Source organism: Pseudomonas sessilinigenes (genome assembly GCF_003850565.1).
Lineage (GTDB): Bacteria > Pseudomonadota > Gammaproteobacteria > Pseudomonadales > Pseudomonadaceae > Aquipseudomonas > Aquipseudomonas sessilinigenes.
In genome coordinates this window covers 6,378,224-6,489,253 of sequence record NZ_CP027706.1, presented here as the reverse complement: position 1 = coordinate 6,489,253, position 111,030 = coordinate 6,378,224, and the positions used below count along the sequence as shown (strand labels likewise).

Genomic DNA, 111,030 nt, shown 5'->3' with positions numbered 1-111,030 from the left:
GGCCGCCGTTCATCAGCGCGCGGGCGATGGACACCCGCTGCTGCTGGCCACCTGACAATTGGTGCGGACGGTTGCCGGTACGGCTGCCCAGGCCCAGGCGCTCCAGCAGGGCGGCAGCGCGGGCGTGGCGTTCGGCGGCCGGGGTGCCGGCATAGATCGCCGGCATCTCGACGTTTTCCTGGGCCGAGCCCGAGGGAATCAGGTGATAACCCTGGAACACGAAGCCGAAGGCTTCCCGGCGTAGCCAGGCCAGTTCGTCACTGTCGAGCCGGGCGACGTTCTCGCCGGCGAACAGGTACTCGCCGGAGGTCGGTCGATCCAGGCAGCCGAGGATGTTCATCAGGGTCGACTTGCCGGAGCCCGAGGCACCGACGATGGCCACGAATTCCCCGGCATGGATCGACAGGTCGATGCCGCGCAGGACATCCACCTGCGGGCTGTCGCCGCCACCATAGGATTTGCGGATGCTGCGCAGGTCGATCAGGGGCGTTTGCATTCAACCTCCGCTGCTGTTGGCAGGGCCGATCAGCAGGTGGTCACCTTCGTTCAAGCCTTCGAGGATCTGCACCCGCAGGCGATCGCTGATGCCAACCCGGACCTTGCGCTCGCTGACGGCGCCGTTGCTGGCCACGACCCGGGCAATCTGCTGGCCGGGAGCATCGCCGTCCTGCAGTGCGGCGATGGGCGCGGTGAGTACGTCCTTGGCCGAGTCGGCGACGAAGAACACCTGGGTGGTCATCTCCGCCATCAGCGCGTTGTCGGAGTTGTCCACATCCAGCAACACGGTGTAGAGCACCACGCGGCCGCTGCCACGCTTGCTGGTGCTGCTGGGGCTGCCCCCGCCCTGGCTGGTTTCGTTCAATGGCTTGGGCGGGATCGGCAGGATCTGGCGCACGGTGCTGGTCCAGCGCCGGCCGCCGCCGCTCAGGGTGGTGAAGTAGGCGCTCATGCCGGGTTTCACGTGGCCGATGTCGGCTTCCGAAACCTCGGCCCATACGGTCATTGGCGACAGCTTGGCGATCCGCAGGATCAGCGGAGTCTGTTGTTGGGCGTTGAGGGTCTGGCCTTCGCGGGCATCCACCGCCACCACGGTGCCGGACAGGGGGGCATAGATGCGGGTATAGCCCAGCTCTGCCTGGTCGCTGCGCAGGCTGGCCTGGGCCTGGCGGATCTGCGCCTTGTACATGTCGATCCGCGCCTGGGTGGCCTTGAGTTCGGCCTGGGCGGTTTGTACGTCCTCATCGCGGGTCGCACCGCCGGCGGCGAGGTTCTGCTGGCGTTGGTACTTCTGCCGGGCCAACTGGTTCTGGGCGTATTGCTCTTGCAACTGGGCCTGCAGGTTCTCGATGGCGAAGCGGCTGGCATCGAGCTTGGCCTGTTGGGTGGAGGGGTCGATTTCCACCAGCAACTGGCCTTCTTTTACCGCGTCACCGGCTTCCACATGGATCTTGCGGATCTGCCCGGAGGCCTGGGCGCCGACATCCACATAGCGGCGCGGTTGCAAGGTGCCCAGGGCTGTGACGCTGCTTTCGATATCGCCCCGGCGCACTTGCACGGTGCTGAACTGGTCGCGCCCTGACGGAATGAACTTCCAGGCGGCGATGGCGACGATGGGGATCACACAGAGTGCGGCAAGCAGGGCGCGTCGGGAGTTTCGAGGACGTTTCATGCAGGGTTCCGGCCAGAGGTATTGGCCCGTCGGGGCAGTGGGCCGCGTGTGGCGGGCCGGTTGCCGACTGCCGGGCAAATGGCAGGGACGGGAAGCTGTCAGGTAAACGAGAGGCCGCAGGGGGAATTTAACTGTCGACATATGGCGTTACAGCTGCCCGGATAGCGAAATAAACCCACTGCGACTCTGCGGTACTTTAAATCTATATGAGAATTACTATAAATTACGCTGGTTCAAAACTGCCATCATTGAATCACCGGGCCAACCGGCTAACGTCGGTCTCGCTCAAGGAAATAACCGTCATGGGGGCGGTTGGGAGCCATGTTGGAAAGTTACTATCGCGAGCTGATGTGCTTCCTCCATGCCAAGCTGGGTAATCGCCAGGTGGCCGAGGATGTAGTGCACGACGCTTACGTCCGGGTGCTGGAGCGTACGAGCGATACGCCAATCGAGCAGCCGCGGGCGTTTCTCTACCGCACGGCGCTGAACCTGGTGATCGATGGCCATCGGCGCAATGCCTTGCGCCAGTCGGAGCCGCTTGAGGTGCTGGACAACGAAGAGCGCTATTTCAACCCGTCGCCGCAAACCAGCCTGGACCAGGGCCAGCGCCTGGACATGCTGCAGCGGGCCTTGGCGGAACTGCCCCGCCTGTGTCGCGAGAGTTTCCTGCTGCGCAAGCTCGAGGGCATGTCCCACTTGCAGATCGCCGAGCAATTGGGCATTTCCCGCAGCCTGGTGGAAAAACACATCGTCAATGCGATGAAACACTGCCGGGTTCGCCTGCGCCAGTGGGAAGCCCAATAGGCCAAGCGCAGTGCGTCTTATTTAGTTAAATTTTTTTTCACTGTCCTCGTCCCTACTCAACAGACGATCTGCTGACCTTCGCGGGCCAGTCGGGTCACCGTGACACTTTATCCCCCGCGTTGAGGCGGTTTATCCAGAGGACACTGGAAATGACACAGGCAATTGCATCGGCCCACGTTCACGATTTGATCGGTATCGGTTTCGGCCCCTCGAACCTGGCGCTGGCCATTGCGCTGGAAGAGCGCGGGCAGGAGCACGGCCCCCTGGACGCGGTGTTCCTCGACAAGCAGGCGGACTATCGCTGGCATGGCAACACCCTGGTGACCCAGAGCGAGCTGCAGATTTCCTTCCTCAAGGACCTGGTGACCCTGCGCAACCCAACCAGTCCCTATTCCTTCGTCAACTACCTCAAGCACCACGGGCGCCTGGTGGACTTCATCAACCTGGGCACCTTCTATCCGTGCCGCATGGAGTTCAACGATTACCTGCGCTGGGTGGCCGGGCATTTCCAGGAGCACAGTCGCTACGGTGAAGAAGTGCTGGGTATCGAGCCCGTGCTGCATAACCAGCAGGTCGAGGCGCTGCGGGTGATCTCCCGCGACGCCCAGGGCGCCGAGCAGGTGCGCACCACTCGCTCGGTGGTGGTCAGCACCGGTGGCACGCCGCGGGTTCCGGAACTGTTCAAGGGGCTCAAGGGCGATGCGCGGGTCTTCCACCATTCCCAGTACCTGGAGCGCATGGCCCAACAGCCTTGCGTCAACGGCAAACCGATGAACATCGCCATCATCGGTGGCGGGCAAAGCGCCGCGGAAGCCTTCATCGATCTCAACGACAGCTTCCCCTCGGTGCAGGCCGACATCATCATGCGTGGCTCGGCCCTCAAGCCGGCCGACGACAGTCCGTTCGTCAACGAAGTATTCTCCCCGGCCTTCACCGACCTGGTGTTCCAGCAGAACGACAGCGAGCGCGAGCGTCTGGTCAGCGAGTACCAGAACACCAACTACTCGGTGGTGGACATCGACCTGATCGAGCGCATCTACGGGATTTTCTATCGCCAGAAGGTCTCCGGTGTTCCGCGCCATGCGTTCCGCACCCTGACCACCGTCGAGAAGGCCACCGCCACCGACCTGGGCATCGAGCTGATCCTGCGCCATGGCGCCAGTGGCGAGCGTGAGGTGCGCCACTACGACGCCGTGGTCCTGGCTACCGGCTACGAGCGCAACCTGTACCGCGACCTGCTGGCGCCGCTGCAGGCCTACCTGGGTGACTTCGAGGTGGATCGCAACTACCGCCTGATCACTGACGAGCGCTGCAAGGCCGGTGTCTACCTGCAGGGCTTCAGCCAGGCCAGCCACGGCTTGAGCGATACCCTCTTGTCGGTGCTGCCGATCCGCGCCCAGGAGATCGCCGATTCGCTGTACGAGCATGGCAAGACCCGCGGTCACAGCCGCTCGGTTCGCGACATGCTGCTGGCCACCGCCAGCTGATGCACCGGCCGCTGCCGCAGCCCTGCGGTAGCGGCCGCCGTGGTCATGAAAGCTTCATGTTTTATCCCTTCCTGAACCTGCGCTGAAGAATTTTTCAATTCCCCCCGGCAAGGTTTTTTCCCAGGTTTACTCTATAAAAGGTGCGGCGTAAGCTGCGCGCGTTTTCAATCAATGGAGGCCCAGTGTGGGTACTTGTTCGAGTGACAGGAGTCAGCCGGTCTCGATAACCGGCGCGGTCCCGGCAAGATAACGCGCAGCCTTGATTCCTGCCGTTGTCTCGCCATCCAGCGAGAGGCGGCATTCCGGTCGCGACCTGTTCTGGTCGTCCCGATTTCCCTTCTTGATGACTCCGATCGATGTCCGACCCGGCCTGGTGCCGTGTCGCGGCTGCTTCGACGCGCAGGTTCCACGGACCTGCGGGCCGGTCTTGGGTGGGCGTTCGATGCGCCTTGCACCTGATCCGGCGGTACCTGCCTGTGGTGTTTCCAGTGCCGTCCGTCCAGGGGAACAGCCATGGGATTTACCCGTCAGCATCGCCAGCAACATCGCCCATCCCTGATGGGGCGATTGCCTCGGGCGTGAGCCCGATCCTGCCTTGTTCCATCTCCCTGACTGTTTCGTTTCAACGCGGCCGTTCTTGTGCCAAGCACCGGTCGTGCAGGAGTCATCATGAAGCTCACCCTGTTGAAAGAATTCTTCGCCGGTTTCCTGCGGACCCGGCATTTCGCCCGGCACTTCCGGCGCCTGGCCCTGCTGGAAAGCTTCAGCGACGCCAGTGTCAGTCGCGATGTACCGCCAACCCTGGCGCAAACCCTGGTCGCGGCGGCCAACAGCGACGCGGCGCAACTGCTGGACCAGCTCGGCAGCCATACCGATGGCTTGAGTACCGAGGAAGCCGAGGTGCTGCGTGAGCGCCATGGCCTCAATGAAGTCGAGCACGAGCAGGCGCTGCCCTGGTGGACTCACTTGTGGCATTGCTACAAGAACCCCTTCAACCTGCTGCTGACCCTGCTGGCAGTGATCTCCTGGCTGACCGAGGACATGAAGGCGGCCACGGTGATTTTCTCCATGGTGGTGCTCTCGACCCTGCTGCGCTTCTGGCAGGAGGCCAAGTCGAACAAGGCAGCCGATGCCCTCAAGGCCATGGTCAGCAATACCGCCACCGTGATGCGTCCGGATACGCCGTCCCAGGCCGCGCCAATGCTCGGTCGCCTGTTGGGGGCCGCTGCCGAGGCCAAGGGACCGCAGCGCATCGAGCTGCCCATCAAGCAGCTGGTGCCGGGTGACCTGATCGCGCTCTCGGCCGGCGACATGATTCCCGCCGACTGCCGGGTGCTCAGTGCCAAGGACCTGTTTGTCAGCCAGGCGGCAATGACCGGTGAGTCCATGCCGGTGGAGAAATTCCCGCGCCAGCAGGATGCCGACACCAGCAACCCCCTGGACCTGGACAACATCCTGTTCATGGGCACCAACGTGGTGTCCGGCTCCGCCACGGCGGTGATCCTGACCACCGGCAACAGCACCTATTTCGGCGCCCTGGCCCAGCGGGTCAGTGCCACCGACCGTGCGCCAACTTCGTTCCAGAACGGGGTCAACAAGGTCAGTTGGCTGCTGATCCGCTTCATGTTCGTCATGGCGCCGCTGGTGCTGTTCATCAATGGCTTCACCAAGGGCGACTGGATGGAGGCGCTGCTGTTCGCCCTGTCCATCGCCGTGGGCCTGACCCCGGAAATGCTGCCGATGATCGTCACCTCGACCCTGGCCAAGGGCGCGGTGTTCCTGTCGCGCAAGAAGGTCATCGTCAAGCGCCTGGATGCAATCCAGAATTTCGGCGCCATGGACGTGCTGTGCACCGACAAGACCGGCACCCTGACCCAGGACAAGATTTTCCTGGCGCGCCATGTCGATGTGTGGGGCGAGGAGTCCGACGACGTATTGGAGCTGGCCTACCTCAACAGCTACTACCAGACCGGGCTGAAGAACCTGCTGGACGTGGCGGTGCTCGAACATGTCGAGATCCAGCGTGAACTGGCGGTCGGCACGGCGTTTCACAAGGTCGATGAAATTCCCTTCGACTTCACTCGCCGGCGGATGTCGGTGGTGGTGGCGGAGCAGGGCCAGCCCCATCTGCTGATCTGCAAGGGGGCGGTAGAGGAGGTATTGGCGGTGTGCCGCAATGTGCGTCATGGCGATGCCGAAGAGGCCCTGAGCGATACGCTGCTGGCGCGGATTCGCCAGGTGACCGCCGACCTCAACGAGGAAGGCCTGCGGGTGGTGGCGGTAGCCGCACGGCCCATGCTTGAGGGGCGCGATACCTACAGCCTGGCCGATGAGCGTGAGTTGACCCTGATTGGCTACGTGGCCTTCCTCGATCCGCCCAAGGAAAGCACGGCCCCGGCCCTCAAGGCCCTGGCCGAGCATGGCGTGGCAGTGAAGGTGCTGACCGGCGACAACGAGCTGGTGACCGCCAAGATTTGCCGAGAAGTGGGCCTGGAGCAACAGGGCCTGCTGATGGGCAACGACATCGAGCGCATGAGTGACGAGCAACTGGCCAAGGCGGTGGAAACCACCAATGTCTTCGCCAAGCTGACCCCGACTCACAAGGAGCGCATCGTCCGCCTGCTCAAGGCCAATGGGCACGTGGTGGGGTTCATGGGCGATGGCATCAACGATGCGCCGGCGCTGCGTACCGCCGACATCGGTATTTCCGTGGATAGCGCGGTGGACATCGCCAAGGAAGCGGCGGACATCATCCTCCTGGAAAAGAGCCTGATGGTGCTGGAGGAGGGCGTGCTGGAAGGGCGCCGGACCTTCGCCAACATGCTCAAGTACATCAAGATGACCGCCAGCTCCAACTTCGGCAACGTGTTCTCGGTGCTGGTGGCCAGTGCCTTCATTCCGTTCCTGCCGATGCTGCCCATGCATCTTCTGGTGCAGAACCTGTTGTACGACATCTCGCAGATCGCCATTCCCTTCGATAACGTCGACGACGAGATGCTGAAAAAGCCCCAGCGCTGGCAGCCGGCCGATGTCGGGCGCTTCATGGTGTTCTTCGGGCCGATCAGCTCGATCTTCGACATCACCACCTTTGCCCTGATGTGGCATGTGTTCGGCGCCAGCACTCCGGAGCACCAGACGTTGTTCCAATCCGGCTGGTTCGTGGTGGGGCTGCTGACCCAGACCCTGATCGTGCACATGATTCGCACGCCGAAGATACCGTTCCTGCAAAGCCGGGCGGCCATGCCGTTGATGGTGATGACCGGGATCATCATGGCCGTGGGGATCTTCCTGCCGATGGGCCCGCTGGCCCATTACTTCAAGCTGCAGGCCTTGCCACCGCTGTACTTCCTGTTCCTGCCGCTGATCCTCGTGGCCTACATGGCCCTGACCCAGGCGGTGAAGGGTTTCTACGTACGGCGTTTCGGCTGGCAGTAAGGAGCAGTACCGGCAAGCGGCAGGTTTTCAGTGGGCGGTGCGCTACTTGTAACCTGCCGCTGCTAGCCTGCCACTTGTCGCCAAAAGGATCTTAGCCATGCAAGCCCTGCACAACATCAACCTGGATTCGCTGATCGATACCCTGGTCAGCCTCAGCACAGCGTTCATCCTTGGCGGCCTGATCGGCTTCGAGCGCCAGTTCCGCCAGCGCACCGCCGGGTTGCGCACCAACGTGCTGGTGGCGGTGGGGGCGGCGATCTTCGTCGACATGGCCAACCGCCTGGGCGGTGCCGAGGGCGCGGTACGGGTGGTGGCTTATGTGGTCTCGGGCATCGGTTTCCTCGGCGCCGGGGTGATCATGCGCGAGGAGGGCAATGTACGAGGGCTGAATACCGCCGCCACGCTCTGGGCATCGGCGGCGGTCGGGGCCTGTGCCGGTGCCGACCTGATCCTCGAGGCCTTGCTCGGCACCCTGTTCGTGCTGGCGGCCAATACCCTGCTGCGGCCCATCGTCAACAACATCAACCGCCAGCCTCTGGATGTGGTGTCCGCGGAGGTGACCAATATCGTCTATGTGATTGCCCAGCGCTCCAAGCAGAAGGCCGTGTTTGCCCTACTGGAGGCCGAACTGGCGCGCTGCAACTACCCGGCCAGCGATGTCGATGTGCACGCCTTTGGCAATGAGGAGGTGGAGATCGAAGCGACCCTGGCCACCACCTCGGTGGACGGTGACGAACTGGATGCGCTGGTGGCCCGGCTCTCGGGATCGCCCTTGGTGCAACAGGCCTTCTGGAGCCCCAGCACCACCGAGTGAGCGCAGGTACGGATCCTTCGCGACACGTCCAGACGACGTGGGACCGTGACTCTTCGGCCTGTGCGCAAGGCCGATGGCAGGACCGAGCCGGAGCGGTTTTCAGAACGATCTCATGGCAAGCCCGTGGACGCTTGCTCCAGCCTTCTACCGGTTCAGAAGGACAGGCCGGCCTCGGCCGGTCGCTACTTCGCCACAGGACCAGAAGAATGGCCAACACCACACTGCGCATACTGATTGCCGACAACCAGCATTTTCATCGGCTGCAAATCGAGAGAGCCCTCAACCAGTTGAGTTACTACCGGATCGCCCCCGTGCATCGGCTGGAGGAGTTGCTGACCCTGGTGGAGTACGCCAGCGCCCCGTTCGACCTGGCGATCATCAGCGCGACCTTGAGCGTGCCGGGCGCATTCGACCTGCTGGACTTCTGCATGGACAACCGGCAATTGCACCAGGTGCTGATCTACGACTGCCCGGGCTGGCCCAAGCTGGCCAGCCACCGGCGCCAGAGTCTCCATGTCAGCCATGCCCACTTGCCGGATCGCAAGGCGCTCGGGCAACTGATGCGGTTGATCGATCCACCCGGGTATCGGGCCCTGGCAAGCCCGAGTCCGAGCTAGTTCAGCCCCTGGGCTGGAGGATCATGCAGGTCGTGCTGCCGGTGGCGTACAGGCGGCCGTCCACGTCATAGATGCGCCCTTCGGCCAGGGCCGTACTGCGGCCCAGGTGTACGATCTTGCCTTCGGCCCGTACCGGGCCGCTGTCTGCGGTCAAGGCCCGCACGTAGCTGATGCGCAAGTCCAGGGTGGTGTAGCCCTGGCCCTTTTGCAGGCGGGTGTGGATCGCACAACCCATGCAGGAGTCCAGCAAGGTCGCGGCGTAGCCGCCATGGACAGTGCCCAGTGGATTGTAGTGGCGTGCATCCGGGGTGCCCTGGAACACGAACAGGCCGCTGGACCATTCGATGGGCACGAAGTCCAGCAAGGTGCCGATAGGCGGCGAGGGAAGCTCACCGTTACCGATACCCTCGAAGAATTCTTGTGGCGTCAGCTCGCTGACCTGGGCCAGGGGCAGGCTGCCAGGGCCGGCGAGGCGGGTGCGCATGGCCTGTTCCTGGTCTTGCCATTGGGCTAGCAGGGTGTCGCGTGATGGGCTTTGCATGGCGTTTCCTCGATGGGGTCCTGACGTCTCGAAGAAATATTATGATTGAAATATTTATCTGCACAGGGGTATTTCCGCCATGGACCGGCCATTTCCAGCCGTGTCTTGCTCACGCCATGTCGCTACGGCTGAATTCATCGCCCAGGAAGTCGATCAGGCTGCGCACCGACGGCAGCAGGCCCCGGCGTGAAGGGAAAATGGCATGGACGATCCCGCAGCGTGGCGCCCAGCCGGGCACCAGTTCCCGCAGGCGCCCGGCATCCAGGTCGTCGCGTACCACGACCTTGGGCAAATGAGCGATGCCAATGCCGGCCAGCACCGCATGGCGCAAGGCGATCAGATCGTCGGTGACCATTCGGGGGTGGTGGCGGATCATCGCCTCGGCGCCCTCCGGACCCAGCAGTTGCCATTGGTAGTCACGCTGCGCCGCGCCCCAATGCAGGCTCGGCAGGCCGCTGAGATCGGCGGGTGAGGGCGGGTTCGAAAAATGCCGGAGTACATCCGGGTGCCCCACTAGGCACTGAGTGCTATTGCCCAGGACCTTCATCACCAGATCGGTATTTTCCAGGGGCGGAAAACGCACCCGCAGGGCGATATCGAACCCCTCGTGGATCAGGTCCACCCGGCGATTGGTGCTCTCGATGAACAATTCCACCAACGGGTACTTGAGCATGAAGCGGGTGAGCATCGGCCCCACCCAGGAGTTCAACAGCGCCGTGGGGCAAGCCACCCGTACCAGGCCCTGGGGTTCGGAACGATTGCGCTCGATGACTTCCGCCGCGCCTTCGGCTTCCACGCGCATGGCCAGGCAACGCTGGTAGTACTCCTGGCCGATCTCGGTCAGCGAGCAGTGCCGGCTGGTGCGCTGGATCAGGCGTACGCCAAGGCGTTCCTCCAGTTGGGCGATACGCCTGCTGAGCTTGGACTTGGGCATGTCCAGGGCCCGCCCGGCGGCGGCGAAACCACGATGCTCCACCACCTGGGTGAAGTAATAGAGCGTATTGAGATCTTCCAACATCGTTCTCCAAATAGAACGCTAAGGGCGATTTTTGCAGTCTAGCGTGGCAAAGGTATCGGTTTTAAGGTGTGTCCATCAGAAAGTTCTGGAGGACCACATGAAAAACATCATCGGTATCTACACCAGTCCAAGGCCTCACTGGGTCGGCGACGGCTTTCCGGTCCGCACATTGTTTTCCTACGACCAGATGGGCCAGCACATCAGCCCATTCCTGTTGCTCGACCATGCCGGTCCCGCGCAGTTCAGCCCTACCGGCGCCCGGCGCGGGGTCGGCCAGCATCCCCATCGCGGTTTCGAAACCGTCACCATCGTCTACGACGGTGAGGTCGAGCACCGCGACTCCACCGGCAGCGGCGGCAAGATCGGCCCCGGCGACGTGCAGTGGATGACCGCCGCCTCGGGGATTCTCCACGAGGAGTTTCATTCGGCCGAGTTCGCCCGGCGCGGCGGCAACCTGGAGATGGTCCAGCTATGGGTCAACCTGCCGGCCCGGGACAAGCTCGCGGCACCCGGCTACCAGACCATCCTGGCCAGCGACATCCCGCAGATCCCGTTGCCGGGCAATGCCGGCAGCCTGCGCCTGATCGCTGGCCAGTTCGCTGGTCGCCAGGGGCCGGCCCGGACCTTCACTGCGATCGATGTCTGGGACATCCGCCTGGAGGCCGGCAAGCATCTGGACCTGGAGCTGCACTCGGGACGTAACACGGCATTGGTAGTGTTGCGTGGCACCTTGCTGGTCAACGGCCAGGAACCGGTGCGTGAGGGGCAGCTGGCGCTGTTGGCCCGCGATGGCCGGCAGCTCAGTCTGGAAGCCAACAACGATGCGATTGTGCTGTTGCTCAGCGGCGAACCCATCGACGAGCCCATCGTCGGCCATGGTCCGTTCGTGATGAACAGCGAAGAGGAGATTCATCAGGCCTTCGTCGATTTCCAATCGGGACGCTTCGGCCAGATGGACGCCGCCGATCACTGATCGGCAGCGCTTGCGCGACGACCAGGGGCAACTAGGCTCTGCCAGTCGCGCGCTACACCCCGGCGCCCGCCACCCTCGGGTGGTGTGTGCACGGGCTTCACTCAGGCCGGATTGCCCGGCATCGATCATTAGCGAGGACTTCATCATGACTACTGCTTACAAACGCCTGGACAAGGACAACGCTGCCGTTCTGCTGGTAGACCATCAGGCCGGCTTGCTGTCGCTGGTGCGCGATATCGACCCCGATCGCTTCAAGAACAACGTCCTGGCCCTGGGCGACCTGGCCAAGTACTTCAAGCTGCCGACCATCCTCACCACCAGTTTCGAAACTGGCCCCAATGGCCCGCTGGTGCCCGAACTGAAGACGCTGTTCCCCGATGCGCCGTACATTGCCCGTCCTGGCCAGATCAATGCCTGGGACAACGAAGATTTCGTCAAGGCGGTCAAGGCCACCGGCAAGAAACAGCTGATCATTGCCGGCGTGGTGACCGAAGTCTGCGTGGCCTTCCCGGCGCTTTCGGCCCTGGAGGAGGGATTCGAGGTATTCGTGGTCACCGATGCCTCCGGCACTTTCAATGAGCTGACCCGCGACTCGGCCTGGAACCGCATGTCCGCCGCCGGCGCCCAACTGATGACCTGGTTCGGCCTGGCCTGCGAGCTGCATCGTGACTGGCGCAACGACATCGAGGGCTTGGGCACCTTGTTCTCCAACCACATCCCCGACTACCGCAACCTGATGACCAGCTACAACACCCTGACCCAGGGCAAGTAAGCCAGTCCTGGTAGCCGCTGCCGAGCCCGCGAGGCTGGCAGCCCCCGTCGATGCGCGGTACCCCGGTTCATCGCGCAGGCAGGTTGGGCGACTCGTGCCGGGCCGTGCGCAGCCTGCGGCAGCGGCTACACCTGATAGGCCCCTGAAGCCGTCGTATCCCGGCGGCTTACCTCTTCCCCTCCATGCCCGGTTTTTGCGGCTATACCTGCTGCAAGCCCTTTCGTGCGATCTTGCCGTCCTCGTCTTGCCGGAGCGCCTCGATGTTTTCCCTGTTCACCGACCATCCGTTGTTGGCCGCGCTGTTCCTGCTGTTCCTGGATATCGTGCTGTGGCGAGTGATAGGCGCCCGCGGCGAGTACTGGAAGCTGGCGGTACGGGTCCTGATCTTCTGCCTCTACAGCCTGATGCTGTTCAACCAGGGCATGAACCCTTTGCAGGCCGCGCCCTGGCCGGACGACATACCGTTGCACCTGGCCGCGACCGGCCTGGAGATTGGCTGGTGGCTGTTCGGCGCACGGACCCTGACGGTGCTGCTGGGGACCCTGATGATGCAGCAGGTCGGCCATACCGGACGCTTGCTGCAGGACCTGATGGGGGCGGTGATTTTCCTGATCGCCATCATCGCGGCCCTGGCCTATGTGCTGGAGTTGCCGGTCAAGGGGGTGCTGGCCACTTCCGGGGCGCTGGCGATCATCGTCGGCCTGGCGCTGCAGAGCACCCTCAGCGACTTGTTTTCCGGGATCGTGCTCAACACCACCAAGCCCTACCAGATCGATGACTGGATCGCCATCGACGGCACCGAAGGGCGGGTGGTGGACATCGACTGGCGCGCGACCCGGCTGCAGACCTCCCAGGGCAGCATGGTGGTGATTCCCAACTCCCTGGCCTCCAAGGCCAAGATCACCAATTTCAGCCGGCCCAGCGATGTCCACGGACTGTCGGTGAGCTTGCAGGTCAGCCCCCATGCCCGCCCGCAGAAAGTGATCGAGGCCCTGGAGCGGGCGACCCTGGGTTGCCGCTTCCTGCTCGCCAGTCCGGCTGCCAGCGTGGCCATGAAAAGCACCAGCAGCAGTGGCGCGGAATATGAGATCAGCGGTTTCGTCGCCAGCATGGGGCAGAAGCGTGAAGTGCGTAACCAACTGTTCGACCTGGCGTTCCGTCATCTGCAGGCCAGTGGCGTCAGATTGTTGTCCAGTACCGAAACCAGCCAGCCGGTGGCCTTGTCCCGGCCCCGGGCATTGCTGGATACCTCGAGCATCTTCTCCACCCTGCGCCAGGAGGAGAAGGACACCTTCAGCCAGAACATGCAATTGCAGACCTTTCGCTCCGGCGAGACCATCTTGCCGGCCGGCGAGGTCAGCGATCATCTGTTCATCATCGAGTCGGGGGTGGTGTCGGTGACCATGCAGCGTGAAGGCCAGCCGTTCGAGGCCGGGCGCATGGGGCCGGGCGAGGTGATCGGCGAGGCCGGGGTGGTGTCCGAGGAGGCGACCCTGGCGCAGTTCTCGGCCAAGACTTTCTGCAGCCTGTATCGCATCGACAATGAATTCCTCAAGCCGTGCCTGGATGCCCGCCACGATATCAACGATGCCATGAGGAACCTGCTGGATTTCCGCCGGCATATGGCCCAGAGCCTGACCCAGGCGCTGCCCAAGCCAGTGGCCAGGAAAGGCTTCATGCAATGGCTGCGTAGCCGCACCTGAGGCGCGCCGACCAACCATCCGCCAGCCGCGCCAGTTGCTGTAGCCGCTGCCGAGCTGGCGAGGCAGCGCCCGCCGATAAGCGCTCGCAAGCCTATTGCATAAACCGAGCGGGCGACACGAACCAGCAGGTCAAGCGGCTACACGAAGCACCAGGTATTGGTCTAGCCAAGTTCCCAGGGATTGGTCATTGGTCACGACCAGGGGCTGGCGTAACGTGGCGGCATCCTCACTGACCCGGAGTTTCCCCTCATGCAACCACGCCTGGATTTCTATACCGCCTCGCCCGAGGCCCTCAAGGCCATGCTCGCCCTGGAGGCTGCGGTCTCGCGACTGCCCCTGGAGAAATCCCTGGTCGAACTGGTCAAGCTGCGAGCGTCCCAGATCAATGGCTGTGCCTTCTGTGTCGACATGCACAGCGTCGATGCCCTCAAGCATGGCGAAACCCAGCGTCGCCTGTTCGCCGTGGCGGTATGGCGCGAAAGCCCGTTCTTCACCCCTCGCGAGCGTGCCGCCCTGGCCTGGACCGAAGCCCTGACCCGGCTCGCCGAGACCCAGGCACCGGACGCCGACTACGAGTTGCTGACCAGCCAGTTCAGCCCCAGCGAATGCGTCGACCTGAGCATGGCGATTTCCACCATCAACAGTTGGAATCGCCTGGCGGTGGGCTTTCGCAAGTTGCCCCAGGCCTGAAGCGTCGAGTTTCACTTGAAGTAGGCGCGGGGCGTGGTACCGGTCATGGCCTTGAAGAAGGCGATGAAGATGCTGTCGCTGGCAAAACCCAATTCGAAGGCGCTGTAGCTGATGCTGCGCCTGGTGGCGAGCAATTCGATGGCGCGCATCAGCCGCCATTGCTGCCGCCATTGCTGGTAGCCAAGGCCAGTCTCGCGCTGGAAAATGCGACCGATGGTCCGGCTGCTGGCACCGACTCGGGTCGAGAGCACCTGCAGTTCCGGTGGCAGGCTTTGCAGGTCGTCCAGCAGAGGTTGCAGGCGTTTGTCCCGGGGCAGGGGCAAGGACAGCGGTTGGCGCGAAGCCGTAGCGATTTCCTCGAGGCACAAGCCCAGCAGGTGCGGGTAGCGCCCCTGGCCCCAGTCACAATCGAAGGCAGCCTGGGCCATGGGCTCCAGTACCGCGTGCAGCAATGGGGTGACCTCGATCACCGCCACCTCCGCGGGCAGCCGCGGGGCCAGTTCGGGGCAGAAGTACAGTGAGCGGTAATCCACGCTTTGCTGCATCTGGGCGCGATGCCGGACCCCAGACGGTATCCATGCCGCTCGCGAGGGCGGCAGCAGGCACAGGCGGTCGGCCAGGGTAATGCGCGTGCAGCCCTGGCGGGTGTACAGCAACTGGCCGCGCCGGTGCTGGTGCAGGCCGGAATCGTGGTCGCCCAGGGTTGCGGCGATGCCGACCACCGGGGCAGTGAAGGCGTCCGGGTCGAAGCGGGCCTGGGGCTCGATCCATGCCATGGTTGTCTGGTTTCCGATGTTTATTGGCAGGGCTTCGATAATACGCCAATGCTGCCTGCCTAGAATCGTCGGCATGTTTTTCTTGCCGAGCACTCTGATGAATCCCCGTACCTTAATGCCCCTGGCCATGATCTTGCTGATGTTCCCGCAGATCGCCCAGACCCTCTACAGCCCAGCCCTGGCCGATGTCGGCCAGGCCTTCGGCGTGCCCCCGGAACAGGCGGCCCAGAGCCTTTCGGTATTCATCCTGGGGTTTGCCCCGGGCGTTGTATTGTGGGGCCGCCTGAGCGATCGCTGGGGCCGACGCCCGGCGTTGCTGGGCGGCCTGGCCCTGTATGCCCTGGCCCAGTGCCTGGGGCTGCTGGCCAACGACTTCGCTGCCTTTTTGTGTTGCCAGGCCCTGGCCGCCATGGGCGTGGCGGCTGGCTCGGTGGTGACCCAGACCTTGTTGCGGGACCTGTTCCAGGGGCGTGAACTGGCCCGGGTGTTCTCCCTGGTGGGCATGGTGCTGGCGGCCAGCCCGGCCATTGGCCTGTTCGTCGGTTCGGGCCTGACCCAGGCCCTGGGGTATCGCGGAGCCTTGGGCGCGCTGTTGGTGCTGGCCCTGATATTGCTCGCCTGTTGTGCCCGAGCGCTGCCGGAAACCCGTCCGCCGGCCCAGCCCCTGGCGCCCCTGGTCGGGACCCTGTGGCAGATGCTGCGCGATACCGGTATCTGGCGCTCGGCGCTGCTGGTGGCGGCGTTCAACATTGCCTTGCTCAGCTACTACAGCCTCGGCCCCTTCCTGTTCCGCCAACTGGGCCAGGGCGAGCAATGGTTCGGCTACAGCGGCGCGTTGCTGGCCCTGGGCTCCGGCTGTGGTGCCTGGTGCAATCGCTGGTTGCTCGGACGCGGTTGGCAGAGTGCCCGGCTGCTGGTGCTGGCGGCCCTGGCGGTGCTGGCCGGAGGCCTGGGGGTGCTGGCCTTGCAACACAGCCTGTGGCTGGTGTTGCCCATGGGCGCAGTGGTGCTGGGTTTCGGCCTGGCAATCCCGAATATCCTCGGCTCGGCCCTGGCGGCCTATAGCGACCGACTGGGCAGCGCCGGGGCCCTGTTCGGGTTGTTCTATTACTTGTTGATCGGTGCCGGATTGCTGCTGGTGGGTTGGGGCCAGGCCCTGGGGGCGAGCCTGTGCCTATGCGGCGCAATGGCCCTGTTGCTGTGCTTGCCGGGCTTGCGCCGCTAGTCTTTATGGAGAAGCGCTGGCGCCGTTGATGCGTATCAAGGCGTCCGTGGCTGCCAGGCTCGACACTCAAGGCCACTGCCCAACAAGGAGGTGCACCATGAGCCAGTACCAGCGTTTGCTGCTGATCGCCGATCCCCAGCAGCACCAGTCTCCCGCGGCCCGGCGGGCCGCCGCCCTGGCCCGGGCCAGTGGCGCCAAGCTGCATGCCCTGGTGTTCGTCGAACCGCCAGCGCGCACTTACCTGTGGGAAGAACACCTGGAGGACAGCGAGCGCCAGGCTTATCTGCAACGCCATGAGCACTGGCTACAGGTGGAGGCGCAATGGATGCGCGAGCAGGGCGTGGAAGTCAGCACCCAGGTGATCTGGAGCACCCAGGTGCTCAAGGACATGCTGGACTACATCGCCGAGTTCAAGCCTGACCTGCTGATCAAGGACGTGACCCTGGAATCGGCGCTCAAGCGGGTCTTCGTCACACCACTGGACTGCCACCTGCTGCGCGACGCCCCGGTGCCGGTGCACCTGGTCAACGATGCGCCGAACAACCTGCCACGGCGGATCGTCGCGGCGGTGGACCCAGCCCAGTCCGATACCCAGATCAGCGGCCTCAATGCCCAGATCATCCGCACCGCCAATGCCCTGGCCTTGCAGTGCGACGCGCAACTGCACCTGCTGTACGCCTATGACCTGATGCCAATGCTCGACGGCGTGGCGCCGGTGGCTTCCACGGCCTGGAGCGTCAGTTGCCTGGACGAGTTGCGCGACTCCCTGCACCAGGAGTTCGAGCGCCTGGGGGATGAGCACAACGTACCCCAGGAGTTCCGCCACTTCATCATGGGGCCACCGGTCCCGGGCATCGCCCAGTTCGTCGATGAATACCTGGTGGACGCCGTGGTCATGGGCACCGTGCACCGCAGCGGCTTCGGCCGGCTGATCGGCAGTACCACCGAGAGAGCGCTGTACTCGATGCCGGGCAGCATCCTGGCGGTAAAATCCCTGGACCGCGAATGAGCGCCCGCCAGCGTGGTATCCCTGGCTGAGCGCACGATCCCCGGCGGCTCGTGCGCAGCCTGCGGCAGTGCCTACACCAAGCTGTGCCAGCCCTTGTAGCCGCTGCCGAGCGAGCGAGGCTGCGACCGGGTGCGCAGCCGCCACACGAAGCGCTGGGGGGCGTGCTCAGGAAAAATGTAACGGTGATTTTCCACGGCGTTGCCGGCTGTTAACCTTGCGCCCCATGACTCGCACCTCGCCCTATCGCCGCCACGTTGCCTGGACGCTGTATTTCTGCGTGCTGTTCAACGTGTTCGTCTGCGGATTGGGTCATGGCCAGGTGGCAGGGCTGGAGCTCAATGGAGTAGGCGGGCAGTTCTGCTCCGCCCTAGGCAACCAGGGCCCGGCGGTCGACACCGACTTCAGCGACCAGGCAGGTGCCGGTTGGCTCAATACCCTGGTCTGCCCGCTGTGCTCGGCTGTCACCCTGGGCCTGGGGCTGCTGTTCTGCCTGGCCTGGCTGTTGCGCCGCCAGTGCCCGCAACGACCCAAGGTCGCGCAACATGACAAGGCGCCGCCACGCTATGGCTGGCCGCCTCTCAACCCTCGGGCTCCCCCTCTGAGCTGACCTGGCTCCCCGGCGATCCATCACGGTCGCCTCCCTGCCGTCCCTGGCCTGTTGCCGTGCGCGCGTTCGCGTGGCCACGGGTGGGCGGCATTCGATGGTCTTTTCCGAGTCCGAGACTATGAAGTACCTGTATCGCTCTCCAAGCTGCGCGGCGCTGTGCTGCGCCCTGTCTTTCAACGCCCTGGCCGAGGGCACGCTGGAATTGCCGCAGATGCGTATCAGCGCCGATGAACAGAAGAAGTTCGGCCTGCAACTCGATACCCAGGGCACCACCGGTTCGCGCCTGGGCCTGACTCCCAGGCAGACCCCGGCGTCGATCAGCGTGGTCGAGCGCCAGCAGATCGAGCAGCGCGGCGCCGCCACGACCCAGGATGTACTACTGGGCATGCCGGGCATGAACGCCGCTTCCTCGCCGGGTATCCCGGGGTTCGTGTCCTATCGCGGTTTCTCCGGCCCGCAAATCACCCAGCTGTTCAATGGCATCAGCGTGCAGTACGACTCCATCGCCGCGCGACCGGTGGACAGCTGGATCTACGATCGGGTCGAGGCGGTGGGCGGGCCCTCGAGTTTTCTCTACGGCGCTGGGGCCGTAGGCGGCTCCATCAACTACATCACCAAGTTGGCCTCGCGCAGCGAGTCGTTCAACGAAGGGCGGATCAGCTACGGCTCCTACGACAGCCGCGACCTGTCCCTGGGGTTCAACCACGCCCTCAACGCCGGGCCGGGCCCCCGGCACTACGCGCGCCTGGACTTCAACCACAGCACCAGCAACGGCTACATCGACCGCGAGCAACGCGATGCCTGGACCCTGGCCTTTTCCCTGCTGACGGATATCAACGACCAGCTCTCCCACACCCTGGCCTTCGAGTACCAGGACGAGCGTGTCGACAGTCCCTACTGGGGGACCCCGGCCCTGGCACCGCTGGAGGGCAAGATGCAAGTGCAGCGCAGCCGGCGCTTCGAGAACTACAACGTCGAAGACGGTCGCTACGAGCAGCGGGTGCGCTGGTTGCGCTCGATCATCGACTACCAGGTCGATGACGCCACCTCGCTGCGCAACACCCTGTACCACTACAACGCCGATCGCGAATACCGCAACGTCGAGAACTACGCCTACAACGCCGACAACTCCCAGGTGATCCGTTCCGGCATCTTGCTCCAGCGCCATGCCCAGGAGCTCAACGGCAATCGCTTCGAACTGCTGCATCAGAACAATGTGTTCGGCCTGGACAGCCAATGGTCGGCGGGCATCGACTACAGCCACAACGTCATGAGCAACTACCCGCTGTCTTTGCCGGACCCGGTGGACAAGGTCGACCCGGACCGCTTCGAGCCCGGTAGCTTCTGGAAACTGCCCGGAGTGCGCCGCAGCTTCGACAAGAACCGGCGCAACCAGGTGGACACCTGGGCGCTGTTCCTGGAAAACCGCCTGCAACTCAGCGAGCGCTTGTCCTTGCTCAGCGGCCTACGCCATGACCAGATCGACCTGGAAGTGACCAACTACCGGGCCGTCAACGCTGCCAACCCGGCGTTCTTCCAGCGCAAGTACCGGCCTACCACCGGACGCCTGGGGCTGGTCTACGAGCTGACCCCGACGGCCAATGTCTATGTGCAATACAGCACTGCCGCCGATCCGCCCTCTGGGGTCCTCACCACCGCCAGTTATGGCCAGGTGCGCGACTTCGACCTGAGCACCGGCAACCAGTGGGAAATCGGCAGCAAGTTCGACTTCCTCGAAGGGCGCGGCTCGGCCACCCTGGCGGCCTACCGTATCGAACGCAAGAACCTGTCCACCGCCGACCCGGCCAACCCCGGCAATAGCCAGCCGGTGGGCCAGCAGTCTTCCCGCGGGGTCGAGCTGGCGGCGTCGCTGCGGGTCACGCCCAAACTTCTGGCCGAGGGCAACTTCGCCTATGTCGATGCACAGTACGACGAGTTCTATGAAAACGTCGGCGGCCGGCCGGTATCGCGCAAGGGCAACCGTCCCACCAACATTCCCGAGAAGGTGGCCAACCTGTGGTTGACCTACGACCTGGCCCCGTCCTGGCAGGTGGGGGCCGACAGCCGTTATGTGTCGTCGATGTACGCCAACGCGGCCAACACCCGCTATGCACCGGGCTACGCGATCTTCGGCGCCTTCGTCGGCTATCGGGTCGATGCCGATACCCGGGTCACCGCCCGGGTACGCAACCTCACCGACCGGGTGTACGCCCGCAGCACCGCGTCGACCCAGCTGTACCTGGGGGCGCCGCGGACCTTCGAGCTGGCGCTGCAAACGCGCTTCTGACCTGAACCGGCGGGGCGCCCGGGGTGCCCCGCATCGCTGCGAGATCGATGTGATGAAGCGTTACCTGTACCTCTGGCACCGCTGGCTGGGGATCGTCGCCTGCCTATTCATGGCCCTGTGGTTCATCTCCGGCGCCGTGATGCTGTATGTCGGATATCCCAAGCTGACCCCCGCCGAACGCCTGGCGCACTTGCCGCCCCTGGTCCTGGACGAGGCGGGGGCCAGCCTGGAGCGGGTGCTGGCGGCCGCCGGCAACGGGCAAGCGCCGACCAGCCTGCGCCTGCTCACGGTGGCCGGAACCCCGCGTTATGTCCTGGAATATCCCCGGGCGCACAAAGTGGCGGTGGATGCCCGGAGCGCGCAGCTGATTCCACCCACCGACTGGCCCCAGGCGCTGGCGGCGGCCCACCAGTTCGCTCCCGGGGTGGCGGCGAGCGAGCGTGGCGTGGTCGAGCAGGACACCTGGAGCCTGTCCCGGGCCCTGGATGGCGACCGGCCGCTGCATCGGGTGGCGGTGGCCGATGCCGAGGATCGGTTGCTGTATGTCTCCGGTAGTACCGGCGAAGTGGTGCGCGATGCCACCGCCAACGAACGGGCCTGGAACTGGATCGGTGCCTGGCTGCATTGGCTGTATGCATTGCGTGGCATCGGTATCGATGGTGCCTGGGGGCCGATCGTCACCTACCTGTCCCTGGGGGCGACATTGATGGCGGTCCTGGGATTGGCGGTGGGGCTGATGCGCTGGCGCTTTGGCCGTACCTATCGCAATGGCTCGCGCTCGCCTTACCAGGGCTTTGCCCGTTGGCATCACCTGGGCGGCCTGCTGTTCGGGGTACTCGCCATCACCTGGATCTTCAGTGGCCTGATGTCGATGAACCCGTGGACGGTCTTCAGCAGTGCCCGACCGCTGTCGCTGGCGGCCTATCAGGGAGCGAGCCTCGATGCCGGGGCGTTCCCCGTGACCGCCGGGCAGGTCTTGCAGCGCTTCGCCGATGATGGCCTGCAGACCCGGGAGCTGGAGTGGCGAATGATCGCCGGCCAGGGCTACGTGATCGGCTACGACAGCGCCGGGCGCACGCGGATCCTGGACATGGCCGCGGACCGGGTGCTGCTGCGGTTCGAGCCCCGCACCCTGCAACAGGCAGCCCAGGCCATCAGCCCTGGTCAACCGCTGCAGGTCGAGCGACTACAGGCCTATGACTTCTATTACTACGCCCGGGAGCCCCAGAGCATGCTCGGTCATCTGCAGCAGCGCCTGCCGGCACTGCGGGTGCGCTTCGACGATCCGGCCCGGACCTGGTTGCACCTGGATCTCTACACCGGTGCGGTGGTGGGCCAGTTGGACCAGCCACGGCGTGCCTCGCGCTGGCTGTTCGCCCTGTTGCACAGTTGGGACTGGCTGCCGCTGCTGAGCAAGCGACCACTGTGGGACCTGTGGATGTTGCTGTTCAGTGCCGGTGGCTTGCTGATCAGCGTCAGTGGCGTGGTGCTGGGTTGGCGGCGCCTGGGACGCGCATTGCGCCCCCGTCGGCCCCGGGAGCGGTAGCGGTGAATACCGACCTGGATCAAGCCGAGGGGATATTTCCGTTTTGTGCGGCGATTTTCGTCACCGCCGTGGCCGCCAGCGGTGATAATGCCCGCCCATTTCCTTGCCAGTGGAGTCCATCGCCCCATGTTCGTCATCACCCCCCAGGACCCTGAGCTCTACCGTCGGCAGACCCGGCGCAGCACCCTGATCGTCGCCCTGGTGTTCATGGCCCTGGCCATGCTGTTCTCCAGCGCCGCCGTGGCCCTGTTCGGCCAGAGCGGCGGCGATAACCTGGTCTGGAACGCTACTGGGGTGGGCGTCGGCCTGCTGGTGTGCATCGCCCTGGTGCGCAGTGTGTTCTGGAGCCAACCCTGGATGGCGGCAGCGGTCTATGGCTGGCGCCTCAAGCGCAGCCTGATGCGGGTGACCAACGTCATGCACCAGGTCACCGCCGGGGTGGCCGCCCGCGATCCGGCCGCCCTCAAGTTGCTGCGTTTCTATCACCTGGGGCTGGGCCAGATGCACCAGCTCGATGCCAACTCCAGTGCCCATGGGCAGATGCTCGGCGAGGTGGAGCGGCATCTGGCGTTGCTGGCCGAACAGGGCATCGACCCGCAGCAGGAGCGCCTTCAGGCGCAATGGCTGGAGGCGGTCAAGGCGTACCAGCCACGCTGAGCTAGAGCGCTGCTTCACCATCGAGATAGCGCCACAGCGCCTCGGCTATCTCGTTGGCTTGTCCCTCCTGGCCGAACAGCGTCCGGCCGATCTCCAGGCCCAGTTGCCGGTAGCTCTCGAACTGCGCTTCGTCGAAGAACTGGTCCACGGTGCTCTGGTTGGGAAAGCCCGGGTTGTTGCGGGCGTAATTGCGCACGTCGGGGGCCAGCCCGGCGATCAGGCGCGGCTTGAGCACCAGGATCCGGCAATGGGGCTGGGTGGCGATGCCGCTCTCGCAGCCCGGCGTATGGGCATGCACATTGAGCAGTAGCGCGCACTGGCGGCTGTCGGCGCCAGGTGGCTGGCGGAACTGCTCCTGGCTGGCGAACACCGTCTTGAGCAGTGGATGCTGAAGCACGCCCGGGTCCTCGCGGATCTCCAGGGCCTGGTCGATACGCGCCAGGCGCACCAGGTTGGCCAGGTCATCGAAGCGGTAGTCGGGGTCGCAGCCGCAATCGCAGGTAACGATCAGCTTTACCTGGCGTCCCTGGCGCAGCAGTTCATAGGTGGCGGTGTTCTCGAAATGCCCGCCGTCGGACAGGTACTGGTAGTCGCGACGGTAGCCGTGGAAGCGTGCAGTCAACTCATAGAACAGATAGGCCTGGGTGCTGTAGTAGGTCCAGGGCTTGAGGTCCTGCCGGACCCAATGCTGCTGGCCAGGGTCGAGGAAGCGACTGGGCCACCAGATCCCCAGGCGCACGTTGGCCAGGCCCAGCACCAGCGACATGCCCAGGCTGGTGGCACGGCCCAGGCCAGTGCTGAAGGCCGCGCCGGACACCCCGATCCACTGGCCCAGGCTCAGGGGCTGCATGATCTCCGAGGAGGGCGTGTGGTGCAGGTCGCGGCGGTAGGGCTTGCCATCCAGGGTGTAGCCTTCCGCCGGGCCTTCGCAAAGGCCGGAGGTCCCCTCCAGGGCCGGGGCCCAATTCGGCGCGATGCACAGCGGCTGGCCCTTGCGGTCGCGCTGGACCAGCTGTTCGGCAGGGTCCACCGTGAGGTTCATGGTGACGTTGATCAGGTGCACCGGCCCGGCGCTGGGCGTGGCGTAGTACTGCTGCAACGACAGGTCGTCGCTGGACATCGGTTCGGCCACGCTCAGGTAGGTCCGGCGTTGCCGTGCCGGCCCGTTGAAGCGCCGGCCATTGGACGCCCCCAGGTAGGCACGGGTCAGCCGGGCGCTGTAGAAGGCGTGCAGTGAGGAGGTGTTGAGAAAGCCGATGAAGCGTCCACTGACACAAACCAGCGAAGCGGCCAGCAGGCTCAGGAGCAACAGGCGCCAGGCCGTGGCCGTGCTGTAGGACGGCGTGCCGCCATCATGGGCGACCCATTGCACCAGCAACGCCCAGCACAGGCACAGCAAGGTCAGCAGCAGGGCTCCGGCGATCAGTGCGAGGACATCCAGGGGCAGCTTGCGCATCCAGCCCGGAAGCGGCTTCTCGTCCTTGAGCACGACCAGGCGCCGGACCAGCCACATCACCAGGGCCAGCGATGCCATGGTGCCCAGGGCCTGGTAAGCCTGCAGGTACTCGTACAGGGCCTGGGCAGCGGTCACCAGCAAGGCCAGGAAACCCAGCACCAGCACTGCCGCCATGGCCCGGCCCAGGGCCCGGGTGACCTGTACCCGATAGTTGCGCACGCAATTGCTGCACGTGCTGTTGCGGCCCGGGTCGCGATCGTTGGCCAGGTGGCGCACCAATTGCCGGGTGATCAGCAGTGCGCTGCTACCCACCAGGGCGGCAGCCAGGGCCAGGCCTCCCGCTGCCTGCCATTGAGCCAGGGCATAGGCCAGGCCGCCGCCAACCCAGAGGCCGGCGACGATGACCAGCAAGCTGCGGTATGCGCCGTTGTCCAGTCGCGGGGGCTGGTCCAGGTCGCCACGGGGAATCACCAGCCAGTAGGCCACGGCGCAGGGCAAGGCGAAGAGCAGGGCAGCCATCAGCGGCCACAGCAACAGGCTGGCCTGGCTAAGCACCTGGAACAGGCTCAGCAGGCTGAGCAGCAGCAGGATCGGCATCCCGAGCATGGCATGCAATGACAGCCAGTTGCGCCAGGTCATGGCCAGGGCGTAGAGCATGTCGCCGGAACCGGTAGGCGTCAGGTAGCGGCCATTTTCCCGCAGCCAGGCCGCGGGGCCCTGGCCTACCGGGCGTTCGCTGTAGTCGACGCCGGTGCTGATGCGCCCTGGTGGCTCGAAACGCAGCGCCTGGTAGGCGTCATGGGCGGCCTGGGTTTCCGGCTCCAGGGGAGCCTTGTCCCGCAGGCGCCCGGGCAGGAACAGGCTGGAGAAGAAACTGCCGATATAGCCACCGCCACTGACCGTGGAGAGATAGTCGAAACGCGACAGCAGGCTGTTTTCCGCAGGAGAAGCCCCCGGGCTGGCGGCTGGTTGGCCCGGGGCCTGGGCTCGCGCCATCGCCTGCAGGACCCCCAGGCAGAACGTGGCGCTGCGGATGCCGCCACCGGACAGTGCCAGTCCCCAGTTGCCTGCTTCGGGCGCGTGCTGGTGCAGTTTCAGGCGCCTGAAGCGAATGCGCTGCTGTTCGGTCTGGTACGGGGTCTCGTCGGCTGTCATGGACCTTCCTTGGGGGAATGGGGCGAGCCCGGGCGCGGCGATGGGCCTGCCCCGGCGAGCGCCCAGCAGAATACCGGATGCCAGGGAGCAGAGGTACGCAAGCTCATTGCAGGACTGAAAACAGCGCCAGTCAGGCGCAGGGGGCGAGGCCGCTGTCGATTGCCAGGGGTTGTGGCGGGCGCAACGCAAAAGGCTTTTCCATGCTCTGGGTGCATTGCGATTCAAGGGCTGGTTATAACGTTAGATTTTATTCATATAAATGGTCATAAGCTTTAGCCGCTATGCTGCGCCAGTTTTTTACCTGGCCGCGTGATCTGTAGGGCTTTATTTGATGGATGTGGGTAATTTCGGTTTTGTCGTCGCCGGCCTGATTGTCGGGTTCATCGTGGGTATGACCGGGGTGGGGGGAGGTTCGCTGATGACCCCGATCCTGCTCTGGTTCGGGATCAATCCAGCCACTGCCGTGGGCACCGATTTGCTGTATGCCGCCATCACCAAGTCCGGCGGGGTACTGGTGCACCAGAAGAACCGCAATATCGACTGGCGCATCACGGGCTGGCTGACCTTGGGCAGCGTACCGGCAGTGGTGGTAACCCTCTGGTTCCTGAAGAACCTGCATACCGACCCCCAGGCCCTGAACGCGGTGATCAAGCAAGGCCTGGGCGTGGTCCTGCTGCTGACTGCCCTGGCCATTGTCTTCAAGAAGAAACTCATGGCCTTTGCCCAGCGCCATGGCGGTGACTACCGTCCCAGCCCAGGCGGGCTCAATGGCCTGACCGTGGTCACAGGCCTGATCCTGGGCACCATGGTCGCCCTGACCTCCATCGGTGCCGGGGCCCTGGGTACCGTCGCGCTGTTCCTGCTCTATCCGTTTTTGGCCACCAAGCGCCTGGTGGGCACCGAGATTGCCCATGCCGTACCCCTGACCCTGGTGGCTGGCCTGGGCCACGCCAGCATGGGCAACATGGACTGGCACTTGTTGGGCTTCCTGCTGATGGGCTCGCTGCCCGGGATCTGGCTTGGCAGCCATATGACGGGCCGGGTATCCGATGAAATCCTGCGCCCATGCCTGGCGGTGATGCTGTTCTCCATCGGCTACAAACTGGCGTTCTGAGTTGTCGCGCCGGGCCGTTCGTGCCTGGCGATCATTCGCACCGGGCGCCAGGCCCGGTGTCGCTTCAAGCCCCCTTGCCCAGCCATTCCTGTGCCGAGCGCCATAGGCAGATCCCGAGGAAATAGGCCGAGGCCGCCAGCCACAGGCCCATGATCGCCGGGTTGTGCTGCGGGTGGCCGAGGATCAGCAAGGCGCCGCTGAGCAGCCAGACGAAGGTCACGATGATGTTCACCGGCATCCACTTGCGAACCCGGAACGGGTGCAGGAATTGCACCCGGGTCGCGGTCAGCAGGGCCAGGACGAAGATGCTCAAGAGGGTGGTCCAGGGACCGGGTTCGATCAGGTAGAAGCACAGGGCGACGACGTTCCAGGCGGCGGGAAAGCCCTGGAAGTAGTTGTCGTGGCTCTTCATGTTGACGTTGCAGAAACACAAGAGCGACGACAGCAGGATCAGCGAGGTGGCCAGCAAGGCGCTGTATTCCGGCAGCGGAATGTAGCGATAGATGAACAGTGCCGGGATGAACACGTAGGTCAGGTAGTCGATCACCAGGTCCAGCACCGAGCCGTCGATGTTGGGCAGCACCGAACTGGTCTTGACCTTGCGGGCCAGGGAACCGTCGACACCGTCCACCAACAGTGCCACCCCCAGCCACAACAGGCAGGCCTTGGGCTGGTTGTCGAACAGCGCCAGGGTCGCCAGCAGGGCGCTGACCACCCCGGTGGCGGTGAAGCCATGGGCGCCCCAGGCTTTGATTCTGGCGATTTGCATTGTCGTTATCACAGGGCGTCTCTCCGGCGGCTGAGGTGCCTGGGTGATTGCCTGCGCATGTGCGCCGGCAACCCTGGCCAGGTTGCAGTTATCGACCGGAAAACGCCGTGGAAGGTTCAGCGCGGCATCACCCGGCGCAGGCCCGTGGTCGACAGTGCTGGATTGATTCTAGGCCTGGTGGACGCCGACACAAGGAAAACACCACGAGGCACTACTGGCCCCGTGGTGTCCGGCGATCGGTTGCGGTGTGTTCGCTAGTGGGCGCTCTCCAGCAAACCGAGGATCGCGTGGGCAGCCTTGACCCGTTCCTCGTTGGGGTAGTTCTTGTTGGCCAGTAGCACGATGCCGATCTGCTTGCTTGGGACAAACAGCACGTAGGCACCGAAACCGTTAGTGGAGCCGGTCTTGTTGTACAGCGCGTTGGCCTTGGGGAGTTGGGCGGGGGTCAGCCACTGCACAGGGTGGGGTTCGAGGGCCATCTGCGACGAGTTGCCGGCCATCAGTCGGACCAGGGAGACGGGGTAGGCGTAGCGCTCCCAGCCAAGGCCCTGGGTCATGTCGCCGACCTGGTAGTAGCCGCTTTGGGTGCTGGCCACGGCCTTTTGCAGGAGCGGGTCGAGGTGTTCCGGTTGCAGGTTGCCGGCAACGAACTGCAGCAGGTCCGGGGCGCTGGTCTTCACGCCGTAGGCTTCGGCGTCCATGGGGCCAGGGCCGACGCGTACTGGACGGTTCTGTTTGTCGTAACCCTGGGCGTAGTGATCCAGTTGGTCCTTGGGCACGTTGATATAGCTGTGCTTGAGGGCTAAGCCAGGGAACAGCGTGTGCTCCATCAGCTCGTCGAACGGTTGGCCGAGGCTGCGGGCAGCCAGGTAGCCGAACAGGCCGAGGCTGGGATTGGAGTACTGGCGCTGGGTGCCGGGGCTGAAAGTGGGCTTCCAGGTGTTGTAGTAGTCCAGGGTCTTGGCCTCTCCCTGAACCTCGTCGGGAAACTGCAAGGGCAGGCCGCCGGCGGTGTAGGTGCCCAACTGCAACAGGGTGACCGTGTCCAGGACGCTGCCGCGCAGGGCCGGCAGGTACTGGCTGGCAGGGTCTTGCAGGGCCAGCTTGCCGTTGGCCTGGGCATAGCCGGCGAGGGTCGCGGTGAAGGTCTTGCTCACCGAACCCACCTCGAACAGGGTGTCGTTGTCCACCGGCTGCTGATTGTCCTTGGAAGCAACGCCGTAGTTAAAGTAATGTCGCTGGCCATCGACAATGACCGCCACCGCCATGCCGGGAATGCCCTGCTGATGCATCAATGGGCGGATGGTGGCGTCTATGCCGGATTTCAACGGGCTGTTCAGGTGGGTCCCGGCCAGGGCCTGGGAGGAGCCGATGAGCAGCGTGAGGGCGCTGGCCATGGTCAGTCCGCTCAAGGTTATTTGTCGCATGATTGTGTGTTTTTCCCTGTATTTTGGTTATTTTTGCCGCAGGAACCTTCGCTGTCCTTTAGCTTTCGAAAAATCTGGATAGCCTCCTGGAGGCAGGCTCGAGCAGGTTTCCTGGTGGGGGAGGCGCTGGTCGAGCGAGGCCAATTTAGGCCGTCTGCGTAGCGTCGACAAACGACGATATTTCGCAGGAGCTATTAGAAAAACTAAGGTATGAGCATGCTGCGTCCACATCTTCCGTTAAATGCGCTACGGGCCTTCGAAGCCTCGGCGCGCCACTTGAGTTTCACTCGCGCGGCCATCGAGCTGTGTGTGACCCAGGCGGCTGTCAGCCACCAGGTCAAGAGCCTGGAGGCCCAGCTCAATGTCGCGTTGTTCAAGCGCCTGCCCCGTGGGCTGATGCTTACCAGTGAGGGTGAGACGTTGCTGCCGGTGCTGCGTGAGTGTTTTGACCGCATCGCCCAGACCCTGGGTCGTTTCGATGGCGGGCACTACCGCGAGGTGCTGACGGTGGGGGCGGTGGGTACCTTCGCGGTGGGCTGGCTGCTGCCGCGCCTGGGTGACTTCCAGGCGCGTTTTCCCTATGTCGACCTGCGTTTGAGCACCAATAACAATCGGGTGGACGTGGCGGCCGAGGGCCTGGACTACGCCATTCGATTCGGTAGCGGGGCCTGGCATGGCACCGATGCGGTGCAGTTGATGCAGGCGCCATTGTCGGTGTTGTGCGTTCCGGAGATCGCCCAGCACTTGCAGGCCCCGGCGGACTTGCTGGGGCAGACGCTATTGCGCTCCTACCGTACCGATGAGTGGCCGCAGTGGTTTCAGGCCGCCGGCCTGGGAGCCCAGGCACTGTTGCCCCAGAGCATCGTCTTCGATTCGTCCCTGGGCATGCTCGAGGCCGCCCTGCAAGGCCTGGGCGTAGCCCTGGCGCCACCCCTGATGTTCGAGCGTCAACTGGCCAGTGGCGCAATCGAGCAACCCTTCGCCATTGGCATCGTGACGGGCAGCTATTGGTTGACCCGCCTGCAGTCCCGGGCGGAAACCGCAGCGATGGGGGCGTTCAAGGGCTGGTTGCTGGAGCAGGCCAGCCTGTAGCCGCTGCCGAGCCTGCGAGGCTGCGCCAAGGGCCGCAGGGCCTTCAGCGATCGCAGGCCATCTTGTACTTGCGGTCGCTGCTGTTGGTAGCCCAAGCACTGTCCCGTCGTTCAGTACCGCCAATGGCCGGGTACCCAGACCCATTGGTCAGCGCGCCAGCGGTAATGTCCGGCGACCCAGTGGTAACCCGGTGCTGGCGCCACCGGTACCACTTCGACGATCGGCGGAGGTGGCCGACGCGGATGCGCCGGGGCAACGACACAGCCGGCCAGGGTGGTGCCGAGCAGGGTGGCGATCAGAAGGCTTTGCAGGACGCGATGCATGGTCAGGTTTCCTGAGTATGAATAGCCGGCCCGCCACATTGATGGGCCGTTGCTGATTGAACGTGGGGCAGCAGGAAATCCGTCGCTGGTGCTTCAGTTGCCCAGGGCCGCGCGGTTTTTCCCAGGTCCCCGCAGGTACATCGATTCCACCAGGTGCTGGCGTTCCTGGAGCGACAAGCTGCCGGCAAACTCCGCCAGGGTTTCGTCGACCCGGGCCCGCAGGGCGATGTCGGCCTCCCGGGATTGACTCAGTTGGTTGTCCAGCGCCGTGCGATCCAGGGTATCGGCCTGTAGCTCCCGGACCACTGCCAGGCGTGCCTGGCGTCCGGCCATCAGGAGTGGCTGGCTGTCCTTGCGGGTCTGGCGCAGGAGTTGGCGCAACTGGTGCCGGCGTTCCTCGGGCAACTGTGCCATCGCCTGGCGCAGGCCGTGTTGGGGGACTGCCAGGGTCCGGGCGGGGCCGGGCTGGCCCAGCCATTGGTAGAGACCACCGGCAACCCCTCCAACCAGGAACACGTTGAGTAGCAGCGAGAGCACCAGGAAGGTTTTCAGTGGGCGGGGGGACAGGTTCACTGCTCGGCCTCCTCGGTGTTGATGCTCAGGACGAATTCCGCATCGCTCTGGTCGAAAACGCTCGGCAATGCCTCAGTGGAGTGGGGCAGTGGCAGGCTCAAGGCGACGGCCAGCATGCCGGCTGCAACACCGCTCAGACCTACTCCGAGCCAGCCCAGGGAGGCCAGCCAACCGGCGTGGCGGGGCCAGCGCGATACCGCTCGTTGTTGCGCGGACGCGCTGGCGACGATGTGCCGGATCAGTGCGTGGCTGGGTTCGGGGACCTGGTAGCTGTCCAGTCGGCCATCGAGCCAATTGGCTTGTTGCAAGGCCTGGAGGGCATCGGGGTGGCCGGTGTCCAGCAGGCGGCGGGCAGCACTGCGTTCGGCTTCGGGCCAGCGTCGCAGGTCGCTGCCATAGGCATCGGCCAGTTGCGCAAAACGTTCGGGGGTCATGGTGTTCTCCTTCCTGAGAGGTCCGCTCCGGGGGCCTCGGCCAGATGGCTGCGCAGGTTGCGCCGGGCCCGCGACAGCAGGCTTTCCAGGGCTTCGACGCTGATATGCATCAGCGCCGCGGCCTCGGTGTTGGACAGTTCCTGGTAGTACTGCAGGACGATCGCCTCGCGCTGGCGGTCCGGCAGTTGTGCCAGCGCTTGGGCCATGCGCTGGCTCTGGGCCTGGGCTTCGAGCTGGTCGACGGGTGTCGGGGCGCTATCCGCGACCTCGACGGCATGCTCGGTGTCGATGCTCAGGTGCTCTTTGCGCCGCCGCAGACGGTCGTAGCACAGGTTCAGCGCGACCCGATGCAGCCAGGTATCGAAGCGCGCCTGCTCGCTGCGCCAGCTCGCCGCCTGTTTCCAGATCCGCAGGAAACTCTCCTGGGCGATGTCCCGGGCCTCGTCGGCATCCCCCAGCAGGCGGCTGGCCAGGGCCAGCAAGCGCGGCAGCTTGCGAGTGACCATTTCTTTCACGGCCTGGGCTTCGTTGTTGCCGATGCGGGCCAGCAGTTCCAGGTCCGGGTCGGTGTCGTTCAAATGGGCGATTCTCGGTCCGGTAATGGGGCAGTCCAGAGGGTGTCGGGCTCAGCGAGCCCAGTGACCTTCGATCCAGAACCAGTTCGGCCCACGGGCCTGCCAATGCCCGGGGATCCAGTGGCCACGACGCATCACCGGTTGCCAGTGGCCAGGCACCCAGACGTAGCCACGGCCTTGCCAGCCCCAATGCCCGCGGTCCCAGGCGTAGCCGGGGCGAGCCATGGGCGGTGCTTCGTAGCGCATGGGCGGTGGGGCCTGCTGGATGATCACGGTCTGGGCGAATGAGGGGCTGCTGGCCAAGGCGCTGAGCGCCAGGGGGACCAGCAACAGGAAACGGGCAAGCTTCATGATGACTCCTTCAGGCCTGCGTTGGCTGATGCACGCAGCTGATGGGTTCAACGATAGATGGCGGCGCAATCCGTCGCGGCGCGATGAAATATTTTTCGGCGGATGATTCAACCCGGGTTCAGCCAGGCACGTGGCTGGAAATGTTCTGGCCAGGGCGACGGAAATACCGTGCTCATCACGTTCAAGCGATATCCGGGGCACATCCCCGGCCATCTCGACGAACCCATGAGGAATCGATCATGACGCGCCGTATCGCACTGCTGTTGGTCATGGCCACCCTGCTGTCCCTGGGCGGCTGCGTGGTGTACCCCGGGCACTATCATCATTGCTGCTACCGCTATGGTTACTACCGCTAGGCCTGCCTGGGGTCGTGCCGCGGTTGGCTGAGGGCTGGCCCCCCGGCACAATGGCCGGCCTTGCCATGCAACCCACTGGGGCGGCGGGCAACCGACGTAACCGTTGCAGGGACCGACATGCCCGAGTTCGACCAACAGGATCAGATCCAGGACCCGGACGCCATCGCGCGTCCGGTGTGCGCCTTGCGCATCTCGGCCCAGGAGGAGCGCTGGGAGCGACCCTGGCACAGCCACCGTAAGGCGCAGTTGTTGTTCCCCCTGGCCGGGGTGCTCAGCTGCGAAAGCGCCGAGGGTCTCTGGCTGGCGCCACCGCAATGCGCCGTCTGGATTCCCAGCGGGGTCGCGCACCGGGTCCAGGGGCTGGAGCATGCCCAGGGTTACTGCCTGTTCGTCGAGCCGGAGCAGGCCCGGGAGTTGCCTGATGCCTGCTGTACCCTGGCGGTGTCGCCGTTGCTGCAGGAGCTGTTGCGCCGTTGTGCGCAGTTGCCGCAGCTCTACGACCTGGACGGCGCCGAGGGGCGGTTGATGGCGGTGGCCCTGGACGAGCTGGCCGTTGCCCCGCGCGAGCAGATCCACTTGCCCATGCCTGGGCATGCTCAATTGCGCCGCCTGGCCCAGCAGATCCTCGAACAGCCGCAGCAGCGCCATAGCCTGGAGCGGTGGGGGGAGCTGATCGGTCTTAGCGAACGCAGCCTGAGCCGCCTGATCCTGGCCGAAACCGGGTTGAGTTTTGGCCGCTGGCAGCGCCAGTTGCATATCTTGCTGGGGCTCAAGCAACTGGGGCGTGGTGATTCGGTGGAGCGGGTGGCGCTGACCCTGGGCTACGACAGCGCCAGTGCGTTTATCCGCATGTTCAAGAAGGCGGTGGGCCAGCCACCGGGACGCTTTTTCGCCGAGCGCCGCCAGGCCCTGGACAGCGACCTGTAATTGCGCTTCACGCCTATTCCTGTCACCGCGGTCGAGCTTGCGAGGCTGCGCCAAGGCCCGCAGGGCCTTCAGCGCTCGCCCGACCACCCGGGATCTGCGAGCGCTACGCGCCCGTGCGCAGCCTGCGGCAGCGGCTACACGACGCGACGGCCTGGCGGCGATCTTTGGCTGGATCGATCAATAACTTGTCGATCTTGACTGATGCGGACAGATTGCCTCTCGAAGATGATAAGCATTCTTGTTTGAAAGCCATCATGAGGTGTCCCATGTACTTCGATCACCAGCATTTCCCACTGGTCTGGATGCGCAACGTCGCCCCCGGTCCGGATCTTGAAACCGACCCCTTCCAGCAACTCGAGCAACTCATGGAGCGTGGCCATGCCTTCGTCCTGTTGAGCGAGGGTATGCCCGATCCGCAAGAGCGCGCCAGCGAGCAGAGCAAGGCTTTGCTCAAGCAAGGGGCGCTGTGGATGAAGCGCAACAAGGCCGCGATCCAGCGCTGGATCAAGGCCATGATCGTGATCGCCCCGGAGCCTGAGGCCCAGGCCGGGGTCGAGGCCTTTGCCGGCAACTATGAAAAGTTCTGGGGGTATCCGTTGCTGCACAGCGCATCGCCCCTGGCAGCAGCCAACCTGGCCCGCCAGTTGCTCGCCCCGTCGCGCAATAACCAGCACAACTGGTAGGGGCGGGGGCGGCCATCACTCGGGCTGGTGGCCAGGCCAGGTTTCTGTCGGGAAGTAGGCTTCCAGGCCCGGCTCCAGGTGTTCGATCCCGGCCTTGACCCAGTAGCAGGTCAGGCGCGAGTAGTTGTCCAGGTCACCCCGCACCAGGCAGGTGGAACTGTGCCCCGGCCAGCTGAAGCGCAACACTTCGGCCTCGCCCATCACGGCCCGCTCCACCTTGCCAATGGCCGTGGTGGTCTGGCCATTGAGGGTCTTGACCAGGGTCAGGGCCTGGTTTTCGAAGCGGATCACCGCCGTGCCGGAATATGTCGGCCCACCGTCCGGCTCCTTGCCGATGAACAGGTAATGCCCGGGCACCAGGCTGTAGTAGATATGCGGCTCAGGAGCCTGGGCGGCGTGGGCGGCCAGGCTGCCCAGCAGCACCCCGAGCAGGGTGGTGGCCAGGCGCGGTAGAAGTGGCATCGGGGCTCGATCCTGTAGGGAGAGGGGGCATGATTCCAGACTCGACGGCACAGATAAATACCTGCGCCGTGGGACTGGGTTGCGCTGATCAGGGATGTTCCATCACCACCAGGGCCAGGGTGTCCGGTTCCAGCGCTTCGAACAGATGCGGGGTACTGGCGCTGTACTTGATGTAGTCCCCGGGCTCCAGGCTCAGGGGCTGCTCCAGTGGACCGGCCAGCGCTCGTCCGCGGCACAGCAAGACATGTTCCACCGTGCCCGGTGGATGGGCGCTCGACTGCCGTGGCCGACCGGGCTGGGCGAGCACCCGGTACAGGTTGCGCTGCGCCCCCGGCGGGCAGTTGTCCAGCAACGTGGCGGCATAGGGCGCGTCCTCGGCGTGCACGGTCACGCCTTCGTGCGCGCGGATCACCTTCAGTTGCGGGGCGGGCTGTTCCAGGAACTTGGTGACTTGCAGGCCCATGGCCATGGCCAGGGCCCACAGTGTCTCGATGCCGGGATTGCCCACCCCACCTTCCAGTTGCGACAGGGTGGATTTCGCCACCCCGGCCCGCTTGGCCAGTTCCGAAACGGATAATCCGGCGTTCAGGCGCTCGCGCTTGATGGCATGGGCCAGCAGGCCGATGGGGGAGAGTTCGTTCATTTCGTTCGTTTTATCGTTCATAACGTCTATTAAATCATCCTTGAGATCCTTGACGGGCATAAATTTCGGTGTTCATTATGTCGAATAATTGTTCGTTTTAATGGATTTCGCTGGCCCTGCGTCGGAGTTTCTCACACCCGTCCATGTCCGAGCGCCTGTGATCGAGAGGGATGGGATGAAGGTGAAGACTCGCGGAACCCTGGAAATGCTTGGGGCCATGCTGATTTCGGGCACTGTGGGTTGGCTGGTGGTCGGTTCCGGCCAGTCCCCCTGGGTGGTGGTGTTCTGGCGCTGTGTGTTCGGGGCCCTGGCGATGTTGCTGGCTTGCGCCGGCCTGGGCCTGTTGCGAGGCTTGCGCTTGAGCGGGCGCCAGGTGGCGCTGATCGCCCTGGGTGGTTGCGCGCTGATGCTCAACTGGGTGTTGTTGTTCAGCGCCTACAGCCAGGCGTCGATCGCCGTGGCCACCGTGGTCTACAACACCCAGCCGTTCATGCTGGTGGGCCTTGGGGCATTGCTGTTCGGTGAGCGCCTGACGCCGGGCAAGCTCGGCTGGCTGGCCCTGGCCTTCGCCGGAATGCTGTTCATCGTCGGTGCCCGGCCTGCCTCGGGAATGGTCGGCGACGACTACCTGCTTGGCATCCTCCTGGCCCTGGGCGCGGCCTTCTTCTATGCCATCGCCGCGGCTACCACCAAGCATCTGCGCGAAGTCCCGGCGCCGTTGATCGTGCTGCTGCAGATGCTGCTCGGCATGCTGCTCAGCGCGCCTTTCGCCTTGGGTTCGCTGCCAGCGCCCGCCGGCGAGGCCTGGTTCTACCTGGTGACCATCGGCGTGGTCCACACCGGCTTGATGTCGACCTTGCTCTATGGCGCCATCCAGCGGCTGTCCACGGTACTGGTGGGGGCCCTGTCGTTTATCTATCCGCTGGTGGCGGTGCTGGTGGACTGGCTGGTTTTCGGCCACCGACTGGGCTGGCTGCAGGTCCTGGGCGGTGCAGCGATCCTGCTGGCCGCCGCCGGGCTCAATCTCGGTTGGAACTTGCGCGTGCGCAGCATCCGCCAGGGGAGGGTGACATGGGACTGAGCCTGCGCCTGCTGGACTTTCCCTATGCCCAGGCGTGGCAACTGCTGCATTGCCTGGCCCACTTGCAACCGTGCCTGGGGGATTGGCTGGTGGCCGGGCAGACCCACCTGTTTGTCGAACCGCCAAGGTTCTATAGCCGCTAGGAGGCGAGCGGTCGGCAAGTCCATTGCCGGCATTAATGCGAAGCATTACTATTCACGCCCCACCTTTCCAGCGCATTGCGATGACAGCCAAGCCGCCCCGCAGACCAGGCTTTTTCGAGCATTACGAAGAGTTGATCGGCACCTGGACCCGGCGCTTGCGCAATCGCCAGCAGGCCGAGGACCTGGCCCATGACACTTTCGTCCGGGTGCTGGAGTCCGACGCCGCCAGCGTGCAACAGCCGCGCGCCTACCTGCACCAGACCGCGCGCAATATCGCCGTGGATGCCTTTCGCCGTGAAGACCGGCGCGCGGGCCTGGAAGAACACCAGGCCCAGCTTGGCGTGTCGCCCAGCGGCGATCCCGAGCATTTCATGCATGCGTTGCAGTTGGCTGCGTCCGTCGAACGGGCCCTGGGGGAATTGCCGGTGAACTGCCGCAAGGTGTTCGTCTGGCAGAAGATCGAGGGCCTGACCCAGGCCGAGATCGCCGAGCGCCTGGGGCTGTCAAAAAACATGGTGGAAAAGTATATGATCCGCACCCTGCGGCACCTGCGCGAGCGCCTGGATGGGCCGCTGCCATGAGTCGCAAGGCTTCTTCACCCTCTGCCAAACAGGAATCCGCATGATGGACAGCCGCGCTTGTGCCTGTGGACAGGCCAAGGTTCGCGATGAGGCGGCGCAGTGGTTCGTGCGTCTGCAAGAGCCCGGGCTGAGCCAGGAGCAACAGGCGGATTTCCAGCACTGGCTGGCCGAACACCCGCAACACCACCATGAGTGGCAAGTGTTGCAGTCGTTATGGGCCGCTGCGGAGCTGGTGCCAGCGGAGCGCTTGCAGGCCCTGTGCGCCGAGCCTGCGGCTACCGGCAGGCGGCGCCCGTGGTTGCGTGTGGCCGCGGCGGCTGCGGTGCTGGTCGTGGCGGTGGCCCTGGGTACGTTCAGCGGCCTGGGCCCGACGACTTCCTATAGCGCCAGCTTCGCCACCGCCCTGGGCGAGCGGCGCCTGGTGGCCTTGCCCGACGGTTCGCAGGTCGAACTCAACAGCCGCAGCCGGCTTCAGGTCCGTTATGCCCAGGACCAGCGCCTGGTGGAGCTGGAGGAGGGCGAGGCCCTGTTCAGCGTCGAGCACGACAGCGCCCGACCCTTCGTGGTGAATGCCGGCCCGGGCAAGGTCACGGTGACCGGGACCCGTTTCGACGTGCGCCGCGATCCGCAACAGACCCGGGTCGTGGTGGCCCAGGGGCGGGTCAAGGTCCAGGGCCGGCAGGCTGGCGCCGATGACTTCATCACCCTGACTCCGGGCCTTGGGACCCATGTCGACGCCCAGGGCCGGGTGGCCACGGCCTACGCGGTGAATCCCGAGAATTCGACGGCCTGGCGCCACGGCAAGCTGGTGTTCGACAACGCCCGGCTGGCCGATGTGCTGGCCGAGGTCGCGCGCTACCGCCAGCCGCCGCTGCACCTGGCCAGTCCGGCGCTGGGTGAGTTGCGCCTGACCAGCGTATTCAAGTCCGATGACACCGACGCCCTGCTCAAAGCCCTGCCGAGCATCCTGCCAGTGGCGGTACGCACCCGGGCCGACGGTAGCCAGGAAATTTTTTCCCGTTAGATTCAGGTTTTTTTTCAGTTCGTCGTCTTCTTGTCCAACGCAACTGGTTTGCATTAACAGACGCACCCTGGTGCGATCCACAGGACAGCCGCCGACGTGACAAAAATAACCGCTCTTCCTGCCGTATCACCCTTGCCCACCCGCCGCTGGCTGCCTCTGGCGCTGGCCCTGGCGGTGTCGGCCGCATTACCCCAGGCCCAGGCCGCACAGGGCGCCAATGCCATCCATATCCAGTCCCAGCCTTTGGGCCAGGCCCTGGGCCAGTTGGGTTTGCAGACTTCGCTGCAACTGTTCTTCAGCCCCGAGCTGGTGGCTGGCAAGCAGGCCCCGGCGGTGGATGGCAACCTCTCCCCGGAGCAGGCCCTGGGCCAGTTGCTCCAGGGTAGCGGCCTGCAGTACCGGATCGACGGCAGTTCGGTGACCTTGAGCCCGGCCCCGGCTGCCGCCGCCGGTACCCTGCAGTTGGACTCCACCAGCATCAGCGTGGTGGGCGACTGGCTGGCCGATGCCGATGCCGAGAAAGTCCAGAACCATCCGGGGGCACGTACGGTGATCCGCCGCGAGGCCATGGTCGAGCAGGGCGCGATGAACGTCGGCGATGTGTTGCGCCGGGTGCCGGGGGTGCAGGTGCAGGACGCCAACGGTACCGGCGGCAGCGATATCGCCCTGAACGTCGGTGTGCGCGGCCTGACCTCGCGCCTGTCGCCGCGCTCCACGGTGCTGATCGACGGCGTGCCGGCGGCCTTCGCGCCCTACGGCCAGCCGCAGCTGTCCATGGCGCCGATTTCCTCGGGCAACCTGGACAGCATCGATGTGGTGCGTGGCGCCGGTTCGGTACGCTACGGGCCGCAGAACGTCGGTGGGGTGATCAACTTCGTGACCCGTGCCATCCCGGAGAAAGCCACCGGGGAAATCGGCACGACCCTGGAAACCTCCCAGCGTGGCGGCTGGAAGCATATCGACACGGCCTTTCTCGGCGGTACCGCCGACAACGGCCTGGGGGTGGCGCTGCTGTATTCCGGGGTCAATGGCAACGGTTATCGCGAGCGCAATAACGGCAACGACATCGACGACGTGATCCTCAAGACCCACTGGGCGCCCACCGACCAGGACGATTTCTCGCTGAACCTGCATTACTACGATGCCACCGCCGACATGCCCGGCGGCCTGACCCAGAAGCAGTACGATGCCCACCCCTACGACTCCGACCGGGACTGGGACAACTTCAGTGGCCGGCGCAAGGACTTGTCCTTCAAGTACCTGCGCCAGGTGGACGACCGCACCCAGTTCGAGGTGCTGACCTACTACTCCGACAGTTTCCGCGGCAGCAACATCGCTGCCCGCGACCAGAAGACCCTGGTGTCCTATCCGCGCACCTACTACACCTTCGGCATCGAGCCCCGGCTGTCCCATGTATTCGACCTCGGGCCCACCACCCAGGAGGTGAGTGTGGGTTATCGCTACCTGAAGGAAGGCATGCATGAGCAGGCCAGCCGCGTCGCCCTGGTGAACAACCAGCCGGTGCTGACCAAGGATTCCGACGGTCACGTCTACCAGGACCGTACCGGCGGCACCGAGGCCCATGCCTACTACATCGACGACAAGATCGACGTCGGCAACTGGACCATCACCCCGGGGATCCGCTTCGAGGACATCAGCACCCGCTGGCATGACCGACCGGTGCCGGGAACCAACGGCATACGCGTTCAGGAGAAGCGCCGCAGCATCGACAGCAACGAGGCGCTACCGGCCCTGAGCGTGATGTATCACCTGTCCGATGCGTGGAAGCTGTTCGCCAATTACGAGACGTCCTTTGGCAGCCTGCAGTACTTCCAACTGGGCCAGGGCGGCCAGGGTGACCAGACCGCCAACGGCCTGAGCCCGGAGAAGGCCAAGACCTACGAAATCGGCACGCGCTACAACGATGATGTCTGGGGGGGCGAGGTGACGCTGTTCTACATCGACTTCGACGACGAGCTGCAGTACATCAGTAACGACGTGGGCTGGACCAATCTCGGTGCTACCAAGCACCAGGGTGTGGAAACCTCTGTGCACTACAACCTGGGGAGCCTGGACCCGCGTCTCGAAGGCCTGAGCGCCAACGCCGGCTTCACCTACACCCGGGCCAGCTACGAAGGCGAGATTCCTGGTTTCAAGGGCCGCGACCTGCCGTTCTACTCGCGTCAAGTGGCCACTGCCGGCTTGCGCTATGACATCAATCGCTGGACCTACAACATCGATGCCTTCGCCCAGTCCAGGCAACGTTCTCCGGGTACAGGCGTGAATGCCAACGGCTCCTTCAGCGGCAACTACATCACCGATGGCAGCGCCGACGGCCAGTATGGCGACATGCCCGGCTACGTGTTGTGGAACATCCGTGGTGGCTATGACTTCGGTCCGCAGCTGTCGAACCTCAAGCTGGGCGCCGGGGTGAAGAACGTCTTCGACCGCCAGTATTTCACCCGCTCCAGCGACAACAACTCGGGGATCTACGTCGGCGCGCCACGGACCTTCTTCATCCAGGCCAGCGTCGGCTTCTGAGACGTGCCGCCGCTGCTGGTTTCGTGTAGCCGCTGCCGCAGGCTCAGCAGCGGCTACATGGCTGGGGGCTCAGACCTTGAGCACCTTGCTGCTGGCGGCCACTGCCAAGAGCGCCGCGGCGATCAGGCCGAAGGCTGCACTCAGGCTGCTGCCATGGGCGATGAAGCCGATCACCGCCGGCCCGGCGAGGATGCCGGCGTAACCCAGGGTGGTGATGGCCGGGACGGCGATGGCCTCGGGCATGACCTTCTGCTTGCCCACCGCGGTGTACAGCACCGGCACTATGTTCGAGCACCCCGCGCCCACCAGGGCGTACCCCAGCAGCGCCGCTTCCCAGGCCGGGGCCAGGGTGGCCAGCAGCATGCCGGCCGCCGCGGTGGCACCACCGATGAAGATCACCCGACGGGCGCCCAGGCGATGGACGATGGCATCGCCAGTCAGGCGCCCGGCGGTCATGGTCAGGGCGAAGGCGGCATAACCCAGGCCGGCGTAGGCGGTGTCCAGGCCGCGCTCGGCGGTGAGGAACACCGCGCTCCAGTCCAGCACCGCGCCTTCGGCCAGGAACACCACGAAGCACAGGCACCCGATGAACAGCACCACGCCGTGGGGCACGGCAAAGGCCGGTCCCGAGCTCTGGCTGCCGTAGGGCAGCATGTGCGGTGCGGACTTGGCCAGGGCCAGGAGCATCAGTACCACCGCCACCAGGGTCGCTCCCAGGGGCGACAAACCCAGGCCCAGCAGGGCGCTGACGCCAGCGGCGCCGACGATCCCGCCGAGGCTGAACATGCCGTGGAACCCCGACATCATGGTCTTGCCGCTGGCTCGCTCGACGATCACCGCTTGCAGGTTGACCGTGGAGTCCACGGTGCCGAGCCCGGCGCCGAACATGAACAGGGCGAACATCAGCGACGGCGCCGACGCCAGGGTCGCCAGCAAGGGCAGGGCAATGCAGATCAGCAAGGTGCCAACGGCCATCACCCGCCGGCAGCCATGGCGCGCGGCCAGGGCGCCGGCGATGGGCATCGCCAGGATCGAGCCTACGCCCAGGCACAACAGCAGCAAGCCCAGGGTGCCCTCGTCGAGTCCGGCCCGGCTCTTGGCGTAGGGCACCAGCGGAGCCCAGGCGGCGATGCCGAAACCGGCGATGAAATAGGCCACGCGGGTGGACATCTGTTCGAGGCGGCCGGGGGTGGCCTGGAAGTGGGTGTTGCTGGCAGTCATAAAAATCCTTGCTGGCCGGGCATCGTGCGGGGGACCGCCGATCGTGCCGTCTCGCCGACCCTGTGCTGGTAGGGCCCGGTGTCGGTGGCGTCTTCAATATTGATCAGGAGCATGGGCGAACGGATACCCAGGGTAATCCGCCGCCGGTCGCCAGGTAGCGCAGGTCACCCGTGCGGCCGAGTCGGGGATTGTGACAAATCTGGCGAGCCAAGGTTGCAGAAATAACCCTGTGGGGCCTGACCGCGATTCGCCTCGTGGCTGATCACCCCAGGGGTGTCGAGCAGAGGCAGTCTTGCTCGGGCAAGCATTCCCAGGGGGAGCCCCATGAATTGGCGAGCGCCCTGAGGCTGCCATTGGATCGCCGCGGCAGGCCGGAACAAACTTGCGCAGGCAGCGCGTTCGTTGCGCATAATCGCGCGCTTTTGCGCAATATCATTCCACTTTCCCCGTGCCGTATCCGGAGTCCCGCCATGACCACCAGCCTCGACGCCTACGACTTGAAGCTGCTCGCCGAGCTGCAGCGCGATGCCAGCACCGCGCAGAGCGAACTGGGGTTGCGGGTCAACCTGTCCACCGCAGCGGTCAACCGCCGTCTCAAGCGCATGGCCGAGGAGGGGGTGATCGAACGCTATACCGCAGTGGTCGCCCCCGATGCCCTGGGCCATGAGCTGAGTATCATCGTCGAGGTGGAAGTCGAGAGCGAGCGGATCGACCAGCTCGATGCGCTCAAGCGCAGCTTCCAGGCCTGCCCCCAGGTCCAGCAGTGCTACTACGTGGCTGGCGAGTGCGACTTCGTGCTGATCTTTTGCGTGCGCAGCATGGCCCAGTACAACCAGCTGACCCGCGAGCTGTTCTTCGACAACCACAACGTCAAGCGCTTCAAGACCCTGGTGGCGATGAACCGGGTCAAGGTTGGGCTGGAGGTGCCCACCGTTGATTGATCTTCAAGGCTGCTGCAAGGCCTCGACCAGGAAGTCGACAAATACCCGGACCTTCTGCGACAGGTGCCGCTGGCTGGGATACAGGGCGTAGATGTGCCGGCTGGGCAGGCTCTGGTCGGGCAGTACCCGCAACAATTGACCGCTGTCGAGCAATGGCTGGGCGACGAAACCGGGCAGGGCGCCGATGCCCAGGCCGGCCACCAGCATGTCGGCCAGCATCAGGCTGTTGTCCACCGCGAAATGCACCGGCAGCTCCAGCCGGGTGTGTCCTTCGGGACCTTCCAGTTGCCAGCGCCCGGGATGCTCGGCCAGGCGATAGGCCAGCCAGCGATGCGAGTGCAGGTCGGCGATGCCCACTGGCGTGCCCTGGGCCTGGAGATAGCCCGGCGCGGCGCAGATCACCTGCTCGACCTGGCCCAGGTGGCGGGCGATCAGCGATGAGTCTTCCAGTTGGCGGCGGATCCGCAGCGACACGTCGAACCCTTCGCCCACCACATCCAGCACCTGGTCGTTGAGGGTCAGGTCCACGTGCAGTTGCGGATAGCGCTGCATGAAGGCCACCAGGATCGGCGACAGCACCTTGAGCCCGAACGACAGCGGCGCGTTGACCCGCAGGCGCCCGCCAGGCTCGCTCGACCCGGCCTGGGTGGCGCGCTCCAGGGCGTCCAGTTCGTCCAGCAGGTGGCAGCACTCGGTGAAGTAGCTTTGCCCGGCTTCCGACAGGCTCATGCGTCGAGTGGTACGCAAGATCAACAAGCTGCCCAGGCGTTCCTCCAACTGCCGGACCTGCTTGCTCACCGCGGCGGTGGACTGCCCGAGGTCGGTGGCGGCAAGGCTGAAACTGGCGCGTTCCACCACCCGGCGAAAGGTGCGCATGGCCATCAGTACATCCATATTGTTTCCCTTAAGTTGAATATCTATTCACCAATTGGCTGATTATCTCTGAATAAGCGACCAATACCATGGCCACCTCTACTTCAAAGGAGTGTTGTCATGGGTATCCGCGCAATGTCGAAAATCCTTCCCGGGGTCCTGGCCCTGTCGCTCATCAGTGCCGCCTGCAGCGCTGCCACCGCGCAGCAGCCAGACGTGGGCATCAGCCCCTGGGGGCCGAAGGATGAGATCGGCCGCCTGAACCTGATCACCCCACAATCGCGGGCGGCGATCATGTCCCGGGTCAGTGGCGAGCAGGCCTACGACCTGGCGGTGGACTACTTCGTCGGCATGCCCAGCTGGCAGGCTGCCGGCGATCCGCCATACCAGATGTGGATGACCCACACCCCCCACGGCAATGTGATCGCCGACCCGATGCAGGTCGGCGAGCCAATGAACCAGCACGTCAGCTACAGCGGTTCGGCGGTGTCGATGTACGCCCACATGGGCACCCATATCGACGCCCTCAACCACTTCGGGCTCAACGGCAAGATCTGGAACGGCTTCCGCGCCGACCAACACCTGGGCGACCGGGGCTGGAACGTCACCGGGGCCGAGAAGCTGCCACCGATCATTGCTCGCGGGGTGATGATCGATGTGGCCGCGGCCAAGGGCCTGGACCAGCTGGCCGACAGCTATCGGGTGACCCGCGCCGACCTCAAGCAGGCCCTGGCCAAGCAGAAGGTGGCCCTGGAGAAGGGCGATGTGGTGTTGATCCGTACCGGGCGCATGCGTGACTACGAGAACGCCCAGGTGTACATGGCCAACCCGCCGGGCCTGAGCCTGGATGCCGCCAAGTTCCTGGTGGAAGAGGGCGGTGCCATGGTGGTGGGGGCCGACAACCTGAGCTTCGAGACCTTCCCGTCCGAGATCGAGGGCAACTACCTGCCATTGCACACCTACCTGCTGGCGATGCAGGGCGCGCCGATCATGGAGTTGGTAAATCTCGAGGGCCTGGCCCGGGACAAGGTCTACCAGTTCGCCTTTATCGGTGCCTCGCTCAAGTTGCGTGGTGCCGATGCGGCGCCGATCCGGCCGATGGCCCTGCCGATTCGCTGATCACCCCTCTGGTGCAGCCGAGGCATTGGCCGTACTGTCAGCGGCTGGTTTTTTCCGGAGATGGGCGATGGCGGCGTTCTACGATGCACGGGGCAATATCTATGGCGTGGTCTCGCCGGCGGCGTTGCGGCGCCTGGGGGTGGCCCTGCCGGGTACAGCAGCCCAGGCGGCGCGGGACCGACGGCTATGGGCCGAGCAGGCCATCGCCGCCTTGTGCGACTGGGCGCCGGGCAGCCGCCCGGCCGGAGCCAAGGCCCACCGCAGCGATGGCCTGTTGGTGGGGCCGTTCCAGGAGGAGGCGCCGTTCGACCTGCTGATCGTCAACACCGACGGTACCCTGGCCGAGCGCAGCGGCAACGGCCTGACGATCTTCTCCCAGGCCCTGACCGAGCAAGGGCTGCTGCAGGACCCGGGGCAGACCCTGTTGCAGGTCCATCACGACCAGGGCGCCGGCCTCTCGCCAGTGACCACGGCCGTGGAGCCAGCCCAGGTGGCGGGTGTGCAGGGCTTCTGGCTGGATCTTGGGCAACCGGCGTTCGGCCCCGAGGCGGTGGCGGCTCTGGGCGTCGAGGCAGTGACGTTCAATGGACGCCAACTGAGCCAGGTCGCTCCGTTGCAGGCGCTGAACCCGCAATGGGAATACAGCCAGTTCGTGCGGGTCGGCAATCCCCATTGCGTGACCCTGGTGGACGAGGCCAGCGCCTTGCCGGACAACCGGCAGATGCTTGAGCCGCCCTTGGCCGAGGGCCTGACCGCCACGGCCTTCGCCTTGCCGGTGGGCAGTGGCGAGCCGTGCCCGGCCGGGGTCAACCTGCAATGGGCGGCTCGCGAGTCGGCGCAGCGCATCGTGGCCCGGGTGTTCGAGCGGGGCGAGGGGCCGACGGCGTCCTCCGGCACCAGTGCCAGTGCCGTGGCCTGCGCCGCCTGGCGAGTGGGTTGGGTCAAGGCCGGCGAGGTGCAGGTGGTGATGCCGGGTGGCACCGCGCCGCTGCGCCTGGAGGAGCGCGACGCAGTCCTGCATCGCGTGAGCCTGTTCGGCACCGCCCAACGCATTCCCCTGTAGCCGCTGCCGAGCCGTGCGCAGCCTGCGGCAGCGGCTACACCAAGCGTGGGGCTACAGCGCGGTGTCCTGCAACTGCACCTGGGCCATCTGGCGTTGCATCAGCACCTTGCCGTGGCGGATCGAGTACAGCGGCAGGCCCTGGCTACGGAGCATTTCGTAGTCGCTGTCGGCGGACAGGATCAGCAGGTTCGCCGGGCGTCCTTCCTCCAGGCCGTAGCGCTCACCCAGGGCCAGGGCCTTGGCGCTGTTGTCGGTGACCAGGTCCAGGGCGCTTTGCAGGTTGCTGTAGCCGAGCATGTGGCAGATGTGCAAACCGGCTTCCAGCACTCGCAGGATGTTGCCGTTGCCCAGGGGGTACCAGGGATCGACGATGGAATCCTGGCCGAAGCAGACGTTCATGCCCGCATCCAGCAGCTCCTTGACCCGGGTGAGCCCGCGGCGCTTGGGAAAGGTATCGAAGCGGCCCTGCAGGTGGATGCTCTCGGTCGGGCAGGAGACGAAGCTGACCCCGGAGTGCCCCAGCAAGCGGAACAGCTTGGCGCAGTAGGCGTTGTCGTAGGAACCCATGGCCGTGGTGTGGCTGGCGGTGACCCGCGAGCCCATGTCGCGGCTGCGGGCCTCTTCGGCCAGCACCTCGAGAAAGCGCGAGTGCGGGTCATCGGTCTCGTCGCAATGCACGTCCACCAGGCAGCCAGTGCGTTCGGCCAGGTCCATGAGGAACTTCACCGAGCTCACGCCCTGGTCGCGGGTGTATTCGAAATGCGGGATGCCGCCCACCACGTCGGCTCCAAGAGCAATGGCTTGTTCCATCAGTTGGCGACCATTGCGGAACGATTCGATGCCTTCCTGGGGAAAGGCGACGATCTGCAAGTCCACCAGGTGCCGGGCCTGCTCGCGGACTTCGAGCATGGCCTTGAGCGCGGTCAGGTCGGGATCGGTGACATCGACATGGGTGCGCACATGCTGGATGCCATGGGCCGCCAGGGCACGCAGGGTCTTGTGGGCCCGGGTGCGGGTGTCTTCGGCGGTGATGCTGGCCTTGCGCTCCCCCCAGCACTCGATGCCTTCGAACAGCGTGCCGCTCATGTTCCAGCGTGGCTCGCCAGCGGTCAGGGTGGCGTCCAGATGGATGTGTGGCTCGACGAAAGGCGGCACCACCAGGTTGCCGCCGGCATCCAGGTGCTCCGGGCCAAAGGCCGGGAGGGGGCTTGGGCTATCGGGGGCCTGGCGGGCGATGCGAGCGATGCGGCCATGCTCCAGGTGCAGTTGGTGCAGGCCTTCGCGGTGGCGCAGGCGGGCGTTGGTGATCAACATCGGGACGGCTCCTTGGATCAGGCGGTCAGTCGCCAGATCCGGGGCTAGCCCCTGGTCCGGCGATCGTTGGACAAGTGCGGGCCATGATAGACCCGTGGCGTGGCGAGGGAACAAGCCTGCGTGCAACCTCGGGTTCAACCGGCATCGACCACCACCGGTGCGCGGCCGCCGAGCATCGCGCTGAGCAGGACATAACCCAGGCTTGCGACGCCAATGCCCACCAGGGGCGCGATCCAGGGCGAGCCGAAGGCCGCCAGGGTGCCGGCAGCGTAGGCCCCGAGGCCAGGCCAGTTCCAAGCAGGCAGCGAACTCTCGGCCAGGCGCGGGTAGCGACCGCGCCAACGATAGAAGAAGTCGGCCATGATCACGCCTCCAATGGGTGGGATCACCGTGCCCAGCAGGATCAGGTAGGGCACCAGCAGGTCGTACATGCCGAGCATCGCCAGCAGGGTACCGATCACGGCACCGACCAGGGTCACGGTCTTGCGTCGGTCGGTGCGCAGCAGGTTGCAGCCGGCCACCGCGAAGTTGTAGATGGTGTTGTCCTGGGTGCTCCAGATATTCAGCAGCAACATGGCCATGGCGGCCATGGCAAAGCCCTGCAACAGCAGCACTTCGACCACGTCCGGCTGCTGGTAGACGATGGCGCCATAGGCCCCGATCAGTACCATCAGGCCGTTGCCGATGAAGAAGCCGATCAGGCTGGCGCTGATGGCGACCTTGGCCGAGCGCGAGAACCGGGTCCAGTTGGTGGCCTGGGTGGCGCCACTGACGAAGGTGCCGAAGACCAGGGTGATGGCGGTGGAAAGGTCCAGGCTGGTACTGGGCACGACCGCCAGCAGGCCGTCGAGACCACCGATCCTGGCCGTGGCGACGCCCATGGACAGCATCAGCAACAGGCCCATGGCCGGCACGGCGATCCACGAGAGAATCTCCAGCCCGCGGTAGCCGATATAGGCCGTGGCACAGAACCCCATGCCGAACAGCAGCATCAAGCCCAGCACCGCTCCCTGGTCCAGGTGGAGGTACTTGCCCAGCACCACCGCCGCGGTGGCGGTGCCCCAGGCGTACCAGCCGATCTGGGTAAAGCCCAGGATCAGGTCGCTGAGCTTGCTGCCTCGCTCACCGAAGCAGAAGCGTCCCATCAGTGCCGAGTTGAGCCCGCTCTGGAAGGCGATATAGCCCAGGCTCGCGGCATATATTCCCAGCAGCAGGTTGCCCAGGACAATCACCGTCAAGAGGGTGGTGAAGTCGTAGGCCACCCCCAGCTTGCCGCCGGCGAACATGGTCGCGGTGAAGAAGGTGAACCCCAGCAGCACCATGGCCATGGAGGCCAGGCCCTTGCGGGCATGCTGCGGGACTTCGCTCAAGGGGTAGTCGTTGCCGGGTGCGTGCTGGGTCATGGCCTGTCCCTGGTCTGAGTGGTACCACGCTTTTGCAGGTGCCGTGCCAATCCTGGGAAGCGATGGCCGGTGCTCGCCGCCGGGTTCAGGGCGACCCAGCAGTTATAGCCAATGCCCGGGCCGGTGCGATCGATTCTGTCGCTGTAAAACGGTGCAACCCGGGCTGGATCGGCTTGGCGTGCCCTACGCCAGGTCAATCCGGGTCAGGGCTGAAAATGCCTTCGATGGGCATCTGGAAGGCCTGTGCGATCTTGAAGGCCAGGGGCAGGCTGGGGTCGTAGCGGCCGGTCTCGATGGCATTCACCGTTTGCCGTGAAACCCCGAGCCGGGTAGCCAGTTCAGCCTGGGACCAGCCTTGCCGGGTGCGCAGTTCGCGTACCTGGTTGTTCATTGGTAGCGCCGCATGCCGGCCACCGTGGCCAGGGCCCAGATCAGGCCCATCAGCGGCCACACGTAGAACATCGAGAGCCTGGGCAGGCCGACGGTCTCCAGGAAACCGTAGCTGAAGGTGATCAGCGCGGTGCAGACGAAGGACAGGGCCAGGGCCTCGAGCTGGACGCGCCGGACCATTTCGTCCAGGCGCCGCAACTGCCGGACGACCGCCAGGGCCATGGCGATCATCGGTACTACCGGTACCAGGGCCAGGGCGATCTTGCCCGGGCCTGGCTCCATATCCGCCAGCCAATGGCTGCTGAGCAAGACACAAGCGATATAGGCCAGCAGGGTCAGGGTGAATTCCACGATATAGCGCTTGGCGCCCATGAGCGATCTCCTTATGTAAAGTGAGCTTTACATTAGGTGGGGCGAATGACGGTGTCAAGCTCACTTTACATCAGAGGGTGCTCAGTCGAATTGCACCTGCACGGTCTTGCCCTGGTGGAAGTCGAACGCCTCGCGGATATCCCGCTCCACCGTGCGTCCTTGGGATAGCTGCGGTAGTTGGTCCAGGGCAAAGAAGGCGGCCTCGCTCGCCTCGCTGCCGGCCACTGGCGCAGCACGGTGCTGGCGCTCACAGAGAAAATACAGCTTGTAGAAGTCGCGATGGTCGGCCTTGTAGGGGCCCTTGGCCTTGTGCCGGATGCTGTACAGGCCGCGTACGGCCACCTCGATCCCGGCCTCTTCGTGGATTTCCTTGATCACGTTCTCGCTGGCCGACAGGCCGACGTCGGCAAAGCCGCCGGGCAAGGCCCAGAGACCGTCGGCCATCTCCCGTACCAGGAGGATCTTGTGGTCCTCGATCAGTGCGCCGCGCACTTCCACCATGGGCGTCGAATAGCGCTGGGCGAAGTCCGATACCAGCCCGGTGATGCGCTCCAGCGGCACATTGCCCAGTTGCGCGAGCATCTGGTGGGCAATATCGGCGATCTCCTGGTAGCGCTCGCGGTCGTGAATGTCCTTGCAAAAATGCAGGCCGGTCGAGGCGATGGCTTGCAAGCGTTTGGCATGGGTCAGCCAACTGCTTTCCATGATGGGCTCCTGGAGGGTCTAGGGCGAAGGTCGTTGTTTTAAGGGTTCAAGAGGCGAGGATCAAGCCTTGGCGGCCGTGGCCGGGGCGGCAGGCCTGCTTGTCGCGATCGAGCGGATCAGTCCAGGGCCTTGCTCATGTAGACCCGGTGCAGCCCGTTCTCCACTGCGCGATGGGTCTCGACGTAGCCATGGCGACCGTACAGGGCAATGTTCTCGCTCATGGCCTGGTTGGTGTAGAGGCGCACGCAACTGTGGCCGGCGGCCAGGGCCTGCTGTTCGGCGAAGGCCAGCAGCTGGCGGCCATAGCCACGCCCCTGGGCCTCGGGGCTGACCGCAAGGTTGTCCAGCAGCAGCGTTTCCTGGGCATCGAGCAACACAATGAAGCCCGCGATGGCTTGCTGGTCCTCCAGTACCCAGACCTGGGCTGCCAGCACCAGGCACGAATAATCCTCGAGCATCGGTGCCGGTTGGCGACCGATTCGAGCGATGTAGGGGGCATAGGCCCTCTTGGCGATGCTTTCGATGGCCGGGAGATCGTCGGGTACGGCTGGGCGAATGATCGATGGCATGGCGCGGATGCTCGGCAGTCGAGGAGACGGGGCAAGCATAGGCCTGAACGTCGGTACGTGTGAGCCTGCCGTACGGTGGGCTGGGCCAGGCGCTTGCTCCCCGGCCCTTGCGGGCTTATTCGCCGCGATAGATGCAGCCGCTGGTGCAGGTTTCGTGGATACGAATGGCACTGAGTTCCGGCAGCAGCGGCTTGAGCTCGTTCCAGATCCATTTGGCGAGGACTTCGCTGGTAGGGTTTTCCAGGCCGGGGATGTCGTTCAGGTAGTTGTGGTCCAGGCGCTCGTACAGCGGCTTGAAGATCGCCTTGATTTCCGAGAAGTCGCGGATCCAGCCGGTGTGTGGGTCCACCTCGCCGCTCAGGTGGATCGCCACCTTGAACGAGTGGCCATGGAGGCGGCCGCACTTGTGGCCCTCGGGCACGAAAGGCAGGCGGTGGGCGGATTCGAAGGTAAATTCTTTGAAGATTTCCACGGTGTCGGTCAGCTCTGTCGGATGGCATCGCCCTGGGGCGAAATGAGGCAGGCGGCGAGTCTATCAGCTTGCCCCACCGCTTGCGGGAAAACCCTGACTAAAGGGTCAATCCGCAGCCGTGCCGGGCATCAGAGGCTTTGCAGGCGCTCGCCCAGGCGATCCTGGCTGGCCAGTTCGAGGAACTCGTCGCCCAGGCGCCGGCTTTCGTCCATGGCGCTGCGCCAATATTTCTGCCGGCTGGCGTCGTCGCCCATGAAGCGCTTGAAGTCGCTGCGGTCCGGCAGTTTGCCGTAGGGCAGGCGCGCCAGGTACTCCCGGGAGGGAGCCAGCAGCAGTACGTCCCGCAGGCGCTCGGGGCTGGCTCGGCGCCAGGGCAGGGTCTTGTCGAACCAGCCGGGGATCACCCGGTCGGTGAAGTGGGGGTAGAGCACGATATCGCTGCCGCTGTAGGGCAGGTCCAGGTGGTAGTCCAGCAGGCCGCCGTCGCGGAAGGTGCCGGCCCCGGCGCCAGGCAGCTCGCGTACGCCCTGCATGACCATGGGGATCGAGCCCGAGGCCAGCAGGGCCTGGCGCAGGTTGCCGCGATCCAAGGGGACGAAGCGCGACGGGAAGTCTTCCAGGGCGTGCAGCGGCGGCGCCAGGCGCGGGTCGTGCAGCACCAGGCGCTCGAAGTGCCGCGACAGGCGCGCGCGGCCCCGCAGGTTGTCGGCAATCACCGAGGACAAGCCCAGGCCCAGGCGCCCGCGATGGTCATCGGCCAGCAGGCCGTGGCTCTTGACCACCATGATGTTCAGCCGGTACTGGGGGTTGTCGAGGATGCTGGCATCGCGGCCTTCGAGCAGGTCGTCGAGCATCTGTCGCGAGCTCTGGCTGATCTGCGCCATGGTCACGCCTTTGGCGAAGCTCTGGGCGTTGTACAGCTGGCCCAGGCGGCGGATGCCTTCGGCGGCATCGGGCAGGCAGGCGCTGGCGAACCGCCAGGAGCCCACCGAGGCGCCGATCAGCGAACGCTCGCGGGGGACGGCGGGCAGCCACTCACCGAACAGCGCCAGGTCCAGGCCCTGGATGCCCAGGGCCTTGGGGCCGCCGGCGGCCCCCGGCAAGGTGCCGACTTCCCCGGCGTGCAGACCTTGGCGGCGGATGCGCGCCAGGGCCCGGGGGCCGGCCTTGAGGGTCAGGGCGGGAAACTTGATATGGATGGCAGGCATACCGGGCTCGCTTGCGGATCAGCCGTCGAGTATAGAGAACCCTGGCACCGCGGGCCGAATGAAAGTTCTGTCAGGCGCAAATGGCCATTCAGTTTCAATTAAGTTGTCACGGGTATCTTGGCGCCATTGGCCACCGACCTGGAGACTTGCCATGAAAACCCTCACTGCCCTGTTGGGCGCCAGCCTGATTGCCATGACCGTGGGCCTGGTCCATGCCCGCGACCTGGGGCCCGACGAGGCCCTGCGGCTGCGCGACGCTGGTACCATTGTGTCCTTTGAAAAACTCAATGCCACGGCCCTGGCCCGGCACCCCGGAGCACGCATTGGCGAAACCGAGCTGGAAGAGGAGTACGGCAAGTACATCTACCAGGTCGAGCTGCGTGACCCACAGGGGCTGGAATGGGACCTGGAGCTGGACGCCGTGAGCGGCCAGGTACTCAAGGATCATCAGGACACCTAATGAATCGCAGATTGCACATCGGCAGCCGGGCAGCCCTGGCGTTATGGCTGTGCTGCTCGCTGGCCCTGGCCCGCGACCTGGACCAGGACGAGGCCCTGCGCCTGCGCCAGCAAGGGGTGATCCTGCCTCTGGAACAGTTGCTGCAGCAGGCCATGGATCGCTATCCGGGGGCCAAGTTGCTGGAGGCCGAGCTGGAGGAAAAGCACGATGTGTACATCTACGAAGTGGAACTGCTGACCGTGGACGGCGTGGTCCGCGAGCTGGACCTGGACGCCGCCACCGGGCGCCTGTTGAAAGACGAGGAAGATGACTGATGCGCCTGCTCCTGGTGGAAGACCATGTATCCCTGGCCGACGAATTGCTCGAAGGGCTGAATCGCCAAGGCTATGCCGTGGACTGGCTGGCCGATGGGCGCGATGCCCTGTACCAGGGGGCCAGCGAGCCTTACGATCTGATCATCCTCGACCTGGGTCTGCCCGGTGTACCGGGCCTGGATGTGCTGCGCCAATGGCGTGCCGAGGGCCTGGCCACCCCGGTGCTGATCCTGACGGCCCGGGGCTCCTGGGCCGAGCGTATCGAAGGGCTCAAGGCCGGTGCCGACGATTACCTGAGCAAGCCGTTCCATCCCGAGGAACTGCACCTGCGGGTCCAGTCCCTGCTGCGCCGTTCCCATGGCCAGGCCAACCAGCAAACCCTGCAGGCTGCCGGCCTGCACCTGGACGAGGGGCGCCAGTGCGTGGTCCGCGATGGCCAGGACGTGCAACTGACGGCTGCGGAGTTTCGCCTGCTGCGCTACTTCATGCTGCATCCGCAGCAGATCCTCTCCAAGGGGCATTTGGCCGAACACCTCTACGACGGTGAGACCGAGCGCGATTCCAATGTCTTGGAAGTCCACGTCAACCACCTTCGGCGCAAGCTTGGGCGCAGCGTCATCGAAACCCGTCGGGGCCAGGGCTACCTGTTCGGCGGGGCGGCTTCGTGAGGTCGATCCAGCGCCGCCTGAGCCTGGGCCTGGTCAGTGTGATGCTGGTGGTCGGGCTGGCGCTGGCACAGACCAGCCTGTGGCTGTTCGAGGTAGGCCTGCAACGCTACCTGGAGGCCGGGCTGCGCAACGACAGCGAAAGCCTGCTGCTGGCCCTGGTGCGTGGCCCGCAAGGGTTGCAACTGGACGAGCGACGGTTGTCGCCGGCCTATCAGCGACCGTTCTCCGGGCATTACTTTCGCATCGACTTCGCCGATGTGCACTGGCGTTCCCGTTCGCTGTGGGACCAGGAGCTGCCGCAGTTGGAGCAAGCCGGGCTGCAAGGCAACTTGCAATTGGGGCCTGAGGGCCAGCAGCTGCTGGTGTTGCGCAGTGACTACAAGCGCCTGGGGCAATCGATTTCCATCAGCGTGGCCCAGGACTACACCTCCGTGCGCGAGAGTTTCCAGCGCATGCGCCAGATCGGCCTCGGGCTGGGCCTGGCAGGCTTGCTGTTGATCCTGCTGTTGCAGCGCCTGACCGTGCGCCGGGCGTTGCGTCCGTTGGAAACCGCCCGTGAGCAAATCGCCCAGTTGCAGATGGGCCAGCGCTCGCAACTCGATGCCCAGGTCCCGGTGGAGCTGGAGCCGCTGGTGGCCCAGGTCAACCATTTGCTGACCCACACCGAGGACAGCCTCAAGCGTTCGCGCAATGCCCTGGGCAACCTCGGGCATGCCCTGAAGACGCCCCTGGCGGTGTTGCTGAGCCTGGCGTCGGGGCCGAAGTTGGCGGCCCAGCCGGAGGTGCGGCGGATTCTTTTGCAGCAGCTGGAGCAGGTGCAGTCGCGGCTCAACCGCGAATTGAACCGGGCGCGGCTGGCCGGCGATGCGCTACCCGGCGCGTTGTTCGAGTGCGATGCCGAGTTGCCGGGGTTACTGGCGACCTTGAACATGATCCATGGCGAGCACCTGGAACTCAGCTACCACGCGGCATCGGGGCTGCGCCTGCCCTGGGATCGCGAGGACCTGCTGGAGCTGTTGGGCAACCTGCTGGACAACGCCTGCAAGTGGGCGGATGCGCAGGTGCAACTGAGTGTGGAGGAGCGAGCCGCGGGTTTCTGCCTGGCCGTGGACGATGATGGCCCGGGGATTCCGGAGCAGCGCCGGAACGAGGTCTTCAGCCGTGGCGCCCGGTTGGATGAGCAGACCGACGGCCATGGGCTGGGGCTGGGGATCGTGCGCGATATCGTCGAGGCCTGGGGCGGTCGCCTGAGCCTGGGACAAAGCCCCCTGGGCGGCTTGCGGGTGGCGATCGAGCTGCCCCGGCGCTGAGCTTGCCAGGTATCACTGTCCGCTGCTGCCGGGTGGCGGGCTGGGGGTGTCGCCGCTGTCGAAGGCGGCGATCGATCCCGAAGGGGATGCCGCCCTCGATGGCACCGAAGGCCCTTCGGGTCTTGTCGCAACCTGGCGGGCTCGGCAGCGGCTACGGGGATCAGACGCGGAACTGATCCATCAGGCTTTGTTGCTGGTTGGCCAGGCTGTTCAGCGACTGGCTGACCCGGGCCGATTCGTTGGCCTGTTCCGACAGCGATTCGGTGACGTCGCGGATGGTGGCGACGTTGCTGTTGATTTCCTCGGCCACGGCGCTCTGCTGTTCGGCGGCGCTGGCGATCTGCAGGTTCATGTCGCTGATCACTGTCACCGCATCGCCGATCTGGCGCAGGGCGGTCACGGCCTGTTCCACCTGCTCGACGCTGCCCTGGGCCTGGCGATGGCTGTTGCCCATGGAGGCCACCACGTCGCGGGTGCCGTTTTGCAACTGTTCGATCACCTGGCGGGTTTCCTCCACCGACTCCTGGGTACGCTGGGCCAGGTTGCGCACTTCATCGGCCACTACCGCGAAGCCACGACCGGCTTCCCCGGCCCGGGCTGCCTCGATGGCGGCGTTGAGAGCCAGCAGGTTGGTTTGTTCGGCGATGGTGCGGATGACCTCCAGCACCGAGCCGATCTGTTCGCTGTCGCTGGCCAGGCCTTCGACCTGTCCCATGGCGGTGCTCATGTCGGCGGCCAGCAGGTCGATGCTGCGGGTGGTGCGGTCGATCACGGTCAGGCCCTGCTGGGTCGCCTGGTCGGCATCCCGTGCGGCCTGGGCTGCCTGAGCGGCGCTGCGGGCCACGTCCTGGGCCGTGGCGCTCATCTCGTGGGACGCGGTCGCCACCTGGTCCACCTGGCGGTACTGCTGTTCCATGCCGGCGCTGGTCTGGGTGGCGATGGCCGAGGATTGGTCGGCGGTGCCCCGGGCATCCTGCACCGAGCGTTTGACCTCGGCGATGATCGGTTGCAGCTTGTCCAGGAAACGGTTGAACCAGCCGGCCAGTTGTCCCAGTTCGTCGTGCTTGTCGTAGGCCAGGCGGCGGGTCAGGTCGCCTTCGCCGCTGGCGATGTCTTCCAGCATGCTGGCCACGCCGAGGATCGGCCGGGTCACGCTGCGGGCCATCAGCCACACCAGCAGCAGGCCGATCACCGCGGCCAGCAGGCCCAGGCCCAGCTCCATCAGGGTGCCGCTGCTGTTGCTGGCATCCAGTTCGTTTTTCAGCGCCTCGGCCGGGCCCACCAGGACCTTTTCCGGTACGTCCAGCAGCACGCCCCAGGGCTTGCCGCCAGGAATCGGGGTGAACGGCGCCAGCACCTTGAGTTCGTGGTTGTTGTGCAGGCTGCGAGTCTGGGTGCTGCTGGCCAGTTGGCGGATCAGCTCGGCGCCGTTGGCGCTGTCGACGCTGTCCAGGCGCTGGCTGAGCTTGCTGGCATCGGGGCTGTAGCCGGCCAGCAGGCCCTCGGGGCTGATGATGCTGACGCTGGTCTGGCCGGAATAGAGTTTGCGGCTGGCGTTCTGGCTGACCGCTTGCAGGCTGTTGAGGTTGATGTCCACCGACAGCGAGGCGATGACCTTGCCGTCCACCAGCAGCGGGAAGACGATGCTGGTCATCAACACCTTCTGGCCGTTGATGTCATAGAAGTAGGGTTCGATCACGCAGGGCTTGAGGGTACTGCGCGGGCAGGTGAACCAGGCATTGGCCGGCTGGCCGCTGGGGCCGGTGCGGGTGTTGCTCATGTCGCTTTCCGGCAGCGCCATGGCGGTCAGTTGGCCCGGGGTCGGCTGCGACCAGTACAGGGCGAAGCGGCCTTTCTCGTTGCTGCCCAGTTCGGTCTGGCCGTTGAACAGGCTGTCCTTGCCATCCAGGGCATTGCCCTCGAACACCAGGGACAGGCCCAGCAGGTCGGGGTTGGCCTGCAGTGCCGACTTGACCTGGCGGGTCAGGTCTTCGCGCAGGTCGAAGGCGTCGAGAAAGCGTTTCTCGGCCTGTTCACGCAGGAACAGCACCTGGCGCGAGAAGCCATGGCCGTACTGATAGGCGTCCATGAACTGCTGGCGAATCCCCAGGGCCTGGACTTCGCCCTGGGCTTCGATCCGGGCCTGGGCGGCTTCGTTGAGCATCTCCATGCTCGAGGCCTTGACCATCTCGGAGCTGTGCTCCATGCGATACAGCGAAAGCCCCACCAACAGCGACACGATGCCCAACAGGCAGAGTCCGGCCAGCAAGGTGATCTTCCATTGGATGGAGAGTTGTCTGAGCGACATGGAGACGTCCTTTATTCGATAAATATCTGAGACTTTGCACTGTAGCGGCCGTTGGCCGGGTTTCTTTAAACGGGCGTTCGAAATCCGTCACCCCTCATCTGTGTAGCCGCTGCCGAGCCCGCGAGGCTGCAACAAGGTCCGCAGGACCTTCAGCGCTCTTGCGACCCATGCGGCCCTGCGGGCCGTACGCAGCTTGCGGCAGCGGCTACACGAAGCCGGGTGTCGGTGGGCGCCGGGCCGCGGTTTTGACAAGCCGGGCCCACTGCTGCAAAGTGCGCGCCCTCTAATAACAAGCTCTTTCATCCCGATGTCGGCAGCGTGCTGCCCTCCGGTCGGTCACTGGCTTTTGCGCGGCTTTTGCCCGCAGTAATGAGGTAACGATGATTAACGCAGTAATTGCCGCGGTAGGCGTGATGCTGGTACTCAGCCTGTCCCGCGTGCATGTAGTGATCGCCCTGATCGTGGGCGCGCTGGTGGGAGGCCTCACCGGCGGCCTGGGGATCGAGGCCACGCTCAAGGCCTTCAACAGCGGCCTGGGCGGCGGGGCCACGGTGGCCCTGTCCTATGCCTTGCTCGGGGCCTTCGCCGTGGCCATCGCCAAGTCCGGCCTGGCCCATGCCCTGGCGGACAAGATCCTGCTGCTGGTGGATCGCCAGGATGCCAATGGCGGCGGCCAGGTCAAATGGTTGCTGATCGGCCTTTTGTGGGTGGTGGCCATCGCCTCGCAGAACATCCTGCCGATCCACATCGCCTTCATCCCGCTGCTGGTGCCGCCGCTGCTCTATGTGCTGACCAAGCTGCAACTGGACCGGCGCCTGATCGCCTGCGTCATCACCTTCGGCCTGATCACCCCCTACATGTTCCTGCCGGTGGGCTTCGGTAACATCTTCCTCAACGAGATCCTGTTGGCCAACGTCGCCCGCAGCGGTGTCGACATCAGTCAGGTCAACGTCACCCACGCCATGGGCATTCCCGCCCTGGGCATGGTCTGCGGCCTGTTGCTGGCGTTCGTCAGCTACCGCAAGAAGCGCGTCTACGACCTGGGCCGGATCGAGAAGGTCGAGCAGGTGGAGGTGCAGTACAACCCGCGGACCCTGATGGTGGCGGGCCTGGCCATTGTCGCCGCGTTCGTCATCCAGCTGCTGCTGGACTCGATGATTATCGGTGCCCTGTGCGGTTTCCTGATCTTCTCGATGTCGGGCATCGTGCGTTGGCGCGAGACCGACGAGCTGTTCACCGAAGGCATGAAGATGATGGCCATGATCGGCTTCATCATGATCGCCGCCTCGGGCTTCGCCGAGGTGATGAAGGCTACCGGTGAGGTCAACAGCCTGGTGCAAGCCTCGGCCAGCTGGATCGGCCACAGCAAGGGCGTGGGCGCGCTGCTGATGTTGCTGGTGGGCCTGTTGGTGACCATGGGCATCGGCTCGTCGTTCTCCACCGTGCCGATCCTGGCGGCGATCTTCGTGCCGCTGTGCGTGCAACTGGGTTTCAGCCCGGTGGCCATCGTCTGCATCGTCGGTACCGCCGGGGCCCTGGGCGACGCCGGCTCGCCGGCCTCGGACTCGACCCTGGGCCCGACCTCGGGCCTGAACATCGACGGCCAGCACCACCACATCTGGGACACCGTGGTCCCGACCTTCCTGCACTACAACCTGCCGCTGCTGGCCTTCGGCTGGGTCGCGGCCATGGTGCTCTGAGCAGCATTCCCGCCCGGGGAGCCGCGCCGGCTCCCCTTTGGCCTCAGGCCGTCCTACCGATCACTTGAGCAATGGCTTGCCCGGCGAGGGCGCGCTGCACAGGCGCACGCCCAGGGCGGCGAGTATCACGCCGCCCCACGCCAGCCAGGGCATCGGTTCGCCCAACAGCAGCCAGGCCACCAGGGCCGCGCCGGGCGGCACCAGGAAAAACACCGCCGACACCCTGGCGGCCTCGTTACGCCGTACCAGCAGCATCAGCAAGGCGATCGCCAGCAACGAATTGAAGAACGACAGGTAGCCCAGGGCGCCAACGAAGGCCCAGTTCCACTGGAGCGGCTGGGCGTTGAAGGTCAAGGCCAGGGGCGATACCAGCAGCATGCCCAACAGGTACTGGCTGAACAGCGAAAGAACGATGGGTTGCGGGGTCGAGGCCTTCTCCAGCAACACGCTGGCACTCAAGCCCAGCAGCGACAGCCAGGCCAGGCCCATGCCCAGCACGGTGAAGCGTTCAACGTCGGACTTGGCCAGGATCACCACCGCTGCCCCGAAAAATCCCAGCAACAGCCCCAGCCATTGGCGACCGGCTACTGGCGTGCGCAGCAGCAAGGGCGAGGCGACGCCGATCACCACCGGCTGCAGCGAGACGATCAGTGCCAGCAGGCCGGCGCTGATCCCGGCGTCGATGGCCAGGTAGGTCCCGGCGAAGTACACGCACTGCATGAGCACGCCACTGGCGATCATCGCCAGCAGGGGCCGGCCCCGGGGCAGGGGCGGGCGCTGCACCAGCACCACGGGCAATAGCACCAGCACCACGATTACATAGCGCAACCACAGGAACATCATCGGGCTGCTGTATTGCAGCCCGACCTTGACGATGGCGAAGCCGGACGACCAGAGCACGAGGAACAGCGCGCAGATCAGTCGATCCGGCCGATTGCCCAGGGTGGCAGGCAAGCCGCTCACACAATGCCTGCGTCGAGGCGTTCGTCAGGCTCGATTCCTGTCCGGTGGGCGATTGGCAATGCCTGCATCTACGGCTCCGTGATTGAGGGCTGGCGGGTAGCGAGGGCCTGGTCCTGGGACATCAAGGGCCCGGCGAACTGAACTGCAGGTTATGTAGCCACTGCGGTGGCGTCCAATATCGGCTGCATATGCTTGCAGACGATCGAGGTATGGGCAGGGTTGCCTAGGGCAGGGGGGATGGGACGCTGCTTACCAGGTTCAACAAGGGCAGGAAGTTACGCAGCGGGGCGCTGCTGGTGCCTGCCAGCCAGGCCGCGCTCAGTGGCGAAAACAGCGGGTTGTCGCGGATAGCCAGGAAGACGATGCCCTGGCGTAACTCGGCCCCGACGCTCTGCGGCACGAAGGTCAGCCCCACCCCGGCCCGAGTCAGGCCCAGGGCGGCCTGCAGGTTCTCGACGTGCTGCACCAGGTGCAGGTGTACGCCGAGCCGTTCCAGGGTGTTCTGGATCAGGTCGGTCAGGCTGGGCAGCGGGAAGCGCGGGTAGAGTACGGTTCGCTCCTGGTCCAGGTCCTGGATCGCGATGTCTTCGCGGCCTGCCAGGCGATGGCCCGTCGGTACGGCCACCACCAGCGGCTCCTGGAGCAACAGGCGTTGCTGAAATGCCGGGTCGTCCTCCAGGGCCGGGCGGGCCAGCCCCAGGTCGATATCACGCGCCAGCAGCGCCGGGCCAATCTGTGCCGCCAGCAGTTCCCTGAACTCCAGCTCCACGCCTGGATAGCATTGGCGGAACAGGCCGAGCAGCTCCGGCAGTTTGTTGTACATGACCGAACCGGCGAAACCGATGGAGAGTCGCCCACCATGGCCTTCGGCAAGTTCGCGGACCTCCCTGACACTGGACTGGACATCGTCGAGGATGCCCCGGACCTTGAGCAGGAATTGTCGGCCGGCCTCGGTCAGGCGTAAGGGGCGGCCCTGGCGCTCGAACAGGACGACTCCCAGGTCTTCTTCCAATTGCTTGATCTGTTGGCTGAGGGGCGGCTGCGCCATGTGCAACTTCGCCGCGGCCCGAGTGAAGCTCAGCTCTTCGGCCACGGCCTTGAAATAGCGCAGGTGGCGCAATTCCAGCCGTTGCTCCATGGGTTTGGCCGACGGTTCTGCGGCGGGGCGGGGCACGATGGTGTCGGGCATGAGCACAACATTCCTGGGCAGTGGTCGTTGTTGTTCTGCAACGCTGGCACGGTTTGGTGTTCCGTGAGCCATGCGTTTTCGAGCCAAGCATATCCAGCCCATCGCGCTCAGTGCGAGCCTGGCGTGGGAAATCGGTGTGCGTCTGGTGGCGTGAGCGCCGCCGGCTAGCGGCCGGCGGCACCCTGAAGGGATCGACGCGAGGGGCTCAAGCGCCGATGTCGCGCATCAATAGGCCGAAACGCAGGTCCACCTGGTCGGGGATCGGCAGGTAGACGGTATGGCCATCCCCCGGTGCGACTTCGATGGCCTGGCCCTGGATGTTCTGCAGTTCGTGCAGGTCGAAGTGGAAATTGCCCTTGGGGGTCATCAATTCCATGTGGTCGCCCAGGGCGAAGCGGTTCTTCACCTTCACTTCTGCCAAGCGGTCACGGCGCTCTCCGGTAAGCTCGCCGACGAACTGCTGGCGCTCCGAGACCGAGCTGCCGTTCTGGTAGTTCTGGTACTCGTCGTGCACATGGCGGCGCAGGAAACCCTCGGTATAGCCACGCTGGGCCAGGGACTCCAGATCGTTCATCAGGCTACGGTCGAATTCGCGCCCGGCGGCGGCATCATCGATGGCCCGGCGATAGACCTGGGTGGTACGTGCGCAATAGAAGTGGGATTTGGTGCGGCCCTCGATCTTCAGCGAATGCACGCCCATGCGGGTCAGGCGACCTACGTGCTGCACGGCCCGCAGGTCCTTGGCGTTCATGATGTAGGTGCCGTGTTCGTCTTCGAAGGCTGGCATCAGCTCATCCGGGCGGTTGGCTTCGCTGAGCAGGAAGACCTGCTCGGTGGGCGCCCCAAGGCCCAGGGTCGGCTCGGGTTCACAGGTCTGGACGATGTCTCCGAGATTGTCCTGGGTAGCCGGCTCGGCCTTGTATTTCCAGCGACAGGCATTGGTGCAGGTGCCCTGGTTGGCATCGCGCTTGTTCATGTAGCCCGAGAGCAGGCAGCGGCCGGAGTAGGCCATGCACAGCGCGCCATGGACGAAGACTTCCAGTTCCATGCCCGGCACTTGCTGGCGGATCTCCTCGATCTCTTCCAGCGACAGTTCCCGGGACAGGATGATCCGGCTCAGGCCCTGCTGCTGCCAGAACTCGACGCTGGCCCAATTCACCGTATTGGCCTGGACCGAGAGGTGGATGGGCATGGCCGGAAAGTGTCGGCGCACGAGCATGATCAGGCCGGGGTCGGACATGATCAGTGCATCGGGAGCCATTTCGATGACCGGAGCCAGGTCCTTGAGGAAGGTCTTGAGCTTGGCATTGTGCGGGGCGATGTTGACCACCACGTAGAAGCGCTTGCCCTGGGCCTGGGCCTCCTGGATGCCGAGCGCCAGGTTGGCGTGGTCGAATTCGTTGTTGCGTACCCGCAAGCTATAGCGCGGTTGCCCGGCGTATACCGCATCGGCGCCGTAGGCGAAGGCGTAGCGCATGTTCTTCAGGGTGCCGGCGGGAGCCAGGAGTTCGGGTTTGGCCAGGAGCGTCATGGGGCTGTCGATCGCAAAAGGTCGCGAGGGTAAGCCAGTGCCCGCTCGGGTTTATTGACCTGCGTCTATGCCTGGAGCAGAAAAAACCTTGGGTGCGACGGTCATCCGGCGCCGTCGGTTGGCTAGGCGTGCAACACCCTGGTGTCGAGCTGGCGGGACAGGGCCTGGGCGGCAGGCAGGGACATCAGCGGGCCGCTGATGGCTTCGCCGTCGCGTACCAGGTACCAGCAGGCGAGCAACCCCATGGCCCTCAGTGGGGCGGGGACGGCGCTGCCGACGACGGACATGATCTGGTGCTTGTGCATGGGAACCTCCTTTTGCATGGGGGTTACCTTACAAAGCGCCCAGTGCTACGAAAAATCACCCTGGTTGATAGTGGACATCGATTGGGCACAGGTGATGATCGGCAACAGGTCGCGTTCAGTCCACGACCTGGTCGAGCATATGCAGCACTTCCTGTTCGTTGAGCAGGCCCTTGCGCACCAGGTTTTGTGCCAGCAGCGAGAGGAACTTGGCGCTGCGATGGCCTTCCAGGTGCTTGAGTTCGGTCAGGGCGTCATAGACCCGGCTGGAAGTGCAGAGGCCGGCAACGCGGTGCGGATTTTGCGTAGGCATGGGGGGCGTCCTTGTTGTTATGGGCCTTGGATGATCGGACTGGATCGATCTTGCAGCCCGCAAATGACACAAACATGACAATCCCGTGTCGAGCTAGGCGGCCTTGGGATCGGCACACTATTGCCGGATTTAAACGCAAGTACTGTTCCAGTCACGACATCTTCCAGAATTATTCAGACATCTGGCTGATGGCAGAATGCAACAGGCCCCGCTTGTGGGGCGGGGCCTGTCGTTTGATCCTGCTGTCGCTTACCAGCGACCGGGGCCGTAGTAGTAATGCGGGTGGCCATAGTAGCCACGGGGTGGTCCGTAGTAGACCGGTGCCGGGCGGTAGTACACCGGTTGTTGCACATAGACCGGTGCCGGCTGGTAGTAGACCGGAGGGGGCGGCGGGGCGGCGTACACCGGCGCCGGTTGCACATACACCGGTGCCTGCTGTACGTAGACGGGGCGATCCTGGTTGGCGATCACCGAACCCACGACGGCAGCGCCGACAACAGCACCCAATGCAGCGGGGCCGACCCAGCCACCACCGTGGGCGGATGCCTGGCCTGCGACAGCGAGTGCACCCATGAGCAGGGCTATCTTGGGGATTTTGGAGATCATGGTTTTTCCTCGGTTCAACCCCTGCGTTTATGGTCTGCACCAGACCCAAGAACTGACGCGGGGATACTTCTAAGACAGCGGTTATCGCAAATTCTGCACAGTCGCTGAGTAAATGTTGTGTAAGGTCTGTACCGGTCTCTTTACCGTTATCCCTGGACGGTTCGAGGCCGTTGAACAAGCGCCGATATGATCAGGCACAAGCGGGGTGGCTGGCCAATCCCGTCTATCCGAAAGTGCCAAGCGAGGAGATGAAGATGCAAATGAACCCCAATAAAGACACCCAGTTGTGCATGTCGTTGTCCGGGCGTCCGGGGAACTTCGGCCTGCGCTTTCACAACCACTTGTATGAACAACTGGGGCTGAACTTCTACTACAAGGCCTTCAGCAGCCAGGACCTGCCGGGTGCGGTCCGTGGAATCCGTGCATTGGGCATTCGTGGTTGCGGCGTTTCCATGCCGTTCAAGGAGGATTGCATCGCCCTGGTGGATGAGCTGGATGCATCGGCCCAGGCCATTGCCTCGATCAATACCATCGTCAACACCAATGGCCACTTGAAGGCCTACAACACCGACTACATTGCCGTGGCGCAGTTGCTGGCGGCCCATGCCGTGCCCAGGACGTGCAGTTTCGCCTTGCGTGGCAGTGGTGGCATGGCCAAGGCCGTGGCCAGTGCCTTGCGCGATGGGGGTTATGACAACGGTGTGATCGTTGCTCGCAACGAGGTGGCCGGGCGTGCCCTGGCCAGCTCCCTGGGCTATCGGTGGCAAGCCGAACTGGGGGCGCTGCGGCCGCAGATGCTGGTCAATGTCACGCCGATTGGCATGAGCGGCGGGCCCGAAGCCCAGCAGCTGGCCTTTGAGGCCGAGGCGATCGCCGCGGCGGACACGGTGTTCGATGTGGTGGCGATCCCGGCCGAGACGCCGTTGATCCTACAGGCCCGGGCCCAGGGCAAGCGGGTGATCACCGGGTTGGAAGTGATCGCCATCCAGGCGCTGGAGCAGTTCGTGTTGTATACCGGCGTGCGTCCCAGCCAGGAGCAGTTCCAGAAGGCCGTGGCCTACGCCCGGGCCTGATCCCCGGCACAACGGGTGCAGGCCACCGAAGGCCTGCGCCCTTGGCGCCGCCTTCGGTTTGTTGACGGTCTAGCCTTCGAGGCGAGCCAGGCGCTCCTCGAGGGCGGCGATCCGCGCCTCCAGTTCCTCGATGCGTTCCAGGGCGACTGCGCCACCGGTGCTGCGCTCCACCGGGCTGCCGCGGGCGGCGAGAATGGCTTCGATCTCCGCCGGGTCGCCCAGGGCGTGGGTGTAGCGATCTTCGCGCTGGCCGGACTGGCGCGGCAGATGCAGGGCCAGACCCCGGGCCACCAGGCGTTCGAGCTGATGCAGCACTTGCTCGGCATCTTCGAAGTCATGCATGCGCCCGCTGCGAGTCAGCAGTTCGTTCACGGTCTGCGGGCCCCGCAGGAACATCAGGCCGCACAGGATCAATTGCGCGGGCACCAGTTCCAGGGCCTTGTCCAGGCGCTGCTCCCAGCGGTCGGCGCGACTGCCCATCACCAGGCGGGTAAAGCCCTGGGCTTCCAGGGTCCGCAGGCTCTGGCCGACTTGTCCCTGGGTCAGGTTCATCACCGGCTCGCGGCTGGTCTTCTGGTTGCAGGCGATCACCAGGGCATTGAGGGTCAGGGGATAGGTTTCCGCACTGGTGGCCTGTTTTTCGATCAATGATCCCAGGATGCGGATTTCGGCATTGCCAAGGCGCAGTGCTTCGCTGGGAGTTTCGTGTTCGCTGCTCATGAGTACAGGTCCCTTGGTAACTGATGGAGAGAGGCGCGGCGACCCCAGCCTGTGGGGTTGGGGTGGGCTGGGCGGTCCATGGCCGTGGTGGCCGGTTGCGAGGGGCTCTGTTTTACCTGTAGAAGCGGCCCCTGGCCATCAGAACTTGGTTACACGGGGTGCTGGCGCCTCCAAGGGCGCGTGGTCGTGCCTTAAAAAAGCCGCGCCCCTGGCCGGGGGCGCGAGTGGGCGTCATGGCGTCGGCAGGGTTTGTGCCTTGGGCGCCCGGTCTTGTGCGCTGGTGTCTGTACTGTCCCGCTCCAGGCATTGGCGGGCAAAGCGGGCGAGATCGCGCAGGGCGGCCCTGGCCGAACGCAGGTAGAAGGCCTGCAACTGGAAGACATGCCAACGGCCTTCGTGGATCTGCAACTGACAAGGCACCGCCGATGCCCTGGCGCGTTCGGCCAGGCGAGTGGAATCGGACAGCAGCACCTCCTGGTCGCCGACCTGGATCAGCATCGGCGGCAGCCCGCGCAGGTCGGCTTCCAGGGGGCGGTGCAGCAGCGTCTGTGGCGTTGCGGCATAGGCCTGCAAGGCCTGCTCCAGCCAGTCGCGGCGGATCATCGGGTCCGTGGCCTGGCGGCTTTGCATGCTGGCGCCGGCCAGCGTCGGATCGGTCACCGGCGAGAGCAGCAGCAAGCCGGCGGCAATGCCCTCGCCGCGCTCCTTCAAGGCCAGGGCCAGTGCCAGGGCCAGGGCACCGCCGGCGGAGTCACCGGCAATCAGCAGCCGCTCTACCGGGTAGCCCTGGGCGCGGATGGCGTCGTAGCAGGCCAGGCAATCCTCCAGCGCCGCCGGGTAGGGATGTTCCGGAGCCAGCCGGTAATCCGGTGCCCATACCGCGCAGCCGCTTTCTTTGGCCAGTCGGCTGGTGATGCTGTAGTGGGTGTCGGGGCTGCCAAGGCAGAAGGCGCCGCCGTGCAGGTAGAGGATGACCCCCTTGGCGGCGCTGGCCTTGGGTTCGACGATCTGTAGTGCCATATGTCCCAGCCGGCTGCGATGACGGTTCACTCCCCAGCCTCCAGGCATCAGCCTGGACAGGCCGGCAACGATCTTGCGCTGGCTGGCCAGAAGCCGGGGCGGGCCGATCAAGGCCCTGAAGCTGGCCCGCAGGAAGAGTCGCAGGAAGGCCGCATTGCCTCGTTCCAGCCAATCCCCGGGGGCCGCTATTCGTTGCCCGTCGGTTGCTCGGTCGCCATCCAGGGGGCTGGAGAACTGGTAGGCCGCCAGCCCGGCATGGCGGGCCAGCCAGCGATAGCTCCAGGTGAAACCCGGCCAGTTGGTGCTGTTGTGGCCGTTCGGGTCTACGTACCAGCTCTGGCACCCGCTCCATACCGAGGTGGCCAAGCGCCGCTGGATTCGTTGTTGGAAGCGCTGGTGGGATTGTGGGTCCACCTCCAGGGTCCGGGCGGTATTGGCCAGGAGCGCACGGCGAGCCTTCATCACGTGGGATATCTGGCTTTCGAGCATGTAGATGATGGAGTTGTGCCCCAGGTTGGTGTTGGGGCCGTAGAGCATGAAGAAGTTGGGGAAGCCCGGCACGCTCAGTCCCAGGTAGGCGGCAGCACCTTGCTGCCAGGCCTGGTTGAGATCTTGCCCTAGGCGTCCGGTGATGCGCATGGGCGAGAGAAACTCGGTGGCGGCGAAGCCGGTGCCATAGATGATGGCGTCTACTTCGTGCCGTTGGCCGTCCAGGGTCTCGATGCCCTGTTCGGTGATTCGCTTGATGCCTTGGGTCAGCAGTTCGACATGGGGCTTGTCGAAGGTGGCCAGGTAGTCGTTGGACAGCAGGATGCGCTTGCAGCCGATGGGATAGTCCGGGGTCATCTGGCGTCGCAGTTCGGGGCTGGACACCGAGGCCTTCAGCAGTTTCTGGAAAGGTATGCCGACGGCCCAGCGGGTCAGGCCTTGCAGGCGGGTGAAGCCCAGGGCGCGGGATTCGAAATGCAGGTAGTGAGCCGCGCGTACCAGCTTCATCCACAGGGGATGGCGGGCAAAGCGTTGCAGTTCTTCTGGCCTGTAGGGGCGATCGGCCTTGGGCATGATGTAGGCCGGCGAGCGCTGGAAGACCTTGAGCGTCGCGACCTGATCGGCAATCTGTGGCACGAACTGGATGGCCGAGGCTCCGGTACCGATCACCGCGACCCGCTTGCCGGCCAGGGGATAGTGATGATCCCAGTGGGCGGAGTGGAACACATGACCGGTGAAGCTCTCCATGCCTGGCAGCCTGGGGAGGGCGGGGCGGCTCAGCTGGCCGGTGGCGCTGACCAGCAGCCGGCTCAGGTACGACTGGCCATTGTGGCAGCTGACTTTCCACAGGCACTGGCTGTCGTCGAATTCGGCATGGCTGACTTCGCTGTCGAACTGGATGTGAGGCAACAGGGCATAGTGTCGGGCGCAGTGTTGCAGGTAGTCGTGGATCTCGGCCTGGGGCGCGAACACCCTGGACCAGTTGGGGTTGGGCTCGAAGGAAAACGAATACAGGTGCGAAGGCACGTCGCAGGCTGCGCCGGGGTAGGTGTTCTCGCGCCAGACGCCCCCGACGTCCTGGCCTTTTTCCAGGATGAGAAAGCGGCTGACCCCAGCCTTGCGCAGGGCAATGCCCATGCCCAGGCCGCCGAAGCCCGTGCCGATGATGATGGCTTCAAGGGGGATGCTGGAGTCGTGCTCCGGGTTCTTGGCAGTGATGGGTGCAGGCATGACGACCTCGTTGTTCTTGTTGTGTGGTGCGGTACCGCGCCCCTGGATCGAGAGTGCGGCGCCGATGGGGGTCAAGCATGGAGGCAATCGCTCATGGACCCCATGCTGCAACGTGACAAGTGCTTTAGTATTTGGGCCAAATCGTCACCGGATGAGTCAGCCCATGAGCATTCAGTCGTTCACTCGCGGACCTTCCAGCGCTTTGCTGCTGGTGAACTTCGGTCGTGAGCGGGGCCTGCCCCTGGCACGCCTGCTGGCGGGTTCGAGGCTGTCCATGGCGCAACTGCAGGACCCCAACAGTCTGTTGTCGGCGGCCCAGGAGTTGCGGCTGGTGGGTAATCTGCTGGAGTTGCTGGGGGATCCACCAGGGCTGGGCCACGAAGTAGGGCTGCGCTATCACTTTTCCACCTATGGCTTGTTCGGCTACGGCCTGATCAGCAGTGCGACCCCGGCGGATGCGTTGAGCCTGGCCTTGCGTTTCCTGCCGTTGACCTATGCCTTCTCCAGTATTGGTTATCACCAGGAGCCGGGGGTGGGCGTGTTGACCTTCGGTGAGCCGGCAGTGGCCGATGTCGCGCTGCAAAGCTTTCTGCTGGAGCGGGACATGGCGGCCGCGGCCGTGTTGATGAAGGAGATTGTCGGCGAGGATTTCCGCTTGCTGCGGATCACCCGTTGCGGTGCGCCGCCTGTGCACGGGGGGGCTGGAGAGTCGCGGAAGATTTTCGGCGTGGGTCCCGAGTATCGGGCGCAGAGCAACAGCCTGGTATTCGACCGGCGCTGGTTGCACCGCTCCTTGCCCCAGGCCAATCCGGTGACGGTATCGATGTGCGAACAGATGTGCAGGCAGCTGCTGGAGCAGCGGCAAATGCACCCGGGGGTGGTGGCCCAGGTGCGCCAGCATCTGGATGCGCTACCAGCGGGGGCCGTTGCGGACCTGCCAGCCATGGCTCGCCTGAACCGCACCAGCGTACGGACCTTGAAACGACGCTTGCAGGAGCAGGGCAGCAGCTATCGTCAATTGCTGGCCGAGCATCGGCGTCGCCAGGCCCTGGAACTGCTGGGCAATCCTGGCCTGAGCCTGACCCAGGTGGCGCAAAGGCTCGGCTTCAGCGACCTGTCGAGTTTCTCCCAGAGCTTCAAGCGCTGGTTCGGCGTCGCTCCAAGCCAGTATCGCCAGGGGCCGGGCGGATAAACCCACCCGGGCAATGGCTGCGGCTATAATCCTCGCGCGCTGTATTCCCACCACCTCTGATCGAGATTGTCATGACTATTTCCCTGTACGCCGCTTCCGTTCCTGTCTTCAAGCAAATGCTCAAGGCCCTGAGCGATGTACTGCACAAGGCCGAGGCCCATGCGACGGCCAAGGGTATCGAGCCCAATGCGCTGTTGCAGGCGCGCCTGTACCCGGACATGTTCCCGTTGGTGCGCCAGGTGCAGATCGCCGTGGACTTCGCCAAGGGCGTTTCGGCGCGCCTGGCCGAGGTCGAGCTGCCCAAGTACGACGACAGCGAGACCAGCTTCGCTGACCTGCAGGCGCTGCTGGCCAAGGTCCTGGCCTTTATCGATGGCATCCAGCCGTCCCAGGTCGATGGCAAGGAAGGCATCGAGATCGTCACCCGTCCGGGCACGCCGAAAGAGAAGCGCTTCAGCGGCCAGTCCTACCTGCTGACTTATGGCCTGCCGCAGTTCTTCTTCCATGTCACCACTGCCTACGCGATCTTGCGTCACAACGGCGTAGAGGTCGGCAAGCGTGACTACATGGGGGCATTCTGAGGCGTTAGCGCCTTTTCTGGATGAATGAAAAAAGCCCGGCCAGGGTCGACCTGGCCGGGCTTTTTCGTGCTGCGGATCAGGCCGAGGCTTGTGCCTTGTCTTCCTGGGCCATGCAGGCTGCTGCGGTGAAAAGCACGTCGGTGGAGGAGTTCAGTGCGGTTTCTGCCGAGTCTTGCAGGACGCCGATGATGAAGCCCACGGCCACCACTTGCATGGCGATCTCGCTGGGGATACCGAACAGGCTGCAAGCCAGGGGGATCAGCAGCAGCGAACCGCCGGCGACCCCGGAAGCGCCACAGGCACAGATCGCGGCCACCACGCTCAGCAGCACGGCGGTGGGCAGGTCCACGGCGATGCCCAGGGTGTGCACGGCAGCCAGGGTCAGCACGGTGATGGTGATCGCCGCACCGGCCATGTTGATGGTGGCGCCCAGGGGAATGGATACCGAATAGGTATCCTCATGCAGGCCCAGGCGCTTGCTCAGCTCCAGATTGACCGGGATGTTGGCTGCCGAGCTGCGGGTGAAGAACGCGGTGATGCCGCTTTCGCGCAGGCAGGTCAGTACCAGCGGGAACGGGTTGCGGCGGATCTTCCAGTAGACGATCAGCGGGTTCATCACCAGGGCCACGAACAGCATGCAGCCGATCAGCACGGCCAGCAGGTGCAGGTAGCCGAGCAGCGCATCGAAGCCCGAAGTGGCCAGGGTCGAGGCCACCAGGCCGAAGATCCCCAGGGGCGCGAAGCGGATCACCACCCGCACGATCAGGGTGACGCCGTTGGACAGGTCCTCGAGCACGCTGCGGGTGGTTTCACCGGCATGGCGGATGGCCACGCCCATGCCGATGGCCCAGGCCAGGATGCCGATGAAGTTGGCGTTCATCAGGGCGCTGACCGGGTTGTCCACCACGCTCAGCAGCAGGCTTTGCAGCACTTCGCTGATGCCGCCCGGTGCGCTGATGGTCACGTCGTGGGTGGACAGCACCAGGGCAGAGGGGAACAGGGCGCTGGCGATCACGGCCACCACCGCGGCGGCGAAGGTGCCGAGCAGATAGAGGACCAGGATCGGGCGGATATGGGTTTCCTGGCCATGCTTGTGGTTGGCGATCGAGGCCATTACCAGCACGAATACCAGGATCGGTGCCACGGCCTTGAGCGCCGAGACGAACACTTTGCCGACGAAAGTGGTGGACTTGGCCACCTCAGGCGCCAGCAGTGCCAGGAGGATACCGGCAATCAGGCCGATGACGATCTGTGTCACCAGGCTCAGGCGCTTGAGGGATTGCAGGAAGGACGGTGGTGAAGCGTTCATAAACGGTATCTCTATTTTTTTAATGTGCAGTGCATGCAGCGACCCTGGGCCGGAAACTGACCCAAAGTGGAACCGCCACGCAAGGCCGCGGTCGGACAAGCAACAGGCAGGCAGGACGACCATCGAGTGTCGAGCCGCCTGTTTTGGGGGCAGGGGCGGACTTTATCACAGCAGGCCCGGCTTCCCGTGTGGATGTGACGATCTGCCACTTGCCGTGTCGATCAGTTGGATAACGCGGTTGCCTTGACCTGTATCCACTCTGTTAAGATTCGCCATCCCCATTTTTCCTATCCGGTCAGCGCGCCCTCCGGGCCGTCGCTGTCATCCGTCGTCGCTGGAGTTTTGCATGTTGTTTCCCATCCTGCTGTTATCGGCTGCGGGCTTTACCATCCTGACCACGGAATTCGTGATCGTTGGCCTGTTGCCAGCCATTGCCCGGGACTTGCAGGTCAGTGTGTCCCAGGCCGGCTTGCTGGTGACGCTGTTCGCCTTCACCGTCGCCGCCTTCGGTCCGTTCCTGACCGCTTACTGCGCGCGTTTTCCGCGCAAGCCGCTGTTCATCATCGTGCTGGTGCTGTTCGGGCTGTCCAATACCGTCGCCGCGCTGGCACCGAACATCTGGGTGATGGCCCTGGCACGGCTGGTGCCGGCCTTGGGCTTGCCGGTGTTCTGGGCCCTGGCGAGCGAAACCGCGGTGGATATCGTCGGGCCGGACGAGGCCGGGCGGGCTATTTCCAAGATCGGTTTCGGCATCGTCTGTGCCACGGTATTCGGAATTCCCGTGGGGACCCTGATCGCCGATCTCTTCGGCTGGCGCAGTGCATTCGCCATCCTGGCGCTGGTGGCCTTTGCCAAGGCGCTGCTGTTGTATCTCTATCTGCCGAAGACTTCGGTGCACAACGAACAGGCCAGCCTGGGCTCGCAGTTCGCTATCCTGCGCAGTCCGCTGATGCAGGGGCATGTGCTGCTGTCGATCCTGGTATTCAGCGGCATGTTCACGGCCTACACCTACCTGGCGGATATCCTTGAGCGCCTGGCCGGTTTCAACGGCACGCTGGTGGGTTGGTGCTTGATGGGCTTCGGTGCGGTAGGCCTGATCGGCAATTCCCTGGGGGGGCGTTTTGTCGATCGCCATCCGCTGATTGCCTCGATGGTGTTCTGTGCCCTCATGATGGGGGGCATGGTGGCCCTGGTACCGAGCATTCATTCGACCCTGGGGCTGGCAGCGGCCATGGGTATCTGGGGCATGACCCAGGCGGCGATGTTCCTGGTCAGTCATGTGCGGATGATGAAGGCAGCCCCACAAGCTCCGGCTTTCGCCGCGTCCTTGAACATCGCCGGAGCCAATATCGGGGTCGGCCTGGGGGCGATGGTCGGCGGCCGGGTAATCGATACCCTGGGCCTGGGGCACCTGGGGTTCGCGGCGGCAGGCTTCATCCTGCTGTCGATTGCCCTGGCGCTGGTGTTGATGAAGGTGAAGGCGCCACAGGCCTGCGCTTCCTGATCAGTGGCCGAGGGGCGTGAACAGTTCCCGTCGCGCGCCCTCGGTAATGGCAACGATCCCGGGGTGCTTGACCTTGCGCTCCACGGTAATGGCATAGAACGATTCGGCCACGGCGTCGGTCTGGCCTATCAACTGCACGCCGTATTGCTGCTGGACTTCATCGGCAATCACGCTGGGGGCAATGAAGATCCCGCTGCCGGATTGGCCGAAGGCCTGCATCAGGGCGCTGTCGTCGAATTCACCGATGATTCGTGGTTGTAGCTGCTGTTCGGCGAACCAGCGCAACAGGCGGCTGCGGACCACGGTTTCCTGGCCGGGGATCAGCAAGGGGGCGCCATGCAGTCCTTGAGGGAAGTTGGCGCCGTGCAGGCGCGCCAGTTCCTGGGTGGCAAAGAAGCTGATTCCGCATTCCCCCAGTTTCTGGCTGTAGCCCTTGATATCCAGGTGGGGCGGCATCGGGCTATCGGAAATCACCAGGTCCAGGCGCTGGATGGCCAGGTCGGCCAGCAGGCGTTCGAGCTTGTCTTCGCGGCACGTGAGGCGGATCGGCTCGCTGAGCTCCATGGTCGGAGCGACCAGTCGATAGACGATGGACTTGGGCACCACGTCCGCGACCCCGACCCGGAACGGGATCTGCTGCTCGTCGGGACGGGCGCGGAGCATGGCTTGCAGTTCGTTACCGAGCTGGAACATCTGTTCGGCGTAGGGCAGGGCCTGGCGCCCGGCTTCGCTCAGTTCCAGCTGGCGCCCTACGCGGCGGAACAGTTCGACGCCATAGGTTTGCTCCAGCAGGCTGATCTGTCCGCTGATGGTTTGCGGGGTCAGGTTCAGCTGCTCGCAGGCCCGTACGATGCTGCCGGTCTTGGCTACAACCCAGAAGTAGTGCAGTTGGCGGTAGTTGAGCATGACGATTAACTATTCGTAAAAACCGAAGTATAGCTGCAATAAATACGAATTTTCCTGAACTGTTGCGCTCCATAGAATGCCTCGCCATCGACAGGACTCTCATTGGTCCTGTGCGTTCTATCGAGGAAATCGGCATGTCATTCAAACCCCTGGGCTCAGCTATCGTGCTGGCCCTGTCTATGCTGACCCTGGCGGGCTGCGAGCAGGCAGAAAAGAGTGCCCAGCAGGTGCTGGACAAGGCGGCACAGTCAGCCAAGCAAGCGATCGACGAGACCCACAAGGCAGCAGAGCAAGCATTGAGCGATGCGGCTGGTAGTGGTGTCGGCAAGGACAAGAAAACCGATGACAGCGCCAAGCAGGCCGAGTCATCCCAGGAAATCTGATCTTTCATGCAACCGAGTCGGGATTGACCCATGGATTACCTTTTACAGCTCGCCGCCAGCCCCACTGCCTGGGTGGCCCTGGCTACCTTGGTGGTGATGGAGATCGTGCTTGGCATCGATAACCTGATCTTTATCTCCATCCTTACCAATAAGTTGCCGGAGCAGCATCGAGCCAAGGCGCGGCGCCTGGGGATCGGCATGGCCCTGTTCATGCGCCTGGCGCTGCTGAGCACCGTGGCCTTTATCGTCCAGCTCACTGAGCCGGTGATCGAGGTGCTGGGGCAGAGCTTCTCCTGGAAGGACATGATCCTGATTGCCGGTGGCTTGTTCCTGGTGTGGAAGGCCACCACGGAAATTCACCACAGCATGGATTCCAAGCCAGAGGAGGAAAAAGTCGCGACTCCTGGTGTGGCGATTGGCTTTGCCGCTGCCATCGGCCAGATCCTGCTGCTGGACATGGTGTTTTCCATCGACAGCATCATCACTGCGGTGGGGATGACCGAGCACTTGCCGATCATGATCATTGCCGTGGTGGCATCGGTGATCGTGATGTTGCTGGCTGCCGAGCCGCTGGCCAAGTTCATCAATGACAACCCGACCATCGTGATGTTGGCCCTGGGCTTCCTGATCATGATCGGCATGACACTGATTGCCGAAGGTTTCGGCGCCCATGTGCCCAAGGGCTATGTCTATGCGGCGATGGCCTTCTCGGCGGCTATCGAATGCTTGAACATGCTGGCTCGTCGGGCCCGGGAAAAGCGCCAGGCCGCACAGTCCGAGGCTTGATCGCAGGATTTAGCCCACGGCAGACCGCCTGTGCTCCCTGGAGCCAGGCGGTCGTTTCATGGGTGGGCACGTTCGGTCAGTGAGCGGTCGCGGGATTTCGGTGCTCTTTCTCTGCTGGGGTGATGCTTGCGGGCGACTGCCGGGGCGGGTGATGGCGGCGGACGATGCGCAGTACGCCCCAGAGCATGGCACCGGCAACTGCCAGCCAGCCCAGGATCAGCATCAGGATCGTCGTTGTCAGGCTCATGTGTGCCTCCTTCCATACCCCTTGGCGGGGCACGATTCTTACTAGAAGACAGTCTAGTAGTCTCTGTGTTTCAGGCTATTGACCAATAGTCGAGAGTCCTCGAACAGTTCGCTCTATGGTTTTCGATTAACTGTCGTCAAACGCTATACCCCCGTCCTCAAGCGCCCTATGATCAGGGCCCCAGCCGGAAGAGGACTGCCCGGCGCCTGATATAGAGAGCAATGATGGTGCGGGTATTTCCTGGATTTCGAGCGGCGCTGCTGGCCAGTGCCTGTGTGTTGGGCCTTGTCGGTTGTACAGGCAGCGTGCAGCCGCAGATTCAGCGCCTGCCGGAGCGAGTGGAGCTCAACAGTGTGCCGTTCTTCAGTGGCGAGATGTATCAGAGCGGGCCGGGGGCCCTGGCCGGGATGCTGTCGCAACAGGGGATCGTGATCACCCCGGGGCTGCTGGACAAACCCCTGCACTTGCCGGGTGCCGAGGCACAACTGCCACAGAACATGCAAAAACTGGCCAGGGAATACGGCATGGTGGTTTATCCCCTGGATGACAACCTGCCTGCGCTGCTGGCCCAGGTTGCGGCAGGGTATCCAGTGATGGTGCGGTTCACCGAGGGGTCGGCATTCTGGGCGCAACCGCGCTACGCCGTACTGGCCGGCTATAACCGAGACAAGCAGACGGTGCTGCTGCGCGGGGCGAAGAGTCGCCGCCAGTTGATGGAGTTCGGTGCGTTCGAATCGGCCTGGAAGGACGCTGGCAGCTTTGCAGTCCTGATCCAGGCGCCGAACCAGTTGCCAGCGGCGGTCGATCGCCAGCGTTGGCTGAAGGCCGCTGACGAATTGGCCCAGGCGGGCCAGGAGCAAGCGGCGGCCCGGGCCACCAAGGCCTTGGACGGTCACTGATCGGTTGAACGCGACAACGGCGCCCATGGGCGCCGTTGTGATCATGCGAGGGGAGCTCAGTGGGATGCCTGGGTGGCTCCGGCCTGGCGGTTCTTGAGGTTTTTCTCCGCTTTGTAGCGCAAGGCTACGTCCGGTACCGAGCCGCTCTTGCCGGTTTCCATCCAGTTGCGGATTCGGCCGGCATCGGCGAAGTGCGTGTACTTGCCGAAGGCATCGAGAATCACCAGGGCTACCGGGCGATTGCTCATGCTGGTGACCAGCACCAGGCAATGGCCAGCCTGGTTGGTGAACCCTGTCTTGGTGATCTTGATGTCCCATTTTTCCTTGTTGACCAGGTGGTCGGTATTACGAAAGCCCAGCGTGTAGTTGGGCTTGCGAAATGCCACGGTCTTTTCCTTGGTGGTGCTCAACTCGCTCAGCAGGGGGTACTTGCGCGCTGCCACCAGTAGCTTGCTCAGGTCCCGTGCGGTGGAAACGTTATGGATCGAAAGGCCGGTGGGCTCCACATAGCGAGTGTGAGTCATGCCCAGGGACTTGGCTTTGGCGTTCATCGCCGCAATGAACGCGGCATAGCCCCCTGGGTAGTGATGGGCGAGGCTGGCGGCTGCACGGTTTTCCGAGGACATCAGGGCAATCAGCAGCATTTCCCGGCGGCTCAGTTCGCTGTTGAGTTTGACTCGAGAGAACACGCCCTTCATTTCCGGGGTGTCGCTGATGTTCACGGAAATGTATTCGTTCATGGGCAGCTTGGCGTCCAGCACCACCATGGCGGTCATGAGCTTGGTGACCGAAGCGATGGGGACCACGACGTCAGGGTTGCTGGAATAGATGACCTTGTTGGTTTGCAGGTCGAGCAGCAGGGCGCTACCAGAGGCGATGTGCAGTTGTGACGTGTCTCTTGGGGCCGCGGTAGTTTCGGCGGCGTCGACGCTGTGCGTGAGTAGGGTGCCGGACACAGCAAACAACAAGCTGAGGATGGAGAGACGAATTTTCACGCCGGTGGACTCGATAGAATGGATATGCCGTTTTGCAACGGGCTTTTTTGGAAAAACGTTACATTCTATGAGTATGGCGGAAGAACTGTCGATTGCTCTTCAGCAGTCAGCCGAAAACCCTTAAAAACCAAGAAAAAAACCGATTTTCTCCTGAACGGTAGTGCATTGTCGGTCTGGATCGAATGGCAGGCGCCGGGCTAGAAGTCGCCAGCGATAAGGGGAGGTAAATACTGTGGTGTTACAGAATAAAGAAAGCCCGCCGATGGCGGGCTTTTGTGTGCGCAAGGACACTCAGCTGTGCAGCGACTCGGCTGCGTACAGGGTGTTTTCCAGTAGGCAGGCACGTGTCATGGGGCCTACGCCGCCGGGCACTGGAGTGATCCAGCCTGCGCGGGGCAGGGCGGTTTCATAAACCACGTCGCCCACCAGCTTGCCGTCTTCCTGGCGATTGATGCCGACATCGATGACGATGGCACCTTCCTTGATCCACTCACCCTTGACCAGGCCAGGCTTGCCGGCTGCTACAACCACCAGGTCGGCGCGGCCGACGTGACCGGCCAGGTCCTTGGTGAAACGGTGGGTCACGGTCACGGTGCAGCCGGCCAGCAACAGCTCCATGGCCATTGGGCGACCAACGATGTTGGAGGCGCCGACCACCACCGCATCCATGCCATACAGGTCGGCACCTGTGCTTTCCAGCAGGGTCATGATGCCCTTTGGCGTGCAGGGGCGAAGCAGTGGGATGCGTTGTGCCAGGCGGCCGACGTTATAAGGATGGAAACCATCCACGTCCTTGTCCGGGCGGATGCGCTCGAGCAACAGTGATGCGTCCAGGTGCTCGGGCAGTGGCAATTGTAGAAGGACGCCATCGATGTTCGGGTCATCGTTCAGGCGATCGATCAGGCCTGCCAGGTCTTCCTGGGTGGTGTCGGCGGGCAGGTCGTAGGCCTGGGAAAGAAAGCCGACCTCTTCGCAGTCTTTACGCTTGTGCGAGACATAAACCTGAGAGGCTGGATCGCTGCCGACCAGGATCACTGCGAGGCCGGGAGTGCGCAGGCCTTGCTGGCGACGCTCGGCGACACGCTTGGCGATCTGCTGGCGCAGGCTAGCGGCGATCGCTTTGCCGTCGATTAGTTGTGCAGTCATGACGCGTGATTAACCATCGAGAGGGAAAGAAAAAGAGAACACATTCTCGCATGCCGGGGCGTGAGGGCAAAGGCGCTTGCTCTGCAAATTGCCCTAACTCCTTTAATTAAATGAATTTTTTTTAAAAAAGAGTTGACGACCTAACGGCTCGTCTATAACATTCGTCGCACTTGTCGGGCACAGCCTAGCACTGGTTAAGAAGGTCGGGCGGAGTTGTTGATCAACTCGCAGCGACTGGAAGCAATTAGTTTGTAGTCGTTAGTTAGAGTACAGATTAATAAGGCGCCCGTAGCTCAGCTGGATAGAGCATCCGCCTTCTAAGCGGATGGTCGCAGGTTCGAGTCCTGCCGGGTGCGCCATTAGGCAGCTTTGGCACAAGTAACGCAATATGGTGGGCGTAGCTCAGTTGGTAGAGCACAGGATTGTGACTCCTGTTGTCGTGGGTTCGATCCCCATCGTCCACCCCATATTCGAAAAAGGCGCCAGATTAATAGTCTGGCGCCTTTGCTTTAAGAAGCTTGTTACGCGGACGTGGTGGAATTGGTAGACACACTGGATTTAGGTTCCAGCGCCGCAAGGTGTAAGAGTTCGAGTCTCTTCGTCCGCACCAATAAAGTAGCTAGTTAATAGCAGATGACGGCGCAGCACCTGAAAGGGTCTGCGCCGTTTTCGTTTCTGGGTGTTTGCATCGCGCGGTGCGCATGCTGGGTTGCCCAAGTGATGAAGCGGCTTTCCTCCGGTCGCTAGCTGCTCTGGTTTGATGGTGTTGTTACCCGGTGTATTCGAGAGGCTGGCTGGTTGCTTCTATATATAGAGGGGCTGGTGCAGGGACTGGGTTTGATCTGTAGTGTTTGCTCTTATGGTGGGGCTGAAGCCTTTGTCCCCGTCTTCATGTTGCTGGCCGCTTTTTACCCCTTTTCAGTAGGGTGACTTCTTGAGTTTGACCCACTAGAATGCATGCCCTTGATTCTGGGGTCGGAAAACGGCCGGCTAATCGTCTGTGCAACGAGGAATATCCATGCAAGTTTCTGTTGAAAATACTTCTGTTCTTGAGCGCCGCATGAGCATCACTGTGCCGGCTGAGCGCATCGAGAGCCAGGTCAACAAGCGTCTGCAGCAGACTGCCCAAAAGGCCAAGATTCCAGGCTTCCGTCCTGGCAAGGTTCCAATGAGCGTGATTCGTCAGCGTTATGAGGCTGACGCACGTCAAGAAGCAGTAGGTGATGTGATCCAGGCTTCCTTCTACGAGGCCGTTGTCGAGCAGAAGCTGAACCCGGCTGGCGCTCCTTCGGTTGAGCCTAAGGTGCTGGAAAAGGGCAAGGACCTGGAATACGTCGCCACTTTCGAAGTGTTCCCTGAGTTCACTGTTGCCGGTTTCGAAGGTATCGCTGTTGAGCGCCTGAGCGCGGACGTGGCTGATGCCGATCTGGACAACATGCTGGAAATCCTGCGCAAGCAGAACGTTCGTTTCGAAGCGGCCGACCGCGCTGCCCAGAAAGACGACCAGCTGAATATCGATTTTGTTGGCAAGATCGACGGCGAGGCGTTCGCTGGCGGCTCCGCCAAGGGGACTCAACTGGTTCTGGGTTCGGGTCGCATGATCCCGGGCTTCGAAGATGGTCTGGTGGGTGCCAAGGCTGGTGAAGAGCGTGTTCTGAACCTGACTTTCCCTGAGGACTACCAGAACCTGGACCTGGCCAACAAGGCCGCTGAGTTCACTGTTACCGTCAACAGCGTTTCCGAGCCGAAACTGCCTGAACTGACCGAAGAGTTCTTCGCGCAATTCGGTATCAAGGAAGCGGGTCTGGAAGGCTTCCGTGCCGAAGTTCGCAAGAACATGGAGCGCGAGCTGCGCCAGGCTATCAAGTCGAAAGTGAAGAATCAGGTTATGGACGGTCTGCTGGCCTCCAACCCGATCGAAGTACCGAAGGCGCTGCTGGAAAACGAAGTCAATCGTCTGCGCGTCCAGGCTGTTCAGCAGTTCGGTGGCAACATCAAGCCGGATCAGCTGCCAGCTGAGTTGTTCGAAGAGCAGGCCAAGCGCCGCGTAGTGCTGGGTCTGATCGTTGCCGAAGTGGTCAAGCAGTTCGAACTGAAGCCTGATGACGCTCGTGTTCGCGAACTGATCCAGGAAATGGCTTCGGCATACCAAGAGCCTGAGCAGGTCGTGTCCTGGTACTACAAGAACGAGCAGCAATTGAACGAAGTCCGTTCGGTTGTGCTGGAAGAACAAGTTGTGGATACTGTTCTGCAGAAAGCTAGCGTGACCGACAAATCGGTCTCCTACGAAGAAGCGGTCAAGCCGGTAGAAGCACCTCAAGCCGACTGATCTTTTCTCGTTCGAAGCAAACACCATAAGCCAGCCTTCGTGCTGGCTTATGCGTATTCAAGACATGACTATTTGGGAGTGACTGCAGGACATGTCCCGCAATTCTTATTATCAGCAGAGTTCTGACATCCAGGCCGCAGGCGGCCTGGTCCCGATGGTTATCGAGCAGTCCGCTCGCGGCGAGCGTGCCTACGATATCTACTCGCGCCTCCTCAAGGAGCGAGTGATCTTCCTGATCGGTCCGGTAGAAGACTACATGGCCAATCTGGTCGCGGCGCAGCTGCTCTTCCTTGAAGCGGAGAACCCGGACAAGGACATCCATCTCTACATCAACTCGCCGGGTGGTTCGGTGACCGCTGGGATGTCGATCTACGACACCATGCAGTTCATCAAGCCTGATGTTTCCACTATCTGCATTGGCCAGGCGTGCAGCATGGGTGCGTTCCTGCTTGCAGGCGGTGCGGCAGGCAAGCGCCACTGCTTGCCCAACTCGCGCATGATGATCCATCAACCGCTCGGCGGTTTCCAAGGCCAGGCGTCGGATATCGACATCCACGCCAAGGAAATCCTGCACATCCGCTCGCGCTTGAACTCGCTGCTGGCCCATCATACGGGTCAGAGCCTGGAAACCATCGAGCGTGACACCGAGCGCGACAACTTCATGAGCGCTGAGCGCGCAGCGGAGTACGGCCTGATCGACTCCGTTATCAGCAAGCGTCAAATGCCCGCCTAAGCAACTCAAATGTAGGCGGCTGGTTTGACCGGCCGCCTGCGGACTTGAAAAAGCCCGCAATTGCCTTCATCTTGTGTTGCAAGCCTATCGGATTTGGATCGATCGAATGACTGACACCCGCAACGGCGAGGACAACGGCAAACTGCTTTATTGCTCCTTCTGTGGCAAAAGCCAGCATGAAGTACGCAAATTGATTGCCGGCCCCTCGGTCTTTATCTGCGACGAGTGCGTCGACTTGTGCAATGACATCATCCGTGAGGAGGTGCAGGAAGCACAGGCCGAAAGCAGCGCGCATAAATTGCCTTCGCCTAAAGAAATCAGCGGCATCCTTGATCAGTATGTGATTGGTCAGGAGCGTGCAAAGAAGGTTCTGGCAGTAGCGGTTTACAACCACTACAAGCGTCTGAACCAGCGTGACAAAAAGAACGACGAAGTCGAACTTGGCAAGAGCAATATCTTGCTGATCGGCCCTACAGGCTCGGGCAAGACGCTATTGGCGGAAACCCTGGCACGCCTGTTGAACGTACCTTTCACTATCGCCGACGCCACCACCCTGACCGAAGCCGGTTACGTGGGTGAGGACGTCGAGAACATCATTCAAAAGCTGCTGCAGAAGTGCGACTACGATGTGGAAAAGGCCCAGATGGGTATTGTCTACATCGATGAAATCGACAAGATTTCCCGCAAGTCTGATAACCCTTCGATTACCCGGGATGTTTCTGGTGAAGGTGTTCAGCAAGCCCTGTTGAAGTTGATCGAAGGCACGGTCGCTTCCGTTCCGCCTCAAGGTGGTCGCAAGCATCCGCAGCAGGAATTCCTGCAGGTCGATACCCGTAATATCCTGTTCATTTGCGGTGGTGCATTCTCTGGCCTGGAGAAGGTTATCCAGAACCGCTCCACCCGCGGCGGCATTGGTTTCAATGCCGAAGTGCGTAGCAAGGAAGAGGGTAAGAAGGTCGGCGAATCACTGCGTGAAGTGGAGCCTGATGACCTGGTCAAGTTCGGCCTGATTCCTGAGTTCGTCGGCCGCCTACCGGTTCTGGCGACGCTGGATGAGCTGGATGAAGCAGCCTTGATCCAGATTCTCACCGAACCGAAGAACGCCTTGACCAAGCAGTATGGCAAGTTGTTCGAGATGGAAGGTGTCGATCTGGAGTTCCGCTCTGACGCCTTGAAGGCAGTAGCCAAGCGGGCCCTCGAGCGCAAGACAGGTGCTCGTGGCCTGCGTTCGATTCTCGAAGGTGTACTGCTCGACACTATGTACGAGATCCCCTCGCAATCCGAGGTGAGTAAAGTAGTGATCGACGAAAGCGTTATTGAAGGCAAGTCCCAGCCACTGTTCATCTATGAGAACAGTGAGCCGACGGCCAAGGCAGCGCCAGACGCTTAAGCGGCATGCTGTCGGATTGAAAGAAGGGGCCTTCGGGCCCCTTTGTTTTTAGCGTCTTTAAAGTGCTGTCTTTAGCTTGTTTTTTTTCCAGGCAGCCCCCATCTTGGTTTCAAGCTTACTTCCACCAGTTTTCGGCCGTAAGGCCGCCGTAGAGGCGAAATCATGAAGACAACCATCGAATTGCCTCTCCTGCCATTGCGTGATGTCGTGGTTTATCCGCACATGGTTATCCCGCTGTTCGTGGGGCGCGAGAAGTCGATCGAAGCCCTTGAGGCAGCGATGACGGGCGACAAGCAGATTCTCCTGCTGGCTCAGAGAAACCCTGCTGATGACGATCCCGGTGAGGATGCACTCTATCGCGTAGGTACCATTGCCACCGTCCTGCAATTGCTCAAGTTGCCTGATGGCACCGTGAAGGTGTTGGTTGAGGGCGAGCAACGTGGCGCTGTCGAGCGTTTCAGCGAAGTCGACGGTCATTGCCGCGCCGAAGTGACCCTGATTGATGAAGTGGATGCTCCCGACCGCGAGTCGGAAGTGTTCGTGCGCAGCCTGCTGTCGCAGTTCGAGCAATATGTACAGCTGGGCAAGAAAGTCCCTGCCGAGGTGTTGTCCTCTCTCAACAGCATCGATGAGCCAAGCCGCCTGGTGGACACCATGGCCGCGCATATGGCGCTGAAGATCGAGCAGAAGCAGGAAATTCTCGAGATCATCGATCTCTCCGCTCGTGTAGAGCATGTCCTGGCACTGCTGGATGCCGAGATCGACCTGCTGCAGGTGGAGAAACGCATTCGTGGCCGCGTCAAGAAGCAGATGGAACGCAGCCAGCGCGAGTACTACCTGAATGAGCAGATGAAGGCCATTCAGAAAGAGTTGGGCGATGGTGACGAAGGCCACAACGAAATCGAGGAGCTGAAAAAGCGCATCGATGCTGCTGGCCTGCCAAAGGATGCCATGGCCAAGGCCCAGGCTGAGCTGAACAAGCTCAAGCAAATGTCGCCGATGTCTGCCGAGGCGACAGTGGTTCGTTCCTATATCGATTGGCTGGTTCAGGTGCCGTGGAAGGCCCAGAGCAAGGTACGCCTCGATCTGGCGCGTGCCGAAGATATCCTCGATGCCGACCACTATGGCCTTGAAGAGGTCAAGGAACGGATTCTCGAGTATCTCGCGGTCCAAAAACGTGTGAAGAAGATTCGCGGCCCGGTGTTGTGCCTGGTCGGTCCTCCTGGGGTCGGCAAGACTTCCCTGGCGGAATCGATCGCCAATGCCACCAATCGTAAGTTCGTGCGCATGGCCCTGGGTGGTGTGCGGGACGAAGCGGAGATTCGTGGCCATCGTCGAACCTATATCGGTTCGATGCCGGGAAGATTGATTCAAAAAATGACCAAGGTTGGGGTACGCAACCCGCTGTTCCTGCTCGATGAAATCGACAAGATGGGCAGCGATATGCGTGGCGATCCAGCCTCGGCCCTGCTTGAGGTCCTGGACCCCGAGCAGAACCACAACTTCAACGATCACTATCTGGAGGTCGACTACGACCTGTCCGATGTGATGTTCCTCTGCACCTCCAACTCGATGAATATTCCGCCAGCCCTGCTGGACCGGATGGAGGTGATTCGTCTGCCGGGTTACACCGAGGACGAGAAGATCAATATCGCGATCAAGTACCTTTCGCCCAAGCAGATCCAGGCAAATGGCTTGAAGAAGGGCGAGTTGGAGTTCGATTCTGACGCGATTCGCGACATCATCCGCTACTACACCCGTGAAGCCGGTGTACGGGGCCTGGAGCGCCAGATCGCCAAGGTCTGCCGCAAGGCGGTGAAAGAGCATGCGATGGAGAAACGCTTCTCGGTGAAGGTCACCTCCGACCTGCTGGAGCACTTCCTGGGCGTGCGCAAGTTCCGTTATGGATTGGCCGAGCAGCAAGACCAGATCGGCCAGGTCACCGGTTTGGCCTGGACCCAGGTCGGTGGTGAGTTGCTGACCATCGAGGCCGCAGTAGTGCCTGGCAAGGGTCAACTGATCAAGACCGGCTCCTTGGGCGATGTCATGGTCGAGTCGATCACCGCCGCACAGACTGTAGTGCGTAGCCGTGCCAAGAGCCTGGGGATTCCCCTGGACTTCCACGAGAAGCGCGATACCCATATCCACATGCCGGAAGGGGCTACCCCGAAAGACGGCCCAAGCGCGGGCGTAGGCATGTGCACTGCACTGGTATCGGCCTTGACCGGTATTCCAGTGCGGGCCGATGTGGCAATGACCGGCGAGATCACACTGCGTGGTCAGGTATTGGCCATCGGTGGTTTGAAAGAGAAACTACTGGCGGCGCATCGGGGTGGAATCAAGACCGTGATCATTCCTGAAGAGAATGTTCGCGATTTGAAAGAAATTCCTGACAATATCAAGCAGGATCTTCAGATCAAACCCGTTAAATGGATTGACGAAGTCCTGCAAATTGCGCTGCAATACGCGCCGGAGCCCTTGCCGGATGTGGCTCCCGAGATAGTTGCAAAGGACGAAAAACGCGAGTCTGACTCTAAGGAAAGAATTAGCACGCATTAATACGCATTAGCCTGGGGGGCTTCCTTGACAGCTTTTTAGAGCCCTTGTTATAAAGCGGCTCTTAAGTGCCTGTAGGCCATTCAGCACTCGTTTTTGCTTTCACCAAAAAACTTAGAATCATACTCATAGATATATAAGGGGACTTAGAGTGAACAAGTCGGAACTGATTGATGCTATCGCTGCATCTGCTGATCTCCCGAAAGCTGCTGCTGGCCGTGCGCTGGATGCAGTAATCGAATCCGTTACTGGCGCTCTGAAGGCCGGTGACTCTGTTGTTCTGGTTGGTTTTGGCACTTTCTCCGTAACTGATCGTCCAGCTCGTGTCGGCCGCAACCCACAGACCGGCAAGACTCTGGAAATCGCTGCTGCTAAAAAGCCAGGTTTCAAAGCTGGTAAAGCACTGAAAGAAGCCGTTAACTAAGTTTCTTCAAGGGTCTTTGCCCATCCGGGTCGGGTCATGCCTGATCTGGCAGCGGGGCGCCAGTTGACCGGTACATAACCGGTTCACGCCGAGGGTCGCAGGTTCAGCTCTTGTCCGCTCCGCCAGTTACGAGAAGGCGCATCCTCGGATGCGCCTTTCTTCTATCCGGACTCTACCCACGCTCCACGGTTGCTCAAAACAGAAGTACAGCCGTTTCTGGGGGACGCATGCTGCAGAATATCAGGGACAATTCACAAGGCTGGATTGCCAAAACCATCATCGGGGTCATCGTCGCACTGTTGGCGTTGACCGGTTTCGATGCCATTTTCAAGGCCACTACCCATAACCAGGATGCGGCCAAGGTCAACGGTGAGGAGATCACTCAGAACGAGTTGAGCCAAGCCGTCGACATGCAACGTCGTCAGCTGATGCAACAGTTGGGCAAGGACTTCGACGCCTCTCTGCTCGATGAGAAGATGCTGCGTGAAGCTGCCCTGAAGGGGCTGATCGATCGCAAGCTGTTGTTGCAAGGTGCCCAGGACTCCAAGTTCGCCTTCTCTGAAGGGGCATTGGATCAGGTGATCCTGCAGACGCCGGAATTCCAGGTCGAGGGCAAGTTCAGCCCTGATCGTTTCGATCAGGTTATCCGCCAGCTGGGTTACACCCGCTTACAGTTCCGCCAGATGCTCAGCCAGGAAATGCTGATCGGTCAGGTGCGCGCTGGACTGGCAGGCAGTGGCTTCGTCACGGATGCCCAGGTGCTGGCATTCGCCCGCCTGGAGAAGCAGACCCGTGACTTCGCTTCCCTGACCGTCAAGGCCGACCCGGCCGCGATCAAGCTGACCGATGACGAGGTCAAGGCCTACTACGACCAGCACGCGAAGGAGTTCATGACGCCTGACCAGGTCGTGATCGACTACATCGAGCTGAAGAAGGCCGCTTTCTTCGACCAGGTCAGCGTCAAGGACGAGGACCTGCAAGCGCTGTATCAGAAGGAAGTCGCCAACCTGTCCGAGCAGCGTCGTGCCGCGCACATCCTGATCGAAGTCAACGACAAGATGAACGAGGCCCAGGCCAAGGCCAAGATCGAAGAGATCCAGGCGCGCCTGGCCAAGGGTGAAAGCTTCGAGGCGCTGGCCAAGGAGTTTTCCCAGGATCCAGGTTCGGCCAACAATGGCGGTGACCTGGGCTTCGCTGGCCCTGGCGTCTACGACCCGGCCTTCGAGAAGGCCCTGTATGCGCTGGACAAGGACCAGGTTTCCGCTCCGGTGCGTACCGACTTCGGTTATCACCTGATCAAGCTGCTGGGCGTCGAAGCACCACAAGTGCCGAGCTTCGCCAGCCTCAAGGACAAGCTGACCCGTGAGCTGAAGGCCCAGCAGGTCGAGCAGCGTTTCGTCGATGCGACCAAGCAACTGGAAGACTCGTCGTTCGAAGCGTCCGATCTGGCCCAGCCAGCCCAGGACCTGAAGCTCACCATACATACCTCCGCGCCGTTCGGTCGCGAGGGTGGTGACGGTATTGCCGCCAATCGTGCCGTAGTACAGGCCGCCTTCAGCACCGAAGTCCTGGATGAAGGTGCCAACAGCACCGCCATCGAGCTGGACCCGGAGACTGTCGTGGTGTTGCGCGCCAAGGAGCATCGCAAGCCTGAGCAACTGCCTCTGGAAAGCGTCGCCACGGCCATCCGTACGCAATTGGCCAAGGAGCACGCCAGTGCTGCTGCCAAGACCAAGGCTGAAGAGCTGATCGCCAGCCTGCGTGATGGCAAGGTCGCGTTGAACAAGCCGGTGGATGGCCAGGACTGGAAGGTCGCCAAGGCCGTGACCCGTGGCCAGGAAGGTATCGACCCGACTGTGCTGCAGGCCCTGTTCCGCATGAGCAAGCCTGAATCCAAGGACAAGCCGAGCTTCACCAGCGTGACCTTGCCTAATGGCAACCTGCTGGTCCTGCAACTCGATGCAGTCAACGAAGCCGTGGCGCCGACCGACGAAGAGAAGGCCCAATACCGCCGCTTCCTGGCCTCGCGCGTAGGCCAGCAAGACTTTGCGGCCTATCGCAAGCAGTTGGAAAACCAGGCGGATATCAAGCGTTACTGATGCCTGTTCCCCTGTGTTGAAAAGACCCCGGCCTAAAAGCCGGGGTCTTTTTTTTGCGGGGATGATCTCTATCCATGAGCGGTTAGCGGTAAGCCGCAAACCCTTGTCGCTTGGCGCTAATCGCTACCAGCAGGGCCATCAGCAACAGGCCGCCGATCACCCAGGGAAAGCTGGTCACCCCCGGTCCCTGGAGCAGCATTGCGCCGCCCAGGCCGCCCCCGGCGATCGCCAGGTTCCACAAGGTCACCAGCATCGATTGCGCGGCGTCGGCATGTTCACCAGCAGATTTGGCCAGCGCGGTCTGCAACAGGGTGGGAATACCTCCGAACGAAAGCCCCCAGATCACCGTCGCGGCATAGATCGTCGTTGGTCCCTGGGGCAGCAGCCCCAGTAGCAGGGTCGAGGCGATGAACAGCAGGCAACTGACCAGCACCAGTGCCCTTAGCCAGCGATCGATCAGCAAGCCGATCGCCCAGATACTCAGCAGGGCGGCCAGGCCGAACACCAGCAGCACACGTTCGATCTGTCCGCCAAGACCGGCGGGTTCAAGAAAGGGCGCAATGTAGGTGTAGAGAATGTTGTGGCCCAACACATAGGTGAAGGTCACGAACAACACCGGCCTGACGCCCGGCAATGCCAGGACCCGGCGCAGGGGAAGGCGTTTCTGGGGGCGTAGCCCCGGGAAGTCCGGCACCTGCCGGAGTACCCAGAGGACCAACCCCAGGGTCAGTAGCGTCATGATGGCGAAACTCATACGCCAACCCACCATGTTGCCGAGCAAGGTCCCCGCAGGAATACCGATGGACAACGCGACAGGCGCACCGAGCATGGCCATGGCGATCGCCCGTCCCTGCAAGTGAGGCGCCACCATGCGACTGGCGTAGCCGGCGAGCAGGGCCCAGAGCAAACCGGCGAAGACCCCAGCGCAGAAGCGGGCGACCAGGGTCAGGCTGTAGTCGCTGGAAAGAGCGGTGATGCTGTTGACGATGGCGAACCCGCCAATGGCGATCAGCAACAGGGGGCGCCGTCGCCAACTTTGAGTCAGGGTCACCAGGGGAATTGCCGCCAGCAGCGAACCCAGGGCATACAGGGTGACCAGTTGCCCGATCAGGGGCGGCGAGACCTCAAGGCCCTGGCTCATTTGTGGCAGTAATCCGGCCGGCATGGCTTCGGTCAACAGGGTGATGAAGCCTGCACTCGCCAGGGCCAGAAGGCCGCCGACGGGAAGGCGTTCAGAGGTTTCAGTGACAGGGGGCAGCAGCTCGCAGGCATCGACTGGGCGATTCATGGAAGGCTCCATGGTGGAAAGGGAGATACAGGGTAGGGCGCTGCCCATGAGGGAAAAATAGGCTAAGGTTCCGAACTTATCGGACATCCAGGTCCTTAATTCCGGAGTCGACAATGGATTGGTTGGGCAGTATCCCGGTGTTCATGCAGGTGGCGGAGACTCGCAGCTTCACCGAGGCCGGGCGCCTCCTGGGGGTGTCGTCCTCGGCCGTGGGCAAAAGTATTGCGCGCTTGGAGGAGCGGCTGGAAACCCGCCTCTTTCATCGCACCACCCGCAGTATCAGCCTTACCGCCGAAGGGGCGGGGCTCCTTGAGCGTTGCCGCCGGATTGCCGCCGAGGTCGAGCTGGCGCAATTCCAGTTATGCGATTCGGCCAGTGCCCCCGTGGGCAAACTGCGGATCAGCGCGCCCCAGGCCCATAGCCTGTTGATGCCGGTGCTGGCGGAGTTCATGTTGCGCTACCCGCAGATCGAGCTGGATGTCGACCTGTCCGACCGCATGGTGGACGTAGTGGAAGAGGGCTTCGATCTGGTGGTACGCACCGGCAACCCCAAGGATTCACGCTTGTTGGCCCGGCAGGTGGGACGTTTTCGCATGGTGCTGGTGGGCAGCCCCGGCTACTTCCAGGCCCGCGGGTTGCCCCAGTCGCCCCAGGAGCTGCATGAGCACGCCTGCCTGCGGCACATCTTCCATCACACCGGTAAGCTTGAGGCCTGGCCATTCAAGCCTCGGCTCCACCAGCCTGAACCGCTGTTGCCGACTCGCTTGACCAGCAGCTCCACCGAAGCACTGGAGCAAGCAGCCCGCAGCGGCCTGGGCATTGCCTGCTTGCCGGACTTCATGGTGCGTTCCGCCATCGAGCGCCAAGAGCTGCAGGTGGTACTCGACGAATACCTGGAATTCAACGGCACCTTCTGGTTGCTGTGGCCGTCGAGCCGGCATGCCGCTGCGAAGCTGCGAGTGCTGATCGAACATTTGAGCGAACGACTTTTTCCGGTAAATAGTGGTCAGTAACCTTGCGTGAGATCAACGCCATCAATTAGCCGAACTGCGCGATGCTGATCTGTAGCACAATACGCGCCGAAGCGTTTTCCTCAGGATTCTCGATGTTTAGATCATTTCACCTGCGCTCGGCCGCCGGGGTATTGCTGTTGTCCGCGGTCGCCGGTTGTTCATCGCACAAGACGGCCATCTACGAGCATGAAAGCTTCGACGATTCGGGTACGTTCTCGCGCAACTATGCGGTCAGCGAGACGGCATCCTGTGAAGCTGCGCGGCGCGCACTGCTGAGCCAGGGCTACATCATCACCAGCAATGATCCGAAGCTGGTCAGTGGTCACAAGAGCTTCCAGCAGACCGGCGAGACCCACCTGGAAATCAGCTTCAACATTGTCTGCGCCAAGGACGGGACCGGCGGTCGTCGCTCGACGGTGTTCGCCAACGCCCTGCAGGACCGCTATGCCCTGAAGAAGCTGAACAACTCGGCGAGTCTCGGGGTCGGGGTCCTGGGGTCGGTATCGATGCCGATCGGCTCCACCGACGATTCGATGGTCAAGGTGGCCAGCGAGACGGTGTCGTCCGCCAAGTTCTATGAGCGCTACTTTGCCCTGTTGGAGTTGTTCCTGCCTGAGGAAACCAAGGCTGCCACCCATGTCGAGGACAAGCCCAAGGCCGATCTCGGGGTCCCTGAGAACAAGCCGGACAGCCAGGCCCAGCCCCCGGCCAAGGCAGAGCCCCAGCCTGCACCTGCTCCGCTGGCAGTGCCTTTGCCGGCCCCAAGTACCCCGGTGACCCCGGTTGCCGAGCCTGAGCCGAGCATGTCGCAGCCCGTGGTGCCCCCGGTGCAGGCGGCTCCGATAGTTCCGGTTCCAGCAAGCGAGCCAACGCCGGCAAGCGATGTGCTCGCTCCAGCGCCCGTCATTACCCCCCCTCCCGCCAGTACGCTGCCACCGCCCTCCGAGCCGATCCAGGCATTGCCGCGCTGAGGCGCCACGTCGATGGCGGTCCACCGCCATCGCAGCTTCCGGTCGCCCGGGCCTGGCTTTTCCAACAGATACGTCCTTTGTCGACAGCGTCGCCGCTTGCCGCTCAAGCGGGCGATGGCGGCTGCCCGCTAAATTTTTCATGGGTCGTTACGTTTCAATGACAGAAATCTTGACCTAGGGGGTAGTATTTTTCCTGTCATCCCGGCAACTTATGCTGACCCTGGCGGCTAACGAGCGCAGGTCCATTCAATCAACGGAAAAGGAGTCTCCATGGACGATTACCAAGAAGAGCTGCTGGAGTATCAAGCTTTCGAGCTGGATCCTCTGGAACCCGCAGACGATGCCACCGAGCTGTAAGGCCGGTGGCTTTTTTTTAGCCGAACTGCCGGTGGCTGCGACGAAACTCCCCGGGAGTCTGGTTGCTCCAGCGCTTGAAGGCCCGCTGGAATGCCTCGGCCGAGGCAAAGCCCAACAGATAGGCAATCTCGCCGAACGCCAGTTCGGTATCGCGTATGTAAGTCATGGCCAGGTCGCGCCGGGTGTCATTGAGAATCGCCCGGAACTGCGTGCCTTCTTCCGCCAGTTTGCGGCGTAAGGTCCAGGTCGGCAGTTTCAAGTGTGCGGCCACTTCCTCCAGGTCCGGTTCCCGGCCACCACTGAGCAACGGTCCCAGCAACTGAGTGATGCGCTCGCGCAGGCTGCGAGTTCGAGTCAGTTGTTCCAGTTCCCTTTCGCACAATTGCAGCAGATGGCGCCAAGTGCTCGGGCAGTGCTCGGGGTTGCGCAGGACCAGGCTGGCCCGGTCCAGGCGCAGCTGGTTGCATTCGGCGCCAAAGTGCACCGCAGTAGGGCCGAGCAGGGCATAGTCCTGGTGGTAGTCGGGCTGCTCGAACTCGATGTCGATCCTTTGCGCATGCACCGTTTGCCCGGCCAGGCTGGACAACTGTTGCAGCCAGCCGGACATGATCGAATCCACCACGAAACGGTTATAGGCGTTGTACGGGCTGATGGAGTAGAAACGCAGCCAGGCTCCGTCGGCATCCTCGCAGAAACTCGATTGGCCGCGATAGTTGGACCCGTACAGGGCTTCGAAGCGGGTCAGGCAACGCGCCGCTTCGCGTACGGTCGGGGCCTGGGCGGCGGTGACACCGGCCAGACCGGCCTGGCTCAGGCGGCTCAGGCGCCCCATGCGCAGGCCCAGGGCCGGATCGCCGGTGAGCTGGATCGCTCCGTGGCCCAGGCGCATGTAGCGGGGGATCGACAAGCGCGCCCCGGCTTCGGCCAGCCGCGCATTGTCCAGGCCGTATTGCTCCAGCAGAGGCACCGGGTCCAGGTCGTGGCTGCGAATGGCATCGGCCAGGCTGTGGACAAACCCCACCGACAGGTCGCCCAGGCGCATCGGCGTGTTTCGCATGGCGCTACAACCACAGGTTCAGCAGGCGGGCACCGCGGCTGCCGTCGTCGGCAAAGATCTGGCCCGCGTTGCTGAGAAAGCTCTGGCCACTGGTCCCCAGGTCCCAGAACTGGCCGCGCATGAACACGCTTGCACCATGGCCGGCCAGGCTCTGTGGCGCCCGGCTGGTGAGGGTCAGATGATGCCAGGCAGCACCTTCGTTGGTCCCCGGCGCCATGGCTCCCAGCGCTGCACTATTGTCGCTGCGCCAAGGCTGTTCCCAGCGGCCCTTGCCCATGATGAAGGCCGGCACCGCTATCAGCTGTGCCTGTTGTTCGTCGAGCTTGCGGTAGTTGTCGGGGTACCAGCTGTCACTGCCGATCAGCACCCCGAGGCGCCCGGCAGGCGTATCGAAAGTTTCTATCGACTCACGCACATCGCCGTGGATATAACCGCTTTCGGAGGCCGTGGGATGGATCTGGCGTTGCGGCTGGCCAATGGGCAGGCCGTCGCTGCCGAACACCAGGGTGCTGTTGTACAGGGCACCGCTGCCGATCTGCAGGCTGCCCTGGTTGACGCTGGGATCGGGCAAGACAATCGAGCCGGCCACCAGGGTGACCTGGAACTCCTTGGCCAGGCCACCGAACAACAGCTGGTAGTCCTTGGCCATTTTCTTCGCCTTCATGCGCAGGTGCGCATCGTCGACGCGACTATCGCCCTTGGCACCAATCAAGGCCTTGAGAAACGGCAGCGGGTTGCTCACCGCCAGCCAGTTCATGGCTTCCTTCAAGGTGGTGGCCTGGTACAACTCGTTCTTCTCGCCACTGACCATCAGCCAGGTGCCGATATGTTCCGGCAGCACCACCACGGTCTTGGCATTGACCAGGCCACGCTCGCGGGCCTGTTGCAGGTAAGCCGCGAGCTTGCGGTGCAGGCGTTCGATGTCCTGGTAGTCGGTGGGAAACAGCTCCGGCTGGATCGCCAGCAGGTTGCCGCGTTCGCTGGGTACGCCCTGGTCCACCGCCAGCTCGATACGCAGGTCCGACAGGTAATGGGCTCCCGGGCGATCGCGGGTCCACACGCCGTAGCTGGTGAGGCCCGCGATCAGCGCCAGGGCGAAGGTGATGTAGAGAAGTTTGCGCATGGGAAAACAGTTGGCAACCGTGTGCAGGATTCGTCGACTAGGGTAGGGCGGCAGCCGGCGCTTGCCAAGGGCTGCTGTACGTTTGGATCAATAACTTGTCAGTTACGGTCATTGAGCCTACAGCCGGTGTGCTTTTAGTCTGTGCCGCACTACCGACGGAAGCCGCAGAGCTTTCGCACCTACCGTGATAGCCCGATCTGGAGTGACGCCATGGCTGCTGCCCCGTACCCGCATTTGCTGGCCCCCCTCGACCTGGGGTTCACCACCCTGCGCAACCGGACCCTGATGGGCTCCATGCACACTGGCCTGGAAGAAAAGCCGGGCGGCTTCGAGCGCATGGCGGCGTATTTTGCCGAGCGTGCCCGTGGCGGCGTGGGTCTGATGGTCACCGGCGGCATCGGCCCCAACGATGAGGGTGGGGTGTATTCCGGGGCCGCCAAGCTGACCACCGAGGAAGAGGCGCAGAAGCACCTGATCGTCACCCGTGCGGTGCACGAGGCCGGCGGCAAGATCTGCATGCAGATCCTGCACGCCGGGCGCTATGCCTACAGCCCCAAGCAGGTCGCGCCCAGCGCCATCCAGGCGCCGATCAACCCGTTCAAGCCCAAGGAGCTGGACGAGGAAGGCATCGAGAAGCAGATCCGCGACTTCGTCACCTGCTCGACCCTGGCCCAGAAGGCCGAGTACGACGGGGTCGAGATCATGGGGTCCGAGGGTTACTTCATCAACCAGTTCCTCGCCGCCCATACCAACCACCGTACCGACCGCTGGGGCGGCAGCTATGAGAACCGCATGCGCCTGCCGCTGGAGATCGTGCGTCGGGTGCGCGAAGCGGTAGGGCCGAACTTCATCATCATCTTCCGCCTGTCGATGCTCGACCTGGTGGAAGGCGGCAGCACCTGGGAAGAGATCGTGCAGTTGGCCCAGGCCATCGAGAAGGCCGGCGCCACCATCATCAACACCGGTATCGGCTGGCACGAAGCGCGCATCCCGACCATCGCCACCAAGGTGCCGCGCGCTGCGTTCAGCAAGGTCACGGCCAAGCTGCGGGGTTCGGTGGGCATCCCGTTGATCACCACCAACCGCATCAATACCCCGGAAGTGGCGGAGCAGATCCTGGCCGAGGGCGATGCCGACATGGTGTCCATGGCCCGGCCGTTCCTGGCCGATCCGGACTTCGTCAACAAGGCCGCCGCCGGCCGTGCCGACGAGATCAACACCTGCATCGGCTGCAACCAGGCGTGCCTGGACCACACCTTCGGCGGCAAGCTGACCAGCTGCCTGGTCAACCCCCGCGCCTGCCACGAAACCGAGCTTAACTACCTGCCGGTCCAGCAGATCAAGAAGATCGCCGTGGTCGGTGCCGGCCCGGCCGGTTTGTCCGCCGCCACCGTGGCCGCCGAGCGTGGGCACCAGGTGACCCTGTTCGATTCGGCCAGTGAGATCGGTGGCCAGTTCAATATCGCCAAGCGCGTGCCGGGCAAGGAAGAGTTCTACGAGACCCTGCGCTACTTCAAGCGCAAGCTGCAGACCAGCCACGTCGAGCTGTGCCTGGATACCCGGGTGGATGTCGAGCAACTGGTGGCCGGCGGTTTCGATGAAATCATCCTCGCCACCGGTATCGCGCCACGGGTGCCGGCGATTCCCGGGGTGGAGCACGCCAAGGTCCTGAGCTACCTGGACGTGCTGCTCGAGCGCAAGCCGGTGGGGCAGAAGGTGGCGGTTATCGGTGCTGGCGGCATCGGCTTCGACGTCTCCGAGTTCCTCGTGCACCAGGGCGTGGCTACCAGCCAGGATCGCGAGGCGTTCTGGAAGGAGTGGGGCATCGACACCCACTTGCAGGCTCGCGGTGGCATCGCCGGGATCAAGGCCGAACCCCATGCTCCGGCGCGCCAGGTGTTCCTGCTGCAGCGTAAGAAGAGCAAGGTCGGCGACGGCCTGGGCAAGACCACCGGCTGGATCCATCGCACTGGCTTGAAGAACAAGCAGGTGCAGATGCTCAACAGCGTCGAGTACCTGAAGATCGACGATGCCGGCCTGCATATCCGCATCGGCGAAGCGGGTGAGCCCCAGGTCCTGCCGGTGGACAACGTGGTGATCTGCGCCGGCCAGGACCCGCTGCGCGAACTGCACGATGGCCTGGTGGCCGCCGGGCAGAACGTGCACCTGATCGGTGGCGCCGATGTGGCGGCCGAGCTGGATGCCAAGCGCGCCATCAACCAGGGTTCGCGCCTGGCTGCCGAACTCTGATCCCTCCGGCCTCGGCAGCGGCCCTGTAGCCGCTGCCGAAGGCTGCGCCTGCCCCGCAGGGGCACGACGATCTTCCATCCCAGCACCTTCCCGTTGGCCTCTGACGGCCGCGACTCCTTACCTGCCCCGTAGGGGCACGGCAATCCTCGACCCCTGCACCTGCACCTCGCCCCTGAAGGCCCTGCGGTCCTTTGCGCAGCCTTCGGCATCGGCTACACGAAGCCTGTCTCGTTGGGGCCGGCGATCTTGTCCAGGGTTGCTAGAATGCGCCTTCCTGTCTGCCGAGTTGCCCGCGATGTCCCTTGCCGAGTCCTTCGATCGTTTGCCCCAGGCGCCGCTACAGCGACTGGAGCTGGATTGGCTGCACCAGGCCGGGGTCGAGGTGGCGGTACTGCGCCTGGACCTGATCGACCCGCTGATCAGCGGCAACAAGTGGTTCAAGCTCAACCACCACCTGCAGGCAGCGAGCCGCCAGGGTGCGAGGGGCATCGTCAGCCTCGGCGGCGCCCATTCCAATCACTTGCATGCCCTGGCCGCCGCCGGCCAGCGTTTCGCCTTCGCCACGGTCGGGTTGTTGCGCGGGCAGCGCCAGGACACCCCGACCGTGCTCGACCTGGAGCGCTTCGGCATGCAGTTGCACTGGCTTGGCTACGGCGGCTACCGGGCGCGCCACCAACCGGGCTTCTGGACACCCTGGCAGGCCCAGTACCCCGACCTGTACCCGGTACCCGAGGGCGGCGGCGGCCTGGCCGGTGCATTGGGCTGCGTGCCGCTGCGGGAGCAGGTGCGCTCGCAACTGCCGGCCCTGGGCTGGAGCGATTATCACGGTTGGTGGCTGGCCGCCGGTACGGGTACCACGCTGGCCGGGCTGGTCCTGGCCGAGGCCGGTGCGCACCCGGTGCATGGTGCCCTGGCGGTGCCGATGGACCACGGAGTGCCACAGCAAGTCGCCGGTATCCTGGGGGAAGCGGGCAGGGCGCTCGAAGGTTATGCCTTGCTGGACGCCAGCCGTGGCGGTTTCGCCAAGGTGGACCGGGAGCTGGAGGCGTTCATCGAGCAGACCGAAAAGACCAGCGGCTTACCGCTGGAGCCGTTGTACACCGGCAAGGCCCTGCTGGCCCTTTACGAGCAGGTCCGGGCCGGGCGCTTCGCACCGGGTTGTCGGTTGATCTTCGTCCACACCGGAGGGTTGCAGGGACGCCGCGGGTTTACCGGTCAGGCCTGACCGCGCTGGCGCCACATCCGCTGCAGGGTGTTGTCGCGCATCACATAGTGGTGATAGAGCCCGGCCAGGGCATGCAGGCCGATCAGCCAGTAGCCCAGGGTGCCCAGCAACTCGTGCCAGCCCTGGAGCTGTTTGGCCAGGGCCTTGTCCTCGTGCAGCAGCAACGGCAGGTCCAGGCCGTAGAACATCACCTGGTGCCCCTTGGCACTGGTGGTCAGCCAGCCCAGCAGCGGCATGGCGATCATGAACAGGTACAGCGCCCAGTGCATCAGCGTCGCCAGCAGCCTCTGCCATGACGGCGGCGTGGGCTCGATCCGTGGTGCCACGCCCTGGGCCCGGGCGAACAGCCGCAGCCAGACGAGCAGGAATACGGTCAGGCCGAGCATGAAGTGAGCCTCGGTGATCAAGGTGTGACCGCCGCTGCCCTTGGGGAAGATGCCGCGAAATTCGATACAGGCGTAGACCACGGCCAACAGCACCAGCATCAGCCAGTGCAGGGCGATCGTCATGGTGCTATAGCGCGCCTCGGTGTTTTTCCACGGCATACGGGATTCCTCGGTCATCAGGTCTGAAGCCTCCGTTCTTGAGCGACGGAGTGCTTTAACTGTAAGCCGGTTTTTTTAGGTTTGCCTGGCGCACCGGGGGCTTTCGTCGCTTGGACGGTGGTTCTGGCCTCAAGTCGATGAAAAAAACGGCGACGGGTGAAAGTCGCCGTTCTGTCGTTCGTGATCGATGGGCTTATTGTCCCTGGGGCATTTCTCCCCGGGCCAGGCGCTGGTTGATATCGGCGATCACCTGGGGCAGGTCGGCGATGGTGTCGATCATGTAGTGCGGGCGCGACGGCTCGAACAGCTTGTGGATACGCTGGCGCTCGCTGGCCAGGGTATCGCTGGCCAGTGCCCGGTAGCCCTCGTAGGTCAGGCCCAGGGCGTTGCCCGAGCAGGTCAGGGCCACGGTCCACATCCCGGCGCGGCGGCCTTCGAGAATCCCCGGCACGGTGTCGTCGATCTTCACACACGCGGCGACATCGTCGATACCCAGGGCGATCACGTTGGCCAGGGCCTGGGCGGGCCAGGGGCGGCCGTTGGGCACTTCGTCGGTGGCCACCACGTGGTCGGCGACATAGCCGTTGGTCGCGGCCAGAGCCACCACCCGATCCATCACCATCTTCGGATAACCGGAGCAGGAACCGATCTTGATGCCTTGCTCACGCAGCTTGGCAATGACCTCCAGGGCCCCGGGGATCAGGGCCGAGTGCTCGGCGATCTTCTCGATCTGCAACGGCATGAAGCGCTCGTAGATGGCGGTGACGTCGGCATCGGTCGGGGTGCGGCCGAAGACCTTGCGATAGCGCTCGGCCACTTGCGGCAGGTCGCACAGGGTGCGGATATGGTCCCACTTGCCCATGCCCATCGGGCCGCGGGCTTCTTCGATGGAGACCTGGACATCGAACTCGGCGAAGGCCTCGACGAAGATCTGGGTCGGGGCGAAGGAGCCGAAATCGACCACGGTGCCGGCCCAGTCGAGGATCGCGGCTTGCAGCTGGTTGGGGTTGGTGTAGTTCATCGTTCAAGGACCTGTACAAGAGGCGAGGACGCTCGCCGAATGGGTTCGGGCCGTGCCCGGCGGGCACGGTGTCGGGGCGATCAGATATCCAGCACTTCCATTTCCCGCAGCACCTGGGCCACGGCGTCCACTGCCGATTGCATGCCCGCAGGCCCCACCACGCCGATGCAGCCGACGCGGAAGGTTTCCACCTGGGTCAGCTTGCCCGGATAGAGAATGAAACCCTTGGCCTTGACGCGTTCGTAGAAGTCCTTGAACTGGTAGCGCGGATCACGCGGGGCATGGAAGGTGACGATGATCGGCGCCTGGATCTGGCTGGGCAGGAAACTGCGCAGGCCGAGCTTGGCCATGCCTTCGAGCAGGGTCCGGCAGTTGTCGGCGTAGCGTTGGTGACGTGCCGGCAGGCCACCTTCTTCGTTGTATTGCACCAGGGCTTCGTGCAGGGCCGCGACCACATGGGTCGGTGGGGTGAAGCGCCACTGGCCGGTCTTGGTCATATAGGCCTGTTGGTCGTGCAGATCCATGGCCAGGGAGTGGCAGTTGCCTTCGGCGCCGGCCAGGGCGTGTTTCTCGGCGAAGACGAAGCCCATGCCCGGAACGCCTTCCAGGCACTTGCCGGAAGCGGCGATCAGGGCCTCGAACGGCACTTGGGCAGCATCGATCGGCAGGGCGCCGAAGGAGCTCATGGCGTCGATGATCAGGCGCTTGCCGTGGCGGGCGACCACCTGGGCGATTTCCGGCAGAGGGTTGAGGATGCCGGTGCTGGTTTCGCAGTGGATCAGTGCCACGTGGCTGATGGCGTTGTCGGCGGCCAGCAGGCGATCGACGTCGGCGGCGGTGGTCGGTTGGTCTTCGGCGGTCTCGAAGGTGCTGTAGGCGCGGCCCAGGACCTTGCAGATCTTCGCCAGGCGCTGGCCGTAGGCGCCATTGATCAGCACCAGGACCTTGCCATCGCGGGGCACCAGGGTGCCGATGGCGGCTTCCACGGCGAAGGTGCCGCTGCCTTGGAGGGGGACACAGTGATGGGTGGCCTGGCCGTTGACGATGGCCAGCAGTTGCTCGCACAGGCTGGCGGTCAGCTGGTTGAAGTCGCGATCCCAGGAGCCCCAGTCCACCAGCATCGCCCGACGAGTACGGGCGGAAGTGGTCAGGGGACCGGGGGTAAGCAGGATTGGCTCGGCGATGCTCATGCTGTGTCCTCGAAGATGATGGGAGCAAGCTACGGCGACTAAATTGCAATTTGCCTTATCATCAATCAAATTGTTTGTTGTTATGCCTGCCATAAGTGAGGCCGATAGATATGAATTTGTTCCAACTGCGTGCGTTCGATGCCGTGGCCCGTGAAGGCAGCTTCACCCGGGCCGCCGCACGCCTGTTCATCAGCCAGCCGGCGGTCACCGGGCACGTCAAGGCTCTGGAGGAGCACTACCAGATCACCCTCCTGCGACGTACCGCCCGGCGGGTGGAGCTGACCGAGGAGGGCACCAAGCTGGCGGCCATCACCCGGGCGATGTTCGGCCTCGCCGAAGAAGCCCAGGCCATGCTCGAGGCCAATCGCCAGCTGCTGACCGGGCGCCTGGAAGTGGCGGCGGACGGCCCGCACGTGGTCATGCCGATGCTGGCCCGCCTGCGCGAGCGTTACCCGGGGGTGACCGTCAACCTGCGCCTGGGTAACGCCCAGGAGACCCTGGCCGCGTTGCTCTCGGAGCATGCCGACGTGGCGGTGCTGACCGAGGTCGAGGAGCGCAAGGGCCTGCACCTGCAGAGCCTCGGGCAGTCGCGGATGTGCGCCCTGGTGCCCCAGGGCCATGAGTGGCTGGAGCTGGCCGAAGGCATCGCCATCGAGCAACTGGACCAGGTGATCATGGTGCTGCGCGAGCCCAGCTCCATCACCCGCCGCACCTTCGACGGCGCGTGCACCCTGGCCAAGGTGCAGCCCCGGGTGCTGTTGGAACTGGACAGTCGCGAGGCGGTGACCGAGGCGGTGGCGGCGCACCTGGGGGTCGGGATCGTCAGCTCGCAGGAAGTGGGCCACGACCCACGGGTGCGGGTGGTGCCGCTTCGTGGCGCGGGCCTGGTCAACCAGCACATGATCGGTTGCCTGGAGCGGCGCCGGGAACTGCGGCTGATCCAGGCCTTCCTCGGCCTCGCCCCGCAAGCCCTGTAGCCGCTGCCGCAGGCTGTGTACGGCTGCGTAGCAGGCGTGGGGCAAGGTCCTGCAGACCTTCGCGCAGCCTCACCGTGGCTCGACAGCGGCTACAGGGAGGACGGTTGACTGTCGAGCACCAGGTCGAGGAAGGTGGCGACGATCCGTCGCGAGCGCTGTTCGCGCAGGCACACCAGGGTTTCGGTCATGCGCTGCTGGCAGTCGACGATAGGCAGGGCGCAGATCCGCGAGTCGGCACCGAATTCCGCCGCCGACACCACGCCCACGCCGATACCCGCCACCACCGCTTCGCGCGCCGCTTCCCGGCCCTCGACCTGGATCGCCGGGCGGATCCGCAGCCCGGCACGGTGCATTTCCGCCTCCACGATCTGGCGTGTCACCGAGCCGGTTTCCCGCAGCACCATGGGCGTATCGTCGAGGTCGGCCAGGCAGATGGACTGGCGCTCGGCCCAGGGATGATTGCGCGAGACGAACGCCACCATCGGGTCATTGCACAGGGTCAGCGACCACAGTCGCTCATCGTCCACCTCGCGTCCCAGCAGGGCCAGGTCGGCCTGGTAGCTGAACAGGCGCAGCAGGGATTCGTCGGTGTTGCCGGTCTCGATGCGCACGTTGATCCCCGGATACAACTGGCAGAAGCGGGCGACCTGCGCCAGCACGTGCACTGGCGCATCCACCGCCAGCACCAGGCTGCCGGTCTGCAAGGCCTGGGAGTCCTGCAACAGCTCCTTGGCCTCGGCTTCGGCGACGAACAGGCGCTGGGTGATGGCCAGTAATCGCTGCCCGAGGTCGGTGAGCTGCACCGAGCGCTTGTTGCGATGAAACAGCAGGACGCCGAAACGCTCCTCCAGCTTGCGCACTTGGTCGGAGATGGCCGGTTGGGTCAGGTACAGGCGTTCGGCGGCCCGGGTGAAGCTGCCGTGCACGGCCACGGCATGGAAGGCTTTCAACTGTGCATGGGAAACCGACATGGCGAGGGCCTCTTACAAGCTGGACTTATATTTGAAATACGATAAATCGATTTCATTTATTAATTGCTAATTGCTTCCATCTTTCAAGGCCCGGTGACCGGTCGGTCGACCGCCATCGGGTCCTGGGGCCTGTGCGTGCGCTCGCAACCTCCCGCCCGGGAGCGCAACAGGCCCCGTCTGACCGGCAGCGCCCGCCACAAGGGCCTTGCCGCCGTGCTCAACAACAAAAAACACAGGCGTTTGCTTTGCATCCTGCCGGCACACTCACCCTGAGGTCAGAATCACGATGAACAAGCAGATCGGCACCATCAAACGTTGGCGCGTGCAGATTTTCGCCATCACCTGGATCGCCTACGCGGCGTTCTATTTCACCCGCAAAGCCTTTTCCGTCGCCAAGCTGGGGATCGCCGACGATCCCGACTTCACCCTCGACAAGATGGCCATGGCCAACCTCGATGCCATCTACCTGGCGGCCTACGCCGTGGGGCAGTTCACCTGGGGCATGTTCGCCGACCGCTTCGGCCCGCGGGTGGTGGTACTGGGCGGCCTGCTGATTTCCGCCATCGCGGCGCTGGTCATGGGCAGTTTCGCCACCTTGCCGGTGTTCGCCACCTGCATGCTGGTCCAGGGGCTGGCGCAATCCACCGGCTGGTCGGGGTTGTGCAAGAACATCGGGAGTTTCTTTCCCGCCGAGCAACGGGGACGGGTCCTGGGGCTGTGGAGTTCGTGCTACGCCTTTGGCGGCCTGGTGGCCTCGCCCTTTGCCGGTTGGTGGGCCTACACCCTGGTGGGGACCTGGCATGCGGCGTTCATCTCCAGCGCCGCGGTGGTGGGTGTGACCGCATTGCTGTTCTTCATCTTCCAGCGCAATACCCCGCAGGACGTGGGCCTCCCGGCGGTTGAGGAGGAGCCCGCGGCCCAGGAACCTGCCCAGGGTTGCCGCCTTGGGGTTTGGGCGCCGTTGCGGGCGATCTTGCGCAACCGCACGGTGCTGGTGCTGGGGCTGGCCTACTTCCTGCTCAAGCCGGCGCGCTACGCGATCCTGCTATGGGGGCCGGTGATCGTCTACGAGCAGATGCCCTCGGTGGGCAAGGTCGGCGCGGCGATCGTGCCCACGGCCTTCGAGCTGGCCGGCTTGCTTGGGCCGATCATGATCGGCCTGGCCTCGGACAAGCTGTTCGGCGCCCGGCGCATGCCGGCCTGTGTCCTCAGTTTGCTGGCCCTGACCCTGAGCCTGGGACTGTTCATGGGTGCGCTGCATAGCGGCAGCGTGGCGCTGGTGGTGGCGCTGCTGTTCGTCATGGGCCTGACCCTGTACGGACCGGACTCGATGATCAGCGGCGCGGCAGCCATCGATTTCGGCGCGGCCGGGGCCGGGGCCACGGCGGCCGGTTTCGTCAACGGTTGCGGTTCGGTGGGGGCGATCCTCGGCGGCCTGTTGCCGGGCTACTTCGATACGGTGACGGTGTTCCTGCTGTTCGCCGGCTGCGCCCTGGTGGCGGCGCTGTTGCTGGTGCCATTCTGGAACAGCCGCCCCACTGGGAGTGAGCCAGAGCCTGTGGCGGTCCCTGGCGAGCGCCTGTTGGCCAAGCCCCTGCGTTCCTGAGGCGTCCTGCCCTGCTGAGCGCCTGGCCCGATTGCCGCGAGCCCGGGCCAGGCGACGGGTTACTGACTTTTTGGTCGATCAGGGCCCAGAGGACGTATAAACTTGCGCCTCGCGTCGGCCAAATCCAACTCGACGCCATAGATCAAAGAGAGTGAGTAATGGGCGCACAGTGGAAGGTTAAACACAAAGAAGCAGCAGCCAATGCCAAGGGCAAGATCTTCGGCAAGCTGGTGAAGGAGATCACCATCGCTGCACGCAACGGCGCTGATGTAGCCACCAACGCCCACCTGCGGTTGGTGGTCGAGCAAGCGAAAAAGGCCTCGATGCCTCGCGAAACCCTGGAGCGTGCGATCAAGAAAGGCTCGGGCCAGCTGGGCGAGACCGTGCAGTACCACCGCGTGACCTACGAAGGTTTCGCCCCGCACCAGGTGCCGCTGATCGTCGAGTGCGTGACCGATAACGTCAACCGCACCGTAGCGGAAATCCGCGTGGCCTTCCGCAAGGGCCAGCTGGGCGCTTCGGGTTCGGTGTCCTGGGATTTCAACCACGTGGGCATGATCGAAGCCTCGCCGGACACCCCGGATGCCGATCCGGAGCTGGCGGCCATCGAGGCCGGCGCCCAGGATTTCGAGCCGGGCGAAGAGGGCGCGACCCTGTTCCTGACCGAGCCTGCGGACCTGGACGCCGTACAGAAGGCCCTGCCGGAGCAAGGCTTCACCGTGCTGTCGGCCAAGCTGGGCTACCAGCCGAAGAACCCGGTCAGTGGCCTGAGCGATGAGCAGATGGCCGAAGTCGAGGCGTTCCTCGAAGGCCTGGATAACCACGACGACGTCCAGGATATGTTCGTCGGCCTGGCTGGCTAAGCCGCGCCGCACGGTTCGTTCGCCGGCCAGTGGGCCCCCGCAAGGGGGCCTGCTGGCCGGCGAAGTCGTTTCTAGAGGTTGTCCAACTCGCGGATCACCTGCTCGAAAGCCGGGCGCGCCAGGACGTGCGGTTGCTGGCAACGTTGCACCAGTTCCCGCAGGCCCTGGTGCTGCGCCGGGGCCAGCGAGCCATCCTGGCGATCGAGCAATTCCTCCAGCAAGATACCGAAGGCCCGTACTTCCAGGCGTTGCAGGGCCTGGCTCTGGGGTGTGTCGTCCTGGGTGTGGAAGGAGGCCGCGCCAAAGTCCCCGAGCAGGCAGTCGCCCTGGGCATCGAACAAGGTGTTGTGGCCATACAGGTCGCCGTGGGTAATGCCCTGGGCGTGCAGATGGGCACCGACCGAGGCGATGCCCCGGGCCATGCGCAGGATGACCGTGGCGTTGTAGCGGACGCCTTCCGGGTAGACGTCCCGGGAGCAGGAGTCCAGGCTCGGCAGCGCGGCGAGGTTGGCATAGCTGGGGTCGATCAGCTGCATCACCAGGCCGTCCTGGCCCTGGGGGTGGCCGGTGATGCGGCCCTCGACCCGGATCAGGTTGGGGTGCAGCCCGGCGCTGATGCAGGCATGCATTTCGTGTAGCGGTGAGCCGTCGCTGGTCATCTGGCCCTTGTACAGCTTGACCGCCACGGCCCGTGGCGGCTGGCCGGGAGCCTGCCACTGCGCTTGGTGGATCACCCCGGAAGCGCCTTCGCCCAGGCGCTGTGCCAGCACCAGTTGCTCCCAGGGAATGCTGGGCGTGGATGCCAGGGCTGCGGCATCGACCTGGGATTCCAGTGGGTTGCCGGCATAGGCCAGCCAGGTCAGGCTCGGCAAGGCCAGCAGGAACGGCGGCAGTTCGGTCAGGCGGTTGGCGGCGATCCGCAGCAGCTCCAGGCGCTGGCACTGCTCCAGGCTTTGCGGCAGCGCGCTCAGGCGGTTGCCGGACAGCATGAGTTTTTGCAGCAGCGGGCGCCGCCCCAGTTCGTCCGGCAGTTCCTCGATGCGGTTGTCGGTGAGGATCAGCCAGCGCAGTTGGGGCGGCAGGGCGGCGGCCGGAACCCGTTCGATGCGGTTGGCCTTGAAGCCGATCATGCTCAGGTGTGCACAACGGCCCAGGCACTGGGGCAGTTCGCTGAACAGGTTGTCCGAGCAGAACAGGATGCGCAGGTGGGGCAGCCGGTGCAGGTCGTCGGGCAGGCTGCGCAGGGCGTTGCCGCTGAGATTGAGGATCTCCAGGGAGTCGGCGAGATCGAAGATCTCCCGGGGGAACTCAGTCAGGCCACAGGACAGGTCCAGGCGCTTGATGCCGGCCAGCTGGCCGGCCCGCAGTTGGGCAAGGGTATCCATGAACAGCGTCAACACTCGAAAGCAGGAGAAGGGCGGGCAGGATAAAGGAGATCGGCGGTTTTTGCTGCCTGGGCGGTTTTGCGCCGACGGGCCAGGGGGCACTAGGTTTTCAGGAGCCTGAAGTTCAGAGCGGCTGGCCCCTGTTGGCTGGGGCAATCGGCAGTCAGGGTGAGGTCGATCCTGCGGCCGCTGCGGTCCGCCTGGAAGGTCCTGTCATCGGGCGCAAGGGGCGGGTCCCCGGCCTTTGCTCCAGGGCTGTCCAGCTCTGCGAGACTGTGCGCATGAATGGCCGGGCTCACGTCAAACGCCGATAGCACCTGCGGCTGGCCATCTTGAATGGCGCACTAACGCGCTTCTGCCAGAGGGACGATCTGTTCCCCGTCAAATGCTTGCATCGTGCAGTGCTTTAGCCAGTTGGCGAAATGCCGAGGGATGCCTGGGATTCCTGGCGCCGTCCCGCATCGATTCCAGGCTGTGATGTTCAAGGGTCATTTTCACCGCCTTGGTGGAGGTTCTGCCCAGCGGGTTGCTCAGGTCGAGGTCGCTCTCCAGTGTCGCTATCAGGTAGGCGCCCTGGTGGCTCCACTGGTTGAAACGCATTACGTGCCGGTCATCGAGAATCACGGCGCCTTCTTTCTTGTCGCCCGAAAAATAAAACGCCAGTTGCGAAGGGGGAATGTTGTCCCGTGCCGCGAGGCGTTTCCTGTACTTGAGCATGGACGTCAGGCGGGCCCCGGGAGACAGGTTGAAGCCACTGCCGACCAGCTGACGATCACGGAAGTAGCACTTGAACCCCACCTCCAGTGTTCGCTGGTGATGGCGTGTCGCGCAGTTTTTTTCATACAGGTGGAAGTCCCGGGGATCACCCACTCGTTCATAGCCTTTTGCCGCAAGTTCAGCGGCAGAGAAACGCTCCAGGCCAAACAGCGATGAATGCTTGAGCGTTGCATCCTGCAGGTGCAGGCAGACCAGTTCGGTAACGGTGATGGATCTCATGGGGCTACTCGGTCGAGTGGATGTTTGGGGCCGACGTCCTGCAACTGGCCAGGGCCCAGGATGTAGTCCAGGTTCCGGGCCTTGTGGTGAAAGTGATCCTGGGTCGACCCGGCGTGTGCTGCCGTTTGCCGGTCGGGCCAGGTAGAACGCCAGCGCCTTGGGATCGATACAGGTGTTGGCGGTAAAGCGGCCAATGGCGATGACTCTGGTGGTTCCGGGGTGCCCACCTTAAAAGCACCGCAGCCAATTGGCCAATGGAAATCCAGTCGTCTGGCGATCTCGAAAAGGCAGGGCCGTGGCTGCGCGCGTGCCCTGGGGCAAATTGGTACGCAACTGGCGGTTTTGGCCCGGGTTGCTAACCTCATGGCAGCTAATGCTTCTCATCAGGGAATCGAGGCCTTGAATGGATGTAAGGGTTTGGCAGTCATGAGCGCATTGCTCGGCGTAACGGCAGGAGCCGCTGACTTGCAGGTGCAGGTCAGGGTCGATGTGGCGCGTGGCTGCCAGTTGGTGGGGCAACAGCGCGACGCCGGGGTGGCCCAGCTCGGCACCCTGGACTTCGGTATCACCGCACGGCTGGATGATTCCCGCGGCCCATTGGGCGCGGCGCTGGGTGGCAGTCGCCAGCCACGCCTGGAGTGCAATCCCGATACCCCCTACCAGATGCGCATCGATGGCGGCCTGCACGGTGGCGTCGGTGAAGTGCGCTACCTGGCTGGCGATGATTCTTCCGGCAAGCCGATCCCTTACCGTCTCTACCAGGACCCGGCGCGACGTATCCCGTTGCCGGTCAATGTCCCGGTCAGCGGCCGGGTGCCGGATTCCGGCACGGTGGACCTGCCCCTGTACGGGCGTATCGAGCCCTTGGCCGAGATTCCCCGGGCCGGGGGCTATTCCGACGTATTGAAGGTGACCTTGACCTGGTAGGGCCAGGGTCGTTAACGCTGCCACGGGGGACCCGGGCAGAACAGGAAGAAGCCGTTGTGGCTGGGCGGCTCGGATGGGAGTCCTGATGGAACCGGGATGGGTGCAATGAAAGGCAAGACCTGGACGATCATCGCCCTGGGTTCGCTGTGCCTGGTGGTCGACGATGCGCAAGCGGCCATCAGTGGGCAGTTCCAGGCGCGCCTGGTGATCACCGCCAGTTGCCAGGTCAGTAGCGGTGGTTCCGCCACCCACCCCGTCACGGACCCGGGCATGCTCGACTTCGGCCAGCAGGGGCCGACCTGGGTCAACCCGATCAAGGCGAGCCTCACCAACAGTGCCGACGGCCAGTTGCAGGTGGCTTGCAATCCCTCGGTCACCGGCTTCACGGTGAGCATCAACGGCGGCCTCAATGGCGACGGTACGACCCGGCGCCTGAGCAATGGACGCCTGACCATCCCTTATCGATTGTTCGTCGATGCTTCCGGTAGCGACAGCTACAGCATCGGCCAGCAGCGCAATTTCGCAGTGAGCAGCGGCAGCCGGATCCCCATTCCGGTGTTCGGCTCTGTGGTCGCGAATACCCGCGCGGTTCCGGCAGGGGTCTACACCGACACCCTGACCATCACGCTGGATTGGTAAACCACGAGAGGACGTACACCATGCACGCGCTTGTATCCAGAATCGGTTGGCCATTGCTGGGCCTGCTCATGGCCTCCACGGCCAATGCAGCGACCACCGTCACCGGGCAGATCACCTCGACCCTGATCCTCACCAGCAGTTGCCAGGTCAACGGGGTGGGCGGTACCACCGGGTTGAATTTCGGCGCCCTGAACTTCGGTACCACCAACAGCCTGTTCACCACGGCCAGCGGCCAGGTGCTGGGGGGCGGGGGCGGCGCTTTGTCGATCCTGTGCTCGGCCGGCACCACGCCGAGCCTCACCGTGCAGGGGGGCAGCAACGACGGCAAGTCCACCGGCGGGACCCGGGCGCTGTACGACGGCGTGGCCAACTACGTGCCCTACGACCTGTACACCGATGCCGGGCATTCGCAGCTACTGGCGATCAACGGCGTGATCGCCCTGGCGCCGAGCACCGGCGTGGCGCAGACCGTGAACATCTATGGCCAGGCCGTGGGCAAGGCCGGGCTGCCGGCGGGTACCTATACCGACACGGTGTCCGTGCAGTTGACCTTCTGATACCGGTATTCGGGGCGGGGCGATGCCTGCTCTGATCTTCACGCTTGACGGAACAAGCCTCAGGGGTCGCACATGATGCACGCATTCGTATCCAGGCTGGGCCTGACATTGCTGGGCCTGATCCTGTTCAACCAGGCCCAGGCCGCCACCACCGTGACCGGGCAGATCAGCGCTTCGCTGATTCTCACCAGCAGTTGCCTGGTCAATGGAGTGGGCGGTACCACTGGCCTGAACTTCGGTGCCTTGAACTTCGGCACCACCAACAGCCTGTTCACCGAGGCGGATGCCCAGGTCTTGCAGGGCGGCGGCGGGGCCTTGTCGATCCAGTGCTCCAGCGGCACTTCACCGACCTTGAAGATTGCCGCCGGGATCAACGACGGTAAATCCACCGGCGGGACCCGGGCGCTGTACGACGGCGTGGCCAACTACGTGCCCTACGACCTGTACACCGACTCGGCCCATACCCAGCTGGTGGCGATCAATGGCGTGATCAACCTGGGCGCCAGCACTGGGGCTGCGCAGAGCGTCAACCTTTATGGCAAGGCCACAGGCAAGGCGGGACTGCCGGCGGGTACCTACACCGATACCGTTTCGGTCGTGTTGAGTTTCTGATGCGATGGCCCGCCATGGCGTTGCCGCATTGGCCCTGGCCGGCATCAGCGCCTTGTCCTGGCCGGTGTGGGCAGCGCTGAGCCAGAGCTTCCAGGTCAGCGCGAGCATCGTTGCCGGTTGCCTGGTGGTGGGGGGCGTCAGCAACTACGGCAGCCTGGCATTCGGTACACAGTCGGCGTTGTCCACCGCCACGGTGAACGTGGCCCTGACCGGTGGCGTGCAATTGCAGTGCACCCCGGGGGTGACCCTGAACATGACGGTGGATGGAGGCCAATACAACAACGGCGGGCGGAACATGCAGATCGCCAGCGGTACCGCCCGCGTGGCGTACAAGTTGTTTCGGGATGCGGCCTACAGCCAGAGCCTGGGGATCGGCCAGAGCGTGGCGGTGGCCTACAGCGATGCCAATAACATCAGCCTGCCGATCTATGGACAGGTGCAGTTGCCGGGCAATCAGCCTGGGGGGACGTACAGCGATGTGCTGCAGGTGCAGCTGTCGTGGTGATGGGGCGATTCAACGACCAGCCGGCAGGCGGACAAGGAGTAGCAGTATGCGTTTATCTGTACGGGGCCTGCGGGCCTGCAGTTACCTGATACTGGCCGGGCTGTTGTCCGGCGCCCCGGGAGCCTGGGCCGCCAGTTCGGTATTGATCTGGCCTATCGATCCGGTGCTGGAGGCGGACCAGCAGGCCAGCGCGTTGTGGCTGGAAAACCGTGGCAGCGAGACTGCCAACCTGCAGATCCGGGTCTTCGCCTGGAGCCAGAGTGATTTTGCCGATCAGTACCAGAACCAGCGCGATGTCATCGGCAGCCCGCCGGTGGCGAAGATCGAGCCCGGGCAGAAGCAACTGGTGCGCCTGACCCGGACCCGGGACATTGCGCCGGGGCAGGAACTGGCGTACCGGATCATCATCGACGAGATTCCTTCCCCCACGCCCGCCACTTCCCAGGAGGAGGCCAAGAGCGTGGCCGCCATCCGTTTCCAGATGCGTTATTCGGTGCCGCTGTTCGCCTATGGCGCGGGGCTGTGGAGCAAGGAGGATACGACCCGGGCCAGGGACCCTAAGAGCATCGGCGTGCCGAACCTGAGTTGGCGCAAGGTGAACGCCGAGGGCAAGACCTTCCTCGAAATGCGTAACCAGGGGGCTGTGCATGCGCGGCTGACGGATGTTGCCTTCAAGCAGGGCGGGCAGAGCCGTCCCCTGGCGCCGGGCCTGTTGGGCTACGTGTTGCCTGGGGCCGTGATGCGCTGGCCGTTGCCGGAGACCCTGGCGAGCGATGCGAACCTGCAATTGCGGATCAATGGTGCACCGCAGGTCCAGGACCTGCCGCCTTCACGCTGAGCGGTGGGCTGATCGCCGCCCGGATGCTGGCGGCAAGGGGGAGGTACGGACGGAGGCGCCCGCAGTAGCGCCTCCGCCCAGGGATGGAGATGTCCATAGATGGACTTGAACCCGCCATGAGCCAGGACTCGGCTCGTCGTTTCCGGTGCTGGAGTGGAGTGCTCGCAGGCCTGTGGGGCCTGGCACTGTCCGCGCCTCTGCAGGCCGGTGAGCTGCCCCCGCCACCGGCGAACATGGAGTCGATGGCCGATGCACAGTTGTTCCTGGAGCTGGTGATCAATCAGATGGACACAGGCAAGGTGGTGGCGGTGGAGCAGCGGGCGGGACGGTTGTACATGCAGGCCCAGGCCCTGCGGGAGACCGGCGTCAAGCTGCCACAGGCGCTGGATCGAGACGTCGATCTCGAAGCCCTGCCGGGCTTGCACAGCGACTATGACAGCCAGGGCCAG

At 63.8% G+C, this 111,030-nt stretch carries 107 protein-coding genes, 3 tRNA genes and 1 pseudogene (2 of these 111 only partly in view); 62 read left to right on the top strand and 49 right to left on the bottom strand.

Features of this window, described 5'->3' with window-relative positions:
* Together C4K39_RS29690 and C4K39_RS29685 are read right to left on the bottom strand one after the other, a co-directional pair.
* A protein-coding gene (locus tag C4K39_RS29690) for a MacB family efflux pump subunit (RefSeq protein ID WP_124348139.1) crosses the window boundary here: on the bottom strand, window positions 1-496 show its beginning. Its footprint begins 1,478 nt before the window's first position; only the first 496 of its 1,974 coding nucleotides appear in the window; the start codon lies at window positions 494-496; its stop codon lies off the left edge, out of view.
* Window positions 497-1,669 carry an efflux RND transporter periplasmic adaptor subunit gene (locus C4K39_RS29685; protein WP_124348138.1) on the bottom strand — a complete coding sequence of 391 codons (1,173 nt, stop codon included), beginning with the start codon at window positions 1,667-1,669 and terminating at the stop codon, window positions 497-499.
* 321 nt (window positions 1,670-1,990) lie between these two features.
* On the opposite strand from C4K39_RS29685, the gene C4K39_RS29680 reads away from it, so the two are divergent.
* From C4K39_RS29680 to C4K39_RS29660, 5 genes are all read left to right on the top strand, one after another.
* The gene (locus C4K39_RS29680; protein WP_068582761.1) at window positions 1,991-2,473 is read left to right on the top strand and encodes a sigma-70 family RNA polymerase sigma factor; all 483 of its coding nucleotides are present in this window, start codon (window positions 1,991-1,993) and stop codon (window positions 2,471-2,473) included.
* 149 nt (window positions 2,474-2,622) lie between these two features.
* A complete protein-coding gene (locus C4K39_RS29675) occupies window positions 2,623-3,960 on the top strand; it encodes a lysine N(6)-hydroxylase/L-ornithine N(5)-oxygenase family protein (protein WP_124348137.1) in 1,338 nt (445 codons plus the stop codon).
* 669 nt (window positions 3,961-4,629) lie between these two features.
* Window positions 4,630-7,395 carry a magnesium-translocating P-type ATPase gene (gene mgtA, locus C4K39_RS29670; RefSeq protein ID WP_068582767.1) on the top strand — a complete coding sequence of 922 codons (2,766 nt, stop codon included), beginning with the start codon at window positions 4,630-4,632 and terminating at the stop codon, window positions 7,393-7,395.
* 97 nt (window positions 7,396-7,492) lie between these two features.
* Window positions 7,493-8,209 (top strand): MgtC/SapB family protein, encoded by a 717-nt coding sequence (locus C4K39_RS29665; protein ID WP_068582769.1) that lies wholly within the window; start codon window positions 7,493-7,495, stop codon window positions 8,207-8,209.
* 206 nt (window positions 8,210-8,415) lie between these two features.
* A complete protein-coding gene (locus C4K39_RS29660; protein WP_124348136.1) occupies window positions 8,416-8,826 on the top strand; it encodes a response regulator in 411 nt (136 codons plus the stop codon).
* A 1-nt stretch (window position 8,827) separates the two neighbouring features.
* Here C4K39_RS29660 and C4K39_RS29655 read toward each other — a convergent pair whose 3' ends face one another.
* Window positions 8,828-9,367: a PaaI family thioesterase gene (locus C4K39_RS29655; RefSeq protein WP_068582776.1), complete on the bottom strand. Its 540-nt coding sequence runs from the start codon at window positions 9,365-9,367 to the stop codon at window positions 8,828-8,830.
* Between the two features lie 109 nt (window positions 9,368-9,476).
* Complete coding sequence (locus C4K39_RS29650; RefSeq protein WP_124348135.1) at window positions 9,477-10,385, bottom strand: LysR substrate-binding domain-containing protein; 909 nt, start codon at window positions 10,383-10,385, stop codon at window positions 9,477-9,479.
* Window positions 10,386-10,482: 97 nt separating this feature from the next.
* On the opposite strand from C4K39_RS29650, the gene C4K39_RS29645 reads away from it, so the two are divergent.
* The 4 genes from C4K39_RS29645 to C4K39_RS29630 all read left to right on the top strand — a co-directional run bounded on the left by C4K39_RS29645 (window position 10,483) and on the right by C4K39_RS29630 (window position 14,523).
* Complete coding sequence (locus C4K39_RS29645; protein WP_124348134.1) at window positions 10,483-11,358, top strand: pirin family protein; 876 nt, start codon at window positions 10,483-10,485, stop codon at window positions 11,356-11,358.
* Window positions 11,359-11,503: 145 nt separating this feature from the next.
* Window positions 11,504-12,130 carry an isochorismate family cysteine hydrolase YcaC gene (gene ycaC, locus C4K39_RS29640; RefSeq protein ID WP_022639815.1) on the top strand — a complete coding sequence of 209 codons (627 nt, stop codon included), beginning with the start codon at window positions 11,504-11,506 and terminating at the stop codon, window positions 12,128-12,130.
* Between the two features lie 260 nt (window positions 12,131-12,390).
* Window positions 12,391-13,833 (top strand): mechanosensitive ion channel family protein, encoded by a 1,443-nt coding sequence (locus C4K39_RS29635; protein WP_124348133.1) that lies wholly within the window; start codon window positions 12,391-12,393, stop codon window positions 13,831-13,833.
* Between the two features lie 249 nt (window positions 13,834-14,082).
* Window positions 14,083-14,523: a carboxymuconolactone decarboxylase family protein gene (locus tag C4K39_RS29630; protein WP_068582788.1), complete on the top strand. Its 441-nt coding sequence runs from the start codon at window positions 14,083-14,085 to the stop codon at window positions 14,521-14,523.
* Between the two features lie 11 nt (window positions 14,524-14,534).
* Here the strand turns inward: C4K39_RS29630 and C4K39_RS29625 are convergent, their stop codons facing one another.
* Entirely contained in the window at window positions 14,535-15,299 is a 765-nt protein-coding gene (locus C4K39_RS29625) for an AraC family transcriptional regulator (RefSeq protein WP_124348132.1), read from the bottom strand.
* 97 nt (window positions 15,300-15,396) lie between these two features.
* Here C4K39_RS29625 and C4K39_RS29620 point away from each other — a divergent pair, with 97 nt between their 5' ends.
* The 6 genes from C4K39_RS29620 to C4K39_RS29595 all read left to right on the top strand — a co-directional run bounded on the left by C4K39_RS29620 (window position 15,397) and on the right by C4K39_RS29595 (window position 22,630).
* The gene (locus C4K39_RS29620; protein ID WP_124348131.1) at window positions 15,397-16,524 is read left to right on the top strand and encodes an MFS transporter; all 1,128 of its coding nucleotides are present in this window, start codon (window positions 15,397-15,399) and stop codon (window positions 16,522-16,524) included.
* Between the two features lie 97 nt (window positions 16,525-16,621).
* Window positions 16,622-17,533 carry a universal stress protein gene (locus C4K39_RS29615; protein ID WP_124348130.1) on the top strand — a complete coding sequence of 304 codons (912 nt, stop codon included), beginning with the start codon at window positions 16,622-16,624 and terminating at the stop codon, window positions 17,531-17,533.
* Window positions 17,534-17,756: 223 nt separating this feature from the next.
* The gene (locus C4K39_RS29610; RefSeq protein WP_068582797.1) at window positions 17,757-18,140 is read left to right on the top strand and encodes a DUF2946 domain-containing protein; all 384 of its coding nucleotides are present in this window, start codon (window positions 17,757-17,759) and stop codon (window positions 18,138-18,140) included.
* Window positions 18,141-18,258: 118 nt separating this feature from the next.
* On the top strand, window positions 18,259-20,427 hold the full coding sequence (locus C4K39_RS29605; protein ID WP_124348129.1) for a TonB-dependent receptor: 2,169 nt from the start codon (window positions 18,259-18,261) through the stop codon (window positions 20,425-20,427).
* 52 nt (window positions 20,428-20,479) lie between these two features.
* Entirely contained in the window at window positions 20,480-21,973 is a 1,494-nt protein-coding gene (locus tag C4K39_RS29600; RefSeq protein ID WP_124348128.1) for a PepSY domain-containing protein, read from the top strand.
* A gap of 126 nt (window positions 21,974-22,099) precedes the next feature.
* Window positions 22,100-22,630 carry a DUF3087 family protein gene (locus C4K39_RS29595; RefSeq protein ID WP_068582805.1) on the top strand — a complete coding sequence of 177 codons (531 nt, stop codon included), beginning with the start codon at window positions 22,100-22,102 and terminating at the stop codon, window positions 22,628-22,630.
* A 1-nt stretch (window position 22,631) separates the two neighbouring features.
* On the opposite strand, the gene C4K39_RS29590 is transcribed toward C4K39_RS29595, so the two are convergent.
* Window positions 22,632-25,241, bottom strand: coding sequence for a patatin-like phospholipase domain-containing protein (locus C4K39_RS29590; protein ID WP_124348127.1), 2,610 nt, complete (start codon window positions 25,239-25,241; stop codon window positions 22,632-22,634).
* Window positions 25,242-25,572: 331 nt separating this feature from the next.
* On the opposite strand from C4K39_RS29590, the gene C4K39_RS29585 reads away from it, so the two are divergent.
* Window positions 25,573-26,355, top strand: coding sequence for a sulfite exporter TauE/SafE family protein (locus tag C4K39_RS29585; RefSeq protein WP_124348126.1), 783 nt, complete (start codon window positions 25,573-25,575; stop codon window positions 26,353-26,355).
* Between the two features lie 64 nt (window positions 26,356-26,419).
* On the opposite strand, the gene pcsA is transcribed toward C4K39_RS29585, so the two are convergent.
* Window positions 26,420-27,136 (bottom strand): phosphatidylcholine synthase, encoded by a 717-nt coding sequence (gene pcsA, locus C4K39_RS29580; RefSeq protein WP_053137528.1) that lies wholly within the window; start codon window positions 27,134-27,136, stop codon window positions 26,420-26,422.
* A 242-nt stretch (window positions 27,137-27,378) separates the two neighbouring features.
* Complete coding sequence (gene ampC, locus C4K39_RS29575) at window positions 27,379-28,551, bottom strand: class C beta-lactamase (RefSeq protein ID WP_124348125.1); 1,173 nt, start codon at window positions 28,549-28,551, stop codon at window positions 27,379-27,381.
* 216 nt (window positions 28,552-28,767) lie between these two features.
* On the opposite strand from ampC, the gene C4K39_RS29570 reads away from it, so the two are divergent.
* On the top strand, window positions 28,768-29,643 hold the full coding sequence (locus C4K39_RS29570) for a LysR family transcriptional regulator (protein WP_124348124.1): 876 nt from the start codon (window positions 28,768-28,770) through the stop codon (window positions 29,641-29,643).
* A gap of 110 nt (window positions 29,644-29,753) precedes the next feature.
* On the opposite strand, the gene C4K39_RS29565 is transcribed toward C4K39_RS29570, so the two are convergent.
* The 5 genes from C4K39_RS29565 to C4K39_RS29545 all read right to left on the bottom strand — a co-directional run bounded on the left by C4K39_RS29565 (window position 29,754) and on the right by C4K39_RS29545 (window position 31,899).
* Window positions 29,754-29,966 carry a YXWGXW repeat-containing protein gene (locus C4K39_RS29565; RefSeq protein WP_068582819.1) on the bottom strand — a complete coding sequence of 71 codons (213 nt, stop codon included), beginning with the start codon at window positions 29,964-29,966 and terminating at the stop codon, window positions 29,754-29,756.
* A gap of 93 nt (window positions 29,967-30,059) precedes the next feature.
* Window positions 30,060-30,539 carry a periplasmic heavy metal sensor gene (locus tag C4K39_RS29560; protein ID WP_124348123.1) on the bottom strand — a complete coding sequence of 160 codons (480 nt, stop codon included), beginning with the start codon at window positions 30,537-30,539 and terminating at the stop codon, window positions 30,060-30,062.
* Window positions 30,536-30,973 carry a hypothetical protein gene (locus tag C4K39_RS29555; RefSeq protein ID WP_124348122.1) on the bottom strand — a complete coding sequence of 146 codons (438 nt, stop codon included), beginning with the start codon at window positions 30,971-30,973 and terminating at the stop codon, window positions 30,536-30,538. Before C4K39_RS29555 ends, C4K39_RS29560 begins: the two co-directional genes overlap by 4 nt.
* The gene (locus tag C4K39_RS29550) at window positions 30,970-31,551 is read right to left on the bottom strand and encodes an RNA polymerase sigma factor (RefSeq protein WP_068582828.1); all 582 of its coding nucleotides are present in this window, start codon (window positions 31,549-31,551) and stop codon (window positions 30,970-30,972) included. Before C4K39_RS29550 ends, C4K39_RS29555 begins: the two co-directional genes overlap by 4 nt.
* A 48-nt stretch (window positions 31,552-31,599) precedes the next feature.
* Window positions 31,600-31,899, bottom strand: coding sequence for a YXWGXW repeat-containing protein (locus C4K39_RS29545; RefSeq protein WP_068582831.1), 300 nt, complete (start codon window positions 31,897-31,899; stop codon window positions 31,600-31,602).
* Window positions 31,900-32,372: 473 nt separating this feature from the next.
* Between C4K39_RS29545 and C4K39_RS29540 the strand changes: the two genes are divergently transcribed.
* Together C4K39_RS29540 and C4K39_RS29535 are read left to right on the top strand one after the other, a co-directional pair.
* Complete coding sequence (locus tag C4K39_RS29540; protein WP_124348121.1) at window positions 32,373-33,182, top strand: AraC family transcriptional regulator; 810 nt, start codon at window positions 32,373-32,375, stop codon at window positions 33,180-33,182.
* Window positions 33,183-33,448: 266 nt separating this feature from the next.
* Window positions 33,449-33,865 (top strand): hypothetical protein, encoded by a 417-nt coding sequence (locus tag C4K39_RS29535; RefSeq protein ID WP_068582838.1) that lies wholly within the window; start codon window positions 33,449-33,451, stop codon window positions 33,863-33,865.
* 15 nt (window positions 33,866-33,880) lie between these two features.
* Here the strand turns inward: C4K39_RS29535 and C4K39_RS29530 are convergent, their stop codons facing one another.
* Together C4K39_RS29530 and C4K39_RS29525 are read right to left on the bottom strand one after the other, a co-directional pair.
* Window positions 33,881-34,327: a hypothetical protein gene (locus C4K39_RS29530; protein ID WP_124348120.1), complete on the bottom strand. Its 447-nt coding sequence runs from the start codon at window positions 34,325-34,327 to the stop codon at window positions 33,881-33,883.
* Between the two features lie 88 nt (window positions 34,328-34,415).
* Entirely contained in the window at window positions 34,416-34,991 is a 576-nt protein-coding gene (locus C4K39_RS29525) for a helix-turn-helix domain-containing protein (RefSeq protein WP_124348119.1), read from the bottom strand.
* Between the two features lie 154 nt (window positions 34,992-35,145).
* On the opposite strand from C4K39_RS29525, the gene C4K39_RS29520 reads away from it, so the two are divergent.
* The 5 genes from C4K39_RS29520 to C4K39_RS29505 all read left to right on the top strand — a co-directional run bounded on the left by C4K39_RS29520 (window position 35,146) and on the right by C4K39_RS29505 (window position 40,340).
* Window positions 35,146-36,051 carry a DMT family transporter gene (locus C4K39_RS29520; protein WP_124348118.1) on the top strand — a complete coding sequence of 302 codons (906 nt, stop codon included), beginning with the start codon at window positions 35,146-35,148 and terminating at the stop codon, window positions 36,049-36,051.
* On the top strand, window positions 36,042-36,194 hold the full coding sequence (locus tag C4K39_RS31635; RefSeq protein WP_022639787.1) for a hypothetical protein: 153 nt from the start codon (window positions 36,042-36,044) through the stop codon (window positions 36,192-36,194). The genes C4K39_RS29520 and C4K39_RS31635 overlap by 10 nt, the downstream gene beginning before the upstream one ends.
* 80 nt (window positions 36,195-36,274) lie before the next feature.
* Window positions 36,275-36,775: an RNA polymerase sigma factor gene (locus tag C4K39_RS29515; RefSeq protein WP_053137336.1), complete on the top strand. Its 501-nt coding sequence runs from the start codon at window positions 36,275-36,277 to the stop codon at window positions 36,773-36,775.
* 40 nt (window positions 36,776-36,815) lie between these two features.
* Entirely contained in the window at window positions 36,816-37,799 is a 984-nt protein-coding gene (locus tag C4K39_RS29510) for a FecR family protein (protein ID WP_124348117.1), read from the top strand.
* A 96-nt stretch (window positions 37,800-37,895) separates the two neighbouring features.
* Window positions 37,896-40,340: a TonB-dependent siderophore receptor gene (locus C4K39_RS29505; protein WP_437179344.1), complete on the top strand. Its 2,445-nt coding sequence runs from the start codon at window positions 37,896-37,898 to the stop codon at window positions 40,338-40,340.
* Between the two features lie 69 nt (window positions 40,341-40,409).
* On the opposite strand, the gene C4K39_RS29500 is transcribed toward C4K39_RS29505, so the two are convergent.
* Complete coding sequence (locus C4K39_RS29500; RefSeq protein WP_124348116.1) at window positions 40,410-41,561, bottom strand: MFS transporter; 1,152 nt, start codon at window positions 41,559-41,561, stop codon at window positions 40,410-40,412.
* A 470-nt stretch (window positions 41,562-42,031) separates the two neighbouring features.
* Between C4K39_RS29500 and C4K39_RS29495 the strand changes: the two genes are divergently transcribed.
* Window positions 42,032-42,502 (top strand): Lrp/AsnC family transcriptional regulator, encoded by a 471-nt coding sequence (locus C4K39_RS29495; protein WP_124348115.1) that lies wholly within the window; start codon window positions 42,032-42,034, stop codon window positions 42,500-42,502.
* Between the two features lie 3 nt (window positions 42,503-42,505).
* On the opposite strand, the gene C4K39_RS29490 is transcribed toward C4K39_RS29495, so the two are convergent.
* Window positions 42,506-43,396, bottom strand: coding sequence for a LysR family transcriptional regulator (locus tag C4K39_RS29490; protein WP_068582862.1), 891 nt, complete (start codon window positions 43,394-43,396; stop codon window positions 42,506-42,508).
* 99 nt (window positions 43,397-43,495) lie between these two features.
* Between C4K39_RS29490 and C4K39_RS29485 the strand changes: the two genes are divergently transcribed.
* Both C4K39_RS29485 and C4K39_RS29480 read left to right on the top strand, forming a co-directional pair.
* Window positions 43,496-44,494, top strand: a complete 999-nt coding sequence (locus C4K39_RS29485) for a cyclase family protein (protein ID WP_068582864.1) — start codon at window positions 43,496-43,498, stop codon at window positions 44,492-44,494.
* 67 nt (window positions 44,495-44,561) lie between these two features.
* Entirely contained in the window at window positions 44,562-45,557 is a 996-nt protein-coding gene (locus tag C4K39_RS29480; protein WP_068582866.1) for a diaminopimelate epimerase, read from the top strand.
* A 51-nt stretch (window positions 45,558-45,608) separates the two neighbouring features.
* Here C4K39_RS29480 and codA read toward each other — a convergent pair whose 3' ends face one another.
* The 8 genes from codA to C4K39_RS29440 form a co-directional block, all read right to left on the bottom strand.
* Complete coding sequence (gene codA / locus C4K39_RS29475) at window positions 45,609-46,871, bottom strand: cytosine deaminase (protein ID WP_124348114.1); 1,263 nt, start codon at window positions 46,869-46,871, stop codon at window positions 45,609-45,611.
* Between the two features lie 134 nt (window positions 46,872-47,005).
* Window positions 47,006-48,274, bottom strand: a complete 1,269-nt coding sequence (gene codB / locus C4K39_RS29470) for a cytosine permease (RefSeq protein ID WP_068582872.1) — start codon at window positions 48,272-48,274, stop codon at window positions 47,006-47,008.
* 193 nt (window positions 48,275-48,467) lie between these two features.
* Window positions 48,468-48,665 (bottom strand): helix-turn-helix transcriptional regulator, encoded by a 198-nt coding sequence (locus C4K39_RS29465; RefSeq protein ID WP_068582874.1) that lies wholly within the window; start codon window positions 48,663-48,665, stop codon window positions 48,468-48,470.
* Complete coding sequence (locus C4K39_RS29460) at window positions 48,662-49,036, bottom strand: hypothetical protein (RefSeq protein WP_124348113.1); 375 nt, start codon at window positions 49,034-49,036, stop codon at window positions 48,662-48,664. Before C4K39_RS29460 ends, C4K39_RS29465 begins: the two co-directional genes overlap by 4 nt.
* A gap of 81 nt (window positions 49,037-49,117) precedes the next feature.
* Window positions 49,118-49,741, bottom strand: a complete 624-nt coding sequence (locus C4K39_RS29455) for an NUDIX hydrolase (protein WP_124348112.1) — start codon at window positions 49,739-49,741, stop codon at window positions 49,118-49,120.
* 116 nt (window positions 49,742-49,857) lie between these two features.
* Complete coding sequence (locus C4K39_RS29450; protein ID WP_124348111.1) at window positions 49,858-50,310, bottom strand: GNAT family N-acetyltransferase; 453 nt, start codon at window positions 50,308-50,310, stop codon at window positions 49,858-49,860.
* A gap of 115 nt (window positions 50,311-50,425) precedes the next feature.
* On the bottom strand, window positions 50,426-50,782 hold the full coding sequence (gene queD, locus C4K39_RS29445) for a 6-carboxytetrahydropterin synthase QueD (RefSeq protein WP_022639769.1): 357 nt from the start codon (window positions 50,780-50,782) through the stop codon (window positions 50,426-50,428).
* Between the two features lie 128 nt (window positions 50,783-50,910).
* Window positions 50,911-51,990: a patatin-like phospholipase family protein gene (locus C4K39_RS29440; RefSeq protein WP_124348110.1), complete on the bottom strand. Its 1,080-nt coding sequence runs from the start codon at window positions 51,988-51,990 to the stop codon at window positions 50,911-50,913.
* Window positions 51,991-52,141: 151 nt separating this feature from the next.
* Here C4K39_RS29440 and C4K39_RS29435 point away from each other — a divergent pair, with 151 nt between their 5' ends.
* Genes C4K39_RS29435 through C4K39_RS29420 form a run of 4 tightly spaced genes read left to right on the top strand, consistent with a single transcriptional unit; the run spans window position 52,142 to window position 54,742 of the window.
* Window positions 52,142-52,450: a PepSY domain-containing protein gene (locus tag C4K39_RS29435; protein WP_124348109.1), complete on the top strand. Its 309-nt coding sequence runs from the start codon at window positions 52,142-52,144 to the stop codon at window positions 52,448-52,450.
* Window positions 52,450-52,764, top strand: a complete 315-nt coding sequence (locus C4K39_RS29430; protein ID WP_068582893.1) for a PepSY domain-containing protein — start codon at window positions 52,450-52,452, stop codon at window positions 52,762-52,764. Before C4K39_RS29435 ends, C4K39_RS29430 begins: the two co-directional genes overlap by 1 nt.
* Window positions 52,764-53,432, top strand: coding sequence for a response regulator transcription factor (locus tag C4K39_RS29425; RefSeq protein ID WP_068582895.1), 669 nt, complete (start codon window positions 52,764-52,766; stop codon window positions 53,430-53,432). The genes C4K39_RS29430 and C4K39_RS29425 overlap by 1 nt, the downstream gene beginning before the upstream one ends.
* The gene (locus C4K39_RS29420; RefSeq protein ID WP_124348108.1) at window positions 53,429-54,742 is read left to right on the top strand and encodes a sensor histidine kinase; all 1,314 of its coding nucleotides are present in this window, start codon (window positions 53,429-53,431) and stop codon (window positions 54,740-54,742) included. The genes C4K39_RS29425 and C4K39_RS29420 overlap by 4 nt, the downstream gene beginning before the upstream one ends.
* Before the next feature lie 160 nt (window positions 54,743-54,902).
* Here C4K39_RS29420 and C4K39_RS32350 read toward each other — a convergent pair whose 3' ends face one another.
* The gene (locus C4K39_RS32350) at window positions 54,903-55,658 is read right to left on the bottom strand and encodes a methyl-accepting chemotaxis protein (RefSeq protein WP_416220694.1); all 756 of its coding nucleotides are present in this window, start codon (window positions 55,656-55,658) and stop codon (window positions 54,903-54,905) included.
* Between the two features lie 102 nt (window positions 55,659-55,760).
* Window positions 55,761-56,831, bottom strand: a pseudogene (locus C4K39_RS32345) (PDC sensor domain-containing protein); the annotation flags it as partial.
* Between the two features lie 602 nt (window positions 56,832-57,433).
* On the opposite strand from C4K39_RS32345, the gene C4K39_RS29410 reads away from it, so the two are divergent.
* A complete protein-coding gene (locus tag C4K39_RS29410; protein WP_164487374.1) occupies window positions 57,434-58,750 on the top strand; it encodes a Na+/H+ antiporter family protein in 1,317 nt (438 codons plus the stop codon).
* 60 nt (window positions 58,751-58,810) lie between these two features.
* On the opposite strand, the gene C4K39_RS29405 is transcribed toward C4K39_RS29410, so the two are convergent.
* The 6 genes from C4K39_RS29405 to C4K39_RS29380 all read right to left on the bottom strand — a co-directional run bounded on the left by C4K39_RS29405 (window position 58,811) and on the right by C4K39_RS29380 (window position 63,654).
* Window positions 58,811-59,713: a DMT family transporter gene (locus C4K39_RS29405; RefSeq protein ID WP_225926506.1), complete on the bottom strand. Its 903-nt coding sequence runs from the start codon at window positions 59,711-59,713 to the stop codon at window positions 58,811-58,813.
* Between the two features lie 223 nt (window positions 59,714-59,936).
* Window positions 59,937-60,902, bottom strand: coding sequence for a LysR family transcriptional regulator (locus C4K39_RS29400; protein ID WP_164487337.1), 966 nt, complete (start codon window positions 60,900-60,902; stop codon window positions 59,937-59,939).
* 205 nt (window positions 60,903-61,107) lie between these two features.
* Window positions 61,108-62,433: a prephenate-dependent tRNA uridine(34) hydroxylase TrhP gene (gene trhP / locus C4K39_RS29395; protein ID WP_068582907.1), complete on the bottom strand. Its 1,326-nt coding sequence runs from the start codon at window positions 62,431-62,433 to the stop codon at window positions 61,108-61,110.
* Window positions 62,434-62,555: 122 nt separating this feature from the next.
* Window positions 62,556-62,738, bottom strand: a complete 183-nt coding sequence (locus C4K39_RS29390; RefSeq protein WP_068582910.1) for a hypothetical protein — start codon at window positions 62,736-62,738, stop codon at window positions 62,556-62,558.
* A 115-nt stretch (window positions 62,739-62,853) separates the two neighbouring features.
* The gene (locus tag C4K39_RS29385) at window positions 62,854-63,048 is read right to left on the bottom strand and encodes a hypothetical protein (RefSeq protein ID WP_011062291.1); all 195 of its coding nucleotides are present in this window, start codon (window positions 63,046-63,048) and stop codon (window positions 62,854-62,856) included.
* A gap of 249 nt (window positions 63,049-63,297) precedes the next feature.
* On the bottom strand, window positions 63,298-63,654 hold the full coding sequence (locus tag C4K39_RS29380) for a hypothetical protein (protein WP_068582912.1): 357 nt from the start codon (window positions 63,652-63,654) through the stop codon (window positions 63,298-63,300).
* Between the two features lie 254 nt (window positions 63,655-63,908).
* Between C4K39_RS29380 and C4K39_RS29375 the strand changes: the two genes are divergently transcribed.
* Window positions 63,909-64,727, top strand: coding sequence for a shikimate 5-dehydrogenase (locus tag C4K39_RS29375; protein WP_124348106.1), 819 nt, complete (start codon window positions 63,909-63,911; stop codon window positions 64,725-64,727).
* A gap of 69 nt (window positions 64,728-64,796) precedes the next feature.
* Here C4K39_RS29375 and C4K39_RS29370 read toward each other — a convergent pair whose 3' ends face one another.
* Together C4K39_RS29370 and C4K39_RS29365 are read right to left on the bottom strand one after the other, a co-directional pair.
* On the bottom strand, window positions 64,797-65,447 hold the full coding sequence (locus tag C4K39_RS29370) for a YceH family protein (protein ID WP_124348105.1): 651 nt from the start codon (window positions 65,445-65,447) through the stop codon (window positions 64,797-64,799).
* Between the two features lie 231 nt (window positions 65,448-65,678).
* Entirely contained in the window at window positions 65,679-68,186 is a 2,508-nt protein-coding gene (locus tag C4K39_RS29365; RefSeq protein WP_124348104.1) for a flavin-containing monooxygenase, read from the bottom strand.
* Between the two features lie 163 nt (window positions 68,187-68,349).
* Here C4K39_RS29365 and C4K39_RS29360 point away from each other — a divergent pair, with 163 nt between their 5' ends.
* Together C4K39_RS29360 and C4K39_RS29355 are read left to right on the top strand one after the other, a co-directional pair.
* Window positions 68,350-69,378, top strand: coding sequence for an AraC family transcriptional regulator (locus tag C4K39_RS29360; protein ID WP_124348103.1), 1,029 nt, complete (start codon window positions 68,350-68,352; stop codon window positions 69,376-69,378).
* Between the two features lie 71 nt (window positions 69,379-69,449).
* Window positions 69,450-69,959 carry a DUF1993 domain-containing protein gene (locus C4K39_RS29355; protein WP_068582925.1) on the top strand — a complete coding sequence of 170 codons (510 nt, stop codon included), beginning with the start codon at window positions 69,450-69,452 and terminating at the stop codon, window positions 69,957-69,959.
* Between the two features lie 76 nt (window positions 69,960-70,035).
* Here C4K39_RS29355 and sstT read toward each other — a convergent pair whose 3' ends face one another.
* Window positions 70,036-71,268 (bottom strand): serine/threonine transporter SstT, encoded by a 1,233-nt coding sequence (gene sstT, locus C4K39_RS29350; protein WP_068582928.1) that lies wholly within the window; start codon window positions 71,266-71,268, stop codon window positions 70,036-70,038.
* Window positions 71,269-71,614: 346 nt separating this feature from the next.
* On the opposite strand from sstT, the gene C4K39_RS29345 reads away from it, so the two are divergent.
* Window positions 71,615-72,772 (top strand): MFS transporter, encoded by a 1,158-nt coding sequence (locus C4K39_RS29345; RefSeq protein WP_068582931.1) that lies wholly within the window; start codon window positions 71,615-71,617, stop codon window positions 72,770-72,772.
* Here C4K39_RS29345 and nhaR read toward each other — a convergent pair whose 3' ends face one another.
* Window positions 72,773-73,678, bottom strand: a complete 906-nt coding sequence (gene nhaR / locus C4K39_RS29340) for a transcriptional activator NhaR (protein WP_068582933.1) — start codon at window positions 73,676-73,678, stop codon at window positions 72,773-72,775. It abuts the gene before it with no gap.
* A gap of 134 nt (window positions 73,679-73,812) precedes the next feature.
* Here nhaR and C4K39_RS29335 point away from each other — a divergent pair, with 134 nt between their 5' ends.
* Both C4K39_RS29335 and C4K39_RS29330 read left to right on the top strand, forming a co-directional pair.
* Window positions 73,813-74,061, top strand: coding sequence for a hypothetical protein (locus C4K39_RS29335; RefSeq protein WP_124348102.1), 249 nt, complete (start codon window positions 73,813-73,815; stop codon window positions 74,059-74,061).
* Between the two features lie 30 nt (window positions 74,062-74,091).
* On the top strand, window positions 74,092-74,847 hold the full coding sequence (locus tag C4K39_RS29330; RefSeq protein ID WP_068582938.1) for a TerC family protein: 756 nt from the start codon (window positions 74,092-74,094) through the stop codon (window positions 74,845-74,847).
* Window positions 74,848-74,923: 76 nt separating this feature from the next.
* On the opposite strand, the gene C4K39_RS31630 is transcribed toward C4K39_RS29330, so the two are convergent.
* Window positions 74,924-75,094: a hypothetical protein gene (locus C4K39_RS31630; RefSeq protein ID WP_164487336.1), complete on the bottom strand. Its 171-nt coding sequence runs from the start codon at window positions 75,092-75,094 to the stop codon at window positions 74,924-74,926.
* A gap of 224 nt (window positions 75,095-75,318) precedes the next feature.
* On the opposite strand from C4K39_RS31630, the gene C4K39_RS29325 reads away from it, so the two are divergent.
* Window positions 75,319-75,993, top strand: a complete 675-nt coding sequence (locus C4K39_RS29325) for a peptidase C39 family protein (protein WP_124348101.1) — start codon at window positions 75,319-75,321, stop codon at window positions 75,991-75,993.
* 56 nt (window positions 75,994-76,049) lie between these two features.
* Here the strand turns inward: C4K39_RS29325 and pbpG are convergent, their stop codons facing one another.
* Window positions 76,050-76,988, bottom strand: coding sequence for a D-alanyl-D-alanine endopeptidase (gene pbpG / locus C4K39_RS29320; protein WP_124348100.1), 939 nt, complete (start codon window positions 76,986-76,988; stop codon window positions 76,050-76,052).
* Window positions 76,989-77,279: 291 nt separating this feature from the next.
* Window positions 77,280-78,134 (bottom strand): bifunctional methylenetetrahydrofolate dehydrogenase/methenyltetrahydrofolate cyclohydrolase FolD, encoded by an 855-nt coding sequence (gene folD / locus C4K39_RS29315; protein WP_068582944.1) that lies wholly within the window; start codon window positions 78,132-78,134, stop codon window positions 77,280-77,282.
* 282 nt (window positions 78,135-78,416) lie between these two features.
* Between folD and C4K39_RS29310 the strand changes: the two genes are divergently transcribed.
* From C4K39_RS29310 to C4K39_RS29270, 9 genes are all read left to right on the top strand, one after another.
* A tRNA-Arg gene (locus C4K39_RS29310) sits at window positions 78,417-78,493 on the top strand.
* 32 nt (window positions 78,494-78,525) lie between these two features.
* Window positions 78,526-78,601 (top strand) — tRNA-His (locus tag C4K39_RS29305).
* A gap of 58 nt (window positions 78,602-78,659) precedes the next feature.
* Window positions 78,660-78,744, top strand: a tRNA-Leu gene (locus C4K39_RS29300).
* A 408-nt stretch (window positions 78,745-79,152) separates the two neighbouring features.
* Entirely contained in the window at window positions 79,153-80,463 is a 1,311-nt protein-coding gene (tig, locus tag C4K39_RS29295) for a trigger factor (protein WP_068582947.1), read from the top strand.
* Between the two features lie 91 nt (window positions 80,464-80,554).
* Window positions 80,555-81,196, top strand: a complete 642-nt coding sequence (gene clpP / locus C4K39_RS29290; protein ID WP_068582950.1) for an ATP-dependent Clp endopeptidase proteolytic subunit ClpP — start codon at window positions 80,555-80,557, stop codon at window positions 81,194-81,196.
* Between the two features lie 106 nt (window positions 81,197-81,302).
* Window positions 81,303-82,586, top strand: coding sequence for an ATP-dependent Clp protease ATP-binding subunit ClpX (clpX, locus tag C4K39_RS29285; RefSeq protein ID WP_068582953.1), 1,284 nt, complete (start codon window positions 81,303-81,305; stop codon window positions 82,584-82,586).
* Between the two features lie 162 nt (window positions 82,587-82,748).
* Window positions 82,749-85,145, top strand: a complete 2,397-nt coding sequence (gene lon / locus C4K39_RS29280; protein WP_068582956.1) for an endopeptidase La — start codon at window positions 82,749-82,751, stop codon at window positions 85,143-85,145.
* Between the two features lie 148 nt (window positions 85,146-85,293).
* Window positions 85,294-85,566, top strand: coding sequence for an HU family DNA-binding protein (locus C4K39_RS29275; RefSeq protein WP_022639715.1), 273 nt, complete (start codon window positions 85,294-85,296; stop codon window positions 85,564-85,566).
* A gap of 227 nt (window positions 85,567-85,793) precedes the next feature.
* Window positions 85,794-87,665 (top strand): SurA N-terminal domain-containing protein, encoded by a 1,872-nt coding sequence (locus C4K39_RS29270; protein WP_124348099.1) that lies wholly within the window; start codon window positions 85,794-85,796, stop codon window positions 87,663-87,665.
* A gap of 82 nt (window positions 87,666-87,747) precedes the next feature.
* On the opposite strand, the gene C4K39_RS29265 is transcribed toward C4K39_RS29270, so the two are convergent.
* The gene (locus C4K39_RS29265) at window positions 87,748-88,953 is read right to left on the bottom strand and encodes an MFS transporter (protein WP_124348098.1); all 1,206 of its coding nucleotides are present in this window, start codon (window positions 88,951-88,953) and stop codon (window positions 87,748-87,750) included.
* A 113-nt stretch (window positions 88,954-89,066) separates the two neighbouring features.
* Between C4K39_RS29265 and C4K39_RS29260 the strand changes: the two genes are divergently transcribed.
* Window positions 89,067-89,966, top strand: coding sequence for a LysR family transcriptional regulator (locus tag C4K39_RS29260; RefSeq protein WP_068582967.1), 900 nt, complete (start codon window positions 89,067-89,069; stop codon window positions 89,964-89,966).
* A 92-nt stretch (window positions 89,967-90,058) separates the two neighbouring features.
* A complete protein-coding gene (locus tag C4K39_RS29255; RefSeq protein ID WP_124348097.1) occupies window positions 90,059-90,937 on the top strand; it encodes a DUF2242 domain-containing protein in 879 nt (292 codons plus the stop codon).
* 373 nt (window positions 90,938-91,310) lie between these two features.
* On the opposite strand, the gene C4K39_RS29250 is transcribed toward C4K39_RS29255, so the two are convergent.
* Both C4K39_RS29250 and C4K39_RS29245 read right to left on the bottom strand, forming a co-directional pair.
* Window positions 91,311-92,351, bottom strand: coding sequence for an AraC family transcriptional regulator (locus C4K39_RS29250; protein ID WP_124348096.1), 1,041 nt, complete (start codon window positions 92,349-92,351; stop codon window positions 91,311-91,313).
* A gap of 4 nt (window positions 92,352-92,355) precedes the next feature.
* On the bottom strand, window positions 92,356-93,474 hold the full coding sequence (locus C4K39_RS29245) for a carbon-nitrogen hydrolase family protein (protein WP_124348095.1): 1,119 nt from the start codon (window positions 93,472-93,474) through the stop codon (window positions 92,356-92,358).
* A 210-nt stretch (window positions 93,475-93,684) separates the two neighbouring features.
* Between C4K39_RS29245 and C4K39_RS29240 the strand changes: the two genes are divergently transcribed.
* Together C4K39_RS29240 and C4K39_RS29235 are read left to right on the top strand one after the other, a co-directional pair.
* Window positions 93,685-95,724, top strand: a complete 2,040-nt coding sequence (locus C4K39_RS29240) for an oxidoreductase (protein WP_068582980.1) — start codon at window positions 93,685-93,687, stop codon at window positions 95,722-95,724.
* A 295-nt stretch (window positions 95,725-96,019) separates the two neighbouring features.
* Window positions 96,020-96,949 carry a 1-aminocyclopropane-1-carboxylate deaminase/D-cysteine desulfhydrase gene (locus C4K39_RS29235; protein WP_124348094.1) on the top strand — a complete coding sequence of 310 codons (930 nt, stop codon included), beginning with the start codon at window positions 96,020-96,022 and terminating at the stop codon, window positions 96,947-96,949.
* Here C4K39_RS29235 and C4K39_RS29230 read toward each other — a convergent pair.
* The 3 genes from C4K39_RS29230 to C4K39_RS29220 form a co-directional block, all read right to left on the bottom strand.
* The gene (locus C4K39_RS29230) at window positions 96,940-97,494 is read right to left on the bottom strand and encodes a cytochrome b (RefSeq protein ID WP_124348431.1); all 555 of its coding nucleotides are present in this window, start codon (window positions 97,492-97,494) and stop codon (window positions 96,940-96,942) included. The two genes, C4K39_RS29235 and C4K39_RS29230, sit on opposite strands and share 10 nt — an antisense overlap.
* Before the next feature lie 193 nt (window positions 97,495-97,687).
* Window positions 97,688-98,515, bottom strand: coding sequence for a phosphonoacetaldehyde hydrolase (gene phnX / locus C4K39_RS29225; RefSeq protein ID WP_068582989.1), 828 nt, complete (start codon window positions 98,513-98,515; stop codon window positions 97,688-97,690).
* Between the two features lie 80 nt (window positions 98,516-98,595).
* Window positions 98,596-99,705, bottom strand: coding sequence for a 2-aminoethylphosphonate--pyruvate transaminase (locus C4K39_RS29220; protein ID WP_068582992.1), 1,110 nt, complete (start codon window positions 99,703-99,705; stop codon window positions 98,596-98,598).
* Between the two features lie 110 nt (window positions 99,706-99,815).
* On the opposite strand from C4K39_RS29220, the gene C4K39_RS29215 reads away from it, so the two are divergent.
* The gene (locus tag C4K39_RS29215) at window positions 99,816-100,682 is read left to right on the top strand and encodes a LysR substrate-binding domain-containing protein (protein ID WP_124348093.1); all 867 of its coding nucleotides are present in this window, start codon (window positions 99,816-99,818) and stop codon (window positions 100,680-100,682) included.
* An 89-nt stretch (window positions 100,683-100,771) separates the two neighbouring features.
* Here the strand turns inward: C4K39_RS29215 and C4K39_RS29210 are convergent, their stop codons facing one another.
* Window positions 100,772-101,653, bottom strand: coding sequence for a LysR substrate-binding domain-containing protein (locus C4K39_RS29210; RefSeq protein WP_124348092.1), 882 nt, complete (start codon window positions 101,651-101,653; stop codon window positions 100,772-100,774).
* Window positions 101,654-101,939: 286 nt separating this feature from the next.
* Between C4K39_RS29210 and C4K39_RS29205 the strand changes: the two genes are divergently transcribed.
* Together C4K39_RS29205 and C4K39_RS29200 are read left to right on the top strand one after the other, a co-directional pair.
* The gene (locus C4K39_RS29205; protein ID WP_068583002.1) at window positions 101,940-103,259 is read left to right on the top strand and encodes an MFS transporter; all 1,320 of its coding nucleotides are present in this window, start codon (window positions 101,940-101,942) and stop codon (window positions 103,257-103,259) included.
* Between the two features lie 158 nt (window positions 103,260-103,417).
* Window positions 103,418-104,122, top strand: a complete 705-nt coding sequence (locus C4K39_RS29200) for a YebC/PmpR family DNA-binding transcriptional regulator (RefSeq protein ID WP_068583007.1) — start codon at window positions 103,418-103,420, stop codon at window positions 104,120-104,122.
* A gap of 71 nt (window positions 104,123-104,193) precedes the next feature.
* On the opposite strand, the gene C4K39_RS29195 is transcribed toward C4K39_RS29200, so the two are convergent.
* Both C4K39_RS29195 and C4K39_RS29185 read right to left on the bottom strand, forming a co-directional pair.
* Window positions 104,194-105,507, bottom strand: coding sequence for a leucine-rich repeat-containing protein kinase family protein (locus C4K39_RS29195; protein WP_068583010.1), 1,314 nt, complete (start codon window positions 105,505-105,507; stop codon window positions 104,194-104,196).
* Between the two features lie 381 nt (window positions 105,508-105,888).
* Entirely contained in the window at window positions 105,889-106,503 is a 615-nt protein-coding gene (locus C4K39_RS29185) for a hypothetical protein (RefSeq protein WP_124348091.1), read from the bottom strand.
* A gap of 426 nt (window positions 106,504-106,929) precedes the next feature.
* On the opposite strand from C4K39_RS29185, the gene C4K39_RS29180 reads away from it, so the two are divergent.
* The 7 genes from C4K39_RS29180 to C4K39_RS29150 form a co-directional block, all read left to right on the top strand.
* Complete coding sequence (locus tag C4K39_RS29180; RefSeq protein ID WP_164487335.1) at window positions 106,930-107,430, top strand: Csu type fimbrial protein; 501 nt, start codon at window positions 106,930-106,932, stop codon at window positions 107,428-107,430.
* A 105-nt stretch (window positions 107,431-107,535) separates the two neighbouring features.
* Window positions 107,536-108,069 (top strand): Csu type fimbrial protein, encoded by a 534-nt coding sequence (locus C4K39_RS29175; protein WP_068583048.1) that lies wholly within the window; start codon window positions 107,536-107,538, stop codon window positions 108,067-108,069.
* Window positions 108,070-108,089: 20 nt separating this feature from the next.
* Complete coding sequence (locus tag C4K39_RS29170; protein ID WP_068583020.1) at window positions 108,090-108,626, top strand: Csu type fimbrial protein; 537 nt, start codon at window positions 108,090-108,092, stop codon at window positions 108,624-108,626.
* A 75-nt stretch (window positions 108,627-108,701) separates the two neighbouring features.
* Window positions 108,702-109,238 carry a Csu type fimbrial protein gene (locus C4K39_RS29165; RefSeq protein WP_068583051.1) on the top strand — a complete coding sequence of 179 codons (537 nt, stop codon included), beginning with the start codon at window positions 108,702-108,704 and terminating at the stop codon, window positions 109,236-109,238.
* Window positions 109,239-109,242: 4 nt separating this feature from the next.
* Complete coding sequence (locus C4K39_RS29160; protein WP_068583023.1) at window positions 109,243-109,743, top strand: Csu type fimbrial protein; 501 nt, start codon at window positions 109,243-109,245, stop codon at window positions 109,741-109,743.
* A 46-nt stretch (window positions 109,744-109,789) separates the two neighbouring features.
* Window positions 109,790-110,581 carry a fimbrial biogenesis chaperone gene (locus C4K39_RS29155; protein WP_068583026.1) on the top strand — a complete coding sequence of 264 codons (792 nt, stop codon included), beginning with the start codon at window positions 109,790-109,792 and terminating at the stop codon, window positions 110,579-110,581.
* A 116-nt stretch (window positions 110,582-110,697) separates the two neighbouring features.
* Window positions 110,698-111,030, top strand: the start of a protein-coding gene (locus C4K39_RS29150) for a fimbria/pilus outer membrane usher protein (protein WP_124348090.1). 2,025 nt of this gene lie beyond the right edge of the window; 333 of the gene's 2,358 nt are visible here — the first part of the coding sequence; its start codon is at window positions 110,698-110,700; its stop codon lies beyond the right edge, outside the window.

Bases quoted from the DNA above. Each gene is read 5' to 3' on its own strand.
- C4K39_RS29685 (WP_124348138.1), bottom strand. From the start codon at position 1,669: ATGAAACGTCCTCGAAACTCCCGACGCGCCCTGCTTGCCGCACTCTGT.
- C4K39_RS29680 (WP_068582761.1), top strand. From the start codon at position 1,991: ATGTTGGAAAGTTACTATCGCGAGCTGATGTGCTTCCTCCATGCCAAG.
- C4K39_RS29675 (WP_124348137.1), top strand. From the start codon at position 2,623: ATGACACAGGCAATTGCATCGGCCCACGTTCACGATTTGATCGGTATC.
- mgtA (WP_068582767.1), top strand. From the start codon at position 4,630: ATGAAGCTCACCCTGTTGAAAGAATTCTTCGCCGGTTTCCTGCGGACC.
- C4K39_RS29665 (WP_068582769.1), top strand. From the start codon at position 7,493: ATGCAAGCCCTGCACAACATCAACCTGGATTCGCTGATCGATACCCTG.
- C4K39_RS29660 (WP_124348136.1), top strand. From the start codon at position 8,416: ATGGCCAACACCACACTGCGCATACTGATTGCCGACAACCAGCATTTT.
- C4K39_RS29655 (WP_068582776.1), bottom strand. From the start codon at position 9,367: ATGCAAAGCCCATCACGCGACACCCTGCTAGCCCAATGGCAAGACCAG.
- C4K39_RS29650 (WP_124348135.1), bottom strand. From the start codon at position 10,385: ATGTTGGAAGATCTCAATACGCTCTATTACTTCACCCAGGTGGTGGAG.
- C4K39_RS29645 (WP_124348134.1), top strand. From the start codon at position 10,483: ATGAAAAACATCATCGGTATCTACACCAGTCCAAGGCCTCACTGGGTC.
- ycaC (WP_022639815.1), top strand. From the start codon at position 11,504: ATGACTACTGCTTACAAACGCCTGGACAAGGACAACGCTGCCGTTCTG.
- C4K39_RS29635 (WP_124348133.1), top strand. From the start codon at position 12,391: ATGTTTTCCCTGTTCACCGACCATCCGTTGTTGGCCGCGCTGTTCCTG.
- C4K39_RS29630 (WP_068582788.1), top strand. From the start codon at position 14,083: ATGCAACCACGCCTGGATTTCTATACCGCCTCGCCCGAGGCCCTCAAG.
- C4K39_RS29625 (WP_124348132.1), bottom strand. From the start codon at position 15,299: ATGGCATGGATCGAGCCCCAGGCCCGCTTCGACCCGGACGCCTTCACT.
- C4K39_RS29620 (WP_124348131.1), top strand. From the start codon at position 15,397: ATGAATCCCCGTACCTTAATGCCCCTGGCCATGATCTTGCTGATGTTC.
- C4K39_RS29615 (WP_124348130.1), top strand. From the start codon at position 16,622: ATGAGCCAGTACCAGCGTTTGCTGCTGATCGCCGATCCCCAGCAGCAC.
- C4K39_RS29610 (WP_068582797.1), top strand. From the start codon at position 17,757: ATGACTCGCACCTCGCCCTATCGCCGCCACGTTGCCTGGACGCTGTAT.
- C4K39_RS29605 (WP_124348129.1), top strand. From the start codon at position 18,259: ATGAAGTACCTGTATCGCTCTCCAAGCTGCGCGGCGCTGTGCTGCGCC.
- C4K39_RS29600 (WP_124348128.1), top strand. From the start codon at position 20,480: ATGAAGCGTTACCTGTACCTCTGGCACCGCTGGCTGGGGATCGTCGCC.
- C4K39_RS29595 (WP_068582805.1), top strand. From the start codon at position 22,100: ATGTTCGTCATCACCCCCCAGGACCCTGAGCTCTACCGTCGGCAGACC.
- C4K39_RS29590 (WP_124348127.1), bottom strand. From the start codon at position 25,241: ATGACAGCCGACGAGACCCCGTACCAGACCGAACAGCAGCGCATTCGC.
- C4K39_RS29585 (WP_124348126.1), top strand. From the start codon at position 25,573: ATGGATGTGGGTAATTTCGGTTTTGTCGTCGCCGGCCTGATTGTCGGG.
- ampC (WP_124348125.1), bottom strand. From the start codon at position 28,551: ATGCGACAAATAACCTTGAGCGGACTGACCATGGCCAGCGCCCTCACG.
- C4K39_RS29570 (WP_124348124.1), top strand. From the start codon at position 28,768: ATGCTGCGTCCACATCTTCCGTTAAATGCGCTACGGGCCTTCGAAGCC.
- C4K39_RS29565 (WP_068582819.1), bottom strand. From the start codon at position 29,966: ATGCATCGCGTCCTGCAAAGCCTTCTGATCGCCACCCTGCTCGGCACC.
- C4K39_RS29555 (WP_124348122.1), bottom strand. From the start codon at position 30,973: ATGACCCCCGAACGTTTTGCGCAACTGGCCGATGCCTATGGCAGCGAC.
- C4K39_RS29545 (WP_068582831.1), bottom strand. From the start codon at position 31,899: ATGAAGCTTGCCCGTTTCCTGTTGCTGGTCCCCCTGGCGCTCAGCGCC.
- C4K39_RS29540 (WP_124348121.1), top strand. From the start codon at position 32,373: ATGCCCGAGTTCGACCAACAGGATCAGATCCAGGACCCGGACGCCATC.
- C4K39_RS29535 (WP_068582838.1), top strand. From the start codon at position 33,449: ATGTACTTCGATCACCAGCATTTCCCACTGGTCTGGATGCGCAACGTC.
- C4K39_RS29530 (WP_124348120.1), bottom strand. From the start codon at position 34,327: ATGCCACTTCTACCGCGCCTGGCCACCACCCTGCTCGGGGTGCTGCTG.
- C4K39_RS29525 (WP_124348119.1), bottom strand. From the start codon at position 34,991: ATGAACGATAAAACGAACGAAATGAACGAACTCTCCCCCATCGGCCTG.
- C4K39_RS29520 (WP_124348118.1), top strand. From the start codon at position 35,146: ATGAAGGTGAAGACTCGCGGAACCCTGGAAATGCTTGGGGCCATGCTG.
- C4K39_RS31635 (WP_022639787.1), top strand. From the start codon at position 36,042: ATGGGACTGAGCCTGCGCCTGCTGGACTTTCCCTATGCCCAGGCGTGG.
- C4K39_RS29515 (WP_053137336.1), top strand. From the start codon at position 36,275: ATGACAGCCAAGCCGCCCCGCAGACCAGGCTTTTTCGAGCATTACGAA.
- C4K39_RS29510 (WP_124348117.1), top strand. From the start codon at position 36,816: ATGATGGACAGCCGCGCTTGTGCCTGTGGACAGGCCAAGGTTCGCGAT.
- C4K39_RS29500 (WP_124348116.1), bottom strand. From the start codon at position 41,561: ATGACTGCCAGCAACACCCACTTCCAGGCCACCCCCGGCCGCCTCGAA.
- C4K39_RS29495 (WP_124348115.1), top strand. From the start codon at position 42,032: ATGACCACCAGCCTCGACGCCTACGACTTGAAGCTGCTCGCCGAGCTG.
- C4K39_RS29490 (WP_068582862.1), bottom strand. From the start codon at position 43,396: ATGGATGTACTGATGGCCATGCGCACCTTTCGCCGGGTGGTGGAACGC.
- C4K39_RS29485 (WP_068582864.1), top strand. From the start codon at position 43,496: ATGGGTATCCGCGCAATGTCGAAAATCCTTCCCGGGGTCCTGGCCCTG.
- C4K39_RS29480 (WP_068582866.1), top strand. From the start codon at position 44,562: ATGGCGGCGTTCTACGATGCACGGGGCAATATCTATGGCGTGGTCTCG.
- codA (WP_124348114.1), bottom strand. From the start codon at position 46,871: ATGTTGATCACCAACGCCCGCCTGCGCCACCGCGAAGGCCTGCACCAA.
- codB (WP_068582872.1), bottom strand. From the start codon at position 48,274: ATGACCCAGCACGCACCCGGCAACGACTACCCCTTGAGCGAAGTCCCG.
- C4K39_RS29465 (WP_068582874.1), bottom strand. From the start codon at position 48,665: ATGAACAACCAGGTACGCGAACTGCGCACCCGGCAAGGCTGGTCCCAG.
- C4K39_RS29460 (WP_124348113.1), bottom strand. From the start codon at position 49,036: ATGGGCGCCAAGCGCTATATCGTGGAATTCACCCTGACCCTGCTGGCC.
- C4K39_RS29455 (WP_124348112.1), bottom strand. From the start codon at position 49,741: ATGGAAAGCAGTTGGCTGACCCATGCCAAACGCTTGCAAGCCATCGCC.
- C4K39_RS29450 (WP_124348111.1), bottom strand. From the start codon at position 50,310: ATGCCATCGATCATTCGCCCAGCCGTACCCGACGATCTCCCGGCCATC.
- C4K39_RS29440 (WP_124348110.1), bottom strand. From the start codon at position 51,990: ATGCCTGCCATCCATATCAAGTTTCCCGCCCTGACCCTCAAGGCCGGC.
- C4K39_RS29435 (WP_124348109.1), top strand. From the start codon at position 52,142: ATGAAAACCCTCACTGCCCTGTTGGGCGCCAGCCTGATTGCCATGACC.
- C4K39_RS29430 (WP_068582893.1), top strand. From the start codon at position 52,450: ATGAATCGCAGATTGCACATCGGCAGCCGGGCAGCCCTGGCGTTATGG.
- C4K39_RS29425 (WP_068582895.1), top strand. From the start codon at position 52,764: ATGCGCCTGCTCCTGGTGGAAGACCATGTATCCCTGGCCGACGAATTG.
- C4K39_RS32350 (WP_416220694.1), bottom strand. From the start codon at position 55,658: ATGGAACAGCAGTACCGCCAGGTGGACCAGGTGGCGACCGCGTCCCAC.
- C4K39_RS29400 (WP_164487337.1), bottom strand. From the start codon at position 60,902: ATGCCCGACACCATCGTGCCCCGCCCCGCCGCAGAACCGTCGGCCAAA.
- trhP (WP_068582907.1), bottom strand. From the start codon at position 62,433: ATGACGCTCCTGGCCAAACCCGAACTCCTGGCTCCCGCCGGCACCCTG.
- C4K39_RS29390 (WP_068582910.1), bottom strand. From the start codon at position 62,738: ATGCACAAGCACCAGATCATGTCCGTCGTCGGCAGCGCCGTCCCCGCC.
- C4K39_RS29385 (WP_011062291.1), bottom strand. From the start codon at position 63,048: ATGCCTACGCAAAATCCGCACCGCGTTGCCGGCCTCTGCACTTCCAGC.
- C4K39_RS29380 (WP_068582912.1), bottom strand. From the start codon at position 63,654: ATGATCTCCAAAATCCCCAAGATAGCCCTGCTCATGGGTGCACTCGCT.
- C4K39_RS29375 (WP_124348106.1), top strand. From the start codon at position 63,909: ATGCAAATGAACCCCAATAAAGACACCCAGTTGTGCATGTCGTTGTCC.
- C4K39_RS29370 (WP_124348105.1), bottom strand. From the start codon at position 65,447: ATGAGCAGCGAACACGAAACTCCCAGCGAAGCACTGCGCCTTGGCAAT.
- C4K39_RS29365 (WP_124348104.1), bottom strand. From the start codon at position 68,186: ATGCCTGCACCCATCACTGCCAAGAACCCGGAGCACGACTCCAGCATC.
- C4K39_RS29360 (WP_124348103.1), top strand. From the start codon at position 68,350: ATGAGCATTCAGTCGTTCACTCGCGGACCTTCCAGCGCTTTGCTGCTG.
- C4K39_RS29355 (WP_068582925.1), top strand. From the start codon at position 69,450: ATGACTATTTCCCTGTACGCCGCTTCCGTTCCTGTCTTCAAGCAAATG.
- sstT (WP_068582928.1), bottom strand. From the start codon at position 71,268: ATGAACGCTTCACCACCGTCCTTCCTGCAATCCCTCAAGCGCCTGAGC.
- C4K39_RS29345 (WP_068582931.1), top strand. From the start codon at position 71,615: ATGTTGTTTCCCATCCTGCTGTTATCGGCTGCGGGCTTTACCATCCTG.
- nhaR (WP_068582933.1), bottom strand. From the start codon at position 73,678: ATGCTCAACTACCGCCAACTGCACTACTTCTGGGTTGTAGCCAAGACC.
- C4K39_RS29335 (WP_124348102.1), top strand. From the start codon at position 73,813: ATGTCATTCAAACCCCTGGGCTCAGCTATCGTGCTGGCCCTGTCTATG.
- C4K39_RS29330 (WP_068582938.1), top strand. From the start codon at position 74,092: ATGGATTACCTTTTACAGCTCGCCGCCAGCCCCACTGCCTGGGTGGCC.
- C4K39_RS31630 (WP_164487336.1), bottom strand. From the start codon at position 75,094: ATGAGCCTGACAACGACGATCCTGATGCTGATCCTGGGCTGGCTGGCA.
- C4K39_RS29325 (WP_124348101.1), top strand. From the start codon at position 75,319: ATGGTGCGGGTATTTCCTGGATTTCGAGCGGCGCTGCTGGCCAGTGCC.
- folD (WP_068582944.1), bottom strand. From the start codon at position 78,134: ATGACTGCACAACTAATCGACGGCAAAGCGATCGCCGCTAGCCTGCGC.
- tig (WP_068582947.1), top strand. From the start codon at position 79,153: ATGCAAGTTTCTGTTGAAAATACTTCTGTTCTTGAGCGCCGCATGAGC.
- clpP (WP_068582950.1), top strand. From the start codon at position 80,555: ATGTCCCGCAATTCTTATTATCAGCAGAGTTCTGACATCCAGGCCGCA.
- clpX (WP_068582953.1), top strand. From the start codon at position 81,303: ATGACTGACACCCGCAACGGCGAGGACAACGGCAAACTGCTTTATTGC.
- lon (WP_068582956.1), top strand. From the start codon at position 82,749: ATGAAGACAACCATCGAATTGCCTCTCCTGCCATTGCGTGATGTCGTG.
- C4K39_RS29270 (WP_124348099.1), top strand. From the start codon at position 85,794: ATGCTGCAGAATATCAGGGACAATTCACAAGGCTGGATTGCCAAAACC.
- C4K39_RS29265 (WP_124348098.1), bottom strand. From the start codon at position 88,953: ATGAATCGCCCAGTCGATGCCTGCGAGCTGCTGCCCCCTGTCACTGAA.
- C4K39_RS29260 (WP_068582967.1), top strand. From the start codon at position 89,067: ATGGATTGGTTGGGCAGTATCCCGGTGTTCATGCAGGTGGCGGAGACT.
- C4K39_RS29255 (WP_124348097.1), top strand. From the start codon at position 90,059: ATGTTTAGATCATTTCACCTGCGCTCGGCCGCCGGGGTATTGCTGTTG.
- C4K39_RS29250 (WP_124348096.1), bottom strand. From the start codon at position 92,351: ATGCGAAACACGCCGATGCGCCTGGGCGACCTGTCGGTGGGGTTTGTC.
- C4K39_RS29245 (WP_124348095.1), bottom strand. From the start codon at position 93,474: ATGCGCAAACTTCTCTACATCACCTTCGCCCTGGCGCTGATCGCGGGC.
- C4K39_RS29240 (WP_068582980.1), top strand. From the start codon at position 93,685: ATGGCTGCTGCCCCGTACCCGCATTTGCTGGCCCCCCTCGACCTGGGG.
- C4K39_RS29235 (WP_124348094.1), top strand. From the start codon at position 96,020: ATGTCCCTTGCCGAGTCCTTCGATCGTTTGCCCCAGGCGCCGCTACAG.
- C4K39_RS29230 (WP_124348431.1), bottom strand. From the start codon at position 97,494: ATGCCGTGGAAAAACACCGAGGCGCGCTATAGCACCATGACGATCGCC.
- phnX (WP_068582989.1), bottom strand. From the start codon at position 98,515: ATGAACTACACCAACCCCAACCAGCTGCAAGCCGCGATCCTCGACTGG.
- C4K39_RS29220 (WP_068582992.1), bottom strand. From the start codon at position 99,705: ATGAGCATCGCCGAGCCAATCCTGCTTACCCCCGGTCCCCTGACCACT.
- C4K39_RS29215 (WP_124348093.1), top strand. From the start codon at position 99,816: ATGAATTTGTTCCAACTGCGTGCGTTCGATGCCGTGGCCCGTGAAGGC.
- C4K39_RS29210 (WP_124348092.1), bottom strand. From the start codon at position 101,653: ATGTCGGTTTCCCATGCACAGTTGAAAGCCTTCCATGCCGTGGCCGTG.
- C4K39_RS29205 (WP_068583002.1), top strand. From the start codon at position 101,940: ATGAACAAGCAGATCGGCACCATCAAACGTTGGCGCGTGCAGATTTTC.
- C4K39_RS29200 (WP_068583007.1), top strand. From the start codon at position 103,418: ATGGGCGCACAGTGGAAGGTTAAACACAAAGAAGCAGCAGCCAATGCC.
- C4K39_RS29195 (WP_068583010.1), bottom strand. From the start codon at position 105,507: ATGGATACCCTTGCCCAACTGCGGGCCGGCCAGCTGGCCGGCATCAAG.
- C4K39_RS29185 (WP_124348091.1), bottom strand. From the start codon at position 106,503: ATGAGATCCATCACCGTTACCGAACTGGTCTGCCTGCACCTGCAGGAT.
- C4K39_RS29180 (WP_164487335.1), top strand. From the start codon at position 106,930: ATGAGCGCATTGCTCGGCGTAACGGCAGGAGCCGCTGACTTGCAGGTG.
- C4K39_RS29175 (WP_068583048.1), top strand. From the start codon at position 107,536: ATGAAAGGCAAGACCTGGACGATCATCGCCCTGGGTTCGCTGTGCCTG.
- C4K39_RS29170 (WP_068583020.1), top strand. From the start codon at position 108,090: ATGCACGCGCTTGTATCCAGAATCGGTTGGCCATTGCTGGGCCTGCTC.
- C4K39_RS29165 (WP_068583051.1), top strand. From the start codon at position 108,702: ATGCACGCATTCGTATCCAGGCTGGGCCTGACATTGCTGGGCCTGATC.
- C4K39_RS29160 (WP_068583023.1), top strand. From the start codon at position 109,243: ATGGCCCGCCATGGCGTTGCCGCATTGGCCCTGGCCGGCATCAGCGCC.
- C4K39_RS29155 (WP_068583026.1), top strand. From the start codon at position 109,790: ATGCGTTTATCTGTACGGGGCCTGCGGGCCTGCAGTTACCTGATACTG.